At 51.8% G+C, this 115,343-nt stretch carries 86 protein-coding genes, 1 tRNA gene, 1 other RNA gene, 2 pseudogenes and 2 CRISPR repeat arrays (1 of these 92 only partly in view); of the genes and pseudogenes, 41 read left to right on the top strand and 49 right to left on the bottom strand.

What is annotated here, in order from left to right:
- The first annotated feature begins 3 nt into the window (after nt 1–3).
- A CRISPR array of direct repeats spans nt 4–1,649; the repeat unit is 37 nt; unit sequence GTTTCAGTCCCCTTGGCGGGGATTTTGGGTTGGCGGG.
- A gap of 257 nt (nt 1,650–1,906) precedes the next feature.
- The 9 genes from cas2 to SPI6313_RS04120 form a co-directional block, all read right to left on the bottom strand.
- Nucleotides 1,907–2,200, bottom strand: coding sequence for a CRISPR-associated endonuclease Cas2 (gene cas2 / locus SPI6313_RS04080; protein ID WP_072619845.1), 294 nt, complete (start codon nt 2,198–2,200; stop codon nt 1,907–1,909).
- 6 nt (nt 2,201–2,206) lie between these two features.
- A complete protein-coding gene (cas1, locus tag SPI6313_RS04085; protein ID WP_072619846.1) occupies nt 2,207–3,184 on the bottom strand; it encodes a CRISPR-associated endonuclease Cas1 in 978 nt (325 codons plus the stop codon).
- A gap of 6 nt (nt 3,185–3,190) precedes the next feature.
- Nucleotides 3,191–3,763: a CRISPR-associated protein Cas4 gene (cas4, locus tag SPI6313_RS04090; RefSeq protein WP_072619847.1), complete on the bottom strand. Its 573-nt coding sequence runs from the start codon at nt 3,761–3,763 to the stop codon at nt 3,191–3,193.
- Between the two features lie 31 nt (nt 3,764–3,794).
- On the bottom strand, nt 3,795–4,796 hold the full coding sequence (cas6, locus tag SPI6313_RS04095; RefSeq protein WP_084668886.1) for a CRISPR system precrRNA processing endoribonuclease RAMP protein Cas6: 1,002 nt from the start codon (nt 4,794–4,796) through the stop codon (nt 3,795–3,797).
- A gap of 13 nt (nt 4,797–4,809) precedes the next feature.
- The gene (locus SPI6313_RS04100) at nt 4,810–5,499 is read right to left on the bottom strand and encodes a hypothetical protein (RefSeq protein ID WP_217650498.1); all 690 of its coding nucleotides are present in this window, start codon (nt 5,497–5,499) and stop codon (nt 4,810–4,812) included.
- Between the two features lie 203 nt (nt 5,500–5,702).
- Entirely contained in the window at nt 5,703–6,641 is a 939-nt protein-coding gene (locus SPI6313_RS04105) for a DevR family CRISPR-associated autoregulator (protein WP_072619849.1), read from the bottom strand.
- A gap of 101 nt (nt 6,642–6,742) precedes the next feature.
- A complete protein-coding gene (locus SPI6313_RS04110; RefSeq protein WP_072619850.1) occupies nt 6,743–8,536 on the bottom strand; it encodes an RNA-dependent RNA polymerase family protein in 1,794 nt (597 codons plus the stop codon).
- Nucleotides 8,537–8,646: 110 nt separating this feature from the next.
- Entirely contained in the window at nt 8,647–9,225 is a 579-nt protein-coding gene (locus SPI6313_RS04115) for an HD domain-containing protein (protein ID WP_072619851.1), read from the bottom strand.
- A gap of 43 nt (nt 9,226–9,268) precedes the next feature.
- Nucleotides 9,269–10,600 carry a TIGR03985 family CRISPR-associated protein gene (locus SPI6313_RS04120; protein ID WP_072619852.1) on the bottom strand — a complete coding sequence of 444 codons (1,332 nt, stop codon included), beginning with the start codon at nt 10,598–10,600 and terminating at the stop codon, nt 9,269–9,271.
- Nucleotides 10,601–10,712: 112 nt separating this feature from the next.
- Between SPI6313_RS04120 and crn3 the strand changes: the two genes are divergently transcribed.
- The 9 genes from crn3 (at nt 10,713) to csx2 (ending at nt 22,733) form a co-directional block, all read left to right on the top strand.
- Nucleotides 10,713–11,051, top strand: a complete 339-nt coding sequence (gene crn3, locus SPI6313_RS04125; RefSeq protein ID WP_072619853.1) for a CRISPR-associated ring nuclease Crn3/Csx3 — start codon at nt 10,713–10,715, stop codon at nt 11,049–11,051.
- Between the two features lie 57 nt (nt 11,052–11,108).
- A complete protein-coding gene (locus tag SPI6313_RS04130; protein WP_072619854.1) occupies nt 11,109–12,020 on the top strand; it encodes a CRISPR-associated protein Csx3 in 912 nt (303 codons plus the stop codon).
- 33 nt (nt 12,021–12,053) lie between these two features.
- The gene (locus SPI6313_RS04135) at nt 12,054–13,742 is read left to right on the top strand and encodes a Cas10/Cmr2 second palm domain-containing protein (protein ID WP_072619855.1); all 1,689 of its coding nucleotides are present in this window, start codon (nt 12,054–12,056) and stop codon (nt 13,740–13,742) included.
- Entirely contained in the window at nt 13,739–16,195 is a 2,457-nt protein-coding gene (locus SPI6313_RS04140) for an RAMP superfamily CRISPR-associated protein (protein WP_072619856.1), read from the top strand. Before SPI6313_RS04135 ends, SPI6313_RS04140 begins: the two co-directional genes overlap by 4 nt.
- Before the next feature lie 2 nt (nt 16,196–16,197).
- Entirely contained in the window at nt 16,198–17,727 is a 1,530-nt protein-coding gene (locus SPI6313_RS04145; protein ID WP_072619857.1) for an RAMP superfamily CRISPR-associated protein, read from the top strand.
- A complete protein-coding gene (gene csx19, locus SPI6313_RS04150; protein WP_072619858.1) occupies nt 17,724–18,311 on the top strand; it encodes a type III-D CRISPR-associated protein Csx19 in 588 nt (195 codons plus the stop codon). Before SPI6313_RS04145 ends, csx19 begins: the two co-directional genes overlap by 4 nt.
- Before the next feature lie 6 nt (nt 18,312–18,317).
- Nucleotides 18,318–18,923 (top strand): hypothetical protein, encoded by a 606-nt coding sequence (locus SPI6313_RS04155; RefSeq protein WP_072619859.1) that lies wholly within the window; start codon nt 18,318–18,320, stop codon nt 18,921–18,923.
- A gap of 41 nt (nt 18,924–18,964) precedes the next feature.
- Nucleotides 18,965–21,406, top strand: a complete 2,442-nt coding sequence (locus tag SPI6313_RS04160) for a TIGR03986 family type III CRISPR-associated RAMP protein (RefSeq protein WP_072619860.1) — start codon at nt 18,965–18,967, stop codon at nt 21,404–21,406.
- 67 nt (nt 21,407–21,473) lie between these two features.
- Nucleotides 21,474–22,733 (top strand): TIGR02221 family CRISPR-associated protein, encoded by a 1,260-nt coding sequence (gene csx2, locus SPI6313_RS04165; protein ID WP_072619861.1) that lies wholly within the window; start codon nt 21,474–21,476, stop codon nt 22,731–22,733.
- Here csx2 and SPI6313_RS04170 read toward each other — a convergent pair.
- Nucleotides 22,730–23,356, bottom strand: coding sequence for a Uma2 family endonuclease (locus tag SPI6313_RS04170; RefSeq protein WP_072619862.1), 627 nt, complete (start codon nt 23,354–23,356; stop codon nt 22,730–22,732). The two genes, csx2 and SPI6313_RS04170, sit on opposite strands and share 4 nt — an antisense overlap.
- Nucleotides 23,357–23,390: 34 nt before the next feature.
- Here SPI6313_RS04170 and cas3 point away from each other — a divergent pair, with 34 nt between their 5' ends.
- On the top strand, nt 23,391–25,967 hold the full coding sequence (cas3, locus tag SPI6313_RS04175) for a CRISPR-associated helicase Cas3' (protein ID WP_072619863.1): 2,577 nt from the start codon (nt 23,391–23,393) through the stop codon (nt 25,965–25,967).
- Nucleotides 25,968–26,229: 262 nt separating this feature from the next.
- Nucleotides 26,230–29,352: a CRISPR direct-repeat array (repeat unit 37 nt; unit sequence CCCGCCAACCCAAAATCCCCGCCAAGGGGACTGAAAC).
- Between the two features lie 95 nt (nt 29,353–29,447).
- Here cas3 and SPI6313_RS04180 read toward each other — a convergent pair.
- From SPI6313_RS04180 to SPI6313_RS04195, 4 genes are read right to left on the bottom strand one after another with little or no spacing between them, the layout of a single operon-like run.
- The gene (locus SPI6313_RS04180) at nt 29,448–30,365 is read right to left on the bottom strand and encodes a fibronectin type III domain-containing protein (protein ID WP_072619864.1); all 918 of its coding nucleotides are present in this window, start codon (nt 30,363–30,365) and stop codon (nt 29,448–29,450) included.
- A gap of 5 nt (nt 30,366–30,370) precedes the next feature.
- Nucleotides 30,371–32,266 (bottom strand): CHAT domain-containing tetratricopeptide repeat protein, encoded by a 1,896-nt coding sequence (locus tag SPI6313_RS04185; protein ID WP_072619865.1) that lies wholly within the window; start codon nt 32,264–32,266, stop codon nt 30,371–30,373.
- 26 nt (nt 32,267–32,292) lie between these two features.
- Nucleotides 32,293–33,240, bottom strand: a complete 948-nt coding sequence (locus tag SPI6313_RS04190; RefSeq protein WP_072619866.1) for a DUF1822 family protein — start codon at nt 33,238–33,240, stop codon at nt 32,293–32,295.
- Nucleotides 33,237–33,878, bottom strand: a complete 642-nt coding sequence (locus tag SPI6313_RS04195; protein WP_072619867.1) for an RNA polymerase sigma factor — start codon at nt 33,876–33,878, stop codon at nt 33,237–33,239. The genes SPI6313_RS04190 and SPI6313_RS04195 overlap by 4 nt, the downstream gene beginning before the upstream one ends.
- A gap of 170 nt (nt 33,879–34,048) precedes the next feature.
- Here SPI6313_RS04195 and SPI6313_RS25335 point away from each other — a divergent pair.
- Nucleotides 34,049–34,672: pseudogene (locus SPI6313_RS25335) on the top strand (two-partner secretion domain-containing protein); the annotation flags it as partial.
- Nucleotides 34,673–34,752: 80 nt separating this feature from the next.
- Here SPI6313_RS25335 and SPI6313_RS24330 read toward each other — a convergent pair.
- Nucleotides 34,753–35,028: a hypothetical protein gene (locus SPI6313_RS24330; protein ID WP_245788590.1), complete on the bottom strand. Its 276-nt coding sequence runs from the start codon at nt 35,026–35,028 to the stop codon at nt 34,753–34,755.
- 1,789 nt (nt 35,029–36,817) lie between these two features.
- On the opposite strand from SPI6313_RS24330, the gene SPI6313_RS24335 reads away from it, so the two are divergent.
- The 5 genes and pseudogenes from SPI6313_RS24335 to SPI6313_RS04220 all read left to right on the top strand — a co-directional run bounded on the left by SPI6313_RS24335 (nt 36,818) and on the right by SPI6313_RS04220 (nt 44,432).
- Entirely contained in the window at nt 36,818–39,235 is a 2,418-nt protein-coding gene (locus SPI6313_RS24335) for a CHAT domain-containing protein (RefSeq protein WP_245788592.1), read from the top strand.
- A 616-nt stretch (nt 39,236–39,851) separates the two neighbouring features.
- Nucleotides 39,852–40,979, top strand: a pseudogene (locus SPI6313_RS23890) (RNA-guided endonuclease InsQ/TnpB family protein).
- 428 nt (nt 40,980–41,407) lie between these two features.
- Nucleotides 41,408–43,075, top strand: coding sequence for a Mu transposase C-terminal domain-containing protein (locus tag SPI6313_RS04210; protein WP_072619869.1), 1,668 nt, complete (start codon nt 41,408–41,410; stop codon nt 43,073–43,075).
- The gene (locus SPI6313_RS04215; protein ID WP_217650501.1) at nt 43,075–43,929 is read left to right on the top strand and encodes a TniB family NTP-binding protein; all 855 of its coding nucleotides are present in this window, start codon (nt 43,075–43,077) and stop codon (nt 43,927–43,929) included. Before SPI6313_RS04210 ends, SPI6313_RS04215 begins: the two co-directional genes overlap by 1 nt.
- Complete coding sequence (locus SPI6313_RS04220; RefSeq protein WP_072619870.1) at nt 43,929–44,432, top strand: TniQ family protein; 504 nt, start codon at nt 43,929–43,931, stop codon at nt 44,430–44,432. The genes SPI6313_RS04215 and SPI6313_RS04220 overlap by 1 nt, the downstream gene beginning before the upstream one ends.
- Before the next feature lie 29 nt (nt 44,433–44,461).
- On the opposite strand, the gene SPI6313_RS04225 is transcribed toward SPI6313_RS04220, so the two are convergent.
- Both SPI6313_RS04225 and SPI6313_RS04230 read right to left on the bottom strand, forming a co-directional pair.
- A complete protein-coding gene (locus tag SPI6313_RS04225) occupies nt 44,462–45,169 on the bottom strand; it encodes a M48 family metallopeptidase (protein WP_072619871.1) in 708 nt (235 codons plus the stop codon).
- Nucleotides 45,166–48,417, bottom strand: a complete 3,252-nt coding sequence (locus SPI6313_RS04230) for a type I restriction endonuclease subunit R (RefSeq protein WP_072619872.1) — start codon at nt 48,415–48,417, stop codon at nt 45,166–45,168. Before SPI6313_RS04230 ends, SPI6313_RS04225 begins: the two co-directional genes overlap by 4 nt.
- A 213-nt stretch (nt 48,418–48,630) precedes the next feature.
- Here SPI6313_RS04230 and SPI6313_RS04235 point away from each other — a divergent pair, with 213 nt between their 5' ends.
- A complete protein-coding gene (locus SPI6313_RS04235) occupies nt 48,631–49,344 on the top strand; it encodes a hypothetical protein (RefSeq protein WP_139276512.1) in 714 nt (237 codons plus the stop codon).
- Nucleotides 49,345–49,365: 21 nt separating this feature from the next.
- Nucleotides 49,366–50,559: an ImmA/IrrE family metallo-endopeptidase gene (locus tag SPI6313_RS04240; protein ID WP_072619874.1), complete on the top strand. Its 1,194-nt coding sequence runs from the start codon at nt 49,366–49,368 to the stop codon at nt 50,557–50,559.
- A gap of 60 nt (nt 50,560–50,619) precedes the next feature.
- On the opposite strand, the gene SPI6313_RS04245 is transcribed toward SPI6313_RS04240, so the two are convergent.
- The 3 genes from SPI6313_RS04245 to SPI6313_RS04255 form a co-directional block, all read right to left on the bottom strand.
- Nucleotides 50,620–51,933 (bottom strand): restriction endonuclease subunit S, encoded by a 1,314-nt coding sequence (locus tag SPI6313_RS04245; protein ID WP_072619875.1) that lies wholly within the window; start codon nt 51,931–51,933, stop codon nt 50,620–50,622.
- Nucleotides 51,926–54,655, bottom strand: a complete 2,730-nt coding sequence (locus SPI6313_RS04250) for a type I restriction-modification system subunit M (protein ID WP_072619876.1) — start codon at nt 54,653–54,655, stop codon at nt 51,926–51,928. The genes SPI6313_RS04245 and SPI6313_RS04250 overlap by 8 nt, the downstream gene beginning before the upstream one ends.
- A gap of 164 nt (nt 54,656–54,819) precedes the next feature.
- Nucleotides 54,820–55,251: a MerR family transcriptional regulator gene (locus SPI6313_RS04255; RefSeq protein ID WP_072619877.1), complete on the bottom strand. Its 432-nt coding sequence runs from the start codon at nt 55,249–55,251 to the stop codon at nt 54,820–54,822.
- A 67-nt stretch (nt 55,252–55,318) separates the two neighbouring features.
- On the opposite strand from SPI6313_RS04255, the gene cas12k reads away from it, so the two are divergent.
- On the top strand, nt 55,319–57,202 hold the full coding sequence (gene cas12k, locus SPI6313_RS04260) for a type V CRISPR-associated protein Cas12k (RefSeq protein WP_072619878.1): 1,884 nt from the start codon (nt 55,319–55,321) through the stop codon (nt 57,200–57,202).
- Between the two features lie 1,069 nt (nt 57,203–58,271).
- Here the strand turns inward: cas12k and SPI6313_RS04265 are convergent.
- Nucleotides 58,272–58,356 (bottom strand) — tRNA-Leu (locus SPI6313_RS04265).
- Between the two features lie 124 nt (nt 58,357–58,480).
- Between SPI6313_RS04265 and ssrS the strand changes: the two genes are divergently transcribed.
- Both ssrS and SPI6313_RS04275 read left to right on the top strand, forming a co-directional pair.
- Nucleotides 58,481–58,668: non-coding RNA, 6S RNA (ssrS, locus tag SPI6313_RS04270), on the top strand.
- Nucleotides 58,669–58,794: 126 nt separating this feature from the next.
- Nucleotides 58,795–59,481, top strand: a complete 687-nt coding sequence (locus tag SPI6313_RS04275; protein ID WP_139276514.1) for a hypothetical protein — start codon at nt 58,795–58,797, stop codon at nt 59,479–59,481.
- Nucleotides 59,482–59,800: 319 nt separating this feature from the next.
- On the opposite strand, the gene SPI6313_RS04280 is transcribed toward SPI6313_RS04275, so the two are convergent.
- Nucleotides 59,801–61,870 carry an S-layer homology domain-containing protein gene (locus SPI6313_RS04280; protein WP_281248353.1) on the bottom strand — a complete coding sequence of 690 codons (2,070 nt, stop codon included), beginning with the start codon at nt 61,868–61,870 and terminating at the stop codon, nt 59,801–59,803.
- A gap of 391 nt (nt 61,871–62,261) precedes the next feature.
- On the opposite strand from SPI6313_RS04280, the gene SPI6313_RS04285 reads away from it, so the two are divergent.
- The 3 genes from SPI6313_RS04285 (at nt 62,262) to psbM (ending at nt 65,227) form a co-directional block, all read left to right on the top strand.
- On the top strand, nt 62,262–64,454 hold the full coding sequence (locus tag SPI6313_RS04285) for a TolC family protein (protein WP_084668889.1): 2,193 nt from the start codon (nt 62,262–62,264) through the stop codon (nt 64,452–64,454).
- A gap of 291 nt (nt 64,455–64,745) precedes the next feature.
- Nucleotides 64,746–65,057 carry a 2Fe-2S iron-sulfur cluster-binding protein gene (locus SPI6313_RS04290; protein ID WP_072619882.1) on the top strand — a complete coding sequence of 104 codons (312 nt, stop codon included), beginning with the start codon at nt 64,746–64,748 and terminating at the stop codon, nt 65,055–65,057.
- A 59-nt stretch (nt 65,058–65,116) separates the two neighbouring features.
- Nucleotides 65,117–65,227: a photosystem II reaction center protein PsbM gene (gene psbM / locus SPI6313_RS04295; RefSeq protein ID WP_072619883.1), complete on the top strand. Its 111-nt coding sequence runs from the start codon at nt 65,117–65,119 to the stop codon at nt 65,225–65,227.
- 179 nt (nt 65,228–65,406) lie between these two features.
- Here the strand turns inward: psbM and SPI6313_RS04300 are convergent, their stop codons facing one another.
- The gene (locus SPI6313_RS04300) at nt 65,407–66,219 is read right to left on the bottom strand and encodes an EI24 domain-containing protein (RefSeq protein WP_072619884.1); all 813 of its coding nucleotides are present in this window, start codon (nt 66,217–66,219) and stop codon (nt 65,407–65,409) included.
- A gap of 151 nt (nt 66,220–66,370) precedes the next feature.
- Here SPI6313_RS04300 and SPI6313_RS04305 point away from each other — a divergent pair, with 151 nt between their 5' ends.
- Together SPI6313_RS04305 and SPI6313_RS04310 are read left to right on the top strand one after the other, a co-directional pair.
- The gene (locus SPI6313_RS04305) at nt 66,371–66,868 is read left to right on the top strand and encodes a GAF domain-containing protein (protein ID WP_072619885.1); all 498 of its coding nucleotides are present in this window, start codon (nt 66,371–66,373) and stop codon (nt 66,866–66,868) included.
- Nucleotides 66,865–68,448 (top strand): AMP-binding protein, encoded by a 1,584-nt coding sequence (locus tag SPI6313_RS04310; protein WP_072619886.1) that lies wholly within the window; start codon nt 66,865–66,867, stop codon nt 68,446–68,448. Before SPI6313_RS04305 ends, SPI6313_RS04310 begins: the two co-directional genes overlap by 4 nt.
- 486 nt (nt 68,449–68,934) lie before the next feature.
- Here SPI6313_RS04310 and SPI6313_RS04315 read toward each other — a convergent pair whose 3' ends face one another.
- The 5 genes from SPI6313_RS04315 to SPI6313_RS23320 form a co-directional block, all read right to left on the bottom strand.
- Entirely contained in the window at nt 68,935–70,281 is a 1,347-nt protein-coding gene (locus tag SPI6313_RS04315; RefSeq protein WP_072619887.1) for a TIGR03279 family radical SAM protein, read from the bottom strand.
- Between the two features lie 155 nt (nt 70,282–70,436).
- On the bottom strand, nt 70,437–71,045 hold the full coding sequence (locus SPI6313_RS04320) for a VWA domain-containing protein (RefSeq protein WP_072622995.1): 609 nt from the start codon (nt 71,043–71,045) through the stop codon (nt 70,437–70,439).
- 135 nt (nt 71,046–71,180) lie between these two features.
- Entirely contained in the window at nt 71,181–71,828 is a 648-nt protein-coding gene (gene pdxH / locus SPI6313_RS04325) for a pyridoxamine 5'-phosphate oxidase (RefSeq protein ID WP_072619888.1), read from the bottom strand.
- Nucleotides 71,829–72,514: 686 nt separating this feature from the next.
- Complete coding sequence (locus SPI6313_RS04330; protein WP_072619889.1) at nt 72,515–74,110, bottom strand: glycoside hydrolase family 57 protein; 1,596 nt, start codon at nt 74,108–74,110, stop codon at nt 72,515–72,517.
- Nucleotides 74,111–74,305: 195 nt separating this feature from the next.
- On the bottom strand, nt 74,306–74,443 hold the full coding sequence (locus SPI6313_RS23320) for a hypothetical protein (protein WP_175551064.1): 138 nt from the start codon (nt 74,441–74,443) through the stop codon (nt 74,306–74,308).
- A gap of 153 nt (nt 74,444–74,596) precedes the next feature.
- On the opposite strand from SPI6313_RS23320, the gene SPI6313_RS04340 reads away from it, so the two are divergent.
- Nucleotides 74,597–75,754: a histidine kinase gene (locus tag SPI6313_RS04340; protein ID WP_072619891.1), complete on the top strand. Its 1,158-nt coding sequence runs from the start codon at nt 74,597–74,599 to the stop codon at nt 75,752–75,754.
- 209 nt (nt 75,755–75,963) lie between these two features.
- Here the strand turns inward: SPI6313_RS04340 and SPI6313_RS04345 are convergent, their stop codons facing one another.
- Nucleotides 75,964–76,281, bottom strand: a complete 318-nt coding sequence (locus SPI6313_RS04345; RefSeq protein WP_072619892.1) for a DUF1825 family protein — start codon at nt 76,279–76,281, stop codon at nt 75,964–75,966.
- Nucleotides 76,282–76,416: 135 nt separating this feature from the next.
- Between SPI6313_RS04345 and SPI6313_RS04350 the strand changes: the two genes are divergently transcribed.
- A complete protein-coding gene (locus SPI6313_RS04350) occupies nt 76,417–76,833 on the top strand; it encodes an NINE protein (RefSeq protein WP_072619893.1) in 417 nt (138 codons plus the stop codon).
- Here the strand turns inward: SPI6313_RS04350 and SPI6313_RS04355 are convergent.
- Nucleotides 76,830–77,504: a histidine phosphatase family protein gene (locus tag SPI6313_RS04355; RefSeq protein ID WP_072619894.1), complete on the bottom strand. Its 675-nt coding sequence runs from the start codon at nt 77,502–77,504 to the stop codon at nt 76,830–76,832. The genes SPI6313_RS04350 and SPI6313_RS04355 overlap by 4 nt on opposite strands.
- Nucleotides 77,505–78,042: 538 nt before the next feature.
- Between SPI6313_RS04355 and SPI6313_RS04360 the strand changes: the two genes are divergently transcribed.
- From SPI6313_RS04360 to lnt, 3 genes are all read left to right on the top strand, one after another.
- Nucleotides 78,043–78,597 carry a ComEA family DNA-binding protein gene (locus SPI6313_RS04360; RefSeq protein WP_072619895.1) on the top strand — a complete coding sequence of 185 codons (555 nt, stop codon included), beginning with the start codon at nt 78,043–78,045 and terminating at the stop codon, nt 78,595–78,597.
- Between the two features lie 83 nt (nt 78,598–78,680).
- Nucleotides 78,681–79,589 carry a phosphatidate cytidylyltransferase gene (locus SPI6313_RS04365; RefSeq protein ID WP_072619896.1) on the top strand — a complete coding sequence of 303 codons (909 nt, stop codon included), beginning with the start codon at nt 78,681–78,683 and terminating at the stop codon, nt 79,587–79,589.
- Between the two features lie 773 nt (nt 79,590–80,362).
- Nucleotides 80,363–81,901, top strand: coding sequence for an apolipoprotein N-acyltransferase (lnt, locus tag SPI6313_RS04370; protein WP_072619897.1), 1,539 nt, complete (start codon nt 80,363–80,365; stop codon nt 81,899–81,901).
- 117 nt (nt 81,902–82,018) lie between these two features.
- Here the strand turns inward: lnt and SPI6313_RS04375 are convergent, their stop codons facing one another.
- The 3 genes from SPI6313_RS04375 to SPI6313_RS04385 form a co-directional block, all read right to left on the bottom strand.
- Nucleotides 82,019–82,507 carry a P-loop nucleotide/nucleoside kinase family protein gene (locus tag SPI6313_RS04375; RefSeq protein ID WP_072619898.1) on the bottom strand — a complete coding sequence of 163 codons (489 nt, stop codon included), beginning with the start codon at nt 82,505–82,507 and terminating at the stop codon, nt 82,019–82,021.
- Nucleotides 82,508–82,619: 112 nt separating this feature from the next.
- Nucleotides 82,620–83,744, bottom strand: a complete 1,125-nt coding sequence (locus SPI6313_RS04380; RefSeq protein WP_072619899.1) for a GNAT family N-acetyltransferase — start codon at nt 83,742–83,744, stop codon at nt 82,620–82,622.
- Between the two features lie 162 nt (nt 83,745–83,906).
- Nucleotides 83,907–85,835 (bottom strand): serine/threonine protein kinase, encoded by a 1,929-nt coding sequence (locus SPI6313_RS04385; RefSeq protein WP_072619900.1) that lies wholly within the window; start codon nt 85,833–85,835, stop codon nt 83,907–83,909.
- A 154-nt stretch (nt 85,836–85,989) separates the two neighbouring features.
- Here SPI6313_RS04385 and SPI6313_RS04390 point away from each other — a divergent pair, with 154 nt between their 5' ends.
- Nucleotides 85,990–86,937 (top strand): spermine/spermidine synthase domain-containing protein, encoded by a 948-nt coding sequence (locus tag SPI6313_RS04390; protein ID WP_072622996.1) that lies wholly within the window; start codon nt 85,990–85,992, stop codon nt 86,935–86,937.
- Between the two features lie 157 nt (nt 86,938–87,094).
- Entirely contained in the window at nt 87,095–88,585 is a 1,491-nt protein-coding gene (locus SPI6313_RS04395; RefSeq protein ID WP_072619901.1) for an ATP-binding protein, read from the top strand.
- A gap of 324 nt (nt 88,586–88,909) precedes the next feature.
- On the opposite strand, the gene SPI6313_RS04400 is transcribed toward SPI6313_RS04395, so the two are convergent.
- Nucleotides 88,910–92,770, bottom strand: coding sequence for a CHAT domain-containing protein (locus SPI6313_RS04400; RefSeq protein ID WP_072619902.1), 3,861 nt, complete (start codon nt 92,768–92,770; stop codon nt 88,910–88,912).
- Nucleotides 92,771–92,869: 99 nt separating this feature from the next.
- Here SPI6313_RS04400 and SPI6313_RS23325 point away from each other — a divergent pair, with 99 nt between their 5' ends.
- From SPI6313_RS23325 to SPI6313_RS23330, 3 genes are read left to right on the top strand one after another with little or no spacing between them, the layout of a single operon-like run.
- Entirely contained in the window at nt 92,870–93,016 is a 147-nt protein-coding gene (locus tag SPI6313_RS23325) for a hypothetical protein (protein ID WP_175551065.1), read from the top strand.
- Between the two features lie 29 nt (nt 93,017–93,045).
- Entirely contained in the window at nt 93,046–94,218 is a 1,173-nt protein-coding gene (locus tag SPI6313_RS04405; protein ID WP_072619903.1) for a CobW family GTP-binding protein, read from the top strand.
- Nucleotides 94,219–94,245: 27 nt separating this feature from the next.
- A complete protein-coding gene (locus tag SPI6313_RS23330) occupies nt 94,246–94,401 on the top strand; it encodes a hypothetical protein (protein WP_175551066.1) in 156 nt (51 codons plus the stop codon).
- Nucleotides 94,402–94,403: 2 nt separating this feature from the next.
- Here SPI6313_RS23330 and SPI6313_RS04410 read toward each other — a convergent pair whose 3' ends face one another.
- Together SPI6313_RS04410 and SPI6313_RS04415 are read right to left on the bottom strand one after the other, a co-directional pair.
- Nucleotides 94,404–95,963, bottom strand: a complete 1,560-nt coding sequence (locus SPI6313_RS04410) for a peptide ligase PGM1-related protein (RefSeq protein ID WP_072619904.1) — start codon at nt 95,961–95,963, stop codon at nt 94,404–94,406.
- A 103-nt stretch (nt 95,964–96,066) separates the two neighbouring features.
- Nucleotides 96,067–96,270 (bottom strand): RNA-binding S4 domain-containing protein, encoded by a 204-nt coding sequence (locus SPI6313_RS04415; protein WP_072619905.1) that lies wholly within the window; start codon nt 96,268–96,270, stop codon nt 96,067–96,069.
- 209 nt (nt 96,271–96,479) lie between these two features.
- On the opposite strand from SPI6313_RS04415, the gene SPI6313_RS23895 reads away from it, so the two are divergent.
- Complete coding sequence (locus SPI6313_RS23895) at nt 96,480–97,673, top strand: peptidoglycan-binding protein (RefSeq protein ID WP_072619906.1); 1,194 nt, start codon at nt 96,480–96,482, stop codon at nt 97,671–97,673.
- A gap of 96 nt (nt 97,674–97,769) precedes the next feature.
- Nucleotides 97,770–98,606 carry a hypothetical protein gene (locus SPI6313_RS04425; protein WP_072619907.1) on the top strand — a complete coding sequence of 279 codons (837 nt, stop codon included), beginning with the start codon at nt 97,770–97,772 and terminating at the stop codon, nt 98,604–98,606.
- A 290-nt stretch (nt 98,607–98,896) separates the two neighbouring features.
- Here SPI6313_RS04425 and SPI6313_RS04430 read toward each other — a convergent pair whose 3' ends face one another.
- The 8 genes from SPI6313_RS04430 to psaM form a co-directional block, all read right to left on the bottom strand.
- Complete coding sequence (locus tag SPI6313_RS04430) at nt 98,897–99,916, bottom strand: polysaccharide pyruvyl transferase family protein (RefSeq protein WP_084668890.1); 1,020 nt, start codon at nt 99,914–99,916, stop codon at nt 98,897–98,899.
- Nucleotides 99,917–99,983: 67 nt separating this feature from the next.
- Entirely contained in the window at nt 99,984–101,783 is a 1,800-nt protein-coding gene (locus SPI6313_RS04435) for an ABC transporter ATP-binding protein (RefSeq protein ID WP_072619909.1), read from the bottom strand.
- A gap of 50 nt (nt 101,784–101,833) precedes the next feature.
- Nucleotides 101,834–102,940: a glycosyltransferase family protein gene (locus SPI6313_RS04440; RefSeq protein ID WP_072619910.1), complete on the bottom strand. Its 1,107-nt coding sequence runs from the start codon at nt 102,938–102,940 to the stop codon at nt 101,834–101,836.
- Between the two features lie 120 nt (nt 102,941–103,060).
- Nucleotides 103,061–103,720, bottom strand: coding sequence for a glycerol-3-phosphate 1-O-acyltransferase PlsY (gene plsY / locus SPI6313_RS04445; RefSeq protein WP_072619911.1), 660 nt, complete (start codon nt 103,718–103,720; stop codon nt 103,061–103,063).
- A 35-nt stretch (nt 103,721–103,755) separates the two neighbouring features.
- Nucleotides 103,756–105,285 (bottom strand): bifunctional phosphoribosylaminoimidazolecarboxamide formyltransferase/IMP cyclohydrolase, encoded by a 1,530-nt coding sequence (gene purH, locus SPI6313_RS04450; RefSeq protein WP_072619912.1) that lies wholly within the window; start codon nt 105,283–105,285, stop codon nt 103,756–103,758.
- 254 nt (nt 105,286–105,539) lie between these two features.
- Complete coding sequence (gene mutL, locus SPI6313_RS04455) at nt 105,540–107,207, bottom strand: DNA mismatch repair endonuclease MutL (protein ID WP_245788598.1); 1,668 nt, start codon at nt 107,205–107,207, stop codon at nt 105,540–105,542.
- 264 nt (nt 107,208–107,471) lie between these two features.
- On the bottom strand, nt 107,472–107,651 hold the full coding sequence (gene psb34, locus SPI6313_RS04460; protein ID WP_072619914.1) for a photosystem II assembly protein Psb34: 180 nt from the start codon (nt 107,649–107,651) through the stop codon (nt 107,472–107,474).
- Between the two features lie 521 nt (nt 107,652–108,172).
- The gene (gene psaM / locus SPI6313_RS04465; RefSeq protein ID WP_072619915.1) at nt 108,173–108,268 is read right to left on the bottom strand and encodes a photosystem I reaction center subunit XII; all 96 of its coding nucleotides are present in this window, start codon (nt 108,266–108,268) and stop codon (nt 108,173–108,175) included.
- A 291-nt stretch (nt 108,269–108,559) separates the two neighbouring features.
- Between psaM and SPI6313_RS04470 the strand changes: the two genes are divergently transcribed.
- Complete coding sequence (locus tag SPI6313_RS04470) at nt 108,560–109,330, top strand: PspA/IM30 family protein (protein WP_072619916.1); 771 nt, start codon at nt 108,560–108,562, stop codon at nt 109,328–109,330.
- A gap of 192 nt (nt 109,331–109,522) precedes the next feature.
- Here the strand turns inward: SPI6313_RS04470 and SPI6313_RS04475 are convergent, their stop codons facing one another.
- Entirely contained in the window at nt 109,523–110,608 is a 1,086-nt protein-coding gene (locus tag SPI6313_RS04475) for a hypothetical protein (RefSeq protein ID WP_072619917.1), read from the bottom strand.
- A 195-nt stretch (nt 110,609–110,803) separates the two neighbouring features.
- Here SPI6313_RS04475 and SPI6313_RS04480 point away from each other — a divergent pair, with 195 nt between their 5' ends.
- Both SPI6313_RS04480 and SPI6313_RS04485 read left to right on the top strand, forming a co-directional pair.
- On the top strand, nt 110,804–111,022 hold the full coding sequence (locus tag SPI6313_RS04480; RefSeq protein WP_072619918.1) for a helix-turn-helix domain-containing protein: 219 nt from the start codon (nt 110,804–110,806) through the stop codon (nt 111,020–111,022).
- A gap of 3 nt (nt 111,023–111,025) precedes the next feature.
- Nucleotides 111,026–111,625, top strand: coding sequence for a PDDEXK family nuclease (locus SPI6313_RS04485; RefSeq protein ID WP_072619919.1), 600 nt, complete (start codon nt 111,026–111,028; stop codon nt 111,623–111,625).
- Here SPI6313_RS04485 and SPI6313_RS04490 read toward each other — a convergent pair.
- From SPI6313_RS04490 to SPI6313_RS04505, 4 genes are all read right to left on the bottom strand, one after another.
- A complete protein-coding gene (locus tag SPI6313_RS04490; protein ID WP_072619920.1) occupies nt 111,622–112,521 on the bottom strand; it encodes a DNA-methyltransferase in 900 nt (299 codons plus the stop codon). The genes SPI6313_RS04485 and SPI6313_RS04490 overlap by 4 nt on opposite strands.
- A 569-nt stretch (nt 112,522–113,090) precedes the next feature.
- Complete coding sequence (locus tag SPI6313_RS04495; RefSeq protein ID WP_072619921.1) at nt 113,091–113,918, bottom strand: glycosyltransferase family 2 protein; 828 nt, start codon at nt 113,916–113,918, stop codon at nt 113,091–113,093.
- 4 nt (nt 113,919–113,922) lie between these two features.
- Entirely contained in the window at nt 113,923–115,215 is a 1,293-nt protein-coding gene (locus tag SPI6313_RS04500) for a glycosyltransferase family 4 protein (RefSeq protein WP_084668891.1), read from the bottom strand.
- Nucleotides 115,130–115,343: the 3' portion of an ABC transporter substrate-binding protein gene (locus SPI6313_RS04505; protein ID WP_072619923.1), read on the bottom strand. 1,061 nt of this gene lie beyond the right edge of the window; the window shows 214 of its 1,275 coding nt (coding positions 1,062–1,275); its start codon lies off the right edge, out of view; its stop codon occupies nt 115,130–115,132. The genes SPI6313_RS04500 and SPI6313_RS04505 overlap by 86 nt, the downstream gene beginning before the upstream one ends.

Here is a 115,343-nt window from a genome sequence, read left to right on the forward strand (position 1 = left end):
AGTGTTTCAGTCCCCTTGGCGGGGATTTTGGGTTGGCGGGTGAGTGAACATCGAGTTTTAATGAGTAGAATTACTCTGTAGTTTCAGTCCCCTTGGCGGGGATTTTGGGTTGGCGGGTCCCCATGGGGGTGATCATCACCGTGGTGAAATTTTTGTTTCAGTCCCCTTGGCGGGGATTTTGGGTTGGCGGGAACCGCATTGGTTAAGTAAGTTGGTTTTAGGAGATAGGTGTTTCAGTCCCCTTGGCGGGGATTTTGGGTTGGCGGGTTTCATTTTTTAAATCCTCATATTCAGATAGAAAGCGGTTTCAGTCCCCTTGGCGGGGATTTTGGGTTGGCGGGCTCCGCGCCCGGTAAGGCAACGGAGCAACTCAAAAAAAGTTTCAGTCCCCTTGGCGGGGATTTTGGGTTGGCGGGTGTCGGGATACACCCGCGCCCGCGCGATTGACTGCAGAGTTTCAGTCCCCTTGGCGGGGATTTTGGGTTGGCGGGAATGAGCCAGAAGCAAATGAACCCGGCAACGAAAGTTTCAGTCCCCTTGGCGGGGATTTTGGGTTGGCGGGACGGAAAACCCACAGCAGCAGCCGCAAACCGGTTTCAGTCCCCTTGGCGGGGATTTTGGGTTGGCGGGGCGGCACTGGGCAGAATAGACAAAAGGAAAACAAATGGTTTCAGTCCCCTTGGCGGGGATTTTGGGTTGGCGGGTCTGGGGGGGGGAGTAACCGGGGCGGTGGTCATCATCGGTTTCAGTCCCCTTGGCGGGGATTTTGGGTTGGCGGGCCCCCATTCCGTAATCCAGAATCGGTGAAATTGCAGTTTCAGTCCCCTTGGCGGGGATTTTGGGTTGGCGGGTTGCTGGGGCTTCAGCTTTTAAAATTTTGATCAGGTTTCAGTCCCCTTGGCGGGGATTTTGGGTTGGCGGGGGGCATCACCTTCAACGGCTCAGTAAGCGAAATCGCGTTTCAGTCCCCTTGGCGGGGATTTTGGGTTGGCGGGTTAAAGATCCATCGTGAATTGCAAAAGCTTGAAAGTTTCAGTCCCCTTGGCGGGGATTTTGGGTTGGCGGGAAGGAGAAGAAAACATTATTTAAAGCCCCCCAGAAAGTTTCAGTCCCCTTGGCGGGGATTTTGGGTTGGCGGGATGGTGACGATGACCCGGTAGAGTTGAGTGAAGAGTTTCAGTCCCCTTGGCGGGGATTTTGGGTTGGCGGGTCGGCTTCGGACTGGGTGTGGTCTATGACAGCGCTATGGGGTTTCAGTCCCCTTGGCGGGGATTTTGGGTTGGCGGGCCGATTTCCAGGGCTCGGTTGAAGTATATCTTGAAGTTTCAGTCCCCTTGGCGGGGATTTTGGGTTGGCGGGGTTGATCAGAAGGAATGCAACGAACTAAACCCAAATGTTTCAGTCCCCTTGGCGGGGATTTTGGGTTGGCGGGCACGATCCATAAATGATTGCCACCAGGGAAGAGGTTTCAGTCCCCTTGGCGGGGATTTTGGGTTGGCGGGTTCAAAAGGATTAGAGGCATAGAGCTTAAGGCCAGAATGTTTCAGTCCCCTTGGCGGGGATTTTGGGTTGGCGGGCTTAAGGGCTGCAAATTTAAGGCTTCTTACCATTGGTTTCAGTCCCCTTGGCGGGGATTTTGGGTTGGCGGGACCGGCGGCTAGAAGCCGCTCTGGGCCTGGGTCGAGATTGCTGTTCGCGCGAACCTCATTTTTTGACCCGAATTGAAAGCGTGATTTCACACTGAAACTGAGCAAAATCACAAACGTTGAAAATTGAAACTATTGAATTGTCAAGGTTCTGGGCGTTTTGCGCGAACCCCCTAGGGATTTCGACCCCGCTTTAGGTTGGCGCAAAAAATAGTCGATGCAACGAGGATATCATAAACCCTCCGAATAAAACCACGACGTTAAATGATGATCACATCCTCCTGACGCGGAACCTCCGAACCATAGGTAATCGTCCGCTGCACAGACCCCGCATCCAAGACATAGATACGCACAGAATCCTCCTGCGGCTTAATTAACTTCTCGATGCGGTGCTGAAGCGCGACAAACTGCTTCGCCGCGAGAAAACATTCAAACACACTAAATTGTGTCCACTGGCCGTAGCCCGATAGGAGCGCGTGTAGGCGGGTGCGTCGCTTGTTCGCCGCCTTCGTGCTGGGGAGGTCGTAGATGATTAGATAAAACAGCGTCGCCATAGAAACTTAGCGGAGTTGTAACGGTTTATAGGGGATATCTTCTTGGAGATGCCGGGCAAAAAGTCGCGCTTGGAGTTCGATCGCACGGCGATAGGTACATTGATAGTCAAAAACCGGGTGGGTAAAAGTTTCATTGAACTTTTGTTCGATCGCTTGGAGGAACCGACTCCGGGCCCGATCCGCCAGACGACAGGCTCCGAGGGTGGTGGTGAAATCATCGGGTTTGATTTCTTGGCGATTGATCACAGAGAGAACGAGGCGATCGCTCACCAAGGGCCGAAACTCCTCCATCAAATCCAACACCAACGCCGGCTGACCATGGTGCACCGTGTGAAGATAGCCGATATAGGGATCAAGACCCACCAGATGCACCGCCGCCATCACCTGGACTTGGAGCAAACTGTAGGCAAAACTGAGGAGCGCATTCACCGGATCTTGGGGCGGACGACGGTTGCGCCCGGTGAATTGCCAGACCGGATCAAGCATCGCTTGCCAACCGGCAAAATAATCGCGGGCGGCAATGCCTTCAATGCCCCGCACTTGGTCGATGCTGGCTTGGGACTTGATTTGGGCTTTGTGGTGACGGAGGCGATCGGCTGAGGTGGCGTGTTTGGCCAGGACAAGGGCTTGATTGTGGATTTTGGCGCGGACGATCGCTTGTACAGAGTGGAGCCGGGGAATGGGATCATGGTACAGGCCGTATTGGGCCAAACGCAGTTGGCCGTTGCGGGACTGTTGGGGCAACGCCGAGCCGAGATACTTACCAAAAGACGAAAGGTAGTGAACGGGAATCCCTAGATCGAGGGCGGTGGTGAGGGCTTCGCCGGTAATGGTGGGGTGGCCCATGAGGATGATTTGTTCGATGGTTTGGGCGGCAACGCTGCGGTTGAGCCAGGTGTCATCGGGTTGCTTGAGGGCGATCGCAAAGGCTTCGTGCTTTTTGCTGAGGATGGCATCGGGTTGCAATAGATAGAGGGTAGTCATGGGGGGTTAAGCGGGGTGGAGGTGACGGACTTCGCGGGGCAAACAGAGGGGAACGAGGCTACAGGCTTGGCATTTTTTGGGGTGGTCGATGGGGGGTGGAATCGGGCGGGTGGTGGCGGTGAGGGCGGCGGCGATCGCCTCTTCCGTGGCCTGGCGGAGTTGGGGGGTAAAGTCTACCCGTTGGCGGCGGCGGTTGCCATGGTAGAAAATCTCGCCAGCAGGAATCGCCTGGCCCGTGCGTTCTTCTAAACAGAGCGCCGCAGCGCAGAGTTGAAAGTGATCATTGAGGTGGCGGGCCATTTTGCCCTTTTTGTATTCGAGGGGGATCAGTTGGCCATGGCGGACTTCGACGGCATCGATGATCCCCCGAATTTGGAGGCGATCGCTCCACACCCAGGCCTGTTGGTGCACCACCGTTTCCCCCTCGCGGTGGTCTCCCGGCTCATTAATCGCCTCATGGAGGTATTGACCCAACAACAGATGCTCATTCTCTTGGCGTTCTCCCCAGACAAATTCGAGATAAAAACGGCGGGGGCAATATTCCCAGGCATTGAGGGCATAGAGTAACAGTTCAGCCATTCTAAAAATCTCCAACAGAGCTAAGGCCGCCTTAGGGTTGGGTGGGAGGTTGCCAGGCCACATGACCCATGCCCCACGGGGTTTTCCGACCAATGCCGACGAGGGTGGCAAAGGACGCAAGGATGGAGGCGATCGCCGCCTGCTCCGGATCGCGAAACTGGTAAATAATCCAACCCGTCGCCCCGATCTCCGTCACCCCATTGAGATACAACGGCACCGTTTTCAAGTCATAGGCCGCCACCATCCCCGACCATTCCACCGCCGGCAACTGCACCGCCGCCGGAGCAAAGGCATTCCAGCGTTGCCACAACCCCCGAAACACCACATCCGGCAACGGAAACGGCTGCACCACCCCCCCTTGCTTAAAACTCGTCGGACTAAACAACTGAAACTTCAACGCCGCACTGGGTTCCGTCGCCGCTAACCCCTCCCACGTCCCCTGATACACCGACTTCACATGGGTATCGAGGCAACAGGGCAGCTTCGTCACTGTCAACCCCTGGCCCAACTGGGCCTGTAAACCCCACAACAACGGCGCTAAAAGTTCCCCTTGCCAGAGGGAAATATAGAGATACAGGTTGCGTTTTTGCCCATCCAAGCGGGTATTGAGGCGAAAGGGCGATCGCGCCCCATTATGCAACGCTGCCGACAGATCCGGATTCGCCTGCCGTACCCAATCCAGCACCAAGGCATGACACGCCCGATTCACATCCTTTGGGAATGGATCACGAGCGGTAATCCGGATCGATAGGGTTTGCAACGGAGCCACAATCTGCTCAATCCCTCCCACCGTATAGGTTTGACCCCGCCATTGCACCGCTCCCCCCGCCAACACTTGCGCCATCATCTCTGGCAACAACAGGCCATAACCCACCGGATCAGGCAAGACCACCGCCACTTTCACCACCCCCTGGGGAGCCAGCCAAGGCAACAGGCGCGGAGTTACACCATGGGCGGGCAGCCAGTCCCCTAGGGATTGGGCGGCGGTGAGATGGGGCGCAGGCAGGAGGGTTAAATTGAGGCCGTACATCATATCGTTTTAGGGGTTATGGTGTGGAGTCGTCCACTGTGCAGTGATAGAGATCGTACTGTGCGCTCGAAGCGGCTAGGCGTAGGGGTAAAAACTGGTTGGGAATGATGCGATCGCGCCCCAACTGCGATCGTTGTCCACTAAATGGGTTAATCTTGGCAAACGTCGCCTGCGCCCCTAGATCATCCATCGGCTGCACCAACATATCCTCCATCACCGCCTCAAACCACAGCGGCGGTGTGGTTAACTGCTGGGTTTGATCCGGCAAATACTGAAAAAAACAGCCCCGCTTACCAAAATAATTCACCTGCATCAACAACGGCTCCAAAAACGCCACCGACTCCCCCTTAAAACAGATCGTCAAATCACCCGCGTAATGAATCCATTCCCGAAACACAAACCCCCCCAATAACGGCAAAATTTCGCGCTGTTTATCCGCTTTATCCGTCGTCTGATCGTAATATCGCAGCTTATACCCATTGCGATTCACCATGATTTGCTTCGGCGGTAACAGCACAATTTTCAAGGCTCGAATTTGGTTAAAAATCGGCCGAACTCCCGCCTCTAAATCATCGCAACACCCCAACCCCTCCTGTTCCAGCCAAACCCGCAGCACCGCCATCTTAATCCCATAGGGAGTCGGCACTAAGTTGGATCGCGCCGCCATACTCGTCGCATCCGATCGCTTCAATGAAAACAAACTCACAGGACGAAACTTCACCCTCAAATATTGCATAACTCACAATCCTTACTCTCTAATTACACCTGAAACAGATCACAAATAAAGTAATATAGCAATCCTCAATCAAGCGTAAACTTGAGATCTCGATTCACAAGAAGCTTAAAGCTTAAGCCCTTTGCCTGTTCATGAATTAAATAGGATTGCTATAGTTTACTATCTAAACTGTCTCATCCCTCCCAGGGTTCCACCTGCTCAATTAATGCTTTAATTTGTGACCCAAATTCTGCCATGGTCGCAAAGGGAAAGAGATGCACTGTCCCCGCACCATTAATCTGATTTAACGTCGCCGCTAAGCTCTCAATTTGTTGTTCATAACTGGGTTCTAACGCACTGATCATCGGAGCCGGACACCGTTGGCTCGTCACCGTCATCACTCCCGAAAACGCATCGGGATGGGGTAAGTGGGTATTCCGCTTCGCGCCATTGGGTTGCAGATAGGTATAGAGCAGGCTTTTGAGGAGAGCATCTAGGCGTTGCTTTCGGGCCGTTTGATCAATGCTGTAGTCAAAACTATGGGGATTATATCCAATCCGAAACGCCTCTAAATGAGCCACCGTCGCATACAGTCCAGAACTCACCTGAACATTATAGGGAGTCGGATTTTCAACCCCATACTTAGCATGAAAATAACTTTGGGTTTTAACACTGTGGGGCACTCCCACCACAGCCCCGAATTCAATCACAGAATCGCGCTTTAAAGTTTGGCCTTTCTTTTCTGTGACCATAAACCCTTCTAGATCACTCACGGTACAACGTTGTAAGATCGTGGCTGTTTTACTGACTAAATCCGCCTCTCCTTGGGTAAAAAATGGTTCGAGTTGATGCTTGACGTGATCCAAATCATAGCCAACGCGATCGGGGTTTAACTGCCTTGCCCCTACGGATAACGGTAGATCTGCCGCCACGGCCGCCCGCTGTAAATGTTCGGCTTGAATATGTTTGAGCATATCTCCTGAAATACCGTTGACTAATTTGGGTTCAGGATCATCGTTTTGAACCACATAGTACCGTCGGGTTAGGGTTTGGTTCCCTTCATTTCCTTCATTATTGAGGGCGTGAAGCTGGAGCGAGAGTAGACCACTCAGGGAAATAGAATAGGTTTTCATGGTGAATCCAGAAATAAATTAGTGCTGTAATGACCGGTCAGAAAATGTTTTGAAATTTGATGCTTGGGTGATTTTTGATGTGATCCAGAATGATCAGTGCATTAAGAATCAAGATCAGATTCTGGGTCGGAAGTCTCTAGAGAATCGAGATCTTTTTTCGTAGACCAACGTGCATAGCCGTAGGCAATGAGTAAGTTGGCGACGAGGGTTGTGTTGTGGGTTTCAAGAAGGTGAATGAGACCGTTCAGATCGTCGGTGGTGACTTGGATGCGCTTGAGCACTTGATCGGTGTTGAGATAGCGTTCTTGAAGACGCATATTTTCATGGGCATATTTGCTGATAAAATCTGCGATCGCACTCACAAATTCTGTTTTAGAACTGGCCTGACTGCTCAATAGTTGGGCTAACCCGTACTGCCGTTGCCAATCGAGTTCTAAGGTTCCAGCTTTGGTTTGAATTTTGCCAGCGTAAACCGTAGCTTGATTAATCGCTTTGGCAATGCGGAGAAAACTCGGATTTTCAACAATTGTCGTAATCTTAATATCTGCTTTGACCATGAGATTTAATCCAGAAATAGAAAATAGAGCAGGATTTCGAGCCTTGGGATTAGACCGGCGGCGGGTGTCGAAGCTGGCGAGTTGAGAGACTAAGTAGTCGGCATACTGCACCATAAATGGAAAGAATTGCCGTAGGTCGCTACTGGTAATAAAGGTACGATAGGCGAGGAGTAATTCACTGTGGCCCTCTTCCACTTTCAAGCCTTGGACAATCTGTAAATGTTCCGCAATCACCGTGAGATACCCTTGGCAATCTTCCATTGTTTGGGGCTGCATCCAGTGGGGAAGACCAAGGGAAAATAATTCTTTTACCCCATAAACTTGACCTTTACTATTAAAATGTGTGCCTTGTAATGTTCCGAGCAGTGCGGGGGGTGCAAGATGAAAGCTGAATAGTGTTGAGGTTTGGGAGAGGGTACAATATTCGAGTAATTCTTGGCAGAGTTTCAGGACTAATTCACTGTCAAAACGAGCCGAACCATGGCCCCCGCTGGGGGGATGGAGCGATCGCAGCGTTCTTAAAACTGAGCGATAGTAGGCGAGGGAAATGTCTTTGGGGGTTGCCGCTACGACCCGCCAATCATAAACCCCATCGGCGATTTTGACCCGTTCAGCGATCGCAAATTCAAAAAACCCGTTCGCAATTAACCACAGGATCAGCCAATCAGTTTTTTGGGAATCGACCTTGTTACTATCGGCTTTAATCCGGTTCACCCCTTGCACCGCATTGGGTAAATAAATCTTCACCGCGCCCACAGGCTTAGGTAGTGATTGGCCGGTGATTTTTTGATACTGTTGTGCAATCGCTAGACTCGGAAATTGAGCGGCTGGTTGATCTAATGCGGTGAATAATGCTGTCATTAATGCGCCATAATGCTCTTGACGTTGCCAACTGTCGAGCCACAGACTGTTATGGTTGCGATCGCACCGCTGCGAGGTCAGGAAAACACCATTTTGAGTCCGGGAATCAGGGGGGATCGGGTCAGATTCTGTTCCTTGCTTTGCAGATTTACGTTGGTATAATGCAGCTCGATAGATTTTTCGTTGTTCTGCTTGGGCGACAGTGTCAAAAATAACGACGGGATCTAACTCTGGCATTTTTGACCAATCCGTTTTTCCGCCACGTACTGTTAAAAATGGATGTTCATAGGGTAGGGTTTCAAGCTGATTGAGATCGAGGGGAGCGGCGAGTTTGAGTTGAAAATGAGTATGGCGATCGCAAATCTGAAGACTGCCATCACGATCGGGTAAATATCGCTCCAATAGCCGAGCAATGCCCAACATTAAAAATGTATCGGCATAGGTATTGAATTGCTTTGGGATAAAAACGTTATCCATGACCAACCTACAACGGAAAAAAGTTTGAGTTTAAACCGACAGGATTTAAACTCAATCACTGTCATGTGAGTTAAACCAAACCAGACTTAAGCTCATGCTTGAGTATAGAATTACTTGGAAGTAGGCATTTCCAATGCCAATTGTGCCACCACTTCCCTGAAGCCTTGGAGATGGATGCTGCGGCTGTGCTGTTGGTAAATCTGCAATAGCTCACGATAGAACCAAAGGGTTTCGCTGGGGGGTTGATGAAAATGCTGCCAGACCTGCAAACCATGGTGACGGAGTTGGCTCAGGAGCGATCGCCCATTGTGAAGTTTGTCGGCGAGGGATACTCGAATCACGGCAGCATCGCCCTGGTGGAGGTTGGCAAGATAGCGCAGTTTGCGATCGCGCCACGGTGGTTTCGGCAGGGTCATCGATTCGGTACACCCTTCGACGATCGCCGTCACCGTCGGGCCAAATCGCGCTAGGATGTCCTGCCTTGTGGCTTCTCCGCCTTGGTCTTCTAGGGCATCGTGAAGGAGGGCGGCGATCGCCTCCTGTTCTGTGCCGCCATCTTCAAGCACCAACGCCGCCACACTGAGTAAATGGGCCACATAGGGGGTGCGATCGGCCTTGCGGACTTGGGCTTGATGGAGATTGCAAGTATAGATTAAAGCATCGTTAAATTGGTGCGTGAGTTGAGTCATGTGTCTTCAAAAAATAGGACTAAATGCAGCGGGATAGATGCGATCACGATGAGGTGTAAATCTGGTATTCCGTTGCCACTTCTGCCGCCATAATGTGCCGGAGCGAAACGGGTAAAATCACTTCTAGATAGGGTCGCCACGCTCGCAAGCGTTGTTGAACGTTGGTGTCGTGGGTGTTCAGGTCAGAGCGGTATTCAGCGCGGTAATAGGCATCGTGGCGGGATTTTTGCGCCATGGCGGTTAACAGTGTTTCGACATTGTGGCCTGTGGCGTTTTGGTGAATTTGAGCGATCGCCTCCTCATAGGTAATCTGCGTAAAGGTGTCATGGCGCACCGTTCCGGCAATATAAGCATCATGAAACTTCCGTTCAAAGCGCAGTAACAAGCGTTGCGACGGCAAATAAAAATCAAATCCCCACGCTCGGCTCATTTGCTCTTCAACATACCCCGGCGTTGGAAGCGACCCATTCCGATGCTGGGCGTTGAGGGCTGCCGGAACCGTGGGATCTGACCAAGCCAACGGGGTGAAATCCTGAATTTTATCGAGCCGGTAATTGTACCAATGATGCTCTAGGTCGGGGTTAAAGCCGCAGAGATACACCGCCCGCCGCACATAATAGGCACAGACGGGATATACCACCGCCGTCACCGTTTGCCTAGCCCGCGCACTGCGATACGTCAGGTGAATGGGGGGGATCGGGTCATCTTGCCACACCTCCCGAAGATGCTCGTGCCATTGATCCACCGCATCCGTTGCCGCCTCAGGGACAACATAATCGAGATGGAGAAAAAACCGCGCCCCGTCTTCGGTCTGTAAGGACAGGTTGTGCATGATGGTGGCGAGGTCGGGATGGAGTTGGTCGATGGCGGGGGTGGAGGATGAGGGGGCGATCGCCACTTTTGGCCACGTCTGAACCCGCCGATAGGTCGAGCCTTCAGCGGTCAACCCCCCCAACTGCACTAAAAGTTTCAGGTCATGGGCAAGGGATCGCCGCGTTACGGCAAAGGGCCGCCGCGCGAGCACCTGCGTTAATTTTTCAGCCTCGATATGGTGTTGGGCGATCGCCCGCCATTGTTGCACCTCCGCCGCCCTCGCCCCTTGAAACAAAAGCTGGCTCGCGGTTTGAGCACAGAGGCAATCGGGATCATGGCCGAGGGGCAGCGTATCATCGCGGGGGTGGGTCGCGGTCAACAGCAGATCACGACATTGGGCATAGGTAAACGGGTCAGACGGCGATCGCCCCTCCGTGCCATAAAAAAACCTGCCCCACACCCACAACCGCACCGCCAGCAAAAAATTCTGCCGTAACGCCCCCTGGGCCAACCATTGCAACACCTCTAGCGGTGGTAATGTGTCAAAAAATATCTCAGACATTAACAAAGCCCCCCAAACCGTCTTATCTCTTAACATTGGAAGCTCATACTTCCAGCCTCCTGCTACAGTAATAGCGTCTTGTCCGGTCTTGGATCACCCAATATCGATTACTATGCCGAACATCCACCTCAGCGTCATTTCCCACACCACCCAGAATGGCATTGCGTATCAACATTTACGCTTCCAGATCGCAACCGATGATCACCTCATCGAACCCCCAGACCTGAAAGACCTCACCCTGCCCCCCGCCCTCGACTTCAGCCAAGGCGTTGTCATTGAAGGGAAAGGCCCCATTTGGCTTTACGGGCATCTTGTCCATGAATGCCATCCCGCCGCTTGGGTTGCTTGCTATGATCCACGCCTTGGAGCCGTGGTTGTGTCTGCCCATACCCGGCAAGTGCAGGTCGGACAAATCTTGGCCCTCACCTTACCCGTTGCCCCAGTTCCGTAACCGATCGCTCCAGCGCATCCCTTCCTTGTTCGCCTCCAGAGTCTGGAGACTGCACCCATGCAACGTCGTAACATTGAACTTCAAGTCATTACCTTGCCCACAACCGCAGGGTTGCCCTGTCAAACCCTGGTGATCAACCTCTTGCGCCGGGCCAAACCTGAAGACCTCGAACCCCTCGCGTTACCTCCCAATCTCGATCTTACCCAAGGGGTGCTGATCTTTGGTGCAGCCCCGATCTGGCTCTATGGTTGTTTGATTGCTCTTTGTCGATCAGCCCCCTGGATCGCCACCTATCATGTGCGCAGACATGGCGGCATCGTTGTGGCCAGCCGCATCGCCGCCCATCCCGTCGGGGCGATAATCCCCATTGAGCACGCCCCCACCCAACACCCCGCGATCCTGATTGGTGGCCCCCCCAGCAGTGGAAAAAGTGTCCTTTCGTACAGCCTCAATCGCGCTCTGATTCAGCATATCCCCCACCTCAAAACGCATCTGTTTCGCGCCAATTGGGACGGAGAGGGCAACCACACCTACGAAAGTCTCAACACCACCCGCTCTGAACAACTCCGCCGCCAGAATAATCCCAAGCTCCAACATCAACCCGATGCCCCTGAAAAAATCGCCCGCTTTTTCCAAGGACGCGGCGAAGAAGTCCCGAATCTTCGCTCGATGATGGATCTAACCCTGGTGGATATTGGCGGCCGCACGGATCGCGATCGCCTCCCCGTCGTCACCGCCTGCACCCACTCAATCATCATCAGCAGCGACCCCGAAAAAATTGGGGATTGGCGCGATCTCTGCGATCCCTATTTACAGCCCCTCGCGATTATCCACAGTGTCCAAGCATCACGGGTGGAGGTTGTGCGATCTGATCCTTACCTTGAGGTGATTGCGGGGCCGTGGGAGCGGGGCCAAGATTGTCAGGTTCCGGAGGTGTTGCGCGATCGCGTTTTATCGGTTTTATCTTAAGGTTAGTTACTCATTATTGATTGGATAATTGTTATGTATCTTGTTCTCATTGAAACGTCTGGTAATCAGCACTACATTTTTTCCACGAACCGCCTTCGCGAAAATATCGGCGCGTCGGAGTTAACCTATCAGGCGGGAACTTTGTGGGTGATTGAAGCCGTTGCTATTCAAAATAAAGAGGTGTTATTCCCAGATTGGCGTACACCAGAAAAGCTAAGGGAAATGTTGCGTAAGGATAATCCTGCTCTTGAAAGTTCAAATCGTAAAGCGGAGATTATTGTAGCAGCATCTGGTAAAGCGTTAATTTTAACCAGAAATAAAAAAACTGCGAAAGCAATTATCTCTCATGTCACTAAAACTGCTTTGATAAAAGCACCAGGACTTGACATTTCTGGCGTTTATGAAGAAATTGAAGATTGGGACAATGATTCTCTAGCGGATGCGATCAAGGCAGTTCATAAAAAGTTTGAAGAGGCGCGATCGCGCCGTTCCTCCGCAGAAAACCGTTTTCTCCGCCTCCCCATAGTCGCCAGTTGTGCCGTTAGTGGTTTACCCGCTTCTGAAATTGACTATCTAGGGAAAGAACGAAAGTTGATTTCAAAAGTTAGTGCGGTTAAGTGTGATAAAGCTCCAGATGCTCAAACAAGGCTGACAAGTTTGGATGAAAAGCTTAAAAAGCAAATTGACCAAATACTTCGTGATGAGGAATCCACCGAAGAGAAACGCTCTTGGTTAGCAATTGTTCATGCAGATGGCAATGGTTTAGGTCAAATTTTCATAAAATTTGAAGATTATATCGGAGAAGATAAAAGCAATCGTAACTACATTAACCATTACCGAGAATTTTCTTTAGCCCTTGACGAGTGTACAGAAGCCGCTTTCAAAGAAGCGTTAAACATTTTTCCAGAAGAGCCAGATTTAAAAACTGAAAAAATGATTCCAATTGTTCCCTTGATCATTGGTGGTGATGACTTAACTGTTGTCTGTGATGGTCATTATGCCCTTGAATTCACCAGAGTATTCTTACAGAAATTTGAAGAACAAACTAAAAACAAACCTGCTATTTCTAAAATCGCCGAGGAAGCATTTGGTATAGGTCGTCTTTCTGCTTGTGCAGGGGTTGCTATTGTGAAACGTCACTTTCCGTTCTCTGTTGCTTATGAACTTGCAGAGAAGCTGATTAAATCTGCCAAAGATGTCAAGCGAAAAGTCACTTGTGTTCCTATCCCAGATAAAATTCCTGAAAATCCCCCTACCCCCTTTCCTTGTTCAGCAATTGATTTTCATATTCTCTATGATACAAGCGGTGTTGATTTAAGTGATATTCGCGCTCAACTTGAGCCAGAATCTAATACTCAACTTTATAATCGTCCCTATGTGGTAAGCGAAAATCTAGAACAAGCTAATGGAAAAGATTGGGCAAAACTACATCGTTGGGAATTGCTCAGTAATCGGGTTCATGCTCTTAAAGCTGGAAAACTTCCCAGTAGCCAAAGTCATGCTTTTCGCACTACTTTATTTATCAACAAATCGGCGGCAGATTCTCAATACAAACTGATTGAACAACGTTACGACTTAACCCCATTTACTGAATCAGAGAAATCTTTATTTTATCAAAGTCAAGATATTTATAGCACATCATTCCTTGATGCTCTAGATGCAATGAATTTTTTGAAATCGGCTCAACATGAACAAAACCAAACCGAGGAAGAAGCAGAATGATTTTAACAGTTCCCGATACTTTTACCCTTCAAATCACAATGAACAGCGACTGGCATATTGGTGCGGGTTCAGGTCGTGGTGAAATTGATAGCGAAGTTCAGCGTGATGCTGATGGCTTGCCCTATATTCCCGCGAAAACCTTAAACGGAATTTTACGAGATGGCTGTGAACAGGTCGCCCTGGCACTGGGGGGAGACTGGCAGCAGTGGATTGATTTCTTATTCGGCGACCAGCCTAATCGTGCTAAGAAGGAAACAGAAAAAGAGGCAGCAGAAACCGAGCCAAGGCCCGCAGCCCTTGCTATACATTCGGCTCATCTAGATCAAACCCTACGCGATGCACTCAAGGGCAAACGGGAACTACAAAATGCAATTACCTTCATCAAACCCAGCGTTGCCATTGATCCTAAAAAAGGTTCAGCCGCTCCTCAAGCTCTCCGATTTGAAGAAGTGGCAAGAATGGATGCAGTTCTTACAGCAGAAAACTGCACTCTCAATTTTGACAATTATTCAAGCATTACAGGTGATCAGAAAAAAATAGCTTTTGCCCTCTTGATTGCCGGAACAAAAATGATTGAGCGTTTAGGGGGGAAACGTCGCCGAGGAAATGGAAATTGTAAAATTACGGTAAATAATCAAGCCCATGACTGGTTGAAATGGCTGAAAAATAATCATCAAAAAACTAGCGATCCTCCACAATGGGAAAAACCGAAACTAGCAAGTCAAAATAAATCAGATGGTGTTCATAAATCCGATTCAACTTGGTTTACTGTTCCTCTTACTATCACTACTCAATCTCCTATTGTTTTACCTAAACGAACAGTTGGGAACGTTGTGGAATGCTTGGACTATATCCCTGGTCGTTACTTTTTGGGTCACTTGCATAAAGTGTTAGGGAGTTTTATGGATGTGAGTGGTGCAATTAGTCGGGGTGAATTAGTGATAACGAATGCCACGATTAAGATTGATGAGGTTGCAGGTCGTCCGACTCCATTTTGTATTTTCAGTAAAAAACTAGAGGGTGGTTTGAGTAAAACTAAGGTTGTTAAAGTTGGAGAAGTTTATAACCGTTTTCAAGAAGCAGAACCGAAAGATGAACAAGGAAAAGACATTCAAATAAAAGGTGAGCGAAGTGGGTATGTGGGTCAGTTTGATAGTTTTTACCTTCCCTCGTATAAGACTGTCAAACTAGAAGTCAATACTCATAACACGATTCATGATGAGTCTCAGCGTCCATCTTCTGAAACGGATGGGGCTGTTTATAGCTATCAAAATATTCCAGCCGATACAACGTTTAAGGCCGAGTTGCGACTACCTCAAAGTATTAAAGAATATTTGTCATCTAAAGATAAATCTAAAGACTGGTGGAAATTGCTTCATGGTGAAATCCGAATTGGTCAATCTAAAAAAGACCAATATGGCTTAGTTAAAGTTTCAGCTAAAAAGCCCAAACAGTTTAATTCTTCTCACCAACTTCAAAACTTTTTATATGTTTGGTTTTTGTCGGATGTTTTAATGCGAGATAAGCGACTGAATCCAACAACTGATCCTGAAATTTTTCGAGAACGTTTAGAAACTGCATTAGATGTAAAGCTACACGAGCGACCACATGAGAAGCATGAGGATTTACTTTCGTTGATGATGAAACCACGCCGTACAGAGTCATGGCAGGTGCGTTGGGGTTTGCCACGTCCTTCGCTGCTGGGTTGGCAGGCGGGGAGTTGTGTTGTTTACGAAGTTGAGGGAGAGATTGATTCTAAAAAGTTGGCTGAGTTGGAAGCAAGGGGAATTGGCGATCGCCGCGCTGAAGGCTATGGACAAATCTGTTTCAATGATCCTCTTTTAATGGCAGAGCTTAAGGATAAAACTCGATCTGAGTCACCTAAGAAACTAGAGGATAAGCCTGATGTTGACTTCAAACCAATTCCTTACGATGTAACAATTTCTTACGATGAGCAACCAGCCCTACCTAAATATGCTCGGACAATTGAGATCGCAGCATGGCGGGAGGCGATTGAGAATAAGGCGTTGGCTCTTGCTGCAAATATTTCAGATCGAGAAAGAATTTTAGGCATCAAAATTGATGGGAAAGACAGCCAACCACCGATGAGTCAATTGGGTGGACTGCGATCAGCCATGCGACACTTGACTCAACAAATTTCACCCAACACAGTTACACAATGGATTGATGCGATTAAGCAAGTAGAAAACCGTAAGGATAAATGGCCTCAAGGAAGTCTTGAGACTATCCGCAGCTTAGTAAAAGACTTTGATCTGGTTTGGCGAGAGCTTGAAGATTACAATGACTTGACTATTACCGAAAATGGTAAAGCAAGGCTTGAATCTGACCTCTGGGCAGAAGCAGTGCGAACTTTAGTAGATGCTATGATTCGCGCCCACAAACGGGATTTAGAAAAAGTACAAAAAGACTCTAACAATGGGGAGGCAACATAATCATGGCACGGGCAATACATACGCGCTGGAAAATTAGCGGCACACTAACGGCTGAAACACCCATTCATGTGGGGGGTATGGGAGGTGATGCGGATACGGATCTTGCCTTAGCGGTTAATGGTCGAGGTCACTACTACATTCCTGGTACGAGTTTGGCGGGGGCTTTGCGGGGTTGGATGAGTAAACCTTTTACTAACAATGATCTTGAAAAGTTAGAACACCCAGTTAATCAAATTTGGGGGTTTCAAGACAAACAAAGTAATGGTCATGCGAGTTTCATCATTATTGATGATGCTGAGGTTACATTAACTCATAACATGACTATAGAAATTCGGGAAGGAGTAGGGATTGATCGCCACACCGGAGCCGCCGCCGATGGCTTTAAATATAGTCGTGCTATTCTTCCTAAAGGGGTTACTTTTCCTCTGAATATTACTCTCGATGGTCAAGCCAATAAAAATCCCGATGAACTCTGGAAAATTTTGCGTGCTCTAGAAGAAGGTGATATTCGTATTGGAGCAGCAAAAACGCGAGGCTTGGGGAAAATAAAGCTGAGCATCACCAGTATTCATAAGCAAAAATTTGATGCTGAGAACATTTTTGATGTTCTGCTCAGTGGTGGTCAACTGCGACAATGGGATGAGTTAAAACCTCAACAATATAATTCTCCAGATAAATTAACCTTAGATATTACTTGGAAGCCCAAAGATCCAGTTATGGTCAAAGCTGAAGGGGATGGGATTGCGGTGGATATTTTGCCTTTGGTGAGTCAGGCGACGGGAAAGACTCATTTTGTGATTCCAGGCAGTTCAATTAAAGGAGTGTTACGCGCCCATGCTGAACGCATTGTGCGAACAGTTTGTGAGTTAGAAACAAGCGATAAATTTCTTCATCAAGTCCAACTCAATCTAATTAATGAGGTATTTGGTGCTGCATCACGTAGCGAAAAAGACCCAGGAAAAATGGGTGCGCTATCGGTTGATGATTGTTATGCAACAATTGGGATGAATCCTGAAAATTGGTCGGCTGTTGAGAATGCGACCAGTATGGCGGTGGGTGAGTTTAAACCGTTAGTGAATACTGCCATTAAGAAAAAGGATGAACGCTATCAAACTTTGCAGCCTGCGATGCACGTTGCTGTCGATCGCTGGACGGGAGGGGCGGCGGAGGGAATGCTGTACAGCGTTTTAGAACCGATTGGGGTTGACTGGGGACAGATTGGCATCCATCTAGATTTAGAACGGCTTAAGAAATATGGTGAGGGTAATGTGCAGCCTGCGATCGCGCTTCTTTTCCTCGTTCTCCGCGATTTTGCTAACCGAAAAATTCCTATCGGTTACGGTACAAATCGTGGTATGGGAACCGTTGAGGTGACAGAGATGAAGCTGAACTGTAGTCCAATTGAAGGATTGGCAGGAATTGATCAAGTTCAGGCGATCACGCCCGATTTATCCAGCCTGGGTAATGGTTTACTGCGCAACTTAACTAACGCTTGGCAAGATTGGATTACTCAAAATCAGGAGGCAGCATGACTGAGACAACATCAACAATACTTTACAGTTATCGTAGCGATCAATTAGTGACGCTAGAGCAAGCAATTCAGCATTGTGGTGATGTTTTAAAGGGGGCGATCGCCCTTCTTTATTCACCCACCGAGTGCTACTTTCTCAAAGTAACCAATGAAGAATTTTATGATTCTAGTGGAAAATTCGATAATTTGAATGATGTTTTTGAAGCCAGAATATTTACAGAACATAGCGAGTTACGTTGGTTAAATCGTGATAATGGTAAAGGAAATGCTGTTTTATTATCTGAATCAAAACAATCTCTTACAGACTTCCAAGAACTAGATTCAAAACCTTGTGAAGCCTTGAATCAAAAATATTTGCTTTGGGGTGAACCGGTCAAAAAATTAGATAATCCTCCAGGCTGGAAACGATTGGCAGAAGCCCGTATTGGCAAGCTCGATATTCCACTTGACACAGAAATAACAGGACGAGTTTATCTCAAGACCTGTGAATATCTTGCTGAAGCGGATAATTATGGTAATGCTAAAGTGGATGATTATGGTAATTTTGGTGTGATTGAAGAACGATTAGTTGGGTTGGAGGTTTAGAGTACTATGTCTTACAGTGCGTTTCGCCTTGATGATATCGAGCCTCAATTGGGTTTAACCATTAAAGAGTCTTCAACTTTATTCACTGATGTACAGGTTCAGCCTGTGAGTGCTGCTCTGCAAGAGACTTTGGACTATAACTTGCCATTGGCTCTTGAAATTTCAACAGAAAAGGCGCGATCGGAGATGATTTTAGTACCAATTTTGATTGAGCTTAAAAAGATATTCAACTCTAAAATTAGTTTGTTTTCCGGACGAGAGTTTAATATTGATCCAGAGCAAGGATTAGTGGGGTTTTGTGATTTTCTGATCAGTCAGTCTGCATCACAGTTAATTATTAAAGCACCCGTAGTTGTGATTGTTGAGGCGAAAAATGACAATATTCAATCAGGTTTGGGTCAATGTATCGCAGTGATGTACGCGGCACAGATTTTCAATCAACGTCAGGGTAACGGAGTGAAGGAGGTGTATGGCAGTGTCACGACGGGAACAAACTGGAAGTTCTTACAGTTACTAGATCAAGTTGTTGAAGTTGATGTACGCGAGTACTTCTTGAATGACTTGAGTTTGATTTTGGGGGTCTTGAAGAAATTCATATCTGTCGAAAACTAGAATTGCTTTTTGGTTATGTAGTGATTGTGGAGAATTGAATTATGCCTACCGAAGTCGGACAACTTTTTATTCAGTTCAAGAAAAATAGGAAAGGAAACTTACAGAAAAAAAATGTCTCAGTTACTTTAAATGATGGTCAAATCTGCAAACTTGATAATGTTCCCGGCAAAAATCTGCCTGAAGAACAAATTTCGTGTGCTTTACTTGATCAAATTACCAATGTAGGAGAAGAAGGTAAAAAAACTTGGGCTATTGAGTGTGAATTTGACGAACAGGGGCAAATTCTCAAGCTGCGAGAGCAAGGGCAACCATGGGATCGTGAAGAGGTGGAAGTGGTAACAGTACCCCAACGCGATCGCCCCCAAGAGCGAGCTAGACAAGTTTCCCAAGATCGCTTCCATAACCCCTATAACTTTGTCCCTGCTTTACCCCGCAAAACGGATGATCCGGAATTAGGCGATCGCGCTCCTGTCGGCCATGGTTGCTACTTACCAGAGTATTGGTCAGGGCGAATTACCGTGAGGCTCACCACTGTTACGCCTCTGCTCATCCCCGATGCAGCAGAAATGACGGAAGAAAATGACCACAAGACCTATCCCGTGCGATTGGATGCGGATGGGAAGCCATATCTACCGCCAACTTCGATTAAAGGGATGTTGCGATCAGCCTATGAAGCAGTGACAAATTCTCGGTTATCGGTGTTTGAGAAACACAATGCACGATTAGCTTACCGGATGCCTGCTACGGAAGGAACTACTGCTAAACCTGCACGAGTTGAGCAACGAAAGGACGGGTTATATCTCAGAATATTAGAAGCATCGAGTTGTGTTGGAGGAGCCGCTAAACTCCCTCGATACGAACAAAGAGGACGCGCTCCAGATAAAGGAGAGCGGAGGGCTGCATTACAATATTCAGGAACAACATTGCCGCAGCATGGCGATCCCGTCCGAGTCAAACTTAATCAAGGTAAAGTAATTAATATTGAGCGTTGGGAGGATGAACACTTACTAGGTAGTGAGTGGAAACTAGGCTGGGTATGTGTCACAGGAGCAAATATTGGCGGTAAACAGAATGAACGAGTGTTTATCCAGCATGATCGTGATCCTGCTGTCAAAGTTACTCCCGGTATTACGGAACTTTGGGAAAATCTCATTGCCGATTATCAAAAAACTCACGAAAAAGACTTGAAGGAACGTGAACGTCAAGGTCAAGCCCCCAGTGCTTATCTAGGACATAAACCAGGACAAACCGCCTGGTCACGTCATGTTTACGATCCCAATCAGTGCAAACTTAAAGAGGGAATACTCTGCTACGTTGAACTCGATCAGAATTACGATCTCAATCATCTAGAGCCAGAGCCAAATGATGTTATTGCTTTACAGCCTGTCACAATTTCTCGACGACTTTATGATAAGAAGCCAGCGGATCTACTGCAAGAATCTCTACACCCTGCGGTAGATATTTCTGAATTATCTCCGGCAGATCGCGTCTTTGGCTGGGTAAATCAAAAAAATCGAGAACCGAATCAAAAAACATCTAATACTAATGCTTATAAAGGACAATTAAGAATTCATAGTGTTGAATGTAAAACGCCCACTACGCAAGCTCTAAAATCGTTTGATGGCTCTGGACTCCCTCTTGCTATTCTTGGAGAACCTAAACCAGCTCAAACTCGCTTCTATACCGCAGAAGATAAACGTGGCACACCAATTGAGAGCGGGGAAGCGAAAGAGTACGGTTATGAAACGACAGACCGGGGATTACGCGGTCGTAAAGTTTATCCTCATCATGGCGAGTTGCCTGAAGGTTATTGGAATAACCCCACAGATGATCGTGATCGAACAAACCAAGAAGTAGACGGACGTTATCAAGAATATCGCCGCCCCAGTGGTGAAAATGAGCGTAATTCTCAAAATAAATCAATCACCGGTTGGGTTGAGCCAAACACTGAATTTAACTTTGATATTGATATTATCAATTTATCGCAGGTTGAGTTAGGCGCGTTATTGTGGTTATTGAGTTTACCAGAAGACTATCATCATCGTTTAGGAGGAGGAAAGCCGTTAGGTTTTGGGAGTGTACGTCTTGAGATCGATTGTAGTGATCTACGTGAAGGTAAAGACTGGCGAGAGTTTTATCGTTCACTAACTACAGTTGATCAACCCAGCATTGATTCAGAAGAAATTATTGCTGCTTATCGTAATGCCGTTGAGTCTGCTCATAATTCTTCTTTTGATAAAGTTGAATTTATTACTGCCTTCTGTCGTTGTGCAAAAGGCTTTGAGGATGGTTTTCCTGTTCATTACCCACGACTTAATCACCAAATTGATTCAGAAGGTAAAAACTATGAATGGTTTACGAATAATGAAGCAGGTGAAAAATTGAGCTTGCCTAGTCTAGTCACAGCGAAAAGCCTACCTATAGATCCACAACTTGATGATAAATCAGATAATTCAACAGTAGCTTGGGAACGACCAAAATAATTTTCTAGCTTGTATAAAGCTACTTTTTCAAAATATTTAAAAACAAATTTTTTGGAGCATACTAACGATGATCAAAATCATTACTTTTTTAGGAGATCGTGGTCCTTTAGAAACCACTTACTTTTTTAATGGGAAGCTGTACACTGGAGGCGTATTTGCTGAAGCTCTACATAAGTTTTGCTTGTACGATACTATGCTGGTCTGTGTTACAGAAGAGGCAAAAGAAAATACTTGGCCACATCTAGAAAAATTAAATGATTCACGGATTAAGCCTATCGATATACCGATAGGAAGAAATAATGAAGAAATGTGGGAAACATTTAAGATAATTACAGAACATATTAATGAAAAAGATACTGTAATTTTTGATATCACTCATGGTTTACGGTCATTGCCCTTTCTCTCATTTTTGTTTGCAGCTTATTTAAAGACAGCCAAAAATGTAACTATCGATGCAATTTATTATGGTGCTCTAGACCTACGTGATCGAGCAACAAAGGGCCCTGCTCCTGTAATTGATCTTTCCGAATTTATTTCTATGATTGATTGGATTACAGCAACAGATCAGTTTTTACAAACAGGTGACGCTCGTAAGTTAGCTGGACTATTAAATCCCACCCATCAGTCTTCCAATGTAACTAAGAAAGCGGCAAACACACTTTCGGATATTTCTTTGGCAACCCTGTTATGTCAACCTTTTGAACTTTCTAAAACAGCCAAAAATCTTGAAAAATCTTTGTTGAAAGCTCAAAATGACTTAGAAAATAGTGTGCCACCATTTGAAATGCTAAGACAAAAAATAACAAATACATTCAATGACTTTGTTTCTGATCCAGAATCAGACATCAAAAAATCTCTGAAGTCACAATTCAAGCTTATAAAATGGTATCAAGAAAATAATCGTATTCGAGAGGCAATAACACTTTCAAGAGAATGGCTAATCACCATGGTTTCATATCGACTAAGTGTTCCCTTCACTCTTAATGTGCGTAAACGTGAGTTGATTACTAAGGCTATTTCTGGTATCGAAATGGTTGATCGTGGTGCTTTATTACCGGAAGAGTTAAATGAATATGGAAGAATAATCTTTGATTCTTGGAATAAACAAGACAAAAAAAATATCATTCAATTATGGAATGTTTTACAACCTGTACGAAATACTCTTGATCATGCAGGTCATCAAGAAGGGGCTATGTCATTAAAAACAATTGTTAAGAAAGCCGAAGATAATATCACTCCCTTACTAGATGATCTTGCCAAATCTTGGGATATAGCACTTTCTAGTTCTGAAAATAATGTTAACCCCAAACACGATCGCACTTCCTAAAGCTGTGATCGCACCCACTCCCGCACCGATCGCCGCAACGCCCGCCGACCTTGGGTGCGGTGGGATTCAATTAACTGCGGTAACTCCCGAAGGGGTAACATCGGAAAAATGGGACTACGTTCCACTTCGCCATATTGCCCGGACTGTAAGGTGTACAGCCTGAGTTCCTGCTGTTCATAACACCAAATTTCGGGAACTCCTAAGCGGGCGTAAATCGGGAAACGGGCTAAGGATTTATGGGTGAGATCGATTTCAAGAGCGAGGTCGGGAGGCGGGTCTTGATTGAGATCAAAGGTGAGTTTGCCCCGCACCAGGGCCTCATTTTGAAAGTAAAAACAGTTGTCCGGTTCAAGACCGGCTTGTTTAATTTCTCGCCGCCAAGTGGTCGAGCCATAACTTTCGTAGTCTAAATCGAGTTCATCCGCAATGTCTTTAATCGCATCTCCGATCGCATCTCGATAATATTCGTGCTCAGGGAGTGGGGTCATAATTTCTAGGGTTTCGGCACTGTACGCAATCCGGCTGGCCCGATGATCGCCTAAACAATCGAGTAAGGCTTCAAATTGTGGCCAGGTGATGGGGTGGAGGAGGACGCGATCGGCGCGGGGTTGGGTGAGCGTCATGGCGGTATTTTCGTGACCTTGGATCAGTAATAGTATGACCAATCTTGAGCAACAGTTTCAGACCCTGACGGGATTTCAACCCCGGCCCTTTCAAGCCAAAACGATCGCACATCTCCTCAAAAATACCAGCGTCATCCTCCGATCGCCCACCGGATCGGGAAAAACGGAAACCGCGATCGCCCCGTTTTTAATCGCCCAAACCGGCTCGCATCCCTTTCCCCGTCGCTTAATTTATGGGGTTCCCCTCCGGACTTTGGCTCAAAGTCTTTGCCAACGGGCCGAAGACTTGGTGGATCGCTGGTATGCTCAGCAACCGCCCGGCCGTCGTCGCCCGGTGGTGACGCTGCAAACGGGGGAAAACCCCGATGATCCTCGCTTTGAGGGGGACATTATTTTTTGCACCATTGATCAACTGTTGAGCAGTTATCTGAATATTCCCTACAGCGTTGGGCGGGGCAGTGGCAATGTCAATGCTGGCGCGATTTTAGCCGCCTATGTGGTGTTTGATGAGGTGCATTTGCTTGAACCCCAGCGATCGCTCACCACAATGATCAAACTCTTACAAGAGCGCGGCCCCGATCAGCCATTTTTGATCATGACAGCGACCATGACCCAAACCCTAATCACGACCCTCCGCCAAACGATTCAGCCCCACGATCCGGGACGGATTGTCTCGGTGGAGCCGACCCCGGCGGAATTGGTGGCGTTAACGGCGGGGCGATCGCGCACCGTTGCCCCCCTAGATTCGCCCCTCACCGCCGCCCAAATTTGGCACGATTACCAGCATCAACCTTGCCCCCGCACGCTGATTATCTGCAACACGATCGCCCTCGCCCAAACCCTCTATCAACAGTTGTGCGATCGCCAACCCGTAGCGGCGGTGACAATTACCCTGCTCCATTCGCGGTTTTTACCGGGCGATCGCACCGCCAAAGCTGCCCACCTCGAAACCCAATTTGGCCCCCACCCCACCCAGCCCCACATCCTGATCGCCACTCAAGTGATCGAAGTGGGCCTCAATATCAGTTGTGAACGCCTCTACACCCAGCTTGCCCCGATCAATACCCTGGTGCAACGGTTCGGCCGCTGTGCGCGGTTTGCCCAGGAAACGGGCCAGGTGTGGGTGTTTCGGCAGGTGGCGGCGGAGGATGTGGCCCCTGACCCTCCCAGTTTTGCCCCCTACGATCGCGATCGCTGTGAAGCCACCTGGGCCATCCTCCAAGCCCATCACCCCGATCAACCCGTGGATTTTCCCCAGGAACTCCGCTGGTTAGAGGCGGTGCATCAAACCGAAGATCACCAAGCTGCCCAAGTGCGTCAACAGAATGCCGGTGAGTTTGAGCGGCAATTTTGCCAAGCCACCCAGCAGGGCGATCGCAGCGTCATCCCCCACCTGATCCGTGCCACCGATAGCCGCCCCCTCTACAGTCTCCACGATCAACCCCTCTTTTTTGACGACATCGCTCCCACCTCCCTTAACCCCGACGAATACCACTCCTTTACCCTGCCGATCCGCACCTTGCACGGCCTCTTTGCCCAGGCCCAAGCCACCCTCACGCCCCAGGACTGGCTATTTAAGGCCATTGAACGCCCCCGTCGTTCGGAAACCTACGCCCAGCCGAGTTTAATCCCGATTCACTCCCATGACGGCCTCGCTCAGGCGGCGGCGATCGTGATTAATCCCCGCTATGTCAGTTACAGCGATGCGATCGGCCTGCGTATTGATCTCGACGGCGGCGCGGGCTACGAATCCCCCCGCCGCCCCGCTGCCCCCATCCGTGATGACTACACCTACCGGATGGATACCTATGTGGCCCATCTGGCCTGTCTAGGGCGGGCATGGCGGGAGCCGTTTGCTGTGCCGCCGGTGGTGTATGGTTCGGTGCGATCGGCGGTGTTGGGGTTGGGGGGACGGGTGGTGCAGCGGTTTTGGTTGCCGAGGGTGGATGGGGCGATCGCGGCTGAGGTGTTTGAAAGTTTGGTGTATCTGGCGATTTGGGGCCATGATTTGGGCAAGTTACAAACAAGCTGGCAGCACGTGATGCGAGGTTGGCAAACCCAAGCCCATCAAGAGTTTCAGGGGCGATCGCCCCGCGATCATCTTTTGGCCCACACGGATTATGATCCCCAGGTTCCGGGTCAACGGCAGGCGCTGCGGGACTATGAACGCCGTCACAAGCGGCCTAATCATGCGGTGGAAAGTGCGTTTTTGTTTGCGATCGCGTTTTCGGCGGCGATCGCGCCCCGGTTTTCGGCTCAGTTCGGGATGACTGCCGCGACGCTACAGGATTTGGGTCAGGTGGTGTTGTTGGCGATCGCGCGTCATCATTCGGCCTGGGCCCAAGGATGGCGGTTAAAGGATTGCCCGCCGGGGTCGTCGTTACAACTCCACCCCAGGGCACAGGCTGCGATCGCGCGTAGTTGGCAGATTCAAGAACCATTTCTCCCGGTGTGGTTGCGGGGTGCTGCCCCCCAATTGGCCGCAGTGTATCCCCGGCAGCCGTTGCCGTTGGCTCAATTCCCGTTGGCGCGATCGGAGTTTCGTCTCCTGTACGCTTTGGTGGTGCGGGGGTTACGGCTTGCGGATTCGCGATCGGTTCAGCTTTTTTAATTCAATTGCTCTGGACAGGTGGGGGGTGGTCTTCTATGATGGGTGCATCACCAGTTTTTTGCGCCAACCTAAAGCGGGGTCGAAAACCCTAGGGGGTTCGTGCAAAACGCCCAGAACCTTGACAATTCAATAGTTTCAATTTTCAACGTTTGTGATTTTGCTCAGTTTCAGTGTGAAATCACGTTCTCAAATCGGGTCAAAAAATGAGGTTCGCGCAAACAGCGATCTCGACCCAGGCCCAGAGCGGCTTCTAGCCGCCGGACCCGCCAACCCAAAATCCCCGCCAAGGGGACTGAAACATGCGATTAGTGAGGGTTTAGACGGGCAAAACCAACCCGCCAACCCAAAATCCCCGCCAAGGGGACTGAAACCAGTTTTGCCGGTTCCCATTGGGGCATCTAACACGACCCGCCAACCCAAAATCCCCGCCAAGGGGACTGAAACCAGGGCGGGGCGGTTCCGCCGGGGTCGTTTGCCTGCGACCCGCCAACCCAAAATCCCCGCCAAGGGGACTGAAACCATTGATGAAGTAGCCCGTCGGTTTAAGATTCTGGCCCGCCAACCCAAAATCCCCGCCAAGGGGACTGAAACCAATGATGGTGACTCGAATCCCATCTTTATCTTCAACCCGCCAACCCAAAATCCCCGCCAAGGGGACTGAAACTTACCTCATAGGGACAGTCTGCATTATGGTTAAGACCCGCCAACCCAAAATCCCCGCCAAGGGGACTGAAACGTTTTTTGGCTAATGAGATTGAATCGTTCACTCAGGCCCGCCAACCCAAAATCCCCGCCAAGGGGACTGAAACATCAAAGGTCGGGAAAGCGAAGGTCCTCAGTTTACCCGCCAACCCAAAATCCCCGCCAAGGGGACTGAAACAAAGCAATCAAGCGTGAATCGCAAGGTAAACGCGATACCCGCCAACCCAAAATCCCCGCCAAGGGGACTGAAACCACCCCATCGCTTAGTTGCACTGTTGCATAGGGAGTCCCGCCAACCCAAAATCCCCGCCAAGGGGACTGAAACACAACAGCACATCACGCAAGCCCTGAACTCAGCCCCCCCGCCAACCCAAAATCCCCGCCAAGGGGACTGAAACGCTTGATGAAGGATGTGAACCCGACGAAGCCGCCGATGCCCGCCAACCCAAAATCCCCGCCAAGGGGACTGAAACACTTTTTGGCGGCTTTCGAGGCATAGGATGAGGCAACCACCCGCCAACCCAAAATCCCCGCCAAGGGGACTGAAACTACTTGTCGGGAGAATCTGAGGAGACCTTTCACCCCCACCCCGCCAACCCAAAATCCCCGCCAAGGGGACTGAAACTACCGCTCCTAATTCCCTGTGCATCAACTCCGTTAGGCCCGCCAACCCAAAATCCCCGCCAAGGGGACTGAAACCATTCTTCAATCAATTGCTTTAGGTTCGTTTTGAACCCGCCAACCCAAAATCCCCGCCAAGGGGACTGAAACTCCGTTCCTCTAAATCCTTTTTCATCTCGTAGGTACTGTCCCGCCAACCCAAAATCCCCGCCAAGGGGACTGAAACTCCAGACTCGGATGTACTCCGCCACTTTCCTCGCGCAACCCGCCAACCCAAAATCCCCGCCAAGGGGACTGAAACTTGTTCCACTCGTCAAGCACGAGCAAAATTCGGTGGGGTACCCGCCAACCCAAAATCCCCGCCAAGGGGACTGAAACGTCCCATGGATTTAGCCAAATCAAACGCGGTTTCTTTCCCGCCAACCCAAAATCCCCGCCAAGGGGACTGAAACGCTTAAGGAGAGTTGGAGTATGTTTACTAACTCAACCCGCCAACCCAAAATCCCCGCCAAGGGGACTGAAACGTCGCTACGGCTGTCGTCCCGATAAAGATATCGACCCCCGCCAACCCAAAATCCCCGCCAAGGGGACTGAAACACAGGAGAAAGCCAACGGCTTCCGGCTGGAAAGCAACCCGCCAACCCAAAATCCCCGCCAAGGGGACTGAAACAAAATCAAGAATAAGAAATTGAACATGGATATTAATCCCGCCAACCCAAAATCCCCGCCAAGGGGACTGAAACCACCGGCCCGGCGATCATCCCCACGGCAGGAGATTACCCGCCAACCCAAAATCCCCGCCAAGGGGACTGAAACCATACCCCCTGTCCCTTTTGCTAGTCTTTCAATGTCCCGCCAACCCAAAATCCCCGCCAAGGGGACTGAAACCATTAAATGCGGTGATTGTGATTTGGCAGTCAATACCCCCGCCAACCCAAAATCCCCGCCAAGGGGACTGAAACGCCGCTGATCCAAGCGGAGACACGCCCCCCGATATTGACCCGCCAACCCAAAATCCCCGCCAAGGGGACTGAAACCGTTATCGTCCGCAATTTGGGAGAGGTAGAAGAGGTCCCGCCAACCCAAAATCCCCGCCAAGGGGACTGAAACGTCTTGGGGGGCTGGGCCATCCTGAAGATGATCCGACCCGCCAACCCAAAATCCCCGCCAAGGGGACTGAAACCCACGGGACGGAAGTTAAGGCCATGGGTCTAGAGGCCCGCCAACCCAAAATCCCCGCCAAGGGGACTGAAACTTTTGGGTTAGCGTCATTCGGCGTTAGCCTTTTTTTGACCCGCCAACCCAAAATCCCCGCCAAGGGGACTGAAACGTCATTGAGATTTATTCTGCAATAGGAATCGGGGGCCCGCCAACCCAAAATCCCCGCCAAGGGGACTGAAACTTATCGATGAAGTTAGCGATCGCACTTTCCACCGTCCCCGCCAACCCAAAATCCCCGCCAAGGGGACTGAAACACGTCTTTTGGAACGAGATGATCGGGATTGGTCACCCCCGCCAACCCAAAATCCCCGCCAAGGGGACTGAAACGACAAAGACCGCCCGCAAAGACCGGGAAATCAAGCCGCCCGCCAACCCAAAATCCCCGCCAAGGGGACTGAAACCTTCGCTGAGATTCAAGACAGCTAGTGGGGTGAGTCCCGCCAACCCAAAATCCCCGCCAAGGGGACTGAAACTTGAACTGACTCAAACTCCATTGGAAGGTGTGCGATGCCCGCCAACCCAAAATCCCCGCCAAGGGGACTGAAACATCAAACTGCGCCGCCCAGATTAGATCGGTACCATCCTCCCGCCAACCCAAAATCCCCGCCAAGGGGACTGAAACTCATAATTTTTCTTAGACTCTTTCAAATAGTTTGCCCGCCAACCCAAAATCCCCGCCAAGGGGACTGAAACATAATTATGATCATTGACGGTCGGATAGGCTACGCTCGCCCGCCAACCCAAAATCCCCGCCAAGGGGACTGAAACATCATGACGGTCGTAAAATTCTTGACCACGCCCAACCTCGCCAACCCAAAATCCCCGCCAAGGGGACTGAAACTTGGAATATGGCGATCGCCCCACAGCGAAAAACGCATCCTGCGGGGTGGCTCGTGGTTCTTCATGTCCCCGGTCATCTGATATCACCAGATTGAGTTAACGATTTGTCGTGTTGCGGGCGCTGACCCATTGAATATTTTCCTCAAGGTCTGTGGCGGCCTGCATCTCACCCAAGGCCCGGTAGACGGTTTGGGCCTGTTGCCAGGAGACGATCGCGCCCTCGTCATCCTGTTTCACGACCGCCAGATGCCCCAATTGCGCCAACGCCACCGCCCTGGCCAGAGTAGGCGCGGCCTCGGTGGATTCTAATGCTGCTCGGTAGTAGGTTTCGCTGGGTTCGACAAGTAATAACCACCCAAAGTAGAGATTGCCTAAACGCACCGCTAATTCTGGGCTGGGGTCGTGTTGCCAAAGGTCTTCGAGGAGGGCGATACCGGCGGTGATGAATCCCTGCTCAATGTAGAGATCGGCTTGTTGCTGTTGTCGGGTTCGGGGATCGGCGATCGCCTGATTCAGGTCAGCCATTGCAGTCGCGATCGCCGCCTGCTCATCCCCGGTCACAACGGTAAACCCCATACCGCCAGAGTGGGCCGGTTCATCCCAGGAAACGGCTCCGGTCTCTGCTTCAACAAAAAACTGATAGGACTGACCGGGTTCTAAGGGTACGTCGCCAGTGTATTGAATCTCAGTCGCGGTAATCTCGTCCACTTGCCAACTAATCCCCGGCCCTTCGAGAATCACGGTGTAATGGGTTGCGCCCTCGACAGGTCGCCACCGCAGGACGGGCTGAGTTGTGAGGATGTTACTCCGGCGGGGACTGAGGACGTAGGGAATCGGTTTGTTCAGCCAGGTGAAATAGTCGCCGCGCACAGGACAACCGGCCAGATCTGGGGGGCATTCGGGTTCGGTGGCTTGGATTTGGAATTGTGCGGCGGGAGCGAGGGGCTGCGCGAGGCTTGATGTGGGAGCGAAGAGGGTAAGGGTGAGAATCAGAGCAGGGGTAAATTTCAACATGGGGGTTAGTCAGGGCTTGGGGTGTGTAGATAGGGGGGCGATGCATCCTGATTGAACGTGAGCAAGCGAGTTGCGGCGATACCGAGACAGCGATCGTGTTCGTCGATTTCTTCTCGACCGAGTTCTAAGGTTTTTTGCCAATGGGGGAGAGCTTGGGCGGTTTGGCCTTGGGCTTCGAGGGTTTGGGCGAGGAGACAATGGGTATGGGCAGACTGGTCGAGCAGGGCGATCGCCGCCGTTAACTCTGTCTCGGCCCACGTCCAGCGCTGCTGACGAACGCGAATCCAGCCTTTATTTTTGAGACAACTGACCCGAATGCTGGGATACTCGGCGCGGTCTAGGCAGCGTTTGATCAGGGTGAGCATAGGGCCGTAGTCGGTATCACCATTGAGCAGTTTAAAGCGGATATATTCAGCGATCGCCGCCGGATGGTCGAGATAGGCCGCTGCTTCGTAATGGGCGATCGCCTCCTCCCGGCGGCCCCAGCGTTGATCGTAAAGAAAGCCCAAATTATAGCGGGGTTGCGGATAGCGCGGATCGAGACGGCGGGCGATTTCAAAATAGCGTTGGGCGGTGAGGAGGTGATCCTGGCGACTGGCCTGCACCCCTTGATCATTCAGCCACTGCGCCACGGAACTGCGCCCCCCGACAAAAATCAGCAGTCCTGCACCCAAGAGGCCACAGGTGATCAGGATGGATTGGGGCCAATGCGATCGCAGGGTGGGAGGCGCGATCGCTCGCTGATCCTTCATGGTCTGATTTGATCCATGCTTCCCGGCGTTCTGATTGACCCCCAATCCCAACGGCAACGCATAGGGATTTTGCCAAATGACCGGCAACCACGTCGCACAGGGGTATTGGGGTTCAAGGGCTTGGAGGCGTTCCCGCGCTCGGTTCGCCGCCACGGGAATCGGTTCACCGGCCACGAAATCTTGAAGGAAATAGTTTAAAAAGGCTTGAGCGATCGCATCAGGAACCAGATCCCGCATCACGATCATGTGAGGGATTTGGGCATCATCCTGAAGATTTTGGGCCAGCAGCCCTAAGCCGAAACAGGAATTAAACAGGGCCAACTGTAACCCACTGCGCACCGCCTTCCGCAGCCCATACCAAATCTCATTAAATCGCAGCAATTCGCCATCATCATTTAACGCTAGAAACCCTTGCCCCGCCGCGTCGGTATCCCCATGCCCCGCAAACACAATCATGTCCCAGGCCTGTTCCCACAGTTGATCCGTGAGTTCGTAGAGGCGGGGCTGATGGAGTACCTGCACCTCGACGAGGGTGGGGGGTAACGCTTCGAGCAGGGCGCGATCGGATGCGGTATCGAGGCGATCGCTCGCGCCGACGATACCGAGAATGCGCAGCCGTGGGGCGATGTGTGGGGGCGAGGTGATGGGTTTGGCCTGGGGGCTGGTGGTGTCAATCGAGGCGTTGGGATAGCGGCGAAAAAGATCCCAAGCGGGCCAGGGCAATTGCTGCACGCCGAGATCATCGCTTTGAATCAGGAATTGGATCTGGTCGTTTTTGTCGAGGCGATCGATCAAGGTTTCGCGCAGATCTCGAAATTCGGGGCCGTGCAGCCAACTGTTAAACAGGGTACTGAGGGCTTGGGCAGAATCATCGCAGGTTTGGCGGGTGGGGCGGGTGAAGTTGATGTCTTTCATGACGATCGCTCGTCCGCCCTTGCAATAGTGGCGATAGTTCGTTTCCCAATGGTGCTGCACTTGCGACGCAAGCTGTGGCGGTACGGGAATCGTGGCGGCGACAATGCCAGAGGTGCGATTGCGATCGCCCCCCTCCAGAATCTCCAGTTCCACCGCCATCACCGCTGCCCGCAAGCTGCCATTCAGCCTGAGGAACACTTGTTTATCCGGATGATGGGAAATGAAGCCAGTCATAGTCTGCCAGGAGCGTTGCACTCCCCCTAGATCACAAACGATTCTACGAGGATGCGGGTTTTATGGGTGATTTTCACATCAAAGCGATCGCCCGGTTCACCCGTAAACCGAAACTGGAGCCGCTCACTGCCGCCGCCTTGGGCCTGAGCCATCAACTGTTCCGCATCGGGATCAAGCAGCATCAATTGCACCTCCGGCGGCAGGCGATGTTCCGGGTTAATCGGCCAGAGTTCCACCGCCACATCCAATTCCGCATTGGGGTCTTGTTCCACCCACACCACCAACGCCACCGGGTCGGCCCCTTCATCGAGGGCGAACACCTTGCCCCGTTCCACCGCATGAGAGCGCGATCGCATCGCAAAAGCCGGTTTCGGCACAGTCAGGATGCGATCGATCGCCTCCCACGTCGTCGCGATCTCCCCCTGGAGCCAATCCGTCAGGGAATGAATCGCCGCCGCCCCCCTTGGGCCCGCCGTCTCCAGCGTCGGCAATTGGTCATAAAGCACCGTTAGATCCTGCAAGGCCGTCAACGGCACATCCATCACACTGTCCGGCTCCACCGCACAGTAACCCAGCAACGTCGCCACCTGAAACTCAGCATCCAACTGCACCACCACACAGCCCACCTGATCCGTCGTCGGCAGATAACACTGGGTTTCCCCCGCCAACACCGGACGACAGGCCAAATGACCAAACCCCGGAATATACAGATCCGCCACATCCTGAAGGGCGCGGGCTGTGGGTTGCCACGCCCGACTTCCCGGCAGATCGGTGGCAATGCCGAAACCGTTGAGATGTTGATTCACCATCCACACCGCCAAGGTATTGCAATAAATCTGTTGACGTTTGCGATCGCCGCGATGGGGCGCGGCGAAGCCTAAAGCCGTTTGATGGGCGATGGGGGGAATACCGAGTTCCAGGGCAGGGAGTGGGGCCTCTAGCATCATGCTTTGGGAATAGTTGGGTAGGTTCATGGTTCAAGATAGGTTGTGAGTTGTGGATTCAGCTTGTCGAGGCCGCGCCGATAAAAGCGGTAAATTGTACCCCAAGACACTGCAAACTCGGTCGCAATTTCATGCCAGCGATAGCCATCCAAAACACGCAACCCCAAGACTTGGAGGGTAATTTCTGGTCGCCCCTGGACATGAAGCGTTCCTAAACAATTGTCGGGATCGGTCTCAAAATAGGTGCGAATATCCGCCTCTGGCGTGGAGACATGATCTTGGGAAACGGGGTCAGGAGGAACCATGAGTAGATCTTCCACATTGCACCACGGAGCGCGACCGCTGCCCGGTTTGTAATGGGGAATCACTTCTTGCCGAGCTTCGTAAAAAAAGCGACGACGAAAGATGTAATTCACCCATTGCATCACTTCGTATTCAGGGCGATAGTCTTCAATTTTGCGGTAGATATGGGTATGCAGTCGCTGTTTTGCTTCTTCATAAATTTGGTCATATAAATGGACAAACTCGCCTCGATAGGGACGACTGAGCCGACCCGATGCTTGAATGGCTCGCAATAACCGATTTACCAGGGCTTGGCGTTTGGGGCCAATGGGGTGTTTTTGGGCTTCGAGAGCCAGTTTTTTCAGGTGCTGATCTAGATCATCCATAGGTTCGGAACTGGATTTACCGATTGCGATCGCAAGGTCTTCATTACTAGGGTCTGGTGTAAATCTATATTTTTGTACACCCTGCGGAAAAATTTAGAACCTCTGCATAAACTTCACGATACTATCCAGACAAAGAGATACGTTCAATTCTCCCTGGATGGCCCTGTCTTATGTCGCTTCTGCGCCTTGCCCTGTGTTCTGGTTCACTTGTCTTCAGTGGTGCGATCGCCGCCCATCCCGCCCTCGCCCAATCGATCACCCCCGCTCCCGACGGCACAGGAACCGTGATTAATCATAACGGTAACGTTTACGACATCACGGGCGGCACCACAGCGGGGACAAATCTATTTCACTCCTTTGATCGGTTGGGGTTGAGTGTGGGTGAGGTGGCCAATTTCCTCAGCCATCCTGCGATCGTTAACATTTTCGGTCGGGTCATCGGCGGCAATCCCTCGATCATCGATGGCCTGATCCAGGCGAACCCCAACCTCTACCTGATGAACCCCGCCGGTATCATCTTCGGCCCCAACGCCTCCCTCAACATCGGCGGCGATTTCGTCGCTACCACTGCCAACCAGATCGGTTTTGCGGGCGATCAATGGCTCAATGCGTTGGGCACGACGGACTACAGCACGCTTTTGGGCGCTCCGGTGTCGTTTGTGTTCACGGCAAATAACGGGGTGATCATCAATCAGGGCAATTTGGAGGTGGGGAAGAGTAAGGCGATCGCGTTTCTGGGCAGTGGTGCGATCGCAGTGGGTTCCTTGACAGCCCCGGATGGAGTGATTGCGATCGCATCTGTCCCCGGCACTGGCTTAGTGCGTCTATCGCAACCGGGCAGCCTCTTGAGTTATGAGTTTGTGCCGCAACCGGGTCAATTGATTGGCACGCATGATGTAGGGACGTTGGTATCGGGGGCGGTGGGTTTGCCGCAGGAGTTACCGTCAGGGTCTACGGTGGTGTCGGGTTCGGTGACGGCGGGAACGTCTGAGGCGCGGGGTTTGGATATCACAATACGCGATCTAACGGCGGCGGGTGGCATTACGGCAGCGGCGGATAGGAATGTGGTGGTGGATGGGGATATCTCTGCAACGGGGGATGTGCGGTTATGGGGCGATTCGGATGGCATTGACGGCGGCAGTTTAACCATCACAAATGCAGAGATTCGGACAGGTGGGGGTGATTTTGAAGGTTTTGGACGAGGAAGTGAGACCGAACCGCATGGAGTTTCAATTAGTGGATCTGTGATTGATGGGGAAGGGGGAAATATTGATTTAGATGGTGTAGGAGGAAGTGATACAAGTGTTATTGATCATTATGGAGTCAATATTGACAATAATTCATCAATTGTGTCAGTTGATTTTGGTCAAATCAAGATTGTCGGTATAGGGGGTGATGGTTTATTTGAACTCAGTCCGGGGAGATTTAGAGGACATACATATGGAGTGAATATTGATCACAGCTCACTAAATACAGAAAATGGCGTTATATCTTTAGATGGAGCAGCTGGATCAGAAGGACATAAATTTTATGGAATTCATCTTAGTGATACCAATATAACAACACAACAAGGTAATATATTATTAATTGGAGAAGGAAAGGAGAACCTAAGAACCCGTCCGAACTTTGGAATTTATTGTGTAAATTGTAATTTACAAACATCAAGATTTCACAGAGGAAGAGTAGACATTTCTGCTTCCAATAGTATTGTTTATTCTTCTGGTACTATTAGTTCTGGAGGTGGAGGAGTTAATTTTTCCACTGTAGGCTCTGGTAACATTAGCATCTCTGCTGAAGTACAAACTATCACAGATGGAAATATCAATATTATGTCTGTTAGTGGTGCTAGTGTAAGCAACTTGATTCAGGCAGAAGACGGTAATATCAATATAACTTCATTTGGTTCATCTATTGGTGTCAATGCCGATATTTTTGCAAGAGGTGATGGGAATTTGAATTTTTTCTCAGCCGGAACGATACGTGGTTCTGGTTTTTTTGACTCAGGTAATGGAACAATGTCTTTTGAATCAAAATCAGGCTCATCATCACAATCATTTCTTCTTGAAGATTTAGATTTAAAAACTCATGGGCAAAACATTGAATTCATAGGGCATGGATTGTCTATAGGAGATGTGGATTTATCTTCCAACACTGGAAATGGCGGTAGCTTAATCAACCGAGGCACAGGGATAATAAGAATCGGCAGCATTAATACCTCTGGACTAATTGATGGAGGAGATGTTTTCCTAACAACTGGAGCAAGTAATGCAGCCCCCGTAGAGTGGAATGCAATAGAAATAGGAAGTATTAATACTTCAGGGGGGAGGGATGCTGGAGATATTACTCTATACGCCCGAAATGATTCTATTCTTATTTCTGATGCGTTCAATGCTTCTGGTGGTAGGGATGGAGGAGATCTTTCTATTACTGGGGCTGGTCGTGTTATAACTCAGGGTATAAACTCTAACTCGCAACGTAATGCTGGTGATATATATCTAGAAGTTCGCCGAGATCATGAATATTGGGATGCTGGCTGGGTTGGAGAAATTGATACTACTGCTGGGATAATTAGCGCAGCCGGAGGCTTGAATGGTGGAACAGTCACCTTGAGAGCATACACTGACATCAAAACAGGGACAATTACCATGTTCAATCCCGGATTTAATGGTGATGGTGGTGGAATTGATATCCGTAGTTTTGAAGGTAAAATTGATACAACCCAAGGGGATTTAATCAGTGCTTCAGGATCAGGGGTAGGCGGAAATGTAAGCTTAGAAGCAAGTCGTGGTATTTCAGTTGGTGATGTTAGTTCAGAATCAATCAGTACTAACGGTGGTGAAATTCGGTTTAAGAGTTCACGAATTTATACACATGGTGATATCGCAACTAATGACAACACTATTATTTTTGCTGGAAGTACTAATCTACAAGATGATGGAATGTTCAGAGTTTTAGATGATCCAAATATTTTGGGTGAAAGTAATATTACTTTTGAGCAATTCCTAGATGGTAACCATAACCTCATTTTAGAAGCAACCACAATTGACCTGAGCAAAGCTGTCGGCAATACTGATCCTCTCAATCAACTCACAGTCAACGGAACTTTAATAAATACTACTATCAACCCTACCCAAATCACTACCCACGAAACGATTCAAGCGGGTGATATTAACTCTCAAGAAACGATTCATCTTCGCAGTCTTAACGCAGACATCCAAACAGGCAACCTCACAACACCCCAAGAGGTTGTTTTAGAGGGTCAACATATCCAAACCGGAAACATTGAAACCGATACCCGCCTCAGCATCACCACCCCGCAAACCCTCACCACGGGCAACATTACCGCCCCCACCATTGACGCAATCCAAACCCAAGGCGACTTAACCACCGGCCACATCACCACTCAAAACGACCTCACCCTCACCAGTAATCAAGGCGATCTGACCACCGGAAATATCACCGCGTCCGGTCAAGACGTGAACCTCACAGCCCCCCAAAATATTGCAACCGGATTTATTGACACCAGCCACCCCACCACCGGCGGCAACGTTCAGATTGATGGCGGTCATAACGTCAGGATTGACGGCACATTCACCGATCGCAACAACACCAACGCCAGCATCTCCACCGCAGGCGCAGACAGCAGCGGCACAATTGAAATTCGCCATGGGGGTGATGGGGTGGTTCCGTTTCGGGTCGGGGATGCCAGCGTCAACGGTTCTAGCGGCGCGATCGCACGCGGAACCCATGATGAAGGCGCGATCGCACCCGGTAACGACTATCTCTACACCCACCGCCAAGACCAAATCGCGATTATCTCCCGACCCGCACCGCCCCCAATCCCCAACACCCAAGCCCCAACCCCTCGCCAACCCCTGAACACCACGACACCCGCCCCCCTTGCGGGTCAAAATCCCCTCGAAAACCTCGCCTATCTGATCGGGAGTATTCTCAATGCCGAAACCGTCATTACTCGCGATCGCAACAACAGCTATAACTTCACCTGGGAAGTTCCCGATGCAAATTCTGAAAACGACAGCACGATCCTCAACGCCAGTGCCGCCGATCCGGGTTTTAGCCTCAGCTCCTTGCCGTCCCTGGGCATTAGTCTCAACCCTGAAATTGGTCTAACCTCTTTTGCTAATAATCTGAATTCCAATGACCTCGTTTCGGACATTGATCAATTTTTAGAAGAACAATATGAAGAGTATTTTGACGATGAAGATAAAGTTCCCGTTACGGCTGCCAGCGTTCGTCAGATGCTCCAAACCATTGAACAACAAACAAACAAGCGTTCCGTTGTGCTTTACGCCCTAAATCGGCCCAACTTTTTGCAACTGTTGCTCATCGTCCCGGATGGGCCACCCATTTCTAGAACAGTGCCCCTCGTCGCATCGAGCACCCTCCAGCGCACCCTCAGCCGTTTTCGAGATACGGTCAACAGCACGACGCAATCAACGTCCTATCTTCAACCTGCTCAACAACTCTATGACTGGTTAATCCGTCCCTATAGAGACACACTCAACAACCTTAATATTGATACGCTGATTTTCAGTATGGATGCGGGGCTACGGAGCATTCCCCTGGCGGCGTTGCATGATGGTGAACAGTTTCTGATTGAACAATACAGCCTCGGCATGATTCCGAGCGTTAGCCTCACCAATAGTCAGTATGAGCCGCTACATGATGCGCAAGTTTTGGCAATGGGAGCCTCGGAATTTAGGAACTTAACGCCATTACCGGCTGTTCCTCTCGAACTGGAAACCATCACTCAGGCTCGCAATTCTGGCGCTCCATTCCTGAATGAGGCGTTTACCCTGGATGCCTTGAGGGTGAATAGTCGCGATCGCAACCGTAGCATTATCCATCTCGCCACCCATGCCCAGTTTCTCCCGATTCAAGCCAACGGGGTCAACAACTCCTACATCCAATTTTGGGATCAAGCGGCGAATTTTCGGGATTTGCGATCGCTCGGTTGGCACAACGAACCCCAAGTGGAATTGTTGGTGTTGAGTGCCTGCGAAACCGCCCTCGGCGACCCCAACGCGGAACTGGGGTTTGCGGGGTTAGCCGTGCAAACCGGGGTGAAATCTGCCCTCGCGAGTCTTTGGAAAGTGTCCGATGTGGGCACATTGGGGTTGATGGCATCCTTTTATGAGCATCTCAACGACCCAGAGATCACGATCAAAGCCGAAGCCCTCCGCCAGGCTCAACTGGCATTGCTGCGCGGTGAAGTGAGCATTGACAATGGCCGGATCGGCGATCTTCCCTTACCCCCAGCATTGGTCAACACCCAAGGCGATCTCAGTCATCCATTTTTCTGGAGTGGCTTTACCTTGGTGGGCAGCCCATGGTGATCTCAATCCACGCCAAGCAAAACCGGCAAATTGACACTCCCCGCGAAGACAGCGACGGGGATTCTGGGTGCATCGACCGGACTTAACCGAGCCGGATGGCTCCAACCCCGCCAGAAGTCTAATCTCCCCAAGCGGATAACTTCCCCTGTGCCCCACGGTAGTTAGTTCAAGGCGCAGGATACAAACCCGCTTCACTATCGACTCAGCCCGATGCCGCTCCCAGACTAACCCGTTCACCTTCAAGTCTTCCGAGGCGACCAAATCATTAGATTGGATGACGTAGTAGGCAATCCGCCCACTCGTTCCGCTGCCTGCTTATTTCGTAAGTATTCATGTCATGAAAATTTGGCTGTAAGCACTGCTCAGTATGAGTTTCAGCTATTGCGGGCTATTTTGTTATTCTCAATAAACAAGGCTGTAACCCCTAGTCTTGCGTACTTATTGAGAATGAACTGTTAGTTTAGATCTCACCTCGATCTTGAAAGCCTTGCTGTGACTGCGTTTCAAGTACCTGAATCCTTACGAATGTAAAGCGTAAAGCCCCCGTTTTCCAAACGGGGGATATAAGCGAAGGGCTGAATTTATTCAGCCGTGATACCGAGGTATCATAGCAACCATGAAAGCGCTCAAGTTCAAGCTCTACCAACACAAGCGAAATCGATACCTCAAGCGGACAATCAATGCCGCAGGGCGTATCTACAACCATTGTGTTGCCCTCCACAAACGGTACTACCGAATGTGGGGCAAGCACTTGAACTGCGCCCGACTGCAAAAACACATCGCCAAGCTTCGGAAACGGAACCCCTGGTCGGTTGCAGGTGGGTTCTCAAGCCGTACAGGATATCTGCCAACGAATTGAGAAAGCCTATCAACTGTTCTTCAAACACAAAGATAGAAGCGTTCGACCGCCCAACTTCAAGAAAACCCGGAAAATACAAATCCTTCACCCTCAAGCAAGCTGGGTACAAATTCCTCGGTGGCAACCGGGTCAGGATTGGGAACAAAGTCTATCAATATTGGAACTCTCGCCCCATTGAGGGCGAAGGTCAAGACCGTGACGATTAAACGAACTCCCTTGGGAGAACTGTTCATGATTGTCACGGTAGATACCCTGTCAGAACCCCAAGTCAAAACCGAGACAGGTAACATTGCTGGTTTTGATTTTGGACTCAAGACGTTTCTGACCTGTTCTGAGGGATTCAAGATTGATGCCCCCTTGTTCTTCAAGCAGTCACTCAATGCAGTTCGCAAAGCAAGTCGAGAATTATCTCGCAAGCAAAAGGGTTCAGCGAATCGAGAACGTGCCCGATTGAACTTAGCCCGCAAGCATGAAGATATTGCCCATCGACGGCGGGACTGGTTCTGGAAGTTGGCTCACCGCCTGACGAATCAGTTTGATGTGCTGTGTTTTGAAACCTTGAACCTCAAGGCGATGCAGCGGCTTTGGGGGCGTAAGGTGAGTGATTTGGCGTTTCGGGAGTTTCTGCAAATCCTGGAGTGGGTGGCGACGAAGAAGGGGAAGCGGGTGGTCTATGTTGAGCGCTGGTTCCCTTCGAGCAAGACCTGTTCAAGTTGTGGTCATATTTTGGAGCATCTGGATTTAGAGACTCGCCATTGGCGGTGTCCCAGTTGCTCGACAGAGAATGACCGGGATGAGAATGCGGCGATGAATATTAAAGTGGCTGGGGCTTCAGCCATTGGGTTAGGTGATGTCAGACAGGCGTTGCCTGCTATTGCTGTTTGATCCCAGAATCCCCCGTTTTCTAAACGGGGGAGTAAGTCAAAGGGTTCTTAACGTTGTACAGTCCCTCGTTGGCGTGGTCGATCAGTTCTGAACTGTCTGCCCCCACACTGCCCCCAAAATCTTGATTTTAATGACATTTTTTTTCCAATTTTAGGGTGTGGGTGTCGATTGACTCATTAACTGACATCTTGACAAATTATTTGTCATTGCTATAGACAAGCCTGCAACCCTTACTATACATAAGGTTGTGGGCTTTTTGCATTGGAAATTTACTCAAAAGCAAAATTGACAAATTAGGTGTCGTATATTAGGAGTTTGCCAAAATATGTGTCGCTTTTCATTTAGTCCAGATTTTCTGGCTTTTTGACACATTCTGTGTCGCTCAGGGTAAAATAACAACATGTTTGTATTAAACACATTTGTTGTAAATGAATACAGGTAATCAAGAAGCTCATGCAGTTATCACTGACTTCTCTGAGGAGGAGAGGTTAAAACTAGAAGTTATCCAGAGTTTGATGGAACCCTGTGATCACGCTACCTATGGACAAAAGTTAAAAGATGCGGCTCAGAAGCTAGGCAAGTCAAAGCGGACAGTGCAGCGATTAGTTCAGCAGTGGGAGGAGATGGGACTTGCAGCAGTTACTTCAAAGGCGAGGGCTGATAAGGGTAAACATCGTATTTCGCAAGAGTGGCAAGATTTTATTGTTAAGACCTATCGCTTAGGAAACAAGGGCAGTAAGCGGATGTCTCGAAAGCAGGTTGCTTTGAGAGTGCAAGCGAGGGCTGCTGAATTGGGAGAAAAAATGTATCCAAACGAGCGAACGGTTTATCGGGTTCTCCAGCCCATTATCGAAGCACAGGAACAGAAGAAGAGTGTACGTTCGGCTGGGTGGCGGGGAGATCGCTTGTCGGTTAAAACTCGAACTGGTAATGATTTAGTAGTGGAATATACTAATCAGGTGTGGCAATGCGATCATACCTGGGTTGATGTTTTGGTAGTTGATGTCGAGGGAAACATTATTGGTCGTCCTTGGCTGACAACTGTGATTGATACCTATTCACGCTGTATTCTGGGTATCCGGTTAGGGTTTGATGCGCCAAGTTCTCAGGTTGTTGCTTTGGCGTTACGTCATGCGATGCTACCGAAGCAGTATCCGCCTACGTTTGGTTTGCAGTGTGAGTGGGGAACCTACGGGAAGCCCGAATATTTCTACACGGATGGTGGGAAGGACTTTCGATCAGAGCATCTCAGACAAATTGGTATACAGTTAGGCTTTACTTGTGAGTTGCGCGATCGCCCATCTGAAGGTGGTGCCGTTGAGCGTCCTTTCGGGACATTAAATACAGAGCTATTTTCGACACTCCCTGGATATACGGGATCAAATATACAGGAACGTCCAGAGGATGCGGAGAAGGATGCTCGGATGACGTTACGGGACTTGGAACAGTTGATTGTTCGCTATCTTGTGGACAACTATAATCAACGTCTGGATAAGCGAATGGGCGACCAAACTCGCTATCAGCGGTGGGAATCAGGCTTATTAGCAACACCCGCTTTGCTGAGTGAGAGAGAGCTTGATATTTGCTTAATGAAGCAAACTAATCGCTCGATTTACCGTGAGGGCTATATTCGCTTTGAAAATTTGATGTATAAGGGCGAGTATCTGGCGGGTTATGTGGGAGAACGGGTAGTGTTGCGGTATGACCCTAGAGATATTACGACTGTCCTAGTGTATCGGCGGGAGAAGAGTCAAGAGGTATTTCTAGCAAGGGCTTATGCTCAAGACTTAGAAACAGAGCAGTTGACCCTAGAAGATGCAAAGGCGATCAATAAAAAGATTCGAGAGAAAGGTAAGACGATTAGTAATCGTAGCATTCTTGATGAAGTGCGCGATCGCGATCTCTTTGTGTCTAAAAAGAAAACGAAGAAGGAACGGCAGAAGGAAGAACAAACGAGGTTATTTACCCCGGTAACAACTCCTAATTCCAAACAGGAGACAGAAGAGGAAGAGATTGAGCCTGTGGAAAAAATAGATGAGTTACCTCAAGTTGAGATCCTGGATTACGACGAACTAAATGACGATTACGGGTGGTAATGATGGCAAGTGCAGAATCGAAAGCAAAAGCTGAAGCAGTCGCTCAACAGTTAGGAAATTTCGAGAAGACCGAGGAGGATCTAGCGAAAGAGATTCAACGTTTAAGACGTAGAAATGTTGTGCAGTTAGAGCAAGTCAAGCAGTTGCATAATTGGCTGGAGGGAAAGCGCAGGTCACGCCAATGTTGCCGAGTCGTGGGGGAATCTCGTACTGGCAAAACCATTGGTTGCAATGCTTACCGTTTAAGGCATAAGCCAATTCAGGAAACGGGTAAACCACCCATTGTTCCTGTAGTGTACATCGAACCGCCCCAGGATTGTGGTTCAATTGATTTATTTCGGGCAATTATTGAGTATCTAAAGTACAAGGTTCAGAGTCGAGAAAAAGTTCGAGAGCTTCGTAGTCGTGCAATGAAAGTATTAGAACGGTGTCAGGTGGAGACACTAATTATTGATGAAGCCGATCGTTTGAAGCCCAAGACTTTTGCAGATGTTCGAGATATTTTTGATAAGCGGAATATCTCAGTGGTATTGGTGGGAACAGATCGCTTAGATAATGTCATTAAGCGAGATGAGCAAGTTCATAATCGCTTTCGAGCTTGCTATCGCTTTGGGAAGTTGACAGGGACGGAATTTGAGCAAGTGGTGAAGATTTGGGAGCGAGATATCTTACGCTTACCTATTCCCTCGAATTTACATGCGAAGAACATGTTGAAGATTCTTGGACAGGCAACAGGAGGTTATATCGGCTTGTTGGATATGATTTTGCGGGAGACAGCGGTTCGAGCGTTGGAGAAGGGATTAGGGAAGATTAACTTGGAAACGTTGAAGGAAGTCGCAGAAGAGTACAGCTAATGAATGATTGGGAAATTCAGCCTTGGTTGTTTGTGGTTGAACCTTATGAGGGGGAAAGCCTGAGTCATTTTCTGGGGCGGTTTCGTCGAGAGAATGACCTTACTCCTGCGGGGTTGGGACGGGAGGCGGAAATAGGGGCGGTTGTATCTCGGTGGGAGAAGTTTCGCCTAATTCCGTTTCCGTCGCAACGGGAGTTGGAGAAGTTAGCGCAGGTAGTACAGGTGGATGCTGCACGATTACGGGTGATGTTGCCGCCCGATGGGGTGGGAATGAAAATGACTCCGATTCGCCTCTGTGGAGCTTGTTATAGAGAAGTTCGTTGTCATCGGATGGAATGGCAGTATAAGACGAGCGATCGCTGTGACAAGCATCCGTTGCGGTTGTTGTCGGAATGCCCTAACTGTGGGGCACGGTTTCCCATTCCATCGCTATGGCAGGATGGTTGGTGTACTCGGTGTTTTACAACATTTGGAGAGATGGCAGAGAGTCAGAAACCGCTCTAACAGCTCAGGTTAGTAGTAGTCTAAGTTGACTACACTGTCAAACTGGCACCATTTTTTCTGAGCCAATCTTTTCTCTCACGGTAGTCTGGCAGCACTTTATCGACTTCGTTCCAGAAGGCATTGCTATGGTTACGGTAGTGGAAGTGGCAGAGTTCGTGGACGACGATGTAGTCAATGATTTTGGGTGGTGCCATCATGCACTTCCAGTGGAAATTGAGCCAGCCATTAGTGCCACAGCTAGCCCAGCGATAGCCCAGGTCTTTGACTTTGATTCCTGTAGCGTGGACACCAACTTTTGGGGCAAAGTAGCTAACTCGATCACGAAACCGTTGTTGTCCCTTCTCAGTGAAATAATTGGCAAAGGCTTGTTTAGCGGCTTGAGTCCCGTCCTTCTCGATCGCCGATCGATCTAAAAAAAAGCGACCGTTTTTCAACTTCAGGGGATGGTTCTGACTGGAGACGAGAGACAAGCGATAGGTGCGGCCCAGATACAAGAAGGTTTCACCGTTGACCCATTCACGAACTATAGTACTGGCGTTAAGGTCTTTCCACTCAGCCAGGTTGCGGTAAATCCACATGCGCTTGGATTCGACAATTGCATCGACTTGTTCTGGAGTGTATTCGGCGGGTGGACGTACAGTAACTCTGCCATCGCGCTCAATCACAATATCGGTAGTTCTACGCGAGCTGCCAGATAGTAATTGGTATTCGATATCTCTGACACAGCGAACATTCATGACTGATTAGTCTTGCCTTTCAATAATTCGGTGTGGCGGTTTTTGGCGAGTTTCATGATTTCGATCGCGATTCGTTCACGGTTGGCTTTCAACTCGGCAATACCCGTCAGGGTCAGCGCGGTCTTGATTTCACTGCGAGTGCGCTTTTGTTTGTCGCTATTATTCCAGAAATCGATACTGCTAATACTAGCCTGTAAGGTTTCGACAACTGCTTCCATTAGCACCTTCATTTTAGGTTTGGCATCTGGCGGCACATCACTATCTGGGAAAGCCTGGTTGGCAATGTGTTCGTAGAACGTTGTTGCTTCCTTGCTCATGCCCTCTTCACCCCGCTGACGACCCGCGATCGCCTCAGCCCGGATTTTTTCTAGTTCGATAGCGAGCTGATCCCAGCGGTCTTGATATTCCTCGATCAGGTGCTCGACTTTCTCGGACAAACTTTTGTAGAAGGCGGGGTCTTCGTCGTGGTGGACTGTGCAGTGTTTGCGGATGGCGTGCTCCATTTCGCTAGCTTTCGCTTCGTCGTTATCCCCTGAATGCTGGTTGAGTTGCTCCATGAAATCGGCGGAGAGCAGCTCAACTGGGGGGACTTTGGGATTAATACCCAGGCTAATCAAATGCTCGTTGATTAAATCTCGGACTTTTTTCCCAGCATCACCTAAGTCGAGGCTGGTGTCTTTGTAACGCTCTTTGGTAACTCGAAGGATATAGCCTAGACGCTTGGCAGGGACACGATAACTCTGGCCAAGGGGGTTAGGCAAAATAATATCCAGGCTGGCCAGGAATTTTTTCAGATAGACCTCAAAGTCTGCCCGAATTTTCTCGTCTTTGAGCAGCTTAACGGCTTCGTGGACTACGGCAGCATCAGCTTCGACCGTCTCTAGGTTTCCTTCAGCATAATCGCGTATTTTTGCAACTTTGTGTCTTGTGAACAGTTGCAGCAGACGTTGATAACGCTCTTCTAACATTGGCATCTCTGAGGCGATGCTCTTTAAGCCCTGGGCGAGTTCTTGCTGTTCATGGGTGGCGGCGTATAGGGTCAAAGCCTCGGTGAGATTTTCGGTTAGGCCGATGTAATCGACAATATAGCCTCGCTGTTTCCCTTGCTTGACCCGGTTGGTGCGAGCGATCGCTTGCAGCAGTGTATGCTCTTTGATTTTCTTGTCGAGATACATAACCTGCTCAATGGGGGCATCAAAGCCGGTAAGCAGCATGTCACACACCACCAAAAAGGCAATGCCAGTGTGGGGCTTATCAGGATCGTCGAAGTCGAAGGGGCGGCAAAAGTTATCAACGGCGTTCCAGGCGCGGGCCTGCTTGCGGGCTTCTGAGACATAAGCGGGTTCGTTGGTGCCGCTACCAGAGATCACCACCGCTGCCTTGAGGAAGCGCAATCTGCGGATACGTTCGGGATCATGGGTCTCTAACTGGGCGATGGTGTCCGCTAAAGCTTGATGGATAGCTTTTTGATAGCGCACGGCGGCAAGCTTGGAATGGCAGACGACTTGAGCCTTGAAGCCGTTGGGAAAAATGTGCTCTAGATAATGTTTCACCAAGTCCTTGGCGATCGCGCTAATCCGTTGCTCAGCTTCTAGTAGGTCGCCGGTCGCCCCATACTTCTTTTTGATGGCGAGCAGTTCTTCATCGGTGCGATCGCGAAAGAGGTTTGCAAAGCGGGTTTCAAAGCCATGTTTATCCTGAAGGGCATCGTCGGAGGTGCGGCCCTCATACAAAATTTGCAGGGTGGTGCCGTCGGCCACGGCATCCATGAGACGGTAGGTATCGATATAGTCGCCAAAACGGTTCTGGGTTTTCTTTTCGCCGTGGCGATCGGTAATGAGGGGAGTGCCGGTAAAGGCGATGCGGGCGGCATGGGGGAAGGCTTCAAAGACGTTTTCACCCAGGTCGGAGCTTTGGGTGCGGTGGGCCTCGTCAATCATCAGCACAATGCGGTCGGAGTTATTGACCACCCCAAAGGTCTGGTCGCTGGGAATGGCGCGATAGGTGCCCAGGGCTTCGGCCACTTTCAGCGGCATGGCTGGGTCGCGCTGCTGAAACTTATGCACCATCACCATGTTGATGTCGGAGGTGTCGGTAGACAGGCGATCGCGCAGGGATTGGGTACTGTCGATAGTGTGAACTCGTCCCCCAATGAGCGTGGCGGTTTTAGAAAGCTGATCTTCAAGATCGACGCGATCGTTAATTAACACAATTTTGTAGTCGCTCAGATCTGGGGTCGTCCGTAGCATTCGTGCCACAAACACCATGGTTAAGCTTTTGCCTGATCCCTGGGTGTGCCAAACGACACCACTTCTCTCTGTAGCGTTTTGGCCTTGGCGCAGGCGATCGATAATTTTGTGGGCGGCGCGAAATTGCTGGTAACGGCATACCACCTTAATGCGCGGGCCACTGTCGGTGTCCATAAAGACGCTAGAGGTGCGCAGGATGCTCAACAGGTTAGTTTTGTTGAGCATACCGTTGATGAGCTGTTGTTGTTGATTCAGTCCCTCGGCGGCGCTCTCCGGTTTGGGCCACTGAGTTTTCCAGGGATAGAAATGCTCTAGACCGGAGGTAATGGTGCCGTAGTCGGCCTCGATGCCCGTGCTGCGCATGACAAACAGGTTAGTGTGAAACAGGCGCGGCTCTCCTTCCCGTAAACCATGGCGGGTCGTCTCTTCCCGCTGGTTCATGTAGCGCTGGAGCTGCTCAAAGGCTTCAGCCATGGGGTTGGCGCAGGTGGTACTGCCTTTCTTACATTCGACCACCACCAAAGGGATGCCGTTCACGAACAGCACAAGGTCGGGAATGATGAACTGCTTGACGCAACCGGGCGTATCAATGCGGAACTGGTTGATGGCGTGAAACTGGTTGCGTTCAGGATTGGCAAAGTCAATGAGCTTGACTACCGGATCTTCTTCCCCGGTTTGCTCGTTGACATCCACCTGGGCTTTGAACAGCAGTTTTTGAATGGCTTCGTTGGCTTCGAGGAGGGTGCGGTTGGGCTGCCGCAGGATGTCGTCTTGCAGGTCTTGGAGCTGCTTGGTCGTGAGCCAGGGAGTACCGTCGGCGGTGGTGTTGAGGGCGGCGACGGCTTGGGTAAACACATTGGGCAGCAGCCATTGGCGAAAGTTGGTTCGCAGGCTTTGGGTCGGGTCGCTGGGGATTTGTGAACCTTGATCGATAACCTGCCAGCCCAGGGTTTGGATCTGCTGGAGAAAGGGCTGTTCGACTTCGGTATATTCGCTCATGATTTAGAAATACGGAATACAGCGAATGGTTTGGAGGATGCAGTTTTTTTGGTATAATCGTACTAATTCGATGAGATCGCCTATACACAACTTCATCTTGATGTAATGAGCGCGATCGCAGCGACTAGAGACAGACAGAACTAATACACCTTAAAGGGGTTGCGATCGCTAAGCTATAATGAAACGTCTTTAAAGATTTTGCTCTAAACGGTGGTGTTAAAACGTCTCTCCCCACAGGAAGCCCGCACAAGGCTTGGGATTCTAACTCAGCAAGCAAGCAACACTCAACCCAATCTAGCGCAAAAGCTAACTGCACTATCGAAGTGGATCAAAGATAAAAAAGACGGTCTATTAACGAGCAAGCCTTACGTCCTAGATCTACTCACCGAGATCATCCTGGATGTTGAGCTTTGGCTAATACTCAGTGCTTTCAGTCCTGAGGATAGGCAGGAATTGTATGCTAGCGAGAATTTTTCAGTTACAGAACAGTACTGGTTTGACGTTTTATTTCCACGCTGGATCAATGATCAAGACCCAAAGTTTCCGACTTGGAAGCGGGAGGTGATGAACGGTAACTTCAAGCGAGAGGATGAGTCAATCTTGAGAGACCTTACCCGCGAAATTGAGGGGCGTGGGGGAAGCTATCTGTGGAAGCATCTACTTGATTTGTCTATGGCAACGGATCTGTTGGCCTCTGGGCAGCAGGAGGCAACGCTGTGCGTCCAGCTAACGACGCTTTCAGAGCCGTATCTGACCGAGAAGCGACAGTCATGGGAGGCAACCCTACAATATTGGGATATTTTGTGGGGACTGCTCGTCAGTTACAACCCGATGGGCGATGCACTTACCCTTCGGCTTGCTGAAGATATTTTGCGCTGTAGCGATGCGCCAACGGCTAACGGTTACAATCTTGTTACGAACCTTTAAGGCAATTGCCCGGTATCGGTCATGACTAGCGAAAACAACATTTTTAGTTTTAGCGAAAGCACTGACCCTCTAGAAAAAGCTAGGGCGGCTTTGCGTGCCGTGCGCCAATATCAGCAGGATTGGCAAGAGCACGGGGTTGATCGAGTTCACAAGTATTTTGATGATGTCGAGGGAGATTGGCTTGAGAATTTTGATGAGATACCAGCGGAAGTTTCGCTAGCTCAAATTTCAAAAGTCAATTTTTCTGATATCGTCACTCAGCTAAAATCATTAGGATTATCCAAATCTTTTATTGAACGTGTGGCTTTCCCCTCTTGGTGGAGAGGTGATTTTGAAAATGATGCAGAAGCACAATTCAAACTTTTGACTGCTTTGGCAAAACGCCTTCGCTTAGAAATTAACGTTCAAGGTTCATTAGACCTTTCTTTAAGTTTTTTGCTAATACCAGCGGCAAAGTTTAAATTGCAGAAAAAGCAAGAAAAGCCAGAGCTTTTTAGCTATCTAGCATCAAGTGTTGCCAACATCGTTCTTGGGGCTGTTGATCTGCCTTATCTACCTATTCCTGCTAATCCATCAGTGATCAGGAAATCAATACTTCAAAAGGGTTCTTGTGTAAGCTTAGAAAGCTTATTAGATTTTTGTTGGAGTTGTGGGCTTCCAGTTATTCAGTTTGATTTGTCTACTCTTTTTGGAAAAGGCAATAACGGACTTACCAAGTCTGACGGCTTGGTGTTTATGACCGATAATCGACCTACTATTATCATCGGTTCTTCTCATAAGTATTCCGCTTGGCTACTTTTTATTCTGGCTCATGAGTTAGGGCATATCGCTTGTAGCCATCTACAAGAGGGGATTTTGTCGGATGAATCCTTTAAGGGTGGTGTAAATGACGAAGAAGAAGAAGAAGCTAACCAGTTTGCGACACAGCTTTTGTTTGGGGATTTTTCTCCTCGCTGGGCGAGAACTCTCAACCAGAAAACTCTCTTCAACAAAGCTCAACGCTTAGGCAAGGAACAGAATCTTGATCCGGGTGCGCTGATTCTTAACTATGGTTGGCAAACCGGCAATTGGGGATGTGCTATGGCGGCATTGAAGCGTCTAGAACCTAATGCTAATGCTCCAACGCAGATTAATGCCTATTATCAAAGTCATCTGATCAACCTTGATGATGATAGTCGAGAGTATCTTGAGCAGGTGAAGGTTTTGGCTACTTGAGGAAACTTGACAGATTTCTTCTTTTATCGAAAGTCATCAAGTTCTTGCAGATCGGTGTGTTCAGCCATGATCCTCCTCATCAGCGTCAACGTTGACCGGAACTTTGCCAGTGAGCAAATCGTTCATTAAGCCAGCTTTTGCTTTGTGAAGCTTATTGAGGGTTGTCTTCTCCGTTTGTAGCTTAAGTTCAATGCCATCGATTCTTATTACTATCCTTCGTTGCTCTTCAAGATCGTGGGGACACGATATCAGAATCTTTTGTAAATTTGTAGGATTAATGTTGACCTGCTGAACGCCGGGTGTTGCATAGCGCCTCAAAGCATTTTGGGATGATACTTGACTCATCCAATATGAGAAGAAATGTGGAAGAATCATGTCATCATGCAAATTTATGCGAACTAAGTAAGAAGCAAAAGAACATTCGGAAAGTTCGCCTCGCCAAATGGCTGTTTTCCCTACATGCTCTATTGAATTTGTGCGGTTATAAAGTACATCTCCATTTTTAATCTTTAGATTGTCAGCATCTAGGTTACTTGTGTATTTGATGTCAGAAACATCAAATGAATTTTCCTGAATATTATTCATTCTCAGAACAGGTATTCCTACCTCTTCATCACTTAAACTTGTTGAGATTCCATATTGTGCCGATTTAACATATTGTTTAATTGGCATACAATTCCAATCCTTGGGAATCCAACCGATCGCGCTCTCCTGATACAACTCTGGTGCTTCTTCACGGGGCGATCGCAGCTTACCATCTGCACCAATGCCACGGGTAAACAGGTCGTGCATCAGCCCTGACTTAATCTGCTGATATTTCTCGATCAGGGCTTCTGTGTGGGCGATCGCGCGATCGATTGTTTGAAGAGTGGCGGCAATAGATTGCTGCTGATTAATTGGAGGTAGCTGTAAAGGAATGCTAGCTAGATGCTCAGCAGAGATGTGTATTACAGAGCTACCCTGACCTAACCTCGCTTTGTTCTTGTTGGCATAATCACTATTGACGGCATAGCCTGCAAAGTAAGGATCAAGGCTTGAGCTTGGACGGAAAATGAGTGTATCGCCTCCTGCATAAGCCTTCTCTTGACCACAATAGGCTGCTGCCTTGCCTATTTCTTCAAATGTTTCTCCAGACCCAGCAAAGATAACATCACCAGTTTGGAGTGGTGTGTATGAAGATGCTCTATCAGGTTCGATGGCAGAACAAAAGTTTTTGACTATGCAATCATGATGCGTGTAAATATCACCATAGCGAATACAAGGAAGACCGTTATCACTTTCATCAGAACGAGTCCCACCTTGTCCTCGGAAAAATCTACCGAGAGATCCTAAAGAAACTGTTTTCCAATTATCTGGCAAAGTCACATTACTCATACCCCAACTCCACCAAAAACGCATGTAACTCCCGTGCCGCCTCATCCCGCTGCGCCTCGATCTCCTTCGCCGTCACCGCATACTTCTCCCAAAGGTTCTCAATTGCCCGTACACAAGCCCGCTGATCTGCCCGTAAATAGCGTTCATAGGTTTCCATCAGCCATTTCCGTAGCCGCTCAATAATCACCGTCCGCGCCTCATCCGTTGAGATTTTTTCTCGCGCACTTTGCACCAATTCATCGCGGCTACTCTCCGTCGCCTTGATGCTGGCCCGCAGCGTTTTGACTTCCTCCTCCAAAACCCTATGGTGTTCCAAACTTGCGGCAATGCTTGCGGCCCGGTGGTAAGCCTGCTGCCCCTGCGCGATCGCCTCCTTTAACGGAATAGCATACTCACTGATCTGCCCCACCTCCATCGCCAACCCCAAAATGCGATTTCCATTGGCAAATTGCGCCTCTTTCTGAGACAAACCTGCCGTACAGTAAAAACCTTTCTTTGCGCCAGAGGGTAACAGTCCCACCGCCTTGATTTCGGTGAAAATATTACCCGCTAAAGCCTTCACCTGCTTGAGTTGCGCCTTCCATGCCGCAGTCTGGAGCCTCAGCTCCTCCTTCTGGCTTTTCACCTCGTCACTGGGCAAAACCCCCGTATCGTCCGTATCCTCAAAATCCTCCTCATCCGCCGCCGCAAACAGCGATCGCAACTCCGCCAGTCGCGTCTGGGCCTGCTCCAGCTCCGCCAACACCTCCGGGAACTGGCTCTGCAAAAGATCCTCATCCGGAATCAGTTCCGGCCCCCAACCGCTGGCCGCGATCGATTTAAAGTCTGCCTTCAGCACGTCCACATAGTTGGCAAACGCCCCCCGCACCTGGAACGCCGTCAGCAACTGCTGATCCACCAACGCCGCCTCAATGCTCCCCAGCAGACCGCTGCGCAGGGTGTAGACATTCCGGGGCCGCGCCTCCTGATTCGCCGCATCGGGTGCCAGCGCCTCCACGATCGGCAGGTTCGCCTGCCACCACTCCGCCAGGGTTTGCATAAACTGCTGGTGACGGGTCGTGACGCTCTGATGCGTCGCCACAAAATCGGCAATATCGCGCTTACTCGTTAGCACTGGGGCAAAGTCCAGATAAGTCTCATCGCGGGGCACAAAGGCATCCTCACGCAGTTGCCCATAGTTTTGCCAAAAGTGCGCCAGGCTATCGACCTCCACCTTCGGCACGCCCCCATGCAGATGCGCCCGCACATCGTGGGGTTCCGGCGGCGGGGCATTGTCCACATAGCGGCGAATGTTGCAGTTGTACTCCTCACCGACAATCTCCGACCGGGGCACCATCCGCGCATAGGCTGGAATGTCTGCCTTCGTGCGATAAGCGTAGACAATTTTGTCGATGTCTTCAGGCCTCAAAAAGTTTTGCGCCTTGCCCTCCCGGTACTCGCGATCGGCATTGATAAACAGCACCTCGTCACGCTCCTGCGCTCCCACCTTGTTCATCACCAACAGGCAGGCCGGAATGCCCGTGCCATAAAACAAGTTACTGGGCAGGCCAATAACCGCCTCTAGATAGCCGTGGTCGATGAAGTACTTGCGGGCCTCCCGCTCCTCGCCGCCGCGAAACAGCACCCCATGGGGCATCACCGTCGCCATGCGGCCATCATGCTTCAGCACCGCCAGCATGTGCTGCACAAACATTAGGTCAGCCTTCTTGCCCTTTGCCGGCATCATCACCGGAAACCGACCATCAAATTTCAAGCCTTTCTTGATGTAGTTCTGGCTAAACGGCGGATTAGCAAGGACGCGATCGAACCGTTTCAACTCGTTGTTCTCATCCAAATGCTGGGGTTCACGAATCGTGTCCTCCTGCCGAATATCCGCATGGGAAATGCCGTGCAGCAGCATATTCATCTTGCAAATCGACCAGGTGGTTCCCATCTTTTCCTGACCAAACAGCGCCAGCTCATCGGCACTGCCTCCCTTTTCCCGCAGGTAGTCCCGCATCTGAATCAGCATACCGCCCGACCCTACCGTAGGGTCATAGACCCGCATCCCCTCTTTGGGGTCACAAATTTCCACACAAATTCGCACCACTTCAGCCGGTGTGTAAAATTCGCCTGCCTTTTTCCCCGCCGAGTCCGCAAAATACTTGATCAGGTACTCATAGGCCGCCCCCAGCAGATCTGGAAACTCAAAGTCGCTATCTTTCAGGGGGATCTTCTCAAAATTCAGCAAAAAATCAGACAGCGTGTCGTCATCTAATGTTCGTTGCCCAATCTTGCGGTTGAAGTTAATCCCTTTGAGCACATCCTCCAGAACATCGACGTTGGCTTCTTCAATGGCCTCCAGAGCTTTATTGAGCGTCGTACCAACGTTTTCCTTGACGTGCTTCAACGCTGGATGGTGAATGATCTTGGTCGTCCCGTCGTCTTCAGTGACGGTTTCTTCCCAAGGTTCATTCCACCGAGCACTACAGGGAATGTAAAAGTATTTTCCAGAATAATTATCGTGATCCGCTAACGCTTCTTCAATATCTGCGATCGCCATGCCCTGGGACGCGAACTCTGCACGCAACTCAGCCCGTCGCTGATCAAAGAGGTCACTCGCCCGCTTTAAGAACAACATGCCAAAGATGTACTCTTTGAACTCGCTGGCATCCATGCTGCCGCGTAGATCATCGCAGGCCGTCAACAGCAGATTGTATAAGCGGGAAAGCGTTAGTTTCATTGATTAAGCAAAATTGATTTGATTCTAAGGCAAAAGTTGTTACAGTCTGCTTCCGAAACTATGCAGCATACAAGAACACTAGATTGACCTAGATAGAGAGACGCGATGTTCCTGAAGTCCTTATATAGCGAAGGTTTTTACTCTCTGCGATAAGGTTTATTAATTTAATTAGGGCTAATTTTATTTGATAATTTTGAATAAATTTGCTCTAACCAGACAGGAATGACAGGTTGACCGGCATCGAGAGACGCGATCGCACCTTCACGATCGAACTCCACTAATTCTAATTTTCCTCTCATTTCCTCCCACTTCAACATAAACCGCCTTGCAATGGGCGGTTCAACAAACCGAGGTTCAATTGCCCGTAGCTTCATCAAGCTCTCATGCGCCACCTCAAACGTCAATCCCAGCGAGAGCCAATAGGCCATCACCGACAACTCCACCAGATTTGCCTGGGAGTAGTAGATACTGCGTCCTGTCCCCGTCGCATTAATCGTCGGAATGACCACCTCCTTCTCCCGCCAATACTGCAACTGGCGCAACGTACAGCCTGTAATGTCCGCAGCCTCGCGACTGCTAAAAAATGGTTGTTCCATGGGTTCAATTTTAGAAGAACCCGCTATAATACATACATGTTTGTATTAAACACATACGTTGGTTGTCATGAGCCAGATTACAATCCAGTGTCGCCTCGTTGCCAGTGAAGCTACTCGCCAAGTCCTGTGGACACTTATGGCAGAGCGCAACACACCTCTCATCAACGAACTGCTGGCACAAATGGCACAGCATCCTGACCTAGAGGAGTGGCGACAAAAGGGAAAACCTACCCCTGGCGTAGTCAAGAAGCTCTGTGACCCCCTGCGACAAGACCCCCGCTTCATGGGTCAACCTGGGCGTTTTTATTCAAGCGCGATCGCGCTCGTTGAATACATCTACAAATCTTGGCTCAAACTCCAGCAACGGCTACAACGCAAACTCGAAGGGCAACAACGTTGGCTCGGAATGCTCAAGAGTGACCCAGAACTTTGTGAAGAAAACCACTGTACCCTCGATACTCTCCGCGACAAGGCAGCCGAAATCTTAGCGTCTCTTGAATCCCCTCAGCCGAAGCAGGGTAAGGTAAAGACGAAAAAAGCAAAAGCTCAATCAAGTCCTCGTCAGAGCCTCTTTGAAATGCACGATGGTGCTGAAGATGGGTTTGTGAAAAGCGCGATCGCCTACCTCCTCAAAAACGGTGGCAAACTTCCCACCCACGAAGAAGACCCCAAGAAATTTGCCAAACGCAGACGCAAAGCAGAAGTCAAGGTTGAGCGACTGATCCATCAAATCACCGCCAGCCTCCCCAAAGGGCGAGACTTAACCGGAGAACGATGGCTCGAAACTCTTCTTACCGCCTCCTATACCGCCCCAAAGGATGCACAACAAACGAAGGTATGGCAAAGCATCCTCTTGACCAAAACCAAGGCAGTTCCCTACCCCATCAACTACGAAACCAACGAAGATCTCACTTGGAGTAAAAACGAAAAAGGTCGTCTCTGTGTCCGTTTCAACGGCTTGAGTGAACATACCTTCCAAATTTACTGTGATCAACGCCAGCTCAAATGGTTCCAACGCTTCTATGAAGACCAAGAAGTTAAACGCACCAGCAAGAATCAACACTCCACTAGCCTCTTTACTCTACGCTCAGGACGCATTGTTTGGCAGGAAAGCGATCGCAACGATAAACCCTGGACAGCCAATCACATCACCCTCTGCTGTACTCTCGACACACGCCTCTGGTCAGCCGAAGGAACAGAGGAAGTTCGCACCGAAAAAGCAATAGACATCGCCAAAACCTTAACTAACATGAACGAAAAAGGCGATCTCAATGACAAACAACAAGCCTTCATCAAACGAAAAACTGCTACTCTCGACCGCATCAATAACCCCTACCCTCGTCCTAGCAAGCCCCTCTATCACGGTCAATCGCATATTCTAGTTGGGGTTGCTCTCGGACTCGACAAGCCTGCAACCGTCGCTGTCGTAGATGGTACAACGGGCAAAGCAATCACCTACCGCAATCTCAAGCAACTTTTGGGTGAAAACTACAAACTCGTCAACCGTCAACGTCAACAGAAACAAGCCCAATCTCACCAACGCCACAAAGCCCAAAAACGCTCTGGTACTGATCAGTTTGGTGATTCTGAGTTAGGACAACATATTGACCGCCTGTTAGCAAAAGCCATTGTGGCCTTCGCTCACAGTCAAAGTGCAGGAAGTATCGTCGTTCCCAAGCTCGAAGATATACGGGAAATTGTCCAAAGCGAAATCCAAGCCAGAGCTGAGGAAAAAGTGCCAGGCTACATCGAAGGACAAAAGCAATACGCCAAACGGTATCGTGTGCAAGTCCATCAGTGGAGCTACGGTAGATTGATCGACAGCATCAAGTCGAAAGCAACCCAGCAACAAGTCGTGATTGAAGAGGGGAAACAACCTGTACGGGGCAGTCCAGAAGCGCAAGCGACGGAGCTAGCCATATCAACCTATCATCTTCGCGCAAGTTCTTAAGAAAGAAATCCGCCACTTTCCGTACCTTGACAATAGAATAGAGATAATCGCGCCGTAGGTCATGTTCTTTCAGAACCGCTGAACTACGAAAAATATGGGCTAGTTTGCTTGTTTGACAGCAAGTGTGCTTTCTGGCCCTGGTAGCTGTCCGCCCTGATGCTGATTTCTGCACACCTTAATAGCAGAAATGATTAACTTGAGAAATGAAACGCTTGTGCCTTCATTTTACGAGGTCGGTGCGCTCCCAGCAATAAGAGTGTGGGTTTACCACAGTGATGGCTACCGAATCACCCCCGACCAAGGGGGAATCCACCCCAATCTTCTCATTTCTGGCGTATACGAAGCGGGGTCAAAATCCCCAAGAGGTTCGCCAAAATGGGAAACCCCTTTCTCAATCTGCTTTCTAGGCTTTTGATCTGGTCTTTCAGGGCAGTTAACCCAAAGCCAACAGCGACGTTTCCGGCAGATCTGCCAAAACTGAGGTGGGAAAGCAGTCTGGATAAGGCTTCACCAGGGAGCGGTTTCAATGACCATCCCACGTTGGGATGGATTGAAAGAGGCACTCCTTTTCCGGGAACACTCCCTTCCTGAGTTTCAATGACCATCCCACGTTGGGATGGATTGAAAGATTTCCATACTGATACCCTCTCTCCACCGAAATATCGTTTCAATGACCATCCCACGTTGGGATGGATTGAAAGAGACAGCATCTTGCGTGTTCACGATATCTTCTGGAGAGTTTCAATGACCATCCCACGTTGGGATGGATTGAAAGAGGTTTGCCTCGGAGATGTTTGCCCTAGTGAGATTGGTTGCTGAAACCATCCCAAGGTGGGATTAGGTTGAAAGAGTAATACAAGAATTGGGTGGATTGAAAGCAAGTCCCACCGTCCCCTACTTTAGTGCAATGCAAGATTACACAACAAACTTGCTCTGAATGTATGGAAGGTTCGTAAAAGTGGTGACAAATAATTTGTCAAGATGACATCAATTTGACAACGATGACAAATAATTAGTCAATCGACATGTGGGCAACACCGTCAGAACAACTCAGAAAACTCTGAAACGATGGGGGTGGTGGGACTTGAACCCACACGTCTTTTTACGGACAACGGATTTTAAGTCCGCAGCGTCTACCATTCCGCCACACCCCCAAGAGCAGTGACAGGGTTCTAGTTTAGCAGCAAATGGCGGCCACTGCATGGAACAGAACCCTCAGAAAATCTAATCAATCTGCCTCTTGCGCTCCGATGGGTTGAATTGTTTATGATGGGAGGGCGTTTGCTACTGCGTTGGTGACTGCCAATATCGTTTATTTGATCTATGCTTGCACTACTTGGGAGTCTATGCGCTCGCGTTGCAGTAAACCGGGCTTGTACCCGGAAACTTAAAAGACGCTGAGCTTCGACACCCACCTGGAATTTTCCAGGTCAAAAGCTGAGGTAAAACGGCGCAGCGGTGAATGACTTGATGTGAGAAGTCCCTGTAATAGGGACTTTTTCACGTTCTGAGGGTAGATCGGAGTGGCATCAAGCATGAGGGTAAAGCTGAGGAGAGGGTGACATAATTAGACCTGTTGCGCAGACTTGATTATGTCCTCTGGTTTGGTGCCATGGAGTCAGTGGTCGGCTGTGTGGACTCATGACTTGAAGGTGGGGCGATCGCCTTGGTTTTCCGTCGCATCAATGCTCACGATGACGGAAAACATGGATTGCTATTTATGCGGTACAGATGCAGGGGGCTTAAGCCCCTTGTTCATGGGTTTAAATCTTCTGATGTGTATCTCATCTCAGCAGAAATCGCTATATAATTTCGATGTAAACAGCTCATATGAAGAGGATATTTTAATTATGGATAATCTCCTTGAGGTAATCTTTGAATCCACAGGAAGTAAGTCATCTCCACCTGTAGAAATTCAGACAGTGTACCTAGCCGCCGATGCGATTAGAAAAGAGGGAATCTTTGATGGCAACACTTGTAGTGTACCTGTTCTATTTAAGGCTAATCTCAATTCAGCACGGATGACTTTGATCTTAGCAGAACCGTTATCCTATACTCCCAAAGATGGTGATGTTCAAACGTATTGGGAGCCGGATGGGGGAGGTTCGCTACAGTATGAAGCAACTAATGTTCAGGCATCAGGGAATCAACTGTCTTTTGATTTGCCATTAGGTGAACTACCGACTCACAGTTTTGTTATTGCAGTTTTGATCTATATTGATCCAAATTCTAGTGATGATTTTGGTGTGAAGATTGAGGCAAACATTACCCGCTCCTGATGGACTGACAAAAGGGTGAATCCCAGTTATGCAATCCCTCACACAAGTCACCACTTCTGCCAGGCGTTGTTGCTGCACCCACTCAATTAGGGCTTCATTCTCTATGGAAATACGCACTACATACCGAGTCGTGGAGACTCACTGCCTTATCGTCTCGCCACTCACAGGCTCCTGGCTCTGGGGTTCTTAACCTCACCTTTCCCCATCCACCCTTAATCCATCTGCCGGCTTCTCCCTTTCGGGTGAGGGTATCTCGCTGCGTTGCACTAACTGGTGTTTATGGTAGGCGATCGCTCCCCTAAGTGTGAGGGTTGAGGGGTTAGGGGATGATGTGGGGGGAGGGGATGGCGGCCATGGTTCCTTGGTGGATGAGGCCTTGGTAGAGCATGACGGCGGTTTCGGCGCGGGTGGCATCTTGTTTGGGGGCGAGGGTTTGGGTGTGGGGGTCACGGACGATGAGGCGGGCGGCGGTGGCACTGGCGACGGCGGCGCGGGCGTAGGTGGGGATGTCGGCGGTGTCGGGGTAGCGATCGCACTCCGTTTCCTCCACCGTTGGCAACCGTAAGCCGCTGGCGAGGGAGACGATCACATGGATGCGGTGGAGGCGTTGGTCGGGGTGAAATGTGCCGTCGGGGAAGCCGGTGAGAAACCCGGCGCGATAGGCTTGCTGGATGGCGGCATGGCCCCAAAAGTCATCGGGGACATCGAGAAATTGGGTGACGGGGCGGATCGGGGTGGGGTTGAAGAGTTTGACGAGGAGGGCGGCGTATTGGGCGCGGTTGATCGGGGCATCGGGGCGAAAACTGCCGTCGCTGAAGCCGCTGATCAGTTCCAAGCTGGTGAGGCGACGGAGGAAGGGTTCGGCCCAATGGCCAGTGATGTCGATGAAGGTGGGGAGATAGGGGTCTGGATCAACGAGGTAGGAGGAGAAGAGGGGCGGGGCTTGGCCGATGGTGACGAGGGATTGATAGAGAAAGGCGGCGATTTCGGCGCGGTTGATTTCGCGCATCGGGTGGAGTTCGCGGGGGTCGGGATGGGTGGCGATCAGGCGTTTTTCGGTGGCGATCGCCACTGCTGCCGTGGCATAGCTGGGGATGAGGGCGCGATCGCGATAGGCCATTAAGCTATCTAAATTCGCCCCGGCTAATCCCAAACCATTCACCAACGACACGATCGCCTGCACCCGCGTCAAATTCTGTTGCGGTCGAAACGTGCCATCTTCATAGCCAGCGATAAAACCCATCTGGGCGGCTTTAGCGATCGCCTCTGCCCCCCAAAAACTCTCTTCCACATCCCGAAAACTGCGCCGCGTTCCCAACTGACGGGGCAGATCAAAGGATTTCGCAATCAAGGCGGCATATTCAGCGCGGGTTAATGCCCCATCGGGCCGAAACGTGCCATCGGGAAAGCCCCGCAACAGGTCTTTGCGGATTAAGGCTTCAATGAAGGGGGCGGCCCAATGGTCGGCAATATCCCGAAACAGGGACGGGCCTAAGCTGCCCTGTTGGACTTGGATCGGGGGTAAGTCGGCGGGGCCTTGGATGCGATCGCGCTCCACCTGATTACCGGATAACACCAAAGCTTGATCCGTGTCGTTCTGCACATCGGCCCGGCCATTGTTGCGGAAGATGTTGCGGGCGGGGTCTTGGGGATGTCCTAAATCCGGGCGGGCTAATTCCTTCACCATCAGCCCAACGGTGGTATTGTCTTCGATGCGATTGCGGCGCAACACCGGTTGCACCCGATGGGAAAGATACACCCCCACTTGATTTTTGGTGCAGGTGTTGTCTGCGACTAGGGGCGCACTGTCATCGCTGAGGGTGATGCCGTAGCCGGTGGCGTGGCAACGGTTGCGGGTTAGTTCGCCCTTGGCGTTGCGGCGGAGAAAAATTCCGGCCGAGCCGTTGTTGAGGATGTAGTTGTCTTGAATTTTCGGTTTGCTCGTGCCGGTGACGGCAACTCCGGCAAGACGGCAACGGGTGATGGTGGTGTTGGTGATGATTGGGGCGCTGGATTCGATCCAAATGCCGATGCCTTTGGGGTTGGGGTTGCTGACGGTGATGCCCCGGAGTTGCGCGGGGGGGGAGGGGCGATCGCTGAATAAAATCGTGATGTTTTGCTGGCGGAAGGTGGGGCTGTCGTAGAGGTTGCCGCCTTGGATTTCGATGTTTTCGCCGTGGTTGCGCTCTTGGCCGACGACGATCACCCCGGCGGGGATGGCGATGGGGAAGGATTCGCCGCTGGCGGGGCTGTAGAGACCGGGCAAGAGGGTGACAATATCATTGTGCTGGGTTTGCCGCAGGCTGTAGGTGAGGGTGCGAAAGGGATGGGTGCGATCGCCTTTGTTGCGATCGCTGCCGTGAACCGGATCAACATAAAACGTAGTCATGGGCATTCTTCAGCACAACATCACAAGACACAGTATCCCCTAGGATGTCGCCCCCATCGCAAATCAAACCTAAGAAAATACCGTTCAGGAACGGCCAAAGGGACAGGGTATTTTCGGGCTTTGACGCTCATCCAGCTAACACTGCTTGGATAACTGGAGATTCCCCATTCACAGACACGTAGGAGTGAAAAAATGGGGCGATCGCCTCGAAAATCCCTCCGATTCCTAGGATTAGACCGCTGCAACTCCAACCCTCGAACTAAATTTTCCAATGTAGCGTCCTAGACGCACAAATGACCCTAAAAATTGTTATCGTAACCGTCAGTCACTAAGATTAAGCTGTGCTGCTGCGTGCGCGTCCTGTTTACGAACTCTCAAGCTAAGATTATCAATGCTCAAGTTTCGTCCTCTCGTTGTTGTTAGTGCCGGGGCTGTTATTGCACTGGGCTATGGTTTACCGGCTTCGGCTCAAGCGGTCTTTCCGTTTCGGTCGTCAGCATCTGCTCCGAATCCCGATGCTGCCATAGTTCCGCCTGCCGTAGAGGTTGATACTGCTCCGGACTCGCCCTTGTCTTCGACCCCAGATGAACCGAATATAGACAAACTCGCGAAAGCACCGAGTCCGGTGTTACCGGATGACGAAAGGCGCGATCGCATCACGTCCCCCACCCCGGACATGACCCCACTGCCGTCACAGTTGGCCACAAGCTGGCAGGCTGATGATACCGCTTGGGGCGATTCTGTGGTGGTTCGCAAACAGAATAAGCCGGGCGATCTCGACGCGATCGCCCTCACGCCCCCCGCAGAACCAGAGTCATCAGTGCTCATCCCCCGCCGCGCCATGAGTGAGATCGGGATTGCGATCGCTGATCCCCTCCGAGCAGCGGATAATGGGGCGATCGCCCCAATCACGACACCAGACGCGATCGCCCCCACCCAAACCCCGGATGATCTCGCCCTGTCCACCGCTACCCCCATCGCCCAGAGCGATCCCACCATTGACCCTGCCGATGATCCGGCCGAAGCGGTTCCCCCCAGCGATACATTTGAGTTCCCCCCCCCAGAAGCTCCTTTCGACGAGGACGCTCCCTTCGGGACAACGGACGACATTCTTCTTGAGCCAGCCGAAGATCCGGCTGAAGCCCCGGCTGTGGCCCCCGAACCCGTGCAGACCCTCCCCGATCCGGGCGCATCCGCCCAATTGATCGGCCCTGACAATCTTCAGGCTGTCTCGACCCCTGACTACCTCAACCCCAGCCAAAACCCGCTCCTCTTTCCCACCGAAGCCGATGAAGTCACCATCGACATCACCCAGCCGATTACGCTTCAGGAAGCGATCGCCCTCGCCCGACGCAACAACACCGACCTCCAAACCGCCCGCCTCAACCTCGATCGCGCCTACACCACCCTCGAAGAAGCCAAAGCCGGACGCTTACCCACCGTTGACGGCAGCTTGAACCTCACCCGCACCAGTTCCGCATCCGGTGAACTGCAACGGGAAGCCGCCGGAGCCTTGAGCCAAGCCCTAGGCAATAACGACTCCACCAGCGACAGCCTCAACGCCGATGTAGAAGTCAACTACAACCTCTTCGACGGCGGCCGCACCACCGCCCTGATTCGCGAGGCCGAACACCGCATTCGCATCAACCAACTCGAAGTCGAGCGACTCACCGAACAGATCCACCTCGACACCACCAACGCCTACTATCAACTCCAAGAGCGCGATCAACGGGTTGGCATTGAAGAACAAGCCGTCGATCAAGCCCTGCAAACCCTCCGCGATGCTGAACTGTTGCAGCAAGCCGGATTAGGGACGCGCTTTGATGTAATTCGCGCCCAGGTGGATTTAGCCAATAGTCAGCAGGCGCTCACCCAAGCTAACGCCGAGCAAAAGATCGCCCAACGGCAACTCGTTCAGGTGCTGGCCCTGGGTCAGCAGGTCAACGTCACCATTGCCGACGAAATCGACACCGTTCAACCCTGGGAACTGTCCCTCGAAGAAACCATCGTTTTGGCCTATCGCAATCGGGCTGAACTCGAACAACAACTGATTCAACGGGAAATCAACGAAGCCCAGCGCACCGTTGCCCTCGCGGCCGTGCGTCCCCAGGTGAGTCTGTTTGCCAACTACAACCTCCTCGACCAACTCGACGACGACCAAGGCTTGGCCGATGGTTACAGCGTCGGGGCGCGGGTGCAATGGCGCTTTTTTGATGGGGGAGCCGCCCGCGCCCGCCGCCGAGGGGAAGAGATTGACATTGAACTGGCGGAAGTGGCGTTTGAAGAACAGCGCAATACAATCCGCCTGGAGGTGGAAACCGCCTACGAAAACTCAATTGCCAACCAACAAAATATCCAAACGGCAAGCGAAGCGGTGCAACTGGCCGAAGAAAGCTTACGCCTGGCCCGGCTTCGCTTCCAAGCTGGGGTAGGGACACAGACGGATGTGATCGATGCGCAAACGGAACTAACGCGGGCGCGGGGCAATTTGTTGACGGCGATCGTCACCTACAATCGCTCGATCGCCGCGTTGCAACGGGCGGTGAGCAATGTGCCGGATAACCGTTTGTTTGATCTGCCCTAGGGAAGATTGCAAAAAACTTTAAAAAAGTTAGCATTTCTTCATAAAATGAAAGCAACCCGGATCGCAACGGCCTGTTTGACTGACTGGATAGCCCTCACCCCCGACCCCTCTGCCAGAGGGCGAGGGGAGCCGATCCATTGTTCCAGTTCCCTCTCCCCTAGGATGAGGGCGAGGGTGAGGGCTTGCCGGGATCTGGCTAATTTTGTCAGTCAACCAGTGCTACGGCTGCGGTTCGGGGCATCACCGATGATTGATGCGCGTACATTATCACTGTCCGGAACAGGAGAACGAATGGCTGACATTACCTTTATCAACGAAAAACAAGATCTCAAGCAGGATGTAATTGCGGCAGATGGTGCCAATTTGCGCCAAAAGGCGTTGGAAAATCGAGTGGATCTCTATACGTTGCGGGGTAAATTGACCAACTGTGGCGGCGCGGGCCAATGCGGGACTTGTATTGTCGAGGTGCTATCGGGGATGAATAATCTGTCGGAACGCACGGAGACCGAACAGAAGAAACTGAAGAAAAAGCCGGACACCTATCGCCTGGCGTGCCAAACTTTGGTGAATGGGCCGGTGACGGTGCGGACGAAGCCGCAATGAGAGTTGATGCCGAGGAATGATATTCTAGGGGTGTCGATTTCCGCAAGGGCTAAGGTTATATGCAGGTAAACGATTTAGGGTTTGTAGCCACATTAATGTTTGTGCTCGTTCCGACCGTTTTCTTGCTGATTCTGTATATTCAGACGGCAAGTCAAAAGAGCAAGGGTTAAGTCCTGTTCTAGAACGGATTCAGTCGTTCGGGCAGAACTCGGTTGCTAGGGCAATGGCTGAGGGGGTATTGTTTACCCCAAGAGTTTGCCCGAATTGATGCTTATTTCACCATCAAGACAATCTCATTTATTAGATCATCCTGAGCCACTTGATCGCACTCCCTGATGGGGCAGTGCGATTATTCATTGGGGGCATCGCTGGGGGGCAGGCTGGGGGCGATGCGATCGCACCAAAACAGCGTCCCGGATGCGACACAGAGGGGAATCGTCAACAGGTTCACCAAGGGCACGCTAATCAGCAGACAGCAGAGCAGGCTAAAGCTGCCACTGGCGGGAAATGTTCGTAAGACGAGGCGGAGTTTGTGGCGAAAGCGGAAGCGGCGGCGTTCGGAGGGGCCATCGAGAAAGTCGAGGCAGGTAATCAATGCAGTGAGGCTGAACCAGCCGATGGTAATCACAACGCCGCCGAGGCCGGGAATCCAACTGAGGAGAAGCAGAGCGATCGCACAACTACTCCAAAGAACGATTTTTTTGACTTCAAACAGCAACGCCCGGCCAATGTCGCGCACGATGCCCACATCAATCACGGTGGCACTGCCGAGGCGCGATCGCTCAATTTCCTCGGAGAGTCGCCCATACCAGGGAGCGCCGATCAGCGTGCCAAATTGCAACAACAGAAAGCCGGTCAACAGCAGCAATGCCACGGTTAAGACCCCTTTCACTACTCCCGCCAAACCCACTAAGATCCAATCGATCACACCGAGCCAGGCCGGCAGGTTCGCCGTCCACAGATCCACCTGCTGATTGAGTTCCAGCGCCGCCCAATCTAGCCCAGACCAAGCGGGCAAGAGCAAACCGGCATAGAGGGCGATGCCCACCACAATATTGACAAACACGGGAATCGCAAAAAACTGTAACAGGCGGGGCGATCGCATCAACAATCGCAGGGCCCGTACTGGATAGGTCGTTCCCGCCACTAATCCCCGGATCATACCTGAGTTCCTCAACGCCTAACCCTGCCTATCTTAGGCGGTGTGGGACGTTTCAGTGAAGGGGGTTTTCCGATCCATTCCCTCGTTAAGCCCCACGGTCTCAAGGTGCAATGCTATAAAAAGATTGGCCGTAAATCTTGATCACTGTTGCATGCCTGACCCAAAGCTGCGCCGCTTGCTCAATAATCTGACCCAAAAACTGCACCATGACACCTTGCTCCAGACCACGATGGATGAGTTGCGGGCGAGTCTGGATTGCGATCGCATCGTGCTCTATTACTTTTACCAACAATGGCATGGACAGGTGACGTTTGAAGCATTGCGATCGCCGCAACTGTCCATCTTGGGGTCGGTGGGAGGGGATGATTGCTTTAATGACACCTATGCCCAGCAATATTTTGAGGGTCGCACGCGGGCCGTTGCGGATATTGAAGTTGAACCGCTGGCAGACTGTCACCGTGAGTTTTTGCGGGGGCTGCGGGTGCGGGCGAATTTGGTTGTACCCGTGTTGATTCCGGATGATCTGTGGGGGTTATTAATTGCCCATGATCAGGCCCCTCGTTCCTGGCAGACGGGGGAAATTGCCGCCATGCAGGCCAGTGCGCGCATCATTGCCAATACCGCCGCGATTCGTCAGACGCACCGATGATCTTCCGGGAGCGGTTGCACGCTTGGGCCTGCCATACGCCTGATGCGATCGCAATCCACGCAGCCCAAGGAACACGCCTCACGTTCCAGCAATGGGAGCAGCAGAGCGAGCAATGGGGTCAACGCTTCGCCCAGGCAGGGATCATGCCCGGCGATCGCGTCGTGCTCATGGTTCCCGTAGGTCTGCCGCTCTATCTAATCCTCGCGGCCCTGTGGCAGCGGGGGGCGGTGGTGGTGGCGATCAATCCAGCGGTGGGAGCAGCGGCGATCGCTGCCGCTTGCGAGGCACTGCAACCCCGCGCCTGGTTGGCCAGTGGCTTGGGGTTGATGGTGCTAGGGCTGAGATCGCCCACGTTGCGCCGCATTCCGATCAAAATTCCCGTGGGCGGTTGGGCGGGGCGACTCTGGCAGGGGTTGCGATCGCCCCGCCCGCCCGTCGTCAATCCCGCCCCCGATCCTGACGCGGTGGCCCTAATTTCCCTCACCAGTGGCAGCACCGGCCCGCCCAAACTGATCCACCGCACCCATCACCAACTCCGCGCCCAAGGGGAAGCCCTCGCCCCCATTCTCCACAGTCAACCGGGCGATCGCGAGTTGGCGATCCTGCCCCTCTTTGGTCTTGTCCATCTTGCCGCCGGGGGGACGCTGGTTTTGCCGCCTTTTCCGGTGCGATCGCTCGCTAAACTGTCCGGTCGTGCCCTGCTGCGAGTGATTCAGCAACAGCAGATCCACCGGTTGATCGCTTCCCCTACTATGTTCACGACCCTAATCAACGCCGCCCAGCGCGATCGCACCACTCTCCCCCACCTCCGTCAACTCTTCATCGGCGGTGCTCCGGTCTCGTTCCGTTGCCTTGATCATCTCCAGGCGATCGCCCCCCACGCCCAGATCACCCTCGTCTACGGCGCAACGGAGGCCGAACCCATCGCCACCCAACCCTACGCAGACATCACCGAGGGCGATTATCACCAAACCCACAGCGGCCACGGCCTCCTAGTCGGTCATCCCGTCCCCAGTCTCACCGTAGCGATCCTGAACCCCCACGCCCCCAACCCCAGCACCCCCGCCGCATTCACCGCCCACACCCTCCCCCCCGGCCAACCCGGCGAAATCCTCGTCACGGCTCCCCACCTCATCCCCCGGCCGGAGCCGCAACAGTTCAGCCTCGCGGGCCAGCGGTGGCATCGGACGGGGGATTTGGGGTATTGCGATCGCACTGGGCGGTTGTGGTTATTGGGGCGGCGGGTCGGGTTAATTGAGGATGAGCGGGGCCGGTTGTATCCTTGGGCGGTGGAGGCGGTGGTCAATGAACATCCGGCGGTGGTGCGATCGGCGGTGGTGGGATGGCAGGGGCAACGGTTGCTCTATGTGCAGTGCGATCGCGCCCATCGACGCGGCCCCCGGTGGCACAACCTCCGCGCTACCCTGGCCGAGCAATTAACCTGGGCGCAGTGCGATCGGATCATCCCCATCCCCCGCCTCCCCGTCGAACCCCGCCACCACGCCAAAATCGACTATCGCCGCCTCTATCAACATTTATCCCTGCCTATTTCAGAACAATGGCATAGTGATAGAGGGTAGCAATTGCGCCTGCTGCACCTCAATACAACCAGCCTTCAACCGTCATCAACCTTTTGCCATCAACCTTTTGCCATAAGCACCCTACACGACCTAGAACGCATCATTCAACAACTCTCGCCGGAAGACCTTGCTGCGTTTCGAGCTTGATTTGCTGAATTTGATGCCCAGGCTTGGGATCAGCAATTTGAAAACGATTCAGAATTATGTTTCTCTCACCCTAAACTCGGAAGACCCAATATGCACAGACGCTTCTTATCTTGCTTTTTGTGATAGCTTTTCCTTATTATCACCGTCTATCCAGAAGACCCACATAAATTACTAAATGAGGCAGAACTAGTGATTAAGTGGCATCGGAATATTAACAATAAAGGTAACTTAGTCAATGCAATTTAGATGCTGATCAGCTTACTAACTTTTTATTACGTACATTGTTCGTCTTAACCTGAATTTTGGCGTTTTCAAGGGGAGCAGGCGAATCTTGGTCGCTCACGCCGCTGCTGAATGAGAGGTGAGGGTTTTTAATAAAGCGTCAATGCCGGCCACGGGCACGATCGCACGTCCGAGGGTTTGCGCCACATCCGCCACGGTGAGGTCATCTAGAAAGCGGGTGTCGTCGTGTTTGAGCATCACCGAGGGGAGGAGAATTTGACCAGGGGTGGTGCGATCGCGCAGGCCGGTGATCAAGTCTTGGCCGGTGAGGAGTCCCGTCACGGTGATGTCTTGGCCCCAATAGTCGCTGCGGAGGGGGACGAGTTCCACGGTGAGATTCTCGACTTGGTTGAGGCGGGTAACGAGGGGCTGAAACGCATGTTCGACGGCGTTACCTACGACCCAGAGCCAGGTTTTTGGGGTGGGAATTTGGGACGGGAGGAGGCGATCGCAAGCCGTTTCAAACTCGTGAATAAACTGCCGAATCGAGCCGACCCCGTTGCCGATTTGGGGATAGTCCTCGTAATGGGATTCTGGGGGGAGGTCGGTTTGGGCAATGAGAAACCATTCATCGGCGAGCCAGGCGAAGGTGCTGCCGAGGGTCGCTTTAAATTCCGCTTGGAGGGCTTGGACTTGGGGGATTACCGTTTGGGCGTGGGCACGGCTGACGGGGGTGAGTTCGTCGGCATCGGGGCGAAAGCGGGTTAAGCCCACGGGGACGACGGCGGCAGAGAGAACGGCAGGAATTTCGCCGCTGTGGAACTGGGCCAGGTCGCGCAGGGTGCGTTCTAATTGTGCGCCGTCGTTGATGCCGGGACAGACGACGACTTGGGCGTGAATTTGGAGGCGGCGGGCTTGAAACCAGCGCAGTTGGTCGAGGATTTGACCGGCGCGATCGTTTTTCAGTAGGCGCGATCGCACTTCCGGGGCGGTGGCATGAACCGACACATAGAGCGGCGACAGGCGCATCTGTTCGATGCGCTCCCATTCTCGCGTAGTGAGATTGGTTAGGGTGAGGTAGCTACCGTAGAGAAAACTGAGGCGATAGTCATCGTCTTTGTAATAGAGGCTTTCCCGTTTGCCGGGGGGCTGTTGGTCGATGAAGCAAAAGGGGCAGCGATTATTACATTGAATCAACCCATCAAACAGCGCCGTTTCAAACTCTAGGCCCAGGTCATCATCGTAGTCTTTTTCGATTTCGATGGCGTGGCGTTTGCCCTGGGCATCGAGGACTTCGAGGGCAAGGACTTCATCGGCACAGAGGTATTGATAATCGATCAGGTCGCGGGGTTGAATGCCGTTAATCGAAGCGATCGCATCCCCCACCTCAAAGCCAATCTCCGCCCCAATCGAATCAGGCAGGACGCGACTAATTTTGGCCGGACGCAGGGACGGAACACTCATAACCACTCGCACAAAAAAGCATCTTCCATGATAACGCTCGACTCTCGCTCAGCGCAGACACCCAACAATGCAAGCAAGAGGAGGCAAGGTGATCCCGTCCTCGCTTCCCCTCACTGCAACCGATACCATCAGGGCGCGATCGCCGGAGCAATCAACTAAGAGATCAACGCATTCAGTAGCACATCCACTAAGGGCATTCCCTCTTCCACATCGGTGATTTTGACAGTATTCACAATGTCGAACTTCGCCCCCGCGTTTTCGAGTTGATCATCAAGGGCTGCTAAAAATTGAGTGGCGAGTTTGTCCCGCCCCACTTGGATCAAAGAAATACCCAGTTCTTCATCCCGGTCAATTTTGCGCGAGGCTTCAATGATTAACCGCATCACGGATTTGCGATCGTCCGGTTCACCGTCGGTGATCACGATAATGGTTTCACCATTGGGCTGGGTTTGGCCCGCTTCTTTCCGCTCAAAGTAATTCGTCAACGCATCGTAGAGGACAGTCGCAAGGTCAGTCTTGCCCATGGGGTCATGTTCGGCAAAGACTTGAGATACTTTATCGCTGGTGACGTTGTCGTAGCGTTTAAAGCGTCCGGAAAACAGGTAGACGGTAATGCCATCAGGATCAAGCTCCTCGCATTTCTGGGCCAGGGCCAGGGTCGATTCTTGGACGGCTTGCCAACGACTCTTCCCGCCCGGCTGATCCTGAGTGGACATGCTGCCACTTTTATCGATGATCAGGGTGTAATCCCGCTGTTCAACAATCGAGTTATTCGCCACGGTCGAATCAATCTCCTCGGATGGGTGTGCAAATCTTTAAGTGTCCTTAGCCTATCGAATCCTGTGGGCTAGGGGGTCAAAATTCTAGGTTTTGATCAGGATTTCGCCAAGTTTGACCGCTTAGGGAGCGAGGCGATCGCGCTGCCACGATCCATCCTCCTGCCGTTGATAGCGGAGGCGATCGTGGAGGCGACTAGGACGACCCTGCCAAAATTCGATCCGGTCGGGGATGACGCGAAAACCTCCCCAATGGGGCGGGCGGGGAATGGGGCGATCGCGGTACTCCGCTTCGAGTGCCTGTAAGCGGGTTTCGAGGTGGGTGCGATCGCGCACCACCTGACTCTGGGGCGAAGCCCAAGCCCCCAACCGCGACCCCACCGGCCGACTGTGGAAATACTCATCCGACTCCGCCCCACTGACCCGCTCCACTGCCCCCTCAATCCGCACCTGTCGCTCCAACGCCGCCCACCAAAACACCAACGCCGCCCACGGATTCGCCGCCAAATGCTCCCCCTTCTCGCTGGTGTAATTCGTATAAAACACAAAACTCGCCCCATCAAACCCTTTGAGGAGAACCATTCGCGCCGATGGTCGCCCCCCTGGGGTCACCGTCGTTAAGGTCATCGCGTTGGGTTCTGGTAACTCAGCCTCGATCGCCTGGGTAAACCAGGTTTGGAACAGAGCAAACGGATCATCCCCCGCTTCTGATTCCAATAGCCCCCCACGGGTATAGTTCAACCGCAGATCCGCCGCAGAATAATTCGTCATCATGGCTCCTTTCAATGCTTCAAAGCAACGTTATACCTAGTTTGACGCAAGGATCAGCACAGCGTCGCTGCCTCTGTAGTGCGAGCTTCTAGCTCGCTACCCTAACTCCGACGCACATTTGAGGCCCAAGGAAAAATAATTCCAAAAGAGTTAGAGGGTCAGTGAGCCAGAGGCTCACACTACCATCACATGAGCCTCTGTAATTAGAGAGTCAGTGAGCCAGAGGCTCACACTACCATCACATGAGCCTCTGTAATTAGAGGGTCAGTGAGCCAGAGGCTCACACTACCATCACATGAGCCTCTGTAATTAGAGAGTCAGTGAGCCAGAGGCTCACACTACCATCACATGAGCCTCTGTAATTAGAGAGTCAGTGAGCCAGAGGCTCACACTACCATCACATGAGCCTCTGTAGTGCGAGCTTCTAGCTCGCTGCGGTCTAACTCACTCTGTCTAACTCACTCTGTCTAGCTCGCTGCGGTCTAACTCACTCTGTCTAACTCACTCTGTCTAGTTCGCTGCGGTCTAACTCACTCTGTCTAACTCACTCTGTCTAGCTCGCTGTTGTCTAACTCGCTGCCCTAACTCGCTGCCCTAACTGCACTCAGTTCAGGCGTATCGTTCAGCGTTGATCTCAAGGGGGATCTCCGTGGGATTGAGGTGCGATCGCCCCCTGGCATTCCGGTCTAGAGCGAATAGGCCCGATAGGCCCGATAATCAATCTGCGGGAAAATATTATCGATCGCCTCCACCTTTTCCAGCCAGCCCGCATCCACCTGTTCCTTTTGCAGATCCTCATAGATCTTCGTGAAGCGCATCAAATGCGACTTCGTCCGCCGCTCCGCATAGGGAACCATCGTCCCCGTCCGCATAATAAACGCCCAATCCGACGACTGCGCCAACAACAATTCCCGCGCCGCCTGGTTTAACGCCCGCTCCTGCAACTCATCAGCCGGTTCGCGTCCCCCCAGTTCAATCATCCGCTCCGCCGCCTTGTGCAAATGGGGATAAATCCAGGCATTGGTTTGATTGAGCCAAAACTCATGGAAGCCTTGAAAGCCCCAACTGGATTGGGCCGGACGGCACACCTGTTGATGGGGTTCTTTTTGTAAATATTCCGATAGATGGGTCAGCGCATAGGTAGACTGATCAAACCAACTCTTCCGGAACAGATAATCCAAAAACCATGGCCCCTCATACCACCAATGGCCGAACAACTCCGCATCATAGGGCGACATGACGAGGGGCGATCGCTGCATAATCCCCTCCAGATGTTGAATCTGATTCACCCGGTTAAACATAAAATTCCCCGCGTGCTCCGCCGCCTTTTCCTTCGCCCAATAGGGGTCATACAAAGCCTTCTCACTCAGCCCCGCCCCCCGGTGCGTAATCTTGTGATACTTAATCCCCACATTTTTCCGCTGGCCATTGGGCATCACATAGGGCTTAATGTACTCATATTCCGCCTCCCAGCCAATATCTTTATAAAACTCCCGATACTCCGGATCACCCGGATAGCCCACCTCCGACGACCACACCTGCTGGGACGATTCCTGATCCCGGCCAAACACCGCCACCCCCGTCTCCGTAAAAATCGGCGCGTAGGTGCCAAACCGTGGCCGCGGCCGCGCATAGATCACCCCATGGCCATCGGTGAGAAAATAGCGCAGCCCCGCATCCGCCAATAACCGCTCCACCCCGTTATAGTAGGCACATTCGGGCAACCACATCCCATTGGGCGGCCGGCCAAAGGTCGCCTCATAGTGATCGCACGCCACCTTAATCTGGGCCCACACCGCTTGGGGGTACATTTTCATCAACGGGAAATACCCATGGGTCGCCCCACAGGTAATGATGTCTAAATTGCCACTGTCGAGAAACCCCTTAAACGCCGCCACGAGATCCCCTTGGTAAGCGTCCCAGGTACGCCGCACCGTAGCAAATTCTTCAACGTAATGCTCTGCGAGATAGCGGAGGTGACCATTGTGGCGGTTGCGATCTACTTCTTTTTCCGCGAGTTCTTGCAGTAGTTCGAGGTGATTGATGTAGCGATCTTGGAGCAGAGGATCTTGTAACATCGACACCAGCGGCGGTGTCAGGCTCATGGTCATTTTGAAGTCCACCCCATCCCGCTTCAGCCCAGAGAACATATTGAGCAACGGAATATAGGTTTCGGTAATGGCTTCAAAGAGCCATTCCTCTTCAAGGACATAATCGCTCTCTGGATGGCGAACAAAGGGTAGATGGGCGTGGAGAACGAGGGCAAGATAGCCGAGAGCCATGGGCGTTTTAGGGAGGGTGGATCAGGAGAGTGGTGCGAAAAGACTAGGGATGCAACCCCTGTGCGGGGGGTGAAGGCGGAGGGGGTTGCCGTCTTATCCCAGCCTTGACGCTGCCTATCAAATTCTAGGATGAAACGGAGACTCACACCAAAACTCCTCGATTCAGGCCGATGAATGGTGACCAAAACCCCTGGGTTACCAGCCTCGCCCTTCGAGGACAACGCTCGACAGCATATCGAAGCCGTCGAGGTTGGGCAAACCCAAGACGCTAAACGGACAGGGAAAGAGAGTCAGGCCTCGGTTAGGGCGGTTTTCGATAGACTGTCTACTCATCAGGCAGTTAGCCTTAGGGCTAGCTAGACGGGGAATCCCCATGCCTTTAGGCTGGGGATGATGTCAAGATGGAGATTTAAGATAAACTTAATCAATCAAGCTTGACAATTTCAATACATTCACTGCTATTTATCAATCCACAACATTGTTGCTGTGCGATCCTCCAATTTTGAACCCACACATCATTCTGCTGTATCAACAGGAGCAACGAAGCAATTGCAGCTACTCCTGTTTGTGGATGAACGAATATCGACCCAAAACCACGCTCAACAGATTCAGTCCTATCTAGAGGAGTTGAAGCAGCGGGATTCTTTTGATTTAGAAATCCTCGAAATTAGTGAAAATCCGGACTTGGCGGAGCATTTTCGGCTGGTGGCCACACCGTCGCTGGTGAAGATTTACCCGTCACCGCGTCAGGTACTGGCGGGGGGTGATGTGGTGGCGCAGTTACAGCATCGGTGGCATCAGTGGCAGCAGGATCTCGATGAGCAGAATCATGCGGAGGGGCTGGCAGATCGGAAGTCTGAGGACGATCGCTACTCGGTGGCGCAGATTCGGGCGGCGGAGGAACTGTTTCGGCTGAAGCGAGAAAATAATGAACTCCGGGAACAATTGCAGTTTAAGGATCAAGTGCTGGGAATGCTGGCCCATGATCTGCGGAGTCCGTTAACGGCGGCGTTGATCGCGGTGGAAACCCTGGAGATTACCCATAACCAAGAGTCAACGGAGCAGGTGACCAAGCTCCAAAAGCAGCTTTATCAGCATGCGCGCACGCAGTTCCGGGTGATGAACCGGATGATTAATGATATTTTGCAGGCGGCTCAGGGTAAAAACAGTGGGCTTCAGATTCAGTTGCATAATCTGCCGTTGCAGCCGCTGTGTGAGGAGGTTTTAGATGAGATGCAGGGAAGTTTGGAGGAGAAGTCGTTAACGTTGGTGCGGGATATTCCGAAGGATGTGCCGCCGGTCTATGCGGATGGGGAGTTAATTCGTCAGGTGCTGATGAATTTGCTGGATAATGCGATTAAGTATACGCCGCCCCAGGGTACGATTACGGTGTCGATTTTGCACCGGACGGCGCAGAAGGTGCAGGTGAGTGTGGCGGATACGGGGCTGGGGATTCCGGTGGAGAAGCGCGATCGCATTTTTGACGGCCATTTTCGTCTCAAGCGGGATGAAGCCCAGGAGGGGTTTGGGATTGGCCTATCGCTCTGTCGGAAGGTGATTCAGGCTCACTACGGCCAAATTTGGGTGGATAGTGTGCCGCCGGAGGGGAGTTGTTTTCAGTTCACGTTGCCGGTCTATCGCTAGGGGATTGCGAATCGCCCTTGGTGCAGCGTTGGACGGGGCGCGATCGGGCAGATGGGGGGGCAACCAATGGGAGTTTGACACAATAGCTTCATCCCACTTCAACACAATCGTGGTCATTGTGATTTTCCCGCCATAATTAAGCCGGTTTGTTGGGTTGGGTTGGATTAATCTAGTACCGTTAAAATCTGTCTAGCGGTCAAGGTTCAGCTCTATTCGCGAATCTCAGATTTCATTCGTTCTAAGGTTTTATGCATCTGCTCAAACATTTGTTGAGGGGTAATGCCAAATTGTCCAAGCTGGGTTTTGAGTTGTTGAACCGTCATTTGTGCCATGAAGTCGTCCGACAGTTCAAACCGTTTCATAAAAATGTGGTAGCGTTCCATCAACGCTTCCATCTGTTCGATAAACATCTTTTTTCCTTCGCGGTCAAACTTACCATAGTCACCGCCGAGGTTCATCATCGATTGATAGTCTTCAAACAGCTGTTTGGCTTCTTGTTGAACAACTTCAGATTCAAAAAATCCCATAATCTCCTCTGGGGGCTAAGGGGTGGGTATGGGGTTGCGAGAAGCAACCGCCTATTTATTGTAGGGTAGAGAAAACAGTGGGAACAATTCGGTTTCCCGTATTGAGAGAGAGTCCGGAATGGCATTGGGATCAAGATGGACAGAAGCACGCTAACACAGTTCTGGCAACAGCCTCGGAGTCCGAAAATTGCGGTGCTGCTGGCCCTGGTGGGGGTAGTGCCGGGTCTCCCGTTGGCGGGGTTGCATAAGTTTTATTTGCGTCAACCGTTGTGGGGGGTGGTGTATCTGTCGCTGTTTTGGCTGCCGATTCCCCATGTGGCCAGTGGGGTTGAGGCCGTGTGGTATTTGCTCAGTGAGCAGGATTGGTTTGATCAGCGGTTTAATGATGGGGTGGCGCGGGAGAAGGCGGGGACGGTCACGACGCAGCTTGATCCGGAGCGGATGAATGCGATCGCTGCTGCCCTGCGTGACCTCGAACAATTGCGCCAAGAGGGGTTGATTTCAGAGTTGGAATTTGAACAAAAACGCCGCCAACTGATCGACGCGCCCTAAAACGGCCCCAGATTGCCCACCACTTCCGGCTCATTATCGGTATTGATTTGCATCACCACCAATTCCCCGGAGGAGACTGCACCGCCGGCAATGTCTGCGATCGTGACGAAATGGGTGACCAACACCGTGACCCCTGCTTCCTCGCGATGGTTGGCCATGAATTCCCGCAGCCGGGCGATGCGATCGGGGCCTTGGGCGCGGTCTTGAAAAAATGAGTTCAGGGCGGGAAAGGTTTCGACGGGGCCGAGATCCATCAGAGTCGCCGTTTCCTGACAACGACACCATTCACTAGACAGGACTTGCTGAACGGTGATGTTTTGCGTTTGAAAGGCGGCTCCGGTGCGTCGGGCTTGGTCTCGGCCCTCCTCGGAGAGATTGCGCTGGGTGGAGCAGTCCCCGATCGCAAAATTAGGCGGGTCACCGCTGCCGGGGGCGATCGCATGGCGCATCAGCACGTAGTAATGGGTCTCCGCATTCCGCAACCGTGACCAGATATCGGTTGTAGCGGGGGCGATCGCTGCCGCATCGGCCGACGATGTTTGGGGCGATGGCGGCGCGGTCACCGCAGGCGAGGGGGCGGTCACGCTGGGCGGTGGCGTTGCCCCACAACTGGCTAGCCCTAACAGGAGCAAGCCCCCAAAAACAACCCGACGGTGGTAACCAAGCATCATGGCGTGATGGTGATTAATGTATTGGTGTTGACGTACTCCCCCGCATACATGACGGGGGATTCTGGGTTCAGACAGCAATTGCAGGCGTAGCCCGTCTTATATTGCCTAGCCCAATGGACAACGCCCTGCCCATAAGGTGCTCACCCCGGAATTTTACTTCGCGCTAGCGAACGCTTTTATTGTATCACCACCGAATCAATTCGGTTATTCGCTTATATCCCCCGAATAAAATTCAGGGGGCTTTACGCATCACGCTCGTAATTTAGCAAGTTTGGCGACAATGGATCGGGTAGCGGTTGGCGTGATGATCGCGCCCCTAGAACAGGGTGACGCTCTCCGATCAGGAGAAAACCCGATATAGCGGTTTTCATAAAATTGCGGTACAAAGATCCCCCCTCAATCCCCCTTAAAAAGGGGGAAGTCGCGTTCTCATCACAAAGATCCCCCTCAATCCCCCTTAAAAAGGGGGAAGTCGCGTTCTCATCTTTTCGCAATCCGCTATAAGCTAATCTGACGGACAACGGTTCAGGAGGTGGTGATGGCAGCATGGTGGTCGAAGGTGCAACAGTGGCAACAGGCGTTAAACCCCCAACAGCGACAACTACGATCGCGCCTAGAACGTGACCCCTATGCCCGTCTTCAGTCAGCGGTAGAAGTGGCGATCGCTGCCCAGTGGGGCATCCACATTGACGTGAACACCGCCACCGTAGATGATTGGCTCCGCTTACCGGGGATCTCGATTCACCAAGCCCGTACCCTCGTGGCCTTGGCTCAAAATGGGGTGCAATTTCTCTGTTTAGAGGATCTGGCCGCTGCTTTAACTGTGCCAGTGCATCGCTTAACCCCCCTCGCGCCCATTTTGCAATTTATCTATCGTGATCCTGAAAGTCTAGTGGCTCCGGCTCGTGTGAACCCCAATACGGCAACCTTGGCGCAACTGTGCCAAATTCCCGGCCTCAGCCCCGATCTCGCCCAGGCTTGGGTGAGCGATCGCACTCACCACGGCCCCTATCACACCCTCGCCGATCTGCAAAATCGACTGCAACTATCCCCCGAAGCGATCGCACAATTTATGTATTATCTCGCGTTCTAACTCATGCCTGAAATGCCGCGAACTTTTAAAGTTCTGATAAGATTCCTTTAACCTACCATTCTCTTTATTCCCCCTACTGCTCTATGCCTTGGTCTCGTATCATGAGTGCGATCGTTGCAATTATTGTGGCTCTAGCCTCAGTAATTGCGGGAGGCTGGTATTTTACGGTCGGCTTCATGGTGATTGTGTTCTTGGGTCAACGCGAATATTTCAACCTCGTGCGAGCCAAAGGCATTGAACCCGCTGTCAAAACGACCCTGATCCTCTCGCAACTGCTGATCCTCACCGCCATCCTCGCCCCCTCCCTCACCGACGCGCTCCCCCCCATCACCGGAATTCTGCTCTGTTGTTATCTCCTGTTTCAGCCCAAAATTGCCACGATCGCAGACATGTCCACCTCCATCCTGGGCCTGTTCTATGGCGGCTGGCTTCCCACCTATTGGATTCGGCTCCGGGTTAACCTTGATTTTCCCGCCGGTATCCTGATCGCCTCCGATCCCGTCCATCCCCCCATTCTTCAACTCGAAAACACCGCCGCCTGGTGGGAAGAACTCACCCACCCTGATCGCTTCTCCCCCGCCCTCAGCGTGACCATCCTCGCCTTTTTCTGTATCTGGGCTGCCGACATTGGCGCGTATCTGATCGGCAAATTTTTTGGACGCACTCGCCTCACCTTAATCAGTCCCAAGAAAACCGTAGAAGGGGCCGTGTTTGGCATTTTGGGCAGTACCCTAGTGGGGTTAGGCGGGGCCCATGCGTTGCATTGGCACAGTTGGATGATTACAGGGGCAATTTTGGGGTTGTTGATTGGTTTTGTCAGCTTGGCCGGTGATTTAACAGAATCGTTGATGAAGCGCGATGCTGGCCTGAAGGATTCCGGCCACCTCATCCCCGGCCATGGGGGGATTCTCGATCGCACCGATAGCTATATTTTTACCGCCCCCCTGGTCTACTACTTCGTCACCCTATTTTTACCCCTCTTCCCTTACTAATCCCCAATCCGGATGGATAACCCACAATAGTCACAAGGGCAACGAGCTAGAAGCTCGCACTACAGAAAATGACCGCAAAATGGTGAATTTAGGACAGCGAGCTAGAAGCTCGCACTACAGAAAATGACCCCAAAATGGTGAATTTAGGACAGCGAGCTAGAAGCTCGCACTACAGAAAATGACCGCAATGGTAGTGTGAGCCTCTGGCTCACTCGCATCTAACAAAACATCAGAAAATGACCCCAAAATGGTGAATTTAGGACAGCGAGCTAGAAGCTCACACTACAGAAAATGACCGCAATGGTAGTGTGAGCCTCTGGCTCACTCGCATCTAACGAAATATCAGAAAATGACCCCACAATGGTGAATTTAGGACAGCGAGCTAGAAGCTCACACTACAGAAAATGACCGCAATGGTAGTGTGAGTCTCTGGCTCACTCGCATCTAACGAAACATCAGAAAATGACCCCAAAATGGTGAATTTAGGACAGCGAGCTAGAAGCTCGCACTACAGAAAATGACCGCAATGGTAGTGTGAGCCTCTGGCTCACTCGCATCTAACGAAACATCAGAAAATGACCCCACAATGGTGAATTTAGGACAGCGAGCTAGAAGCTCGCACTACAGAAAATGACCGCAATGGTAGTGTGAGCCTCTGGCTCACTCGCATCTAACGAAATATCAGGATTGCGTTCTATTCCTAGGGTGTAGGGATGTGAAGGGTGGCGGACTGTGGCATGGTAGGAAAGCGTTGCGTTGATGGGAAAGCTGCGATGTCGGTTCCTGGGCCTGTTTGGTTACGATCGCTCAAAGTCCCCGCCCTTGCCTTGGGGGGAGGGTTGTTGATGGGCTGTACCCCTGCGCCGGTCAGTGTGCCGCCCTTGGCCTGGGTGGCGATCGCGATTCTCTGGGTGACGGTGGTGCAGGCTCCGTCCCGTGGGCAGCGGCTGCTACGGGCGATCACCTGGGGGATCGGGTTCCATGGGGTGGCGTTGTTTTGGATTATGGGGGTGCATCCGATGACCTGGATGGGCGTGCCGTGGTTGGCGAGTTTAGCGATCGCGCTGCTCTGTTGGGTCTTGATCACCGCTTGGGGGGTGGCTTTGGTGGTGGCGTGGGCGCTGCTCTTGGGGGCTGTACCCGTGGCTCACCCCCTACGCCATCTCCTCTTTGGGGTTGCCCTCTGGTGCGGTCTGGAAAGCCTGTGGCAACTGGGCCCGCTCTGGTGGTCATCGATCGCCTATAGCCAAAGTCCGGGGAATCTCTGGCTGCTGCATTGGGGGCAGGTTTCTGGCCCCACCACGATCACCGCGCTGCTGATGGTGGTTAATGGTGGTTTAGCCTTGGCCTATCTGAAACGGCGACAATGGCGACGCTATGCCGGTGGTGCGATCGCGCTGCTCCTCTTCGCCCATCTCGGCGGTTTTTATCTCGCCACCCGTCCCCTACAGGATCAACCCGCCCAAGCCTTTGAGGTGGGGATCATTCAAGGCAACATTCCCAACGAAATTAAGCTCTATCCGGAAGGGTGGCGCAAAGCGATCGCCGGCTACACCCAAGGCTACACCACCCTCGCCCGTCAAGGGGTTGACGTGATCCTCACCCCCGAAACCGCCCTCCCCTTCGCCTGGGAGGATCTTGTTCAAAACCATCACCCCTTTTACCAAGCTGTGAGGCGCGAAGGGACACCCGTTTGGCTCGGAGCCTTTGGCAGCCAAGGCCGCAGCGACACCAACAGCCTCTTCACCCTCACCGGCACGGGCCAACTCTACAGCCGCTACGACAAAGTGAAACTCGTGCCCCTCGGTGAATATATCCCCGCCCAAGCCCTGCTTGGCCGCGTGCTTCAACGCCTCTCGCCCCTTGATGCCCACCTAGCCGCCGGTTCCCCTCAGCAAGTGTTTAAAACCCCTTGGGGACGGGCGATCGTGGGAATTTGCTATGAATCGGCATTTTCGCGCCATTTTCAACGCCAAGCCGCCGCCGGGGGGGAATTCATCCTCACGGCTTCCAATAACGCCCATTACAGCGAAGTGATGCCCGCCCAACACCACGCCCTAGATGTGATGCGAGCGGTGGAACTGTCCCGCTGGGCGGTGCGGGCGACGAATACCGGCTATTCTGCGATCGTCACGCCCCACGGCCAAACGGCATGGATTTCGGAGATCAATACCTATGCCCTGCATCGTGCGACGGTGTATCGGCGAACGGGGCAGACGCTGTACGGGCGTTGGGGGGATTGGTTGGGGCTGGGTTTGGGTGCGATCGCGCTCTTGTTTTTCATCCTGCGCGTTAAACCAGTCCCTCGTTAAATAACCCCAATCACCAGAGGCAGATCACCTATGTATCTCACCAACAACTTGACATCGTTCCGGCACAGTGAGGTTGTTATGCGTCTTGCTACAAGTTAGCTGAGCAACGGCATCATCTCATTGCACAACCTCAATAGAGAATCCTTCAACAGCAGACGGTGGCTGAAAGAAACCAGTGACATGACGGAAAACTTCTTCTGTATCAAATTTTGCACGCTCTGGATTAGTTGTCCGACGCTTTGCTATTCGTTCTAAGCAGATTTTATCATCAACATCAAGGTGTATTAACTTATGAGGAATGCCCTCGGCCCAGAATATATCCTTGAACCATGCTCTTTGATTCTTTGTGTTTGCTGGAAAATCCATTACTACGGCAACTCCAGAGTTAAGTATGCTCCTGATATGACCTTTTAGTAATGGCTTAAGCCTATTTGAATATTTCAAATAATCATCGAAATTTTGTATTTCTTCAGGATAAATGGCTGTTAACCAATCATCCTCAGATAATAGAATTGCATTTAATTCTTGAGATATTTTATGGGATAACGTAGATTTTCCAGCTCCCATTTTGCCGCAAAAGAATATCAAAGTACCTTTTGAATGCATTTATCTCCCGTTTTGCACAACTTGCAATTCAGCATCAGATTTGCGGCATAATACCCGCCATTACCGGTGACAAAACCGTAGCGAAGGCTTTAACCTCCGGTGCATGGTTAAGTTAGGCCCCTATGAAGATTGTAACTGCAATTGCAGATAACATAAGCCATATTGGACGGTTGTAGTCTCTTAGATGACGCCCATTAAATCCTTCAAACGGTGTCACGGCGACAAGGGTATCGAATATCAGCAGAGGTTTTCCCACGAACAATAAGGCGAAGCCAATTGCAGCGAGAAACTCATTGCTTCCCGCTTCACTGAGCAGAGATCCCAATATAATCAAGCAGGTGACAAACAGGGTGCTAACGATGGCTCCTTGCCCTAACAGAGTACGGAAATTACGGGTGCTCCAGCCATCCCCAGGCGGATAGAGATTTCCTGGCAATGGGAAGGCCGCTCCGAACCCAATGGCAATCAGCAACGATATCCCCCAACCACCCCCCAACCAGGCACGATACTCAAGAGGTTGCTTGTGAAACCCAGAGACCAATCGAGTCCCCATTTCCCGAATGGCTAAAAGGCTGCTAACACCTACAAAAAAGGCAACGATTGTCTGAACTGATACGACAGATGAACTGCCGGAGAGAAGTATGCCGCCCCCCAATAGGGGAGCTAATACCACAAGCAATGTATTGAACACAACGACAGAAAACCGCCCTCGCCACGAGGAACCCTGTTCGGAGACTGCGTTAGCGACCCAGAGGAAATGACCTGGGTCAAGAGCAAACCCGGTTCTAATCCACAACCACATTGAGTCTATAGGATTCCATCGACTCAATTGCTGCCACATGGATATACGCTGATAGCCTGACCGATAAAAAACATTTGCTGAACCTGTGTTGTACCCTTCGACATCTGTGGCAATATCATCGCATTGTTGAGCGTGTAGCAGTGCTGTGCTGGCTTCGACCAATTTTTGGGCCAGCCTACGGCCGCGGTATTCAGGATGGGTCATTAGCCAGGCAACAAAACCAATTTTGCGACCACTCGGCAAATAGATAATGCGCAAGAGTGACGCTGCGACTAATTTTCCGTTTATTGTGACCACGAGACCGCCTGCATCATCGGTAACGACAAACCTAGACTGGGTAACGGGGAACGAAATCTTAGCAAGCGCAACCAGCGCTTTATAATCTGCTTTTTTTAGTTCTCTGACCTCTTGGGGGCCTGTTATGCTTTCTGTCATCGCATTATCTCAGTTGGCCTAACACTGGCGTTAATGTTGTTGACGTGAGGTCTGGATTCAGTTCATCGTGGTGCGTTGCGGTGGCATGGGCATCAATCAGCCAGGATGTTCAGAGCTATGACCGCCACCCACACCCTCTTTTTAGGCGGCACAGCAACTGAGTTAGGGGGCAGGTCTGAGGGTGAGATAGAGGTTGTAATTGACCAATTGGGGGGTATTGCTGGCGATCGCGATCGCATAGGTTCCCGTGGTTTTCACCGTGCCCGACCACACTCGCTCCGTCTCCCGTTCGAGGAGGGGTTCACCTGTGGGATCATACACCCCCACCACCGTGGGATAGTCGCTCACCGCGTTCACCTGCATGAATTGCCCCGCCGTGACCTCCACGGTAAACACCCCGCCTTGCCAGGCTTCGAGGCTGCCTGCATGGCGCAATTCTTCGCTGAGTTGGGGGGTTAAGGGGGTGAGGGTTTGGCCGTTGACGAGGGCTTTGACGTGATCAAAAGCGATCGCATCCCAGACCTGTTGCAACGCCGCTGCATCATCCGGGGTACTCAGGGGAAAATACAACGCAAATACCGAATCCGTCAGCAGTTCCACCACCGCAAACGACAGCTTTAAATCCTGTAACTGTTGCCGCCATGCCCGGCGATCGCCTTGATCATATTGCCCCAATTGTCGCCGCGCCTCGCCAGACAATTCACTGAGGGTATCTAGCATCTGTTGGGCGAGGGTATGCCAATGGTTACGCCAGATCTCATCATCGGGGTCAGCCGTTGGCAACGTCCCAGCACGGGCGGGATGCTTTTGCTCATATTTGTACTGCACCAAGGCTTGAAAAAAGTCGTAGTCAATCGCTAACTCCTGACGCTGTCGCCGCAGGTCGATCATGCGATCGCGCTCACTAGTCGGTAAATCGGGATCAGGGTCAGGTTCAGGGTCATCCGTCGGCGGAAAACTCAACAACTCACTACCGGGCAAAATCGGCGGCAGCGTGGGGGACAAGTCTAGATCCGGTTGGGGCGGTGCAGGGCGGCTCACCTGATACTCCACCCAGGCTTGCCCCAAAAGCCAACCCAGGCCCCCCGCCCCCGCTATCACCAGCAGCACCAACAATCCCCGCCCCAACCATTGCCCCACTGGCGGCCAAGGCACCGATCGCGCCGTCGCCTCAGACACTGCCGTAAATTCCGACTGGGGCAACGGGGTCGGCGGCATGGCGTTCACCGCCTTCGGTAGCGATTGCAGGACAGCGTGGGCACTTTGGGGGCGATCGCTCGTTTTTCGCGCCACCATCGTCGCCAACAAATCCTTAAGCACCACGTTATGGAGCACAATGTCATCCCAGCGCCATTGCCCTTCTTTATTGAGTAGGGTCTTTGGCTCTTGCCCCGTCAGCGCCATTAACACCGTCGTGCCCACAGCATACAGGTCGCTATAGGTGTAAATAATCCCTTTTTGGATTTGTTCGGGGGGCGCGTAGCCCATGCCGCCCACAGCAGGCAACGCAGCGGACTGGCTCAACGTGGTTATGTCCTGCCGCTCCGTCCACAGCGTCACCAAAACCTGTTTAATCCCACCAAAATTAATCAGCACCAAGCGGCTATCCTGGGGCCGCCAAATAATCGAATCCGGGGAAATGTTGCGGTGAATCACGCCTTGGGTGTGGAGATAGTCCACCACGGGTAATAGTTGTTGCAGGAGGCGAATCCCTTCGAGTTCCGTTAGGGGGCGTTGCTCATCCCAACGGCGTTCGAGAACATGGCGCAACAATGTCCCTTCCACAAAGGTTTGGACGAGGTAAAATGCGGTGATTCCCTCGCGGGTGAGTTCAAAAAAATCCTGCACCAGGGGCAGTTGGGGATGGCGGAGGCGGCGCAAAAATTCCACTTCCGGCGCGAACAAGTCCCGCGCCTGTTGCACCACGTCGGGGTCTTGGCTGGGGAGATGAAATTCTCGTAGGATATGGGGGCGATCGCCTTGGGTCACATCATGGACAAGGTACGTCACCCCGCAGGGGTTATCGCCCAAGATGGTGACAATCCGGTAGCGATCGCCCAAAATCTCGTCAGACTGAACAGCACTTACCATAAATTTCAGGCATTTCCTTCCATCATTCTTAGCAGAAGTCCCCCATGACTAGGTATTGTGGGCAACATTCTCGGCATCAATTCCTGCACCCGATGTCCCAAAACCCCGCCCATCTTTGCTCTATCATAGTGGGGCCAAACAAGAGGAAGACGATATGTCCGGTGATAACGCGATCGCCAGTTTATGGCTTAAAGATTATCTTACGGCGTGGGATGTCTATGAGCATGGCATCAGCCGCATATTACTGCACCAACGGACGGCCTTTCAGGATTTAATGATCGTCGAACTGGAAAATTCCCACAAAGCCCTGATCCTAGATGGCCTCTGGCAGTCTTGCACACGGGACGAATTTCTCTACCATGAACCCCTCGTCCATCCTGCCTTTTTAACCCACCAAGCCCCCAAAAACGTCCTTGTCCTCGGTGGCGGCGAAGGGGCAACGGTGCGGGAAATTCTGCGCTGGAAGACGGTGGAACGGGTGGTGATGGTGGATATTGACGGGGATGTGGTGGCAGCCTGTCGGCACTGGTTACCGGAAATGCACGCGGGGGTGTTTGATGATCCACGGGTGGAGGTGGTGATCGGCGATGCCCTGGACTATGTGGCGAACGCTGTGCCGGAATGGGATGTAATTATTTCGGATCTCTCCGAACCGATTGAACAGGGCCCCTCTTTCGCGCTGTTCACCCAAGAATTTTTTGCGCAGTTAAATCAACTCCTGACCCCCGGTGGGGTGCTGGTGGTGCAGGGGGGATCGGTGGCGATCGCCAATCTTACCTTCCATGCCCGCCTCGCCAACACCCTGCAAACAGTTTTCCCCCATGTGCTCTCCTACACCTCCACAATTCCCACCTTTGGCGAACCCTGGGGCTTTCTCCTCTGTCGCCAAACCCCCATGAACCGCCGCCCTGACCCTGATGCCATTGACCAACTCCTCGCCACCCACACCACGGGCGGCTGCCGCTGCATCGACGGCATCGCCTATTTAGGCCTCTGTCAAACGCCGCTGTATGTGCGTGATGCGATCGCGCAAACAACGGAGGTCTACACGCGCGATCGCCCCGCCCGCTACCCCAACGCCCAAGGCATCCTAGAGGGGTGACATAGCAACAAACACAGATAACGGTGAAGTTAGGCTTTAGATACAGCAACGCTTATTCATGCTTCCGTCTCAGCCCCGCTTAGACAGACTAAGATTAGTCAATTGACTTTAGATAGGTTTTTGACTAATCTAAGATTAGCCTTTTGACTTTAGTTCTATGCTCGAGATCGCAAAAGAAGACATCCTCTCCCGCCTTCAATTTGATAATCCTTGGTGGGAGACAGGCCGTGGCGGGAAAGTAATCTATGAAAATACGCCACGGCGCAAGTACTTTGCGGCTTTCTCTCAAAACATCGTGGATACAAGTGTGCGTCGAGCAATAGTTTTGATGGGCCCCAGACGTGTTGGTAAAACTGTCATGGTCTATCACACTATTCGTCTGCTCCTAGATTCTGGTATTAGCCCGGAGAATATTTTATATGTCTCTCTTGAAACTCCAATTTATACAGGGCTTCCATTAGAGAAGATACTTGGTTATTTTCAAGAACTATTCAACCATGATCGTAACTCAGAATTATTTGTCTTTTTTGACGAAATTCAATACTTGCGTGAGTGGGAAATTCATCTAAAATCCCTGGTTGATTCATTCCCATACTGTCGATTTATTGCTACTGGTTCTGCTGCTGCTGCTCTAAGGCTTAAAAGCACTGAGTCTGGTGCTGGTCGATTTAGCGACTATATCCTGCCACCACTAACCTTTGCTGAATACTTGATGTTCATAGAAAAAGAAGATGAGTTAATAGACACGGATATTCATGACTCTGAAGATTCTGGTTATCCATCTAAGAAGTATGAGTTTGTATCTAAAGATATCGATCAGTTGAATGAGATTTTTATTGATTATCTAAACTTTGGTGGATATCCAGAGGCTGTCTTTTCTGAGACAATTCGACAAGATCCTGGGCAATACATCAAAAGTGATATTATTGATAAAGTTTTACTGCGAGATTTGCCAAGCCTTTATGGAATTAGTGATATTCAAGAACTGAATAGACTTTTCACAACCCTGGCGTATAATTCAGGCAATGAAGTAAGTATCGAGGGATTATCGCAATCCTCTGGTGTAGCTAAAAATACTATCAAGCGTTACCTTGAGTATCTCGAGGCTGCATTCCTAATCCGCCGGGTGGAGAGAATCGATCAAAACGCAAAAAAGTTTAAGCGAGCAGTTTGCTTTAAGGTCTATTTAACAAACCCATCGATGCGTGCTGCGCTCTTTGGTCCGCTTGACGCAGACTCTAAGGTAATGGAAGCCATGACAGAAACTGCTATTTTTAGCCAATGGCAACACAGTAAAATGATTGAACTTTACTACGCGCGATGGAAAACTGGAGAGATTGACATTGTACATTTAGATGTCGCCAATCAATCACCTTCTTGGATCGTTGAGGTTAAGTGGAGTGATCGCCCTCATAGTTCGCATTCTGAACTGGATAACTGCACAGAATTTGTGAAAAGGAATCCAAGTGTATCTCAACCGATCTTGGTGACAAGTAAAACTATCAGAGATCACGATTTTTCATATAAAGATGTACGATTTCATTTCGAGCCTGCTAGTTTATATGCTTATGTTCTTGGTGCAAATATATTGCGAAATATTGACAACAAGATTAAGCAATCTCGTGCCAGGGCACTACCTCCTGAATAAGAGTTTCTTGGTAGAGTTGTGATAGGTATGCCTAACTATTGATTAGGCAGCGATCAGCGGCCCAATATACCTAAGATTTGGGGAGCTAAACCCTTCATAAACAAACCTTGCCAGGACCCTAGCACATCAATATTGAGGTGTCAAAAATTTCTAGATCTAGAATATACAAAACTGCATGATTTGCCAAACCTCTTAACTGGTAAGGCTTTTACTCCTTAAAAATGTGAATGTTATACGAAATCAAGCAGATATGCACCTTAGCATCAAAGGGCTATAAGCCTTTGCTGCCAAGAGTTATTGAAGGCGGCTTTAGCCCCTTGCTCGTTAAAAGGGATAACCCATCACCACAAAGGCCGCCCAGTAATAGGGGTGGGCGTAGGGGGGTTCTTTGCTGTTGAGCTGCTCCGGTTGGGCGCGGAGGTCTTCCGCAAAGGTAGTCATCTGTTCTGCGATCGCATTGGGGGCGGTTTCCATATCCTGGGCGCGATCGAGATACCAGCGCACCAACTCCTGGGGGGTCACCGTGCGTAACCACAGTTGCACCTGTTTATGGGCGACGATCGCCGAACTCCCTAAGGCCAAACGGCGATAAAACTCAATCATAAACAGCATCCGGGCGTGGCCATCCACCTCCCACAGGGGATAGAGCACATAGGTCACCCCTTGACTGAGCAGCGCCGTCATCCCATTCACCAGATCCGGTTCAATGGCAGGATAGGGGGTTGTGGTTTGGGGCGGATAGGCAAAGCTAATGAGTTCACATTCGCCCAAGGCCAATGATCCCAAGTCTGCAAAGGTGAGTTTGGTGCGATCGTTGAGGGCCAGGTAGGACTGGGGCGGTTGTTTGCTGTTTTGCATGATGGGCGTGAAGCAATGCCAATAGCGGTAGCCGCCGCCGAGAAACTGACGGCTAGCCGTGGCGGAGGTAATGTCCGCGTTGAGCCGCTGCACTTTGGTGAATTGGTGACAGACTAGCCCGGTTTCTAAGGCCACATCGGGCCGGCTATCGAGTTGAGATTCTAAGCAGAGCAGCGACACATCCGGTTGCTCTGGCGTAGGGGTATCGGCGAGGCCGAGGGAGAGCCAATCTTCATCGGCTTCGGATTGGGGCCAGGGGTTGGCTGTGGGTGAGGGGGTGCTAATCGGCGGCAGGCTGGAGGGTTGGGCGAGGCGGAGACTGGGGAGATAGCTGATCGTGAAGCGATCGGGGAAGAGGGCATGGAGGGGTAGGGCTTGGAGGGCTTGATGGGGGACGAGGATCAGATGGTTGATCGCTTTGTCTTTGAAGGTGTCGAGGAGGGATGCGATGCCGAGGAGTTGATCCAAGTGGCGCAGTTGTTCCGGGAGGTGAACCTGGAGCCAGCCGGGTTCGGTGCTGTGGGTTTGCCAGGTGTTGAACCAGGGGAGGAATTGCTCGCGTTGGGTGCGGGCATCGAGGCCTGTGGGGGCGGGGGGGGCGGGTTCCGGTTCGGGGGTGAGGGTGGGGGTTTCGGATTCCATGCCCAGGAGTTCGAGGAGGATCGAGAGGGAGGCTTCGCTGTTTTGCTTGGCCTGTTCGACGCGCGATCGCAACGAGGGACTGAGCACCACATTCAACACCACATTGGGGGTATGGCCGAGGACGACGGGTTCAGCGGTTTGGGCGGTGATCACAAAGGTAGTCAGGCCCGCTGGGCTGCAATGCCAGTAGAGCATGGCGGTGTTGTCGTCGAGGCGGCGCTGAATTTCCGCCCATTTGAGGCTGCCTTCCTGGAGGGGGAGCCGTTCCCAGAGCCAAGCGATCGCAAAATTCCGACTTTGTTCGGCCCATTCCAATGCCGTGGCCAACTCGCCCGCCTGGATCATCACATCTACATAAAGCTGATTGAGCACCGCCATGGCCATGGCCAACTGTCGTTTGTGCTCCCATGTCACATTGGCATCATTGAGGATGTTTTGGCAGCGATCGCGCCCTTGGCGATAGGTGGCTTGGGCCTGGCTGAACTCTTCTAAATGCAGTTCGGCGAGGATTTTCGCTTGCAGAATCTCCAAATAGGCCTGGGGAAACTGGTCCGCATCGAGGCATTGCAGCGCCGCGTCGTAATGGGTGAGGGCTTGGCGTAACCGGGATGCGGGTTCTGCGGTTTCCAAGGCTTCGGCAACGATCGCCAAGCCCAGATGGTGCTGAATCCGGGCCCAGGCTTCGGGGTATTGCTGCGGGGAAACCTGCTCTAAGCCATGGAGCAGGGTCGCCAATTGACCGTCGTAGCCCCGTTGATTGAGGGCGGGATGGTTTTGGGCGAGGCCACTGAGGGAGGTAAGGAGCAAGTCCGGGTGGGGGGATTGGCGGGCCGCTTGGCTGCGCCCTTGCCAGGCTTGCCAGCGGTGGGTTTGCAACTGGAGGGAACGGTCAAAGGAGGCGATCGCTTCTTCGGTGCGATCAAGGGCCAGGAGGACTTGAGCGCGGCTCACCCAGGCTAAGGTGGCTTGGGGTTCCCGTTGGAGGGCGTGATCGTAGCAATCTAGGGCCCCGATATAGTCACGGTGTTGGCTGAGAATTTCGCCGCACCCATACCAGGCCGGTGCTAGGGAGACATCCAATTCCAGGGCATGGCGATAGGAGGCGATCGCATCGTTTTCCCACCCCAACGATGCCAACACCTGACCCCGCTGACACCACACCAACGGCAGATCACCATGGTGGGTAATCACTTGGTCATAGACCGCCAGGGCTTGGGCATAGCTCCCCGCCCCGGCCAGGGCTTCCCCTTGGGCACTGAGGAGATCCGGATCATTGGGGGTAATCGACAGGGCCCGCGCATAGCTATTCACCGCCTCATCGTATTGACCCAGCGCCATAAAGGCAAAACCGCGCTGCTGCCAGCCTTCGAGGTCATCTTTTCTCAGGTGGAGCGCCCCATCAAAACTGTGGATCGCCTCATCGTAGCGGCCCAATTGATTGAGGCATTGGCCACGATTAAACCAGGCTTTTTGGAAATCCTCTTTCAGGTGAATCGCTTGGCTGTAGGCGGCGATCGCCCCTTCAAACTCGCCCAACTGCTCCAAACTATTGCCCCGACTAAACCAAGCCTTGTGGAACTCTGGGCGAATGGCAATCACCTGATCATAGGCGGCGATCGCTTCCGGGTAGCGATTCAACTCATCCAGAGCCAAACCCCGGTTATACCAAGCCTTGTAGAAGTCCGGCTTTAACTCCACCGCTCGACCATAGGACGCGATCGCCTCTTCGTACCGCTTCAAATTTTTTAACCCCAAGCCCCGATTGCCCCAGGCCTGGTGATAGTCCGGCTTCAGTTGAATCGCCCGATCCCAGGAAGCGATCGCCTCTTCATACCGCCCCGCCTCATAGGACTGCACCCCCTCATTAAAGGCCTGTTCAGCCGCAGCATTCCCCATGATGGGCGCGGCTGCCGGGGTCGGACTCGATTCCGTCGCCGCATTGCGTTGATTAATCTGTCGCACCAACTCCTGAATAATCTCTTGAGGATCGCTCGTGTCTAACCCCAACCGCTGGGCCACCTGTTGCACCAAATTTTCATCCCCCTGGAGCCGCACCAACAATTCATCCAAAGGAATCGCCTTCGGTTCTTCCTCGCTATCCTCGCTGGCGGGAATTGCAGCCTCCGTTACGGGGGAGGGGGGTTCAACCGGCGGGAGATCGGGAGTCGCGATCGGGGGGTTTAGCTCCGACGATGCCGGTAATTCCTCCTCCGGTGAAGAGACCGGCGGCGGCGCGAGGGGTTGCTCATCGTACTGCCACGTATCATTATCATCCTTGCGATCGCGTGCCAACAGGAGGCGACCAATGCCGCTCGCCGTTTCGCCAAACTGCTTCAACTCCGGTAAGCTGCGGGTCTGTTCTCCCAACGCCACCATCCGCCGCGCCAAGGTGATGTTGGGTGCTGAAGAAGCCAAAATCTTCGTGCCGTAGCGTTGCAGCCATTCGCTCCACTGGGCGATCGTGCCTCGTGTCGCCAAGGTCTCAAAAAAGCGTTGGATTCGCACCGGTTGCCAACCGTGGGCAATGCCTTCGAGGAGTTGAGTAAAGAGGAATTCATAATCGCGATCGTTGAGGGGTTGATCCGCGTTGATGCCTCTCGCGTTTTCTGCTCCGAGTTCAAATTCTGGCGACTCTGATGCCGTACCAATGCGTTTTGAGATTGTTTTCAACCATTGCTGCAACATGAGTGTCTATCCTTTATTGGGCCCTTAAATCCACCAGCGACATCAAAATTAATCACCTGCATTATAGGGTACGTCCCTCGGAGAATTTTGATGGAGTTGATGGATTCTGAAGAATCCGTGATGATGGCTGGGGCGATCGCGGCCATCCTGCGATCGCATCCGTCGGGGTTGGGCAGGCCGGAGGTGCGATCGCCCATCCAGAGCAATCCGTCAAAAACCTGCGATCCGCTGCACTCTACGCGATAATGAAAAAAACGACGCTTCCACAAGACATTATGCAAACCGCTGATTCACAAACCGTCGCGCCCGCGATGAAGACCCCGAAGCTGGGCCTGCCTGTTACAATCATCACCGGCTTTTTGGGCAGCGGCAAAACCACCCTCCTGAATCACATCCTCAGCAACCAAGACGGACTCCGCACCGCCGTTTTGGTCAATGAATTTGGCGAAATTGGCATTGATAACGAACTAATCATTACCACCGAAGACGACATGGTGGAACTGAGCAACGGCTGCATCTGCTGCACCATTAACGAAGACCTGGTGAATGCAGTCTATAAAGTCCTCGAACGGGACGACAGTATTGATTATCTCGTCGTCGAAACCACCGGCCTCGCCGATCCCTTGCCGGTAGCCCTCACCTTTTTAGGGACAGAACTCCGAGACATGACCCGCCTTGATTCCATCGTGACCACCGTCGATTGCGAAAACTTTAGCCTGGACTTATTTAATAGTGAAGCCGCCTACAGTCAGATCGTCTATGGTGATGTAATTTTGCTCAACAAAGTTGATCTCGTCGATGCAGCGGATGTGGATGCCCTAGAGGTGCGGATTCGTGACATTAAGCGCGATGCCCGGATCATGCGAACGACAAAATCCCAAGCCCCGCTGCCCTTGATCCTCAGTGTGGGGCTGTTCGATTCGGCAAAATATTTCGACGCAGCACCAGACAGCCATGATCATGACCATCACGCCCATGATCATCAGGATCACGACTGCCACGATTCCCAATGCACCGACCCAAGCCACGATCATAGCCATGCCCATTCTGATCATGGCGATCACGCCCATGATCAGGACTGCCACGATTCCCAATGCACCGATCCGAGCCACGATCACAACCATGCCCATCACAACCACAGCCATTCGGATCACTTGGCTATGGATGGGTTTACGTCGCTCTCCTTTTTCAGTGATAAACCCCTGTCCATTCGGCAGTTTCAATCCTTTTTAGATAATGAGTTAACGCCGAATATTTTCCGGGCGAAGGGGATTTTGTGGTTTGAGGAAAGTCCGAGCCGCCATATTTTTCACCTTAGCGGTAAGCGGTTTTCCATTGAAGATGACGAGTGGGGCGATCGCCCCCAACAAACCCAACTCGTCCTCATCGGCCAAGATTTAGATCACGATAAGCTCCGCCAACAACTTCAGGCTTGCGTTTTGGGGTAATCCCTCAGCGTTAACCTGTCCCATTTCGTGCCATGGCTCTCCCGTGGCACGGTTTTTCGCGATCGTGGTGCGATCGCGCCGAGTTCACGAACAATTACCGAGAGTTCACCCTCTTGGCACAGCGCAATAGTCCAACCCACCACCCGTTATTGGGCGGCGTTTACGATGCCGGGGGATTTTTAACCCTAGCTGCGCCAGGTCATGGGGAGGGGGGCTTGGGGGGTTTGGGGGGTGATCTGTTGGGTTTCAAAATCTAAGACCGCCTCCACTTCTTGATAGATTGCCTCGGCTTCGGCGAAGGAATTGCCGATACTGGTTAACCCCAATTTGCCAAACTCCGACAATGCACCCATGAGGTGGAAGATAGTGCCGGTTTTGGTGCTGCTGTCGAAGTGGAGGCGGTGACGGGTGATGATGTCCATCAGATCGGGGGGGAGGAGGCCGCAATATTGGGGTTTTTGGAGGTTGTCGGAGGCGACGTAGTATTTTTCTTGGCCTTGGGTACAGAAGTGGCCAGTGTCGGGGTTGTAGAGGCCGTTGGTGAGGAGTTGTAGGGCCATGAAGGGGTGAGTTGTGCCGCCTTTGCGGAGGTTAATTTCGATCGCATAGATGCCCCAGCCGTGGGGTTTCGAGGGGTCGGGGGTGGCGATGAAGTCTACGCCGTAGCGTTCGAGAGCGCCTTTTTTGGCGAGGAGTTCGCCGACTTGGAGGCCGAAGGTTTGGAGGGCGAGGCGATAGCGTTCGTCGGCGGGAAAGCGACAGCCGAGGTAGATTTGACCGTCGGGACCGCCGAGGATTTGGTCGTGGGTGGAGAGGATTTTAACGGTTCCGGCGGGGGTGATGTAGCCTTGGAAGCTGGGCGATCGCTTCTCATCCCCTTCGATGAAGACTTCGGCGATCGCACCCAAATCCGAAATCCGTTGGGAAAAATGTGCCCAGGTTTCCCCTTGAGCTTGGAAACTGAGGCGGGGGAACTGGGCCGCGATCACGCCGCGTCGCTGCTCCATCGGACAGTCTAAAATCGGCCGCAGATCCAGCACCGCATTGCCTTCCCCGGAAAACCCCTCATTGAGCTTAATCACCAGCCGCAACACGTCCGGATTCCGCGCCCACACCGCCACAATTTGATCCAGCAAGCCCTCAATGGTCCAAGCCAACGGGCTGCCGTCGGGATGGGGAATCCCGGCGGCGGCAAAGATTTCGCGGCTGCCACTTTTTGACCCCCAATAGAGCAAATCCGGGCAGGAGGCCAACAGCGGCACGCCCAATTGCAGCGAAAGTTCCTGCTCTAACGCCGTGGAATTAAAACACACCATATAGGACTTTTCCGGTCGCATCGCTTTTTGGATGCGGTTCATCAGGCGGGGGCGTTCGAGGATTTTTTGGGAGAGGGATTTATGGGATGCGTCGTGGGTGGAGAGGAGGAGGAGGCGATCGCGGGCATGGGAAAAGGGAATTCCCGGCAGCAGTTGCAAGTAATAGTCCACGATCATCGGGGCGAGGGGTTGCGCCGTCACGTAGATCATCCGCGTTTGGGGATTGCGCAACCGAATTAAGGAGCAGAGGAGCCGTTCTTCGTAATGGAGAAACCCAGGGACTTTGATTAGTTGATCTTGATCGATGCTGAAAGAGGGGATGACGAGGATATCAAAGTCATCTTGATCGAACATATCAATGTTGTCCACATAGTCGCGGAGTTGCCTTTGCAATGCTCGGAATTGCTCAGTGGAGGGGAGGGGGATCATCTATCTTCTCTCTCAGGGCATCGATCGACCAGCGATCGCAGTTCGATTTTGCCACGTTTCGCTAAATCCCACGGTTAATCTTTATTGATTTTTCAGAGCTTTGTTACAAATTTACGTCGTAGTCTTGGCTCGAAAAGGTGACGCGATCGCCCGTCCTTAACTTCTTACCGCGTCGGGTTTCCACCTCCCCATTAACACAGACTTCGCCATTTTGAATCATTAACTTTGCCTCGCCGCCGGTTTGGGCAATGCCTTTCCATTTGAGAAATTGATCGAGCTTAATAAAGGGAGCTTGGGTTTCAGTCATTGCGAATCTTTTAGGGGGTGCAGCATTATTATCCATCCCCTAGGGTATCGTGGCCGTTTAGCGATCGCGTCAGCCACTATCGCGCTAGCCACAAGTTTAAAAATTGCGAATCAAGTGCACCATCACCCACCAAACCCCGATAAGCTAACGGTGCAAAACACCCATGATACAGAGCGGCTGTACTGTATCAATCATTCTGAGGCATTCCCATGATTACGGATCTGCAAAAAAAATCGGCTCAAGCGATCGTCACCGCCTTTGAAACCGGTAGTTTACAAGGGGATTATGGCAAAGTCGTCTTCCACAGTTCCGACCCCGGCGGCTTAACCTACGGCAAGACCCAAACCACGATCTACAGCGGCAACCTCTACCTCTTGATCAAAGCCTACGTTGAACAGCCCAACGCCGATTACGCCGATGAACTCCGCCCCTACCTGAAAGGACTCAAAGACCAAGACAGCCGCCTCAACCGCGATCGCACCCTCCGCAGCATCCTCCAAGAAGCCGGAGATGACCCTATCATGCAAGCCACCCAAGACGAATTTTTTGATCGCGTCTATTGGGCCCCCACCGTCAAAAGCGCCGAATATATCGGGATTCAAACCGCCCTTGGCTACTCCGTCGTCTACGATGGGCGCATCCATGGGTCTTGGCACATGATTCGCGATCGCACAATTAAAAACTACGGCCAACTCTCCAGCCTCGGCGAACAAACCTGGATCACCCGCTACATCCAAACCCGCAAAAGTTGGCTCGGCAACCACAGCAACAGCCTCCTGCGCCTCACCGTCTATCGCATGGACACCTTCAACGAACTGATCAACGCAGGCAACTGGGCCCTCGCCCTCCCCTTCCACGTTCGCGGCCTCCGCGTTGATGCCGCCGCCCTCAGCCCCAACGTCTCCATCTCCGCCGAACTCGCCCCCGATCGCCTCCTCAAAGTTGAAACCCCCTACCTCCGAGGCGAAGACGTGCGCCAAGTCCAACTCGCCCTGATCAAAGCTGGATTCAGCGTCGAAACCGACAGCGTCTACGGCCCCGGAACCGCCGAGGTCGTCAAGCAATGGCAAGCCCAACAAGGCCTCACCCCCGACGGAATTGTCGGCTCCGCCACCCGTTCCGCCCTCGGCATTGATGACGAAACCCCCGACACCTCTAACCCCGCCCTCTCCAACCCAACCCCCCCACCCAGCAGCAACATCCTCAAACTCACCAACCCCCTGATGCGCGGCAACGAAGTGCGACAACTCCAAGAAGCCCTCCGCAACGCAGGTATCCGCGTCGGCACTGATGGCGTATTTGGCCCCGACACCGAACGCGCCGTCAAAGAATTTCAACTCAACCGTGGCATGACCGCCGATGGCATCGTTGGCCCCGCCACCACCCGCGCCTTGAAGCTGTAACCCCTGCACCCGACCAATCCCAAGACTGCCCACCCAGCCCACCCTGACCGCCAATCCCTCCCGATACAATGGGGGGACATTTTATCTATTTTGGTTATGAATCGATTTAAATCCGTCATTTCACTGTTAATCACAGCCTGGGGGGTATCAGTGGGATCAGGTGCGATCGCTCAACCCCGCCTCGAATTTGACTCCCAAACCCCCTCCTTCCAAAAAACCCTATCCCAAGGCAATATTCGCGTTGAAGTCAACTACACCGCCAATGAAAACCTCTTTGAAAGCAACATTAACTACATCCTTTCCCATCAGGGTCAAGCCTATCTCCAAGACGCTCTAACCGAATTCATGTCTGGCGAAATATGGCTCCAAGACCTGAACAATGACAACACCGCCGAGGTCATTGTCTCAAACTACAGCGGCGGGGCCCATTGCTGCACCACCCACGATGTCTACGAATGGACAGGCGAAACCTTTGAACACACCACCCTTGGCCCCAGTGATGGCTACGGTGGATCATTTCAAGATCTAGACAACGACGGCATTGTCGAATTCACCACCTTTGACGGTGCATTTCTCTACGCCTTCAGTTCCTACGCCGGATCATTCCCCCCCTCACAAATTCTCCGCATCGGCCCCAACGGCCTCGAAGATGTCACCCGCGACTATCCCGAACAACTACGCGGCACTGCCTGGCAAATGTACCAAGCCATCCAAGACCGAGACTCCGACATCAATGGAGTGTTAGCCGGATATGTCGCCCAAAAAATTCTCCTCGGCGAATTTGAAGAAGGCTGGCAATTCATGCTCGCCCGCTATGATCGCACCTCAGACTGGGGCCTTGATGTGTATAACGATGTTGGTGAAGTCGTCCATCAACACCCCGACTTCCCCACCGCATTACGGGCATTCCTAAAAGAACACGGCTACTTATAGCGATCCGGCATCATTTATGACACAGAATCCACATAAACATCGTCAATTAAACAACCATAGCGATCCTCAATCAATCGTCAATCTATAATCCCCGCCAACACGGGGCTTAAGTCCCTTGCCTGTTCATGAATCAAATAGGACTGGAGAGGGAGCCTCTCGCTCCCTCTCCAGTCCTATCAAAGAATTAAGGAGTGCGGGCATCTTGCCCGCTAGTGATACCCATTCATCAAATTGGCTATCAACAGGCAAAGAGATTAAGGTGGGCTGTTTTTGATAGCTCTCAGCCCGCGCTAACCCATCGGGAGTTGTTCAATCGGAATCAGGGTTAATTTGGGATTCTTCACTTCGTCGATAAAGTAGCCAATTTTCGGAGAGTAATTATAGGCATAGCACGGCTTACCAAAAAAGTGAGCCGCCACCGCCACATGAAGACGCGAGGTGATCATGGCACTGGATGCCGCAATGCGTTTTAATTTCTCGGTGTAGTGAATCGTTGGATCGTACTCAACCTGTATCAGTTCACCGCCCAATTGTTGTAACTGAATCAGCAATTCTTGATTCATCTCTGGGTCAATTTGGGAATCCGTATCGATGAGGAGAATGCGTGTTAATTGATGGTCTTGACAGCGTTTTAAAATGTAGTCGCTCACCTTCGTGAGAAATTGGGTGCGATCGCTCACCCCATAGGCCGTTAAATTGCGCCACGCCACCAACAGATACCCCGGATCAGCCACCTGGGGTCCATGGTCACAATACCACTGCTGGAGAAACCCATAGCTCAAATCTTCAACTTGCTCTAATTTACGCGAATTCCAAACACAAAACCGCCGCGCCCGTTGATACGATACCGCATCCCGTAAGGATAGATAATCCGCTCGATTAATCAAAATCAAGGTCTTAACTTGTCGCTCTAGTTTCTTTAGGTTGCCAACCCCGACCCCCACATAGGCCACTTTTTTACCGAGCTTTTTCGCAAATAAAACCTGCTTATAGCCGCCGTCTAAATCTTCATCGGTAAAACAGGTTCCTCCTCCCCAAAGAAGATGAGAACTTTTTTCTAAATTTGCCCGTAAAATCTCATAATTATCTGTCCAGTTATTTTTCCACACATCCACAGGAACTTCGCCTTCTAGCCAGGAAATCGGGGCATAGGCTACGACCCGAATCGGCATCCCACAACTTTGATTCAGTTCATCAATCAACGCCCGGAGCATAATATCATCACCGAGATTATCTCCCCCGAAGTACCCCAAAATTGTCACACCGCAGGAACCGTTTAGGTCGTTTTTTAATGCTTCAGTCAGAGTCATTTTAACTATCAGTTGAGGGACAGGAAAACGGTGTTGATGGACGAAACATCGCGGTGCGATCGCACCTCTATTCTATCTCTGAAACAGGGGTTTCCGGTGGGGGCTGTTTGAGTACCACTTCATCATAAGTGCCCGATTCGATGATTTTGCCTTGTTCGAGGACATAGATGCGATCGCAATGTTTGAGCGTTGTCAAACGGTGAGCGATCGAAATCATCGTTAAACTACCCGCCAAGTTCTGAATTGAATCACTGACAAGCTGCTCCGTTTCATTATCCAAAGCAGAGGTGGCCTCATCAAGAACCAAAATATCCCGCTGATGATAAAGGGCGCGAGCAATCCCAATGCGTTGGCGTTGTCCCCCGGATAAACGCACCCCGCGCTCACCCACTTTTTCCTGTAATCCATTGGGCAACTGTTCAATTAAATCCGTCAGTTGAGCAGCCGCGATCGCCGCCCTTAACCGTTCTTGATTAATCTTTTCTTCAGGAACTCCGAACGCAATATTATGTTCAATCGTGTCATCAAGAAGAAAAATAGACTGGGGAATATAGCCAATCAAATTTTGCCAGCCGCGCAGATTTTCATACACTGACTGACCATCTACTTTTAAATCCCCGGATTTAGGAATGAGCAGCCCCAAAATAACATCCACAAGCGTTGTTTTTCCGGCCCCCGATTGACCAATAAAGCCAATGGATTGTCCTTTCTGAATTTGGAGAGAAATATCATTCAGGGCGCGATTTTCGATATTCGGATAGGTGTAGGAAATATGACTGAGATCAATCGTGTTTTGAAAGGGAAGCGATGGGGTGGATTCGTGATTGGAAGACAGGGCATAGGTGCCACGATTATCTTCGGCTTCAATGAGGTCTTGATAGAGTTTATCAATAATATAGGAATTAAACCGAATGGATGAGGTGGCTTGAACGATCGCTGCTGAAGCGGGCAGCATCCGAATCGATGCGATCGCAAAGACACTTAATGTAGCAGTCAAACTATCGGTATTACCACTTATGATCAACACCAAAAGTGTAAAACCAATCAGAAAACTCACCAGCAAAGCCTCAATAATAAAGCGTGGCAAGTTATTAAACACCATCACCGTCCCCATGGACATCGCATAACGTTTTGCTTCGTAGGTAATCTGTTCTTCAAAATATGGTGCGCAGCCAATGATGTGGGTTTCTTTGATACTGCCTAAGCCATGGTTCACAATCCGAATCATATCGGATTGGGCCGCCGCCGCATCTTCTGCCAATGCTCGCATCCGGTCTTTAAATAAGTTGGTAATGCCGTAGGTTATGAGAACAACCGCAACAATGGACAGAGTTCCGATCGGGCTTGTCCAAGCCAGCAGGCAGAGTAATAGCCCTAAAACCATCAGGTTTGAGAGGGAAACCAGCATCGGAACCAGAATTTTTTGTGAGAAGTTTTGTGATTCGAGAATGAGGGTCTGGATTAAAACAGAAGTGTTGCGGGAGAGGTGAAAGGTGTAGTCTGTTTTTAAGTAGGCTTCGAGGAGACGGCGCATGACGCTGCCAGTTTGAGAAAAGCTGAATTTAAAGATGTATTCTTGCATCTTAAAATTGAAACACACTTTAATAAAAAAGAGCGCAATGATCAGTCCCCCGATGCTGATGATGAACTGTGAAGGAGTGGTAAAGCCTAGGGTTTGATAGAGGTTAGCAATGATGGCGCTATCGGTAATCAGTTCAGGCCTGTTGACCAATCCCATAAAGGGGCCGACTAAGCCAATCCCAAAGGTATCTAAAACTGAGACGAATAGAAAAATGACCACCAAGACTGGAATTTCATATTTTTTACGATCAATGATGTAAAACAGTTTTTGGAGCTTGCGTGACATTTTTGCCTTGAGTTGCTAACGATGAATAGAGCAAGGAATAGGGATTGAAATTATGAGTTCATGAGGTAAGTTTTTACGGGATCGATCGCTTTATTAAAATCGAAGTGGTAGGCGGCTTTGATGGCGTTTTCATGGTAGGTGGGATGATCGGCGTGGATGGTTTGGATGGCGGCAGCGATCGCGGCCGGGGTGACCTCGTTTAACAAGAGTCCCGCTTGGAAATCACGCACACTTTTTAGCCCTAAAATATCCGATCCAATCACGGGGACACCAGCGGCATAGTAGTTATACATTTTTCCAGCCGGGACAGAGATGAAATTAAATTGGGTCATCGCATTGGTATGGTCAAAGTTATAAAAACAAAACCCAATGCTGAACTGAGCTAAATAGTTAATTACTTCTTCTTGGGGAATGTAGCGACGCTCAATGATTAAACGACCGGCATCAATGAGGGGTTGATACTGTTGAGCGATTCTCTCCTGATGCTCTTCGCTGACGATCCCTTTAATGGTCAATGTAAACTTCTCGGTGTCGAGAACATTAAAGACTTCTAAACATTCATACACGCCGTTACGGAAGTTGGCATTGCCAAAAAAGATGGCGTTGATGGTGTCGGAAGGATGATAGTCCGGGGGTTGATAGTTATCGAGGGCGGGGGCGTTGGGGAGAATAAAGGCGGGAATGTTGGTTTCGGCAAAGAGGTAGTCGTAGCGTTCGGGACTGTGGGCTAGGACGGATTTAATGCGGGTGAGGTCGCAACTTAAAAAGAAGCGATCGCGGTAGGGTTCGAGGGATAAAAAATGGCTGCTGGGAAACAGTTTTTGGGCGATGACTAAACCGGCAGAATCGACGGCAATCACTTCATCCGCTTGGCGGCCTCGCGATCGCCAATACACTTGCCACATTTTGAAAAACTGGTAAAGGCGGGAACCTTGGCCGATGACCCGACCAAAATCAGTTAAGAAGGTTGCGAGGTGCTCAGAGAGGGGAATGAACTCAAATTCATCGCCCTGAAGATTATGATTTTGGTATTTGCCATCATCGAGGGTGATCACTCGAATCTTAAAGTCAGCTTTCAGTTTTTCAATGAGGTTGAGAAGTGTGGGAGTATAGGCTAACCATTCGTTGGGAAACAGGATCAGAATCGTTTTAGGCATAATGAGCCGTCGTCATGGATGTCGAGCGAGCGTTAAATGTCTTTATTCTAGGTCGATGTTTCCCCGGTGGCCGAGAATTGTGCCATATTGGCGCGACTAATCCGTGTTCTCACGATTTCATTAGCCGCTGGATTCGGGGTGGGCTTGGAGTTTTTGCCCGATTGTGGGTTCTGTGCCGTTAAAGATGCGTTGGAGGTTGGTGCGGTGGCGAACAATGACGTAGCTGCCTGCGAGGAGGCCAAAGAGGCAGTAGGCGAGGGGTTCGTGGAGCAGCAGCATTAAGATCGTGACGGCGATCGCACTCAAGATCGACCCCAAAGAGACGATCCGACTCACGGCGAGGGTGAGGGCGAAGACGGCGATCGTGCTGAGGGCGACAACGGGACTCATCACCAATAGGATACCGATCCCGGTGGCGACGGATTTGCCGCCTTTGAATTGCAGCCAAACGGAGCGACTATGGCCCACGAGGGCAAGGAGTCCAGCGAGGGTGGCGAACCAGGGTAGCTCGGCGGTGGGGATGTGCGGCGCGATCGCGGGGATATAGGCGAGGCTATAGACGAGGGCGAGGGCGATCGCACCTTTGAGGGCATCGGTGAGGAGGACGGTGGCGGCGGCCCATTTGCCGACGGTGCGGAGGACGTTGGTGGCCCCGGTGGAGCCGGAGCCTTGGTCGCGAATGTCCAGGCCCGTGAGCCATTTGGTCAAAAGATACCCTGTGGGGAATGACCCCAGCAGATAGGAGGCGATCGCAATCCCCACAATAATTAACCCAGTCATAACCTCTCCGCAGCAATTAATTCATTCCTCCCCCATTAATGCAAGAAATGGCGCATTCCGGTACAAATCATCACGATTTCTAACTCATCGGCAGCGGCGATCGAGTCGTTGTCACGAATGGAGCCGCCGGGTTGAATGATGGTCGTGATCCCCGCTGCGGCGGCGGTGCGTACGGAATCATCAAAAGGGAAAAACCCATCACTGGCGAGACAAGCTCCTTTTGCCGCGTCCCCGGCTTGGGCGAGGGCAATCTGAGCCGCGCCGACGCGATTCATTTGCCCTGCGCCTACGCCGACGGTGGTGCGATCGCGGCTAATCACGATCGCATTGGATTTAACGTGTTTTGCCAACTTCCAGGCGAATTGCATTTCTGCCCGTTCTGCGTCCGTGGGCTGCTTTTGGGTCACCACTTGCCACTGTGCCGGGTCATCGGTGGCATCATCGGCGGCTTGGACGAGGAGACCGCCCGCGATCGCCTTCACAGTTTCTTTCGGCCCCGTGAATAAGTCCGGCAAGAGCAACACCCGCAGCTTCGATTTTTTCTTGAGAATCGCCGCCGCCTCTGGCTCACACCCCGGCGCAACGATACATTCTAAAAAGGTTTTCGAGAGGGCTGCCGCCGTTGGGGCATCAATGGGCCGATTCAACGCCACAATCCCCCCAAATGCCGACACCGAATCCGCTGCAAACGCCCGTTCGTAGGCTTCGACGAGGGTCGCCCCCATGGCCGCGCCGCAGGGGTTGGTATGTTTCAACACCGCTGCCGCCGGATCGCCACTGTCGCCAAATTCAATGATGATCCGTCGTGCCGCTTCGAGATCCACCAAATTGTTATAGCTCAGTTCTTTGCCCTGCAATTGGGTGGCGTTGCTCCAGCCGCTCTCGTCGGTTTTATACCAAGTGGCGGGCTGGTGGGGGTTTTCGCCGTAGCGTAGGGTTTGGTGGGGGTGGGCGGTGAGGGTGAAGGGGGCGGGACTGTCGGTGAGTTGGGCGAAATAGGCGGAGATGGCGCGATCGTAGTGGGCGGTCATTTGGAAGCCTTCGAGGGCGCGATCGCGCCGAAACGCCGCGCTCGGTTCTCCGTTTGTTCGCAATTCTTCCAGATAGACCCCGTACCGTTCCGGGCGACAGAGGACGGTTAAATGGGCATGATTTTTCGCCGCTGCCCGCAGGAGGGTGGGCCCACCAATATCAATATTTTCGATCGCATCCTCGACGGTGACATCGGGGTTTGCGATCGTCTGTTCAAAGGGGTACAGGTTCACCACCACCAAATCCAACGCCCGAATCTCGTTCGCTTCTAATTCCGCTAAATGTTCCGGCAGATCCCGCCGCGCCAAAATCCCGCCATGGATACGCGGATGGAGGGTCTTCACTCGGCCCCCCAGGATTTCCGGTGATCCGGTGTAGTCGCTCACCTTCGTCACGGGCAATCCCGCTGCTTGGAGGGTTTTCGCCGTGCCGCCACTACTGATCAAATCAAAGTCAAAGTCTTGAACTAGGGCTTGAGCAAGTTCGACAATTCCGGTTTTATCGCTGACACTCAGCAGGGCTAATTTACTCACAATTCACAGGCGGCGATGAACAACGCCGCTATTATCCCACCTGATCCACCGCCTAAACCTTAAAAAATTGAATGCGATCGCCGGGCGGGGTCATTCTTCCTCGCTCTACCTGGCGGCGTTGCAAATCTTGGCGGCGGATTGGAGGTGAATTCCCCAGGCGACGAGGGGCGAATATTATGAACTGTAAGTTGGTTGTTTGCATCGCGCCTTTGCAGGAGATACCCCGATCGCTCTGAATTCGATGCGATTAAAGGCTAAAGGCCGTGGCTTTTGCCGACGACCCAATGACGGCGAAAAAAGCGAGATAAGGAGGTTTCGTCGAGGGCGAGATAGATGGGGCGACCGTGGGGGCAGGTGCGGGGGTTATGGGTGCGTTGCCACTGTTCGACGAGGGTTTGCATTTCGGGCAGGCTCAGGGATGTGCCGTTGCGGATCGCGCTGCGGCAGGCTGTGGCGACTTGGGCGGTTTCGAGGTCTCCCCCTAGGCTCAATTCCACCAGGGCATCCATGCAATCGTCGCGATCGGCTAAGAGGGCGGGGCAGTGGCGCACGGCCCACAGGTTTTCGCCGAAGACATCGACGGTGATGCCGATGCGCTGGAGTTGTTCAACTTGGCGATCGCGCCATCCCGCCACAATCAGCGGCGGGTCAAGCTCCACTAACTGCCACGCGGTTTGTAATTGCTCGAACAAGACCCGCTCATGGGCGATATGCTGCTCAATTAACCAGAGGCCGTGCTCATGCTCGGCCACAATATACATCCGGTTCACCTGCGCTACTACCCGCAGCGGCATTTGGATGCCTGCCGGGGCGGTGAGGGGGGTAACTTGGCGATCGAGGGTGTAGGTTCCGGCGCTGGCGGCGGCTTTGAAGACGGTTCCTAAGCGTTGATTGTGGGCGGTGGGGGTGAGATCGGCGGGACTGAGGCGCAGGGCTTGGTCGATGCTCTCCCGGACGCGATCGCGCCAAAAATCCAGGTGATGCAGATAAACTTCGGTTTTGGCGGGGTGGCGGTTCCAGTCGATTTGGGCGGGGGGAAGGGTGAGGTGGAGGAAGGCGACGGGGTAGCGGTGTTTGGGGAGGGTGCGGCTCATGCTGGCGAGGAGGGTCTGTTCGAGGGCGGGCGATCGCACCCAGCGGCCGTTGATCGCCACCTTGAGCCAATCGGCACGGCGACGGTGACAGCGATCGGGCAGACCCACCACCACCTGAATCTGAGCGTCGGGATAGTCGGGGAGTTGGGTTTGGGTGAACTGGGCGAAATCTCCCGGCTGCGTTCGTGGCAAGAGTTGGGGCAGGATGTCTTGGGGACTCTCGCCGGGAAAGAGTTTTAACCAGGGGCGATCGCCACGGGATATCTGCCAGTGAAGGCGGGGATAGCAGAGGGCGAAATGATGGATCAGGGTTTGGATCTCTTTGAGTTGTTGGCTTTCAGCGGGTAACCCGTGACGGCGCACGGGAATCCGCCCAAAGAGATCATGAACGGTGATGATCGTGCCGGGAGCGATCGCGTCCGGTTCCATCTCGATCACCTCTCCCTGTTGGTCGTAGCTCACCCGCCACCCCGTTGCCGCCAAACCGGGACGACTGCGAATCTCTAACCGCGACAACTGGGCAATACTGTGCAGCGCTTCCCCCCGAAACCCCAAACTCGTAATCCGCCACAGATCCGCCGTGGTGTGGATCTTGCTAGTGCTGTGGGGCTGGGTGCAGGAGCGGAGACTGTCCCGATCCATCCCCTGGCCATCATCGGCCACTTGTACTCGCCATTGTTCAAGATCGAGAGCGATCGCAATCCGTCCCGCCCCCGCATCGATCGCATTTTCCACCAATTCCCGCACCACAGCCGCCACCGAGTCGATCACCTCTCCGGCAGCAATAATATTAATCACATCAGCAGGCAGGGGTTGAATCGTCGCCATCACGAGATCAATTCTAGAGCGATTTCCCCCCGATCAGATCAGCATCCAGAAGCCCTGAGCTTGTCAAAGGGGGAGATGGCAAGCAGGGCAGATGAAGTATACATCAGCACATCCAATCCCATGCACAAAGGGCTTAAGCCCCTTGCCTCTATATGGCTCAATTGCTCAAGCAAACGCTAGATGTACAGAAAAAAACTCTCTATTGCCTATCACAACAACAGAGAGCTTGGAGGAGAATCGAGAACCGTCGATCAAAACTGAAATTTAGACGAGGCTGGTGACTGTGGTTGCCATGAGGAGCAAAGAGGCAAGGAACAGCACAGCCCAGGCGGCTTGAATTTTGTAGGATTCCTGTTCGTGTGCGGTGGGGTAGGCGGCGCAGTAAACGTCCGGCTCGATGGCGTGGTTATTGAGGATGCCGTTATCGAGTTGGGTGGTGCGCATGGGGTTTACCCTCCGGTTGGTGTTGCGTTCTTGTTTACTAAGATAACAGATTTTTACGAAATGTAACAAATATTTGACAAAGTTTAAATATTTCCTGCGTGGGTGTTGTCATTGCTGCCAGTGTATGGGTATTCGCCACAACGAACCGTATCGTTGATAGCGAATTGCTAGCGATATGCCTCGATCTCGCTTTGAATCAAGTGTTGGTGTCGATCGCAATCTTCGCGATCGCCATTCTCTATTTCGTTTCAGGCCAAAGCTCAACGTAACGGTGCGTTACGCTCACAGCACCCTACTGGGTCATGGCATTAGGGTGGGTTCGGTGGCTTAAACTCCCGCCATCACTGCAATTTAGCAATTCGCCGTAACCCACCGATGAAGAGATCTGGTGACCGCAGGTGATTTTTAAGTATTGATGATCTAATTTGGATGATGATCGGGGAGCAACGGCAGCCCATCTGCCAAAACAAGGGGGGCTGAAGTTGATGTACTTCAGCCCCCCTGTCATTTAATGGCTGGTGTTATTTGTACAATTCGGTGGAGAGGCGGAACGCGAGAATACCGGGAATTAACGCGATCACGAGGGCGATGTAAACTTGAGTATCTGAAATCGGCATGAAATGAATCCTCATGGTAAACAGCTTTCCCATTAATTTTCGGCATCATCGCCCCTTTCCGTTAGACTCCGTTACAAAAATCAATAGAAGGTGCATGGAATGTTCCGATCGAGTCCCGTAGGGATGGAAGAGGCGATCGCATCTCATCAGAATAGTTACCGACCCTCGTGTCAGAGGCTAGACTAGAACATGAGTAACGCTTCTCAACGGGATCACGGTAGATTGCCTCAGTGCTGAATTCCGTGCTGATCCAGTTTTTGTGTACACGCCAAGATTTATTAGAGAACGACCATGGGACTTTTTGATCGCATTGGGCGAGTTGTCCGCGCTAACCTCAACGATGTGGTTAGTAAGGCGGAAGATCCGGAGAAAATTCTAGAACAAGCGATCCTTGATATGCAGGAGGACTTGGTACAACTGCGGCAGGCTGTGGCGAAAGCGATCGCTGCCCAAAAGCGTACCGAGCAGCAATATAACAAAAATCAAACGGATGCCAACAGTTGGCAACAGCGGGCCCAATTAGCCCTATCCAAAGGGGATGAGGGCCTCGCCCGTGAAGCCCTCCAGCGCAAAAAAGGGAGTGGCGATACAGCAGCCCAGCTTAAACAGCAATTGGATGTTCAAGTCAATCAAGTCCAGACCTTGAAACGGAACTTGATTGCCCTCGAAAGCAAAATTTCTGAGGCCAAAACCAAGAAAGATATGCTCAAGGCACGGGTACAAGCGGCCAGGGCCAACGAACAACTGCAAAGTGCGGTGAGTTCGATGAATACGGGCAGTTCCATGGCGGCGTTTGAGCGGATGGAAGATAAGGTGCTCGAAATGGAGGCGCGATCGCAAGCCAGCTTTGAGCTAGGCGGGGCGGATCTAGAAAGCCAATTCGCCGCCCTCGAAAGTGGCAGCGACGTGGATGCAGAATTGTCCGCCATGAAAGCCCAATTGAGCGGTGCTGCACCCGATCAAGGCGCACTCCCCCCCTCGGACACCCCGAAGGCAAACCCGACAACGGCTCCCATTGATGCGGAACTCGAAGAACTGCGCCGCCAAATGGATCAACTCTGAACCTGGCCGCTATCCCATCCGCTGCCGGAAACGCTAAAGCATAGGGATGTACACCCCTGTACACCCCTGTGCCTCGATCATCGGAAATCGCCATCGCACCACGGTTAAATTTGGCGAAGACCGTTTCGAGGACAGCTTAAGGCGGTGAAAGGCTAGATCCGTGGGCATTGCCCGCCCTTGGAGAGCGTCTTTCTAAAACGGGTAAAGATCAACGATTTGATCCTCAACGATCGCATAACCCCATTCGGGATGTTGGTTAATCTGACGCTTGATCAGGTTGCGGCCGAGTTTGGTGTTATAGGCCTTTTGAAGGAGGTCAAGGCGAGGGGCTTGGGCGGGGACGGGTTCAGGAGTGGAAGCGTTGGGAAGGGCGGTCGGGGTTTGGAGTTGGTTGAGTTTGGCCATGACCTCGGTTTTGGTGATGGCAGGGCGATCGCTGAAGGCTGGGGGTAAATAAGGGGTGGCAACGCCGCGCTGCTGGGCTTGGAGGGCTTCACGGGCGAGGCGATCGCATTTGCGCAAAAACCCATCCCAAAGATCCTGGGCCAAGGTGGGATTCCGCAGATCCGCCCGCGCCCGTGCCACGGCGGCTTCAATGGGTTCGCCCTTGTGACAGTAATATTGCACCCGCTCCTCTTCAAAGGCGGGATAGGCCACACCGGGCTGAATTTCCCAATCCCGCTGCACCTGTTGACTCGATCCCAAGGGTTGGCCCTGACTGAACTCCTCCCAAAACGGCGACCACATCCCTTTTGTGATGCCGTCGATCACCCAAAATTGACTGCGTTCAGGATTGCGATCGCCCCGCGCCACAAAGTAATCAAAGACGGCTTTTTGAAAGGCGGCGAGTTCTTGCTGAGATTGCCACGGGCCGGAAAATTGGTACTGCGGGGCAACGGGGGGCGCGGGGCGGGGGGGCGGTGTGAAAAAGGGATCAGCAGCGGGAGGTGCGATCGCCACCGGGGTTAGATCGCCCAGGGTGGTTAAGGCGGTAAGGATGGGCGTGAGATTGAGTTGAAGTTCGCGCTGCTGGTCAGGGCGGAGGCGTTCGGCGAGGATGCCGCGCTGCTTTAACTGACGGCAGGCCTGTTGATAGTCGTCATGATTCAGACCCGTAACCCGTTGAATCGCGTCAAACTCCGGCGCAAACCAAGCGTCCGGGGTGGTGTGGCTGTGCCAATGGTGAACCAAAATCGCAGCGGCAACGCCCCCGGTGACAGGAACGAGGTGGGGAAAGTAAACCGCAGCAGGGCCAAATTGAGGCGGGGTCGGGGTCATCAGATCGGTAAATGGCAGTTTTTTCAATCTAGCATCAGAGGTCATGAACGTTATTTCAGTCAAATGCGTAAGCAGAGAGATTGTCCAGAAGTACGAGAACTCAATAAACCTTACGTGAATTTTCAAAGTAATTCATCGAAAAGCGATACTTATCGTCCGTGGAATGATAGTCACCATCAGACTAAACTCCACACCATGAAACGACATCCCTTACTTACTGGCTTAGGTCAACGCATTCGCGAATACCGAAAAGCTCGTGGCCTTTCCCAGGAAGCGTTTGCCGCTGAATGTGGATTGGATCGCACCTATATCGGTGGAATTGAGCGAGGAGAGCGAAACGTTGCAATTCTCAATTTAGCGGTCATTGCTCAAGGTTTAGAGATATCAATGTCCGAACTACTCTCCGACTTATAGTCTATGCAAATTACCGAAACCATTGATGTCATTTGCCGTGGGGATGCTGATCAAAATCCCATCTGGCAGCAAGCTTGTGTTGATGTGGCACAAGCCATTTCCGTTATTGACTGGCCTCATGGCACAGGAACGTTTAAGCTCAATCCAGGTACAAAGCCCCATGCCAATGGTGTGATGCCCATCAAAACTCCTGGCATCAACAGGCTCAAAACCCTCGGCTGGCAAACTGAGCGTTTACCCAAAGAACTTGCAGGGATCAAGATGGGCAACCTAGATGCCATCCTCGAAACCCAAACGGGTATGGTGGGTTTTGAATGGGAAACGGGCAATATTTCATCGAGCCACCGGGCAGCCAACAAGATTATTCATGCACTACTCACAGGAGGATTGTTGGGTGGCATCTTGGTTGTTCCTGCCCAATCGATGCGCCGTTATCTCACCGATCGCGTTGGCAATATTACCGAACTTCGTGCCTACTTCCCCGTTTGGTCAGCGGTGCAACTTGAAACAGGGGTTTTTCGAGTGATCGCCGTGGCACAGGATGAATTGGACGATACTGTGCCCCTCATTCCCAAAGGAAAAGATGGCATGGCTGCCCGTTAATGGGGTTGATCATCAACAGTATCGGTATTGACATGGTGATCGATGTCTCCTACCGTTAACCGCTCAATAATGACATCACAGTTCTCGATTTCAATACCAATCCAGTGACGATGCTTCTGTTCACAAACGGCAAAGGTTGTTCCGGCTCCCCCGAAAGGATCAAGCACTACATCACCAGGAACCGTTGAAATTTCAACCACGCGATCCAGTAGCTTCGTTGAAAGTTGATTTGTTTTCCGCTTCTTGCTTTTAAATTTCCAATGGCGCACTGGGGGAATATCTGTCCAAACATCTGGGAGATTGACACCCTTAGGATTCATGGCTCGACGATGCCCCCCATAATCTTTGATGTCGCCCCCACAATGACGACATGTTGCGATCGGGGTGCGGATTTTCCGAAAGGTTTTCGGTTTATCACCCTTGCTGTAATACAGCAAACTATAGTGGGATGGGTACAGTCTGCCTCGAATAGGCATACAGGTTTTCGCATCAACCGCGATCCAATGGCGAAATGTGAAACCCAACTCTATGAGATAGGAACCCAATAAGACATTCCATTTCGGTAGGTTGTAGACAAATAAAGAACCCCCTGGACAAAGGACACGCTCACATTCAGAAAGCCACGAGTGCATCCACTCGATATACTCAGTCTCTTGTCGCTGGTCGTTCACCCTACTTCCATAACGCTTACCCAGGTTAAACGGTGGATCAGCAAACACCATATCGATTGTGTCGCTGGCAATATATTTCAGTAGCTCCAGACAATTACCCTGTAGTAAGACACCTTGTTCAGTCCTTAAAATTGGTTCCGGACAATCCGTTCCTAGAATTCCTTGTGGAATCCATGGGGTGGGACTGATGTCTAATCTTTGCTGCTGATAGAGAATTTCAGGCATTGGCTAGCATGTGATGACTATGTGCATCATAGTTTATTCTTGGGTAGTCAACCAAATGTACTGTGTTTGTTCCATCAAGCTACCTTGTGGACACTCCCCGGCCTAAAGGGACGGGGATTCTTGGCTCACCGAGTCCACTTACCTAGGATTCCTTGCGAAGTCCTACATAGAGGTGGTTCTCTCCCCAAGCGTTACTTTCGGTGTGCCCCACCGTAGTTGGATTGCTCCAAAGTTTGTTTGGATGGGCAGCAATATTTGCCAAAAACTATTCGTCTAGTGCCTGTGAATCTTTTACCTACTTGCAGGGAGGCCTAGAACAATGAAGTAGAACCCCATAGATTCAATTGCCAAGGTTCAGTCGCTACGGGTTAGGTAGCATCGGGTTTTTAAAGCGGTTGATTACCCGATCCGCTACGCTAATCGTACACAATAAAAAGCTGTCCTGGAAGGACGGGGCTTTAGACCCATGAATTTTGGTAAAATCTGCTGTCGATACTGCCCAAAGTGCCTTGGGCATTGTGGGTGGAGTGGTTACGCTCACTGGTTATTATTGGCTGGGATGAGCATGGTTATGGGGGCAGATCTTGCCAGCGATCGCGCACCCGTTGCCAAATCCGGGGCAGGTCAGTGAAGCGGGGCGCGAGGTGGCGGCTGTAGGTGAGGCAATAGCGCAGGAGGCGGCGGCGATCGGGGCAAAAGTAGCGGTTAAAGGCGATGCTGGCATAAAGGCGACTGGTGTACATGCCACGGGGGCGGCGGGTGATCGTGAGGCGATCGGCGTAATGTTCCACATAGGCAGCGGGGATACAGCGACTTTTGAAGCCGTGACGGTAGAGGTACGCGCCAAATTCGAGGAAGCTTTCGCCGTAGCTGTTGAAGTCGTCCACCATCCGTAGGCCGCGATCAAACACGGTGCGCGGGTAGATCGTTGAGCCGTCGGCAATGCCCCAATTGTCATCGGGGTTCGTGATCCGCAGCCCCACCCCGGATGGACAGAGTTGATTGGCGCGATCGCTGTGGTAATAAAATTCACCGTCTACATAGCTCCGTTCCCCCGTCGTCCAAATCGCATCGGGATCACTGCGGATTGCCTGCCAACATTGGTCGAGGTGGCCCGGTGGGAGACAGTGATCATCGTCCATGGTGCGGATGTGGGTGCTGGTGCAGGCGAGGGCGGTGTGGTTGCGGTTGGCGTAGAGGCCGCGTTGGGGGCCGGGGATGTAGCGACAGTGCCAACGCTGGGCGATCGCTCGCACGGCACGGCGATCGCTCCCCTCGGAATCATCAGAAATCACAATTTCATCGGGTTGGACGGACTGCGATCGCACCGAGGCGAGACAGCGTTCAAGGCTGGCGGGGCGATTCCGGGTCAGGAGGGCAATACTGAGGGACAACATAGGGTTAAGGATTCAAGGCAGCAAGGGCGGCACGATAGGCGGTCAGGGTATCGGCGGCGATCCGTTCCCAGGCAAAGTCTGCCGCGACGGTGTGGCACCGGTGGGCGAGGGTGCGGTAGTCATCTGGGGCGAGGTTGAGGATGGCGAGGAGTTGGGCGGCGAGGGCGATCGCATCCCCCACGGGCACGAGCAGAGCCGGATCAACAGGATTCAGCATCGTTTGCGGCCCCGGAATATCGTAGGCCACGGTGGGAATTCCCGCCGCCAATTTTTCCAACACCGCAAACCCAAACCCTTCGATATAGCTGGGAAACGCGCCCACGGTGGTGGTGATAAGGAGGTGAGGCAGATCCTCGCTATCGTAATTAGGGATCACCTCCAACCAATCGCCATCGGGCAGTGCCAAATCTCGCAACACCACGGAACGGGGCGATCGCGTCCCCAAAAAGCGAAACCGCACCTCAGGCCGGACGGCATGAACCTGCCGGATAATCGTTCCCCAATCTTGGGAGCCTTTGCGATCGCACCACGTACCGATCAACGTCACCACCGGCCGCCCTAATCGCTGGGCTGGATCACGTAAGACCGTCCCCAAGGCCTGCCGCCGCGCCGCCGACAGGCCGAAGGGAAACACCCGGCATTTCTGCCCCAGGTGCAAGGTCTGCTCAAGGTAGTATTGCTCGGCAGGATTGGGGAGATTGATCAGATCCGCCTGGCGAAAACTGGTCAAACAGCGGCGCACCTCATGGCGATCGCGCCAGGCCAACAACCACCGCACGATCCACCCCTGCCAAGAGCGCGGCTTAGGCCCCTGCCGTCCCCGTTGATGTTCAAAGGCATGGTAAAGGGGATACATCCCCACCGATCGCGCCACCAGCAGCCCCGTGATGCCCAATTCCCGTTTGGTAAAGGGTAAATTGCCCTGATGCGCATCAATCACATCAAAGCGATCGCCCTGTTGTCGCACATATTGCCGCGCTTTTTTGGAAAAATGGGGCCGCGTCAGGGTTGCCCAGAGGGAATGGGACAGGTTGGGAAAGGCCGCGTTGAGGTCGAACACCTCCACGGTATGGCCCCCACTGCGCCACAATTCCGCCAATTCCAACTGCACCCGCGATCCCCCAAAATCCCGCTGCAACGGCATATGCAACAGGATGAGAATGCGGAGCGATCGCGCCTCAGTCATCGGGTCTCTCCTGGGTGCGATCGCCTCATCCGGCATTGAACTGCGCCGCCGCATCCTGCACCGCCGCCTCAACGGTTTTTTGTCCCAACATCGCCCCCTGAAGGTTTTCATAGATTGCCTTCTGCAACAGATTCAGCTTCTCCATCGGTGGAATCAGCACCTCCGCATCGGCCAACTGTTCTGCGCCCACCGTCACCGCTATTTCTACAGGGGTAGGGTCGGGTTTCCCTTTTAAAAAG

The organism is Spirulina major PCC 6313 (assembly GCF_001890765.1).
In the GTDB taxonomy this organism is placed as follows: Bacteria; Cyanobacteriota; Cyanobacteriia; order Cyanobacteriales; family Spirulinaceae; genus Spirulina; species Spirulina major.

Coding starts and splice junctions, on each gene's coding strand:
- cas2 (WP_072619845.1), bottom strand. CDS start 2,200: ATGGCGACGCTGTTTTATCTAATCATCTACGACCTCCCCAGCACGAAG.
- cas1 (WP_072619846.1), bottom strand. CDS start 3,184: ATGACTACCCTCTATCTATTGCAACCCGATGCCATCCTCAGCAAAAAG.
- cas4 (WP_072619847.1), bottom strand. CDS start 3,763: ATGGCTGAACTGTTACTCTATGCCCTCAATGCCTGGGAATATTGCCCC.
- cas6 (WP_084668886.1), bottom strand. CDS start 4,796: ATGATGTACGGCCTCAATTTAACCCTCCTGCCTGCGCCCCATCTCACC.
- SPI6313_RS04105 (WP_072619849.1), bottom strand. CDS start 6,641: ATGAAAACCTATTCTATTTCCCTGAGTGGTCTACTCTCGCTCCAGCTT.
- SPI6313_RS04110 (WP_072619850.1), bottom strand. CDS start 8,536: ATGGATAACGTTTTTATCCCAAAGCAATTCAATACCTATGCCGATACA.
- SPI6313_RS04115 (WP_072619851.1), bottom strand. CDS start 9,225: ATGACTCAACTCACGCACCAATTTAACGATGCTTTAATCTATACTTGC.
- SPI6313_RS04120 (WP_072619852.1), bottom strand. CDS start 10,600: ATGTCTGAGATATTTTTTGACACATTACCACCGCTAGAGGTGTTGCAA.
- crn3 (WP_072619853.1), top strand. CDS start 10,713: ATGCCGAACATCCACCTCAGCGTCATTTCCCACACCACCCAGAATGGC.
- SPI6313_RS04130 (WP_072619854.1), top strand. CDS start 11,109: ATGCAACGTCGTAACATTGAACTTCAAGTCATTACCTTGCCCACAACC.
- SPI6313_RS04135 (WP_072619855.1), top strand. CDS start 12,054: ATGTATCTTGTTCTCATTGAAACGTCTGGTAATCAGCACTACATTTTT.
- SPI6313_RS04140 (WP_072619856.1), top strand. CDS start 13,739: ATGATTTTAACAGTTCCCGATACTTTTACCCTTCAAATCACAATGAAC.
- SPI6313_RS04145 (WP_072619857.1), top strand. CDS start 16,198: ATGGCACGGGCAATACATACGCGCTGGAAAATTAGCGGCACACTAACG.
- csx19 (WP_072619858.1), top strand. CDS start 17,724: ATGACTGAGACAACATCAACAATACTTTACAGTTATCGTAGCGATCAA.
- SPI6313_RS04155 (WP_072619859.1), top strand. CDS start 18,318: ATGTCTTACAGTGCGTTTCGCCTTGATGATATCGAGCCTCAATTGGGT.
- SPI6313_RS04160 (WP_072619860.1), top strand. CDS start 18,965: ATGCCTACCGAAGTCGGACAACTTTTTATTCAGTTCAAGAAAAATAGG.
- csx2 (WP_072619861.1), top strand. CDS start 21,474: ATGATCAAAATCATTACTTTTTTAGGAGATCGTGGTCCTTTAGAAACC.
- SPI6313_RS04170 (WP_072619862.1), bottom strand. CDS start 23,356: ATGACGCTCACCCAACCCCGCGCCGATCGCGTCCTCCTCCACCCCATC.
- cas3 (WP_072619863.1), top strand. CDS start 23,391: ATGACCAATCTTGAGCAACAGTTTCAGACCCTGACGGGATTTCAACCC.
- SPI6313_RS04180 (WP_072619864.1), bottom strand. CDS start 30,365: ATGTTGAAATTTACCCCTGCTCTGATTCTCACCCTTACCCTCTTCGCT.
- SPI6313_RS04185 (WP_072619865.1), bottom strand. CDS start 32,266: ATGACTGGCTTCATTTCCCATCATCCGGATAAACAAGTGTTCCTCAGG.
- SPI6313_RS04190 (WP_072619866.1), bottom strand. CDS start 33,240: ATGAACCTACCCAACTATTCCCAAAGCATGATGCTAGAGGCCCCACTC.
- SPI6313_RS04195 (WP_072619867.1), bottom strand. CDS start 33,878: ATGGATGATCTAGATCAGCACCTGAAAAAACTGGCTCTCGAAGCCCAA.
- SPI6313_RS24330 (WP_245788590.1), bottom strand. CDS start 35,028: ATGGTTAAACTGCCGCCGTCAATGCCATCCGAATCGCCCCATAACCGC.
- SPI6313_RS24335 (WP_245788592.1), top strand. CDS start 36,818: ATGTTCAGAGTTTTAGATGATCCAAATATTTTGGGTGAAAGTAATATT.
- SPI6313_RS04210 (WP_072619869.1), top strand. CDS start 41,408: ATGAATACAGGTAATCAAGAAGCTCATGCAGTTATCACTGACTTCTCT.
- SPI6313_RS04215 (WP_217650501.1), top strand. CDS start 43,075: ATGATGGCAAGTGCAGAATCGAAAGCAAAAGCTGAAGCAGTCGCTCAA.
- SPI6313_RS04220 (WP_072619870.1), top strand. CDS start 43,929: ATGAATGATTGGGAAATTCAGCCTTGGTTGTTTGTGGTTGAACCTTAT.
- SPI6313_RS04225 (WP_072619871.1), bottom strand. CDS start 45,169: ATGAATGTTCGCTGTGTCAGAGATATCGAATACCAATTACTATCTGGC.
- SPI6313_RS04230 (WP_072619872.1), bottom strand. CDS start 48,417: ATGAGCGAATATACCGAAGTCGAACAGCCCTTTCTCCAGCAGATCCAA.
- SPI6313_RS04240 (WP_072619874.1), top strand. CDS start 49,366: ATGACTAGCGAAAACAACATTTTTAGTTTTAGCGAAAGCACTGACCCT.
- SPI6313_RS04245 (WP_072619875.1), bottom strand. CDS start 51,933: ATGAGTAATGTGACTTTGCCAGATAATTGGAAAACAGTTTCTTTAGGA.
- SPI6313_RS04250 (WP_072619876.1), bottom strand. CDS start 54,655: ATGAAACTAACGCTTTCCCGCTTATACAATCTGCTGTTGACGGCCTGC.
- SPI6313_RS04255 (WP_072619877.1), bottom strand. CDS start 55,251: ATGGAACAACCATTTTTTAGCAGTCGCGAGGCTGCGGACATTACAGGC.
- cas12k (WP_072619878.1), top strand. CDS start 55,319: ATGAGCCAGATTACAATCCAGTGTCGCCTCGTTGCCAGTGAAGCTACT.
- SPI6313_RS04275 (WP_139276514.1), top strand. CDS start 58,795: ATGTCCTCTGGTTTGGTGCCATGGAGTCAGTGGTCGGCTGTGTGGACT.
- SPI6313_RS04280 (WP_281248353.1), bottom strand. CDS start 61,870: ATGACTACGTTTTATGTTGATCCGGTTCACGGCAGCGATCGCAACAAA.
- SPI6313_RS04285 (WP_084668889.1), top strand. CDS start 62,262: ATGCTCAAGTTTCGTCCTCTCGTTGTTGTTAGTGCCGGGGCTGTTATT.
- SPI6313_RS04290 (WP_072619882.1), top strand. CDS start 64,746: ATGGCTGACATTACCTTTATCAACGAAAAACAAGATCTCAAGCAGGAT.
- psbM (WP_072619883.1), top strand. CDS start 65,117: ATGCAGGTAAACGATTTAGGGTTTGTAGCCACATTAATGTTTGTGCTC.
- SPI6313_RS04300 (WP_072619884.1), bottom strand. CDS start 66,219: ATGATCCGGGGATTAGTGGCGGGAACGACCTATCCAGTACGGGCCCTG.
- SPI6313_RS04305 (WP_072619885.1), top strand. CDS start 66,371: ATGCCTGACCCAAAGCTGCGCCGCTTGCTCAATAATCTGACCCAAAAA.
- SPI6313_RS04310 (WP_072619886.1), top strand. CDS start 66,865: ATGATCTTCCGGGAGCGGTTGCACGCTTGGGCCTGCCATACGCCTGAT.
- SPI6313_RS04315 (WP_072619887.1), bottom strand. CDS start 70,281: ATGAGTGTTCCGTCCCTGCGTCCGGCCAAAATTAGTCGCGTCCTGCCT.
- pdxH (WP_072619888.1), bottom strand. CDS start 71,828: ATGACGAATTATTCTGCGGCGGATCTGCGGTTGAACTATACCCGTGGG.
- SPI6313_RS04330 (WP_072619889.1), bottom strand. CDS start 74,110: ATGGCTCTCGGCTATCTTGCCCTCGTTCTCCACGCCCATCTACCCTTT.
- SPI6313_RS23320 (WP_175551064.1), bottom strand. CDS start 74,443: ATGAGTAGACAGTCTATCGAAAACCGCCCTAACCGAGGCCTGACTCTC.
- SPI6313_RS04345 (WP_072619892.1), bottom strand. CDS start 76,281: ATGGGATTTTTTGAATCTGAAGTTGTTCAACAAGAAGCCAAACAGCTG.
- SPI6313_RS04350 (WP_072619893.1), top strand. CDS start 76,417: ATGGACAGAAGCACGCTAACACAGTTCTGGCAACAGCCTCGGAGTCCG.
- SPI6313_RS04355 (WP_072619894.1), bottom strand. CDS start 77,504: ATGATGCTTGGTTACCACCGTCGGGTTGTTTTTGGGGGCTTGCTCCTG.
- SPI6313_RS04360 (WP_072619895.1), top strand. CDS start 78,043: ATGGCAGCATGGTGGTCGAAGGTGCAACAGTGGCAACAGGCGTTAAAC.
- SPI6313_RS04365 (WP_072619896.1), top strand. CDS start 78,681: ATGCCTTGGTCTCGTATCATGAGTGCGATCGTTGCAATTATTGTGGCT.
- lnt (WP_072619897.1), top strand. CDS start 80,363: ATGTCGGTTCCTGGGCCTGTTTGGTTACGATCGCTCAAAGTCCCCGCC.
- SPI6313_RS04375 (WP_072619898.1), bottom strand. CDS start 82,507: ATGCATTCAAAAGGTACTTTGATATTCTTTTGCGGCAAAATGGGAGCT.
- SPI6313_RS04380 (WP_072619899.1), bottom strand. CDS start 83,744: ATGACAGAAAGCATAACAGGCCCCCAAGAGGTCAGAGAACTAAAAAAA.
- SPI6313_RS04385 (WP_072619900.1), bottom strand. CDS start 85,835: ATGGTAAGTGCTGTTCAGTCTGACGAGATTTTGGGCGATCGCTACCGG.
- SPI6313_RS04390 (WP_072622996.1), top strand. CDS start 85,990: ATGTCCGGTGATAACGCGATCGCCAGTTTATGGCTTAAAGATTATCTT.
- SPI6313_RS04395 (WP_072619901.1), top strand. CDS start 87,095: ATGCTCGAGATCGCAAAAGAAGACATCCTCTCCCGCCTTCAATTTGAT.
- SPI6313_RS04400 (WP_072619902.1), bottom strand. CDS start 92,770: ATGTTGCAGCAATGGTTGAAAACAATCTCAAAACGCATTGGTACGGCA.
- SPI6313_RS23325 (WP_175551065.1), top strand. CDS start 92,870: ATGGATTCTGAAGAATCCGTGATGATGGCTGGGGCGATCGCGGCCATC.
- SPI6313_RS04405 (WP_072619903.1), top strand. CDS start 93,046: ATGCAAACCGCTGATTCACAAACCGTCGCGCCCGCGATGAAGACCCCG.
- SPI6313_RS04410 (WP_072619904.1), bottom strand. CDS start 95,963: ATGATCCCCCTCCCCTCCACTGAGCAATTCCGAGCATTGCAAAGGCAA.
- SPI6313_RS04415 (WP_072619905.1), bottom strand. CDS start 96,270: ATGACTGAAACCCAAGCTCCCTTTATTAAGCTCGATCAATTTCTCAAA.
- SPI6313_RS23895 (WP_072619906.1), top strand. CDS start 96,480: ATGATTACGGATCTGCAAAAAAAATCGGCTCAAGCGATCGTCACCGCC.
- SPI6313_RS04425 (WP_072619907.1), top strand. CDS start 97,770: ATGAATCGATTTAAATCCGTCATTTCACTGTTAATCACAGCCTGGGGG.
- SPI6313_RS04430 (WP_084668890.1), bottom strand. CDS start 99,916: ATGACTCTGACTGAAGCATTAAAAAACGACCTAAACGGTTCCTGCGGT.
- SPI6313_RS04435 (WP_072619909.1), bottom strand. CDS start 101,783: ATGTCACGCAAGCTCCAAAAACTGTTTTACATCATTGATCGTAAAAAA.
- SPI6313_RS04440 (WP_072619910.1), bottom strand. CDS start 102,940: ATGCCTAAAACGATTCTGATCCTGTTTCCCAACGAATGGTTAGCCTAT.
- plsY (WP_072619911.1), bottom strand. CDS start 103,720: ATGACTGGGTTAATTATTGTGGGGATTGCGATCGCCTCCTATCTGCTG.
- mutL (WP_245788598.1), bottom strand. CDS start 107,207: ATGGCGACGATTCAACCCCTGCCTGCTGATGTGATTAATATTATTGCT.
- psb34 (WP_072619914.1), bottom strand. CDS start 107,651: ATGCGCACCACCCAACTCGATAACGGCATCCTCAATAACCACGCCATC.
- psaM (WP_072619915.1), bottom strand. CDS start 108,268: ATGCCGATTTCAGATACTCAAGTTTACATCGCCCTCGTGATCGCGTTA.
- SPI6313_RS04470 (WP_072619916.1), top strand. CDS start 108,560: ATGGGACTTTTTGATCGCATTGGGCGAGTTGTCCGCGCTAACCTCAAC.
- SPI6313_RS04475 (WP_072619917.1), bottom strand. CDS start 110,608: ATGACCCCGACCCCGCCTCAATTTGGCCCTGCTGCGGTTTACTTTCCC.
- SPI6313_RS04480 (WP_072619918.1), top strand. CDS start 110,804: ATGAAACGACATCCCTTACTTACTGGCTTAGGTCAACGCATTCGCGAA.
- SPI6313_RS04485 (WP_072619919.1), top strand. CDS start 111,026: ATGCAAATTACCGAAACCATTGATGTCATTTGCCGTGGGGATGCTGAT.
- SPI6313_RS04490 (WP_072619920.1), bottom strand. CDS start 112,521: ATGCCTGAAATTCTCTATCAGCAGCAAAGATTAGACATCAGTCCCACC.
- SPI6313_RS04495 (WP_072619921.1), bottom strand. CDS start 113,918: ATGTTGTCCCTCAGTATTGCCCTCCTGACCCGGAATCGCCCCGCCAGC.
- SPI6313_RS04500 (WP_084668891.1), bottom strand. CDS start 115,215: ATGAAAACCTTCAGGGGGCGATGTTGGGACAAAAAACCGTTGAGGCGG.